At 72.4% G+C, this 115,343-nt stretch carries 65 protein-coding genes and 2 pseudogenes (2 of these 67 running past the window's edge); 45 read left to right on the top strand and 22 right to left on the bottom strand.

Going from position 1 to position 115,343, the window contains the following annotated elements:
• Nucleotides 1–79: the 3' end of a SpoIIE family protein phosphatase gene (locus ACOTKD_RS12260; protein WP_424888929.1), read on the top strand. 2,603 nt of this gene lie to the left of the window's left edge; the window shows 79 of its 2,682 coding nt (coding positions 2,604–2,682); the start codon falls outside the window, past its left edge; it ends in the stop codon at nucleotides 77–79.
• A gap of 154 nt (nucleotides 80–233) precedes the next feature.
• Here the strand turns inward: ACOTKD_RS12260 and ACOTKD_RS12255 are convergent, their stop codons facing one another.
• Nucleotides 234–1,118, bottom strand: a complete 885-nt coding sequence (locus tag ACOTKD_RS12255; RefSeq protein WP_424888928.1) for a helix-turn-helix domain-containing protein — start codon at nucleotides 1,116–1,118, stop codon at nucleotides 234–236.
• A 226-nt stretch (nucleotides 1,119–1,344) separates the two neighbouring features.
• Here ACOTKD_RS12255 and ACOTKD_RS12250 point away from each other — a divergent pair, with 226 nt between their 5' ends.
• The 10 genes from ACOTKD_RS12250 (at nucleotide 1,345) to ACOTKD_RS12205 (ending at nucleotide 38,660) form a co-directional block, all read left to right on the top strand.
• Nucleotides 1,345–1,686, top strand: a complete 342-nt coding sequence (locus ACOTKD_RS12250; protein WP_424888927.1) for a hypothetical protein — start codon at nucleotides 1,345–1,347, stop codon at nucleotides 1,684–1,686.
• Between the two features lie 682 nt (nucleotides 1,687–2,368).
• Nucleotides 2,369–3,316, top strand: a complete 948-nt coding sequence (locus tag ACOTKD_RS12245; protein ID WP_424888926.1) for an ACP S-malonyltransferase — start codon at nucleotides 2,369–2,371, stop codon at nucleotides 3,314–3,316.
• Between the two features lie 3 nt (nucleotides 3,317–3,319).
• A complete protein-coding gene (locus ACOTKD_RS12240) occupies nucleotides 3,320–3,610 on the top strand; it encodes an acyl carrier protein (RefSeq protein ID WP_424888925.1) in 291 nt (96 codons plus the stop codon).
• The gene (gene asnB, locus ACOTKD_RS12235; RefSeq protein WP_424888924.1) at nucleotides 3,598–5,586 is read left to right on the top strand and encodes an asparagine synthase (glutamine-hydrolyzing); all 1,989 of its coding nucleotides are present in this window, start codon (nucleotides 3,598–3,600) and stop codon (nucleotides 5,584–5,586) included. The genes ACOTKD_RS12240 and asnB overlap by 13 nt, the downstream gene beginning before the upstream one ends.
• A 5-nt stretch (nucleotides 5,587–5,591) precedes the next feature.
• A complete protein-coding gene (locus tag ACOTKD_RS12230) occupies nucleotides 5,592–26,786 on the top strand; it encodes an SDR family NAD(P)-dependent oxidoreductase (protein WP_424888923.1) in 21,195 nt (7,064 codons plus the stop codon).
• Nucleotides 26,783–35,785 (top strand): amino acid adenylation domain-containing protein, encoded by a 9,003-nt coding sequence (locus ACOTKD_RS12225; RefSeq protein WP_424888922.1) that lies wholly within the window; start codon nucleotides 26,783–26,785, stop codon nucleotides 35,783–35,785. Before ACOTKD_RS12230 ends, ACOTKD_RS12225 begins: the two co-directional genes overlap by 4 nt.
• Entirely contained in the window at nucleotides 35,782–35,994 is a 213-nt protein-coding gene (locus ACOTKD_RS12220; protein ID WP_424888921.1) for an MbtH family protein, read from the top strand. Before ACOTKD_RS12225 ends, ACOTKD_RS12220 begins: the two co-directional genes overlap by 4 nt.
• Nucleotides 35,988–37,016: a 2,3-diaminopropionate biosynthesis protein SbnA gene (gene sbnA, locus ACOTKD_RS12215; RefSeq protein WP_424888920.1), complete on the top strand. Its 1,029-nt coding sequence runs from the start codon at nucleotides 35,988–35,990 to the stop codon at nucleotides 37,014–37,016. Before ACOTKD_RS12220 ends, sbnA begins: the two co-directional genes overlap by 7 nt.
• A 254-nt stretch (nucleotides 37,017–37,270) precedes the next feature.
• The gene (locus tag ACOTKD_RS12210; RefSeq protein WP_424888919.1) at nucleotides 37,271–37,870 is read left to right on the top strand and encodes an MGH1-like glycoside hydrolase domain-containing protein; all 600 of its coding nucleotides are present in this window, start codon (nucleotides 37,271–37,273) and stop codon (nucleotides 37,868–37,870) included.
• Between the two features lie 31 nt (nucleotides 37,871–37,901).
• A complete protein-coding gene (locus ACOTKD_RS12205) occupies nucleotides 37,902–38,660 on the top strand; it encodes an MGH1-like glycoside hydrolase domain-containing protein (protein WP_424888918.1) in 759 nt (252 codons plus the stop codon).
• Here the strand turns inward: ACOTKD_RS12205 and ACOTKD_RS12200 are convergent.
• Together ACOTKD_RS12200 and ACOTKD_RS12195 are read right to left on the bottom strand one after the other, a co-directional pair.
• The gene (locus tag ACOTKD_RS12200) at nucleotides 38,614–39,078 is read right to left on the bottom strand and encodes a 5-carboxymethyl-2-hydroxymuconate Delta-isomerase (protein ID WP_424888917.1); all 465 of its coding nucleotides are present in this window, start codon (nucleotides 39,076–39,078) and stop codon (nucleotides 38,614–38,616) included. The genes ACOTKD_RS12205 and ACOTKD_RS12200 overlap by 47 nt on opposite strands.
• Nucleotides 39,079–39,210: 132 nt before the next feature.
• Nucleotides 39,211–39,576, bottom strand: a complete 366-nt coding sequence (locus ACOTKD_RS12195; protein WP_424888916.1) for a TetR/AcrR family transcriptional regulator — start codon at nucleotides 39,574–39,576, stop codon at nucleotides 39,211–39,213.
• Between the two features lie 374 nt (nucleotides 39,577–39,950).
• Between ACOTKD_RS12195 and ACOTKD_RS12190 the strand changes: the two genes are divergently transcribed.
• The 7 genes from ACOTKD_RS12190 (at nucleotide 39,951) to ACOTKD_RS12160 (ending at nucleotide 47,603) form a co-directional block, all read left to right on the top strand.
• Nucleotides 39,951–42,293: a nitrate- and nitrite sensing domain-containing protein gene (locus tag ACOTKD_RS12190; protein WP_424888915.1), complete on the top strand. Its 2,343-nt coding sequence runs from the start codon at nucleotides 39,951–39,953 to the stop codon at nucleotides 42,291–42,293.
• Nucleotides 42,290–42,694, top strand: coding sequence for a roadblock/LC7 domain-containing protein (locus tag ACOTKD_RS12185; RefSeq protein ID WP_424888914.1), 405 nt, complete (start codon nucleotides 42,290–42,292; stop codon nucleotides 42,692–42,694). The genes ACOTKD_RS12190 and ACOTKD_RS12185 overlap by 4 nt, the downstream gene beginning before the upstream one ends.
• A complete protein-coding gene (locus tag ACOTKD_RS12180) occupies nucleotides 42,694–43,062 on the top strand; it encodes a DUF742 domain-containing protein (RefSeq protein ID WP_424888913.1) in 369 nt (122 codons plus the stop codon). The genes ACOTKD_RS12185 and ACOTKD_RS12180 overlap by 1 nt, the downstream gene beginning before the upstream one ends.
• Nucleotides 43,049–43,642, top strand: a complete 594-nt coding sequence (locus ACOTKD_RS12175) for a GTP-binding protein (RefSeq protein ID WP_424888912.1) — start codon at nucleotides 43,049–43,051, stop codon at nucleotides 43,640–43,642. Before ACOTKD_RS12180 ends, ACOTKD_RS12175 begins: the two co-directional genes overlap by 14 nt.
• 187 nt (nucleotides 43,643–43,829) lie before the next feature.
• The gene (locus tag ACOTKD_RS12170; protein ID WP_424888911.1) at nucleotides 43,830–44,669 is read left to right on the top strand and encodes a phosphotransferase family protein; all 840 of its coding nucleotides are present in this window, start codon (nucleotides 43,830–43,832) and stop codon (nucleotides 44,667–44,669) included.
• Nucleotides 44,670–44,841: 172 nt separating this feature from the next.
• Nucleotides 44,842–46,533, top strand: coding sequence for a carbamoyltransferase C-terminal domain-containing protein (locus tag ACOTKD_RS12165; protein WP_424888910.1), 1,692 nt, complete (start codon nucleotides 44,842–44,844; stop codon nucleotides 46,531–46,533).
• On the top strand, nucleotides 46,530–47,603 hold the full coding sequence (locus tag ACOTKD_RS12160; protein ID WP_424888909.1) for a glycosyltransferase family 2 protein: 1,074 nt from the start codon (nucleotides 46,530–46,532) through the stop codon (nucleotides 47,601–47,603). The genes ACOTKD_RS12165 and ACOTKD_RS12160 overlap by 4 nt, the downstream gene beginning before the upstream one ends.
• A gap of 24 nt (nucleotides 47,604–47,627) precedes the next feature.
• Here the strand turns inward: ACOTKD_RS12160 and ACOTKD_RS12155 are convergent, their stop codons facing one another.
• Nucleotides 47,628–48,545: a galactosyltransferase-related protein gene (locus ACOTKD_RS12155; protein WP_424888908.1), complete on the bottom strand. Its 918-nt coding sequence runs from the start codon at nucleotides 48,543–48,545 to the stop codon at nucleotides 47,628–47,630.
• Between the two features lie 158 nt (nucleotides 48,546–48,703).
• Between ACOTKD_RS12155 and ACOTKD_RS12150 the strand changes: the two genes are divergently transcribed.
• The 4 genes from ACOTKD_RS12150 to ACOTKD_RS12135 all read left to right on the top strand — a co-directional run bounded on the left by ACOTKD_RS12150 (nucleotide 48,704) and on the right by ACOTKD_RS12135 (nucleotide 53,991).
• Nucleotides 48,704–50,242, top strand: a complete 1,539-nt coding sequence (locus tag ACOTKD_RS12150; RefSeq protein ID WP_424888907.1) for a carbamoyltransferase C-terminal domain-containing protein — start codon at nucleotides 48,704–48,706, stop codon at nucleotides 50,240–50,242.
• Nucleotides 50,243–50,289: 47 nt separating this feature from the next.
• Complete coding sequence (locus tag ACOTKD_RS12145; protein ID WP_424888906.1) at nucleotides 50,290–52,263, top strand: glycosyltransferase; 1,974 nt, start codon at nucleotides 50,290–50,292, stop codon at nucleotides 52,261–52,263.
• Nucleotides 52,251–53,165: a galactosyltransferase-related protein gene (locus tag ACOTKD_RS12140; RefSeq protein WP_424888905.1), complete on the top strand. Its 915-nt coding sequence runs from the start codon at nucleotides 52,251–52,253 to the stop codon at nucleotides 53,163–53,165. The genes ACOTKD_RS12145 and ACOTKD_RS12140 overlap by 13 nt, the downstream gene beginning before the upstream one ends.
• Before the next feature lie 292 nt (nucleotides 53,166–53,457).
• A complete protein-coding gene (locus ACOTKD_RS12135; protein WP_424888904.1) occupies nucleotides 53,458–53,991 on the top strand; it encodes a hypothetical protein in 534 nt (177 codons plus the stop codon).
• 196 nt (nucleotides 53,992–54,187) lie between these two features.
• On the opposite strand, the gene ACOTKD_RS12130 is transcribed toward ACOTKD_RS12135, so the two are convergent.
• Nucleotides 54,188–55,702: a lectin-like domain-containing protein gene (locus ACOTKD_RS12130; protein ID WP_424888903.1), complete on the bottom strand. Its 1,515-nt coding sequence runs from the start codon at nucleotides 55,700–55,702 to the stop codon at nucleotides 54,188–54,190.
• 580 nt (nucleotides 55,703–56,282) lie between these two features.
• Here ACOTKD_RS12130 and ACOTKD_RS12125 point away from each other — a divergent pair.
• Together ACOTKD_RS12125 and ACOTKD_RS12120 are read left to right on the top strand one after the other, a co-directional pair.
• Entirely contained in the window at nucleotides 56,283–57,686 is a 1,404-nt protein-coding gene (locus tag ACOTKD_RS12125; protein WP_424888902.1) for an RICIN domain-containing protein, read from the top strand.
• A 134-nt stretch (nucleotides 57,687–57,820) separates the two neighbouring features.
• Nucleotides 57,821–59,038, top strand: coding sequence for a basic secretory protein-like protein (locus tag ACOTKD_RS12120; RefSeq protein ID WP_424888901.1), 1,218 nt, complete (start codon nucleotides 57,821–57,823; stop codon nucleotides 59,036–59,038).
• A gap of 39 nt (nucleotides 59,039–59,077) precedes the next feature.
• Here the strand turns inward: ACOTKD_RS12120 and ACOTKD_RS12115 are convergent, their stop codons facing one another.
• The 3 genes and pseudogenes from ACOTKD_RS12115 to ACOTKD_RS12105 all read right to left on the bottom strand — a co-directional run.
• A complete protein-coding gene (locus ACOTKD_RS12115) occupies nucleotides 59,078–60,427 on the bottom strand; it encodes a lipase family protein (protein ID WP_424888900.1) in 1,350 nt (449 codons plus the stop codon).
• A 536-nt stretch (nucleotides 60,428–60,963) separates the two neighbouring features.
• Nucleotides 60,964–61,662, bottom strand: a complete 699-nt coding sequence (locus tag ACOTKD_RS12110; protein ID WP_424888899.1) for a transposase — start codon at nucleotides 61,660–61,662, stop codon at nucleotides 60,964–60,966.
• A gap of 16 nt (nucleotides 61,663–61,678) precedes the next feature.
• Nucleotides 61,679–62,143 (bottom strand): annotated as a pseudogene (locus tag ACOTKD_RS12105) (helix-turn-helix domain-containing protein); the annotation flags it as partial.
• Nucleotides 62,144–62,355: 212 nt separating this feature from the next.
• Here ACOTKD_RS12105 and ACOTKD_RS12100 point away from each other — a divergent pair.
• Nucleotides 62,356–63,060, top strand: a complete 705-nt coding sequence (locus ACOTKD_RS12100; protein WP_424888898.1) for a CAP domain-containing protein — start codon at nucleotides 62,356–62,358, stop codon at nucleotides 63,058–63,060.
• A gap of 287 nt (nucleotides 63,061–63,347) precedes the next feature.
• Here the strand turns inward: ACOTKD_RS12100 and ACOTKD_RS12095 are convergent, their stop codons facing one another.
• Entirely contained in the window at nucleotides 63,348–63,770 is a 423-nt protein-coding gene (locus ACOTKD_RS12095; protein ID WP_424888897.1) for a cysteine/serine endopeptidase inhibitor, read from the bottom strand.
• 383 nt (nucleotides 63,771–64,153) lie between these two features.
• Between ACOTKD_RS12095 and ACOTKD_RS12090 the strand changes: the two genes are divergently transcribed.
• Both ACOTKD_RS12090 and ACOTKD_RS12085 read left to right on the top strand, forming a co-directional pair.
• Nucleotides 64,154–65,071 carry a glycoside hydrolase family 19 protein gene (locus tag ACOTKD_RS12090; RefSeq protein ID WP_424888896.1) on the top strand — a complete coding sequence of 306 codons (918 nt, stop codon included), beginning with the start codon at nucleotides 64,154–64,156 and terminating at the stop codon, nucleotides 65,069–65,071.
• Between the two features lie 161 nt (nucleotides 65,072–65,232).
• Nucleotides 65,233–65,622: a hypothetical protein gene (locus ACOTKD_RS12085; RefSeq protein WP_424888895.1), complete on the top strand. Its 390-nt coding sequence runs from the start codon at nucleotides 65,233–65,235 to the stop codon at nucleotides 65,620–65,622.
• A gap of 109 nt (nucleotides 65,623–65,731) precedes the next feature.
• Here ACOTKD_RS12085 and ACOTKD_RS12080 read toward each other — a convergent pair whose 3' ends face one another.
• The 5 genes from ACOTKD_RS12080 to ACOTKD_RS12060 all read right to left on the bottom strand — a co-directional run bounded on the left by ACOTKD_RS12080 (nucleotide 65,732) and on the right by ACOTKD_RS12060 (nucleotide 71,083).
• Nucleotides 65,732–66,850, bottom strand: coding sequence for a helix-turn-helix transcriptional regulator (locus tag ACOTKD_RS12080; protein ID WP_424889121.1), 1,119 nt, complete (start codon nucleotides 66,848–66,850; stop codon nucleotides 65,732–65,734).
• 62 nt (nucleotides 66,851–66,912) lie between these two features.
• Nucleotides 66,913–68,817: an ABC transporter ATP-binding protein gene (locus ACOTKD_RS12075; protein WP_424889120.1), complete on the bottom strand. Its 1,905-nt coding sequence runs from the start codon at nucleotides 68,815–68,817 to the stop codon at nucleotides 66,913–66,915.
• Between the two features lie 164 nt (nucleotides 68,818–68,981).
• The gene (locus ACOTKD_RS12070; protein ID WP_424888894.1) at nucleotides 68,982–69,779 is read right to left on the bottom strand and encodes a hypothetical protein; all 798 of its coding nucleotides are present in this window, start codon (nucleotides 69,777–69,779) and stop codon (nucleotides 68,982–68,984) included.
• Nucleotides 69,773–70,321, bottom strand: a complete 549-nt coding sequence (locus tag ACOTKD_RS12065; RefSeq protein WP_424888893.1) for a hypothetical protein — start codon at nucleotides 70,319–70,321, stop codon at nucleotides 69,773–69,775. The genes ACOTKD_RS12070 and ACOTKD_RS12065 overlap by 7 nt, the downstream gene beginning before the upstream one ends.
• Before the next feature lie 9 nt (nucleotides 70,322–70,330).
• Complete coding sequence (locus ACOTKD_RS12060; RefSeq protein WP_424888892.1) at nucleotides 70,331–71,083, bottom strand: hypothetical protein; 753 nt, start codon at nucleotides 71,081–71,083, stop codon at nucleotides 70,331–70,333.
• 282 nt (nucleotides 71,084–71,365) lie between these two features.
• Here ACOTKD_RS12060 and ACOTKD_RS12055 point away from each other — a divergent pair, with 282 nt between their 5' ends.
• Both ACOTKD_RS12055 and ACOTKD_RS12050 read left to right on the top strand, forming a co-directional pair.
• On the top strand, nucleotides 71,366–71,815 hold the full coding sequence (locus ACOTKD_RS12055; protein WP_424888891.1) for a hypothetical protein: 450 nt from the start codon (nucleotides 71,366–71,368) through the stop codon (nucleotides 71,813–71,815).
• On the top strand, nucleotides 71,812–73,026 hold the full coding sequence (locus ACOTKD_RS12050; protein ID WP_424888890.1) for a radical SAM protein: 1,215 nt from the start codon (nucleotides 71,812–71,814) through the stop codon (nucleotides 73,024–73,026). Before ACOTKD_RS12055 ends, ACOTKD_RS12050 begins: the two co-directional genes overlap by 4 nt.
• Nucleotides 73,027–73,083: 57 nt before the next feature.
• Here the strand turns inward: ACOTKD_RS12050 and ACOTKD_RS12045 are convergent, their stop codons facing one another.
• Together ACOTKD_RS12045 and ACOTKD_RS12040 are read right to left on the bottom strand one after the other, a co-directional pair.
• Nucleotides 73,084–73,905 (bottom strand): alpha/beta fold hydrolase, encoded by an 822-nt coding sequence (locus ACOTKD_RS12045; RefSeq protein WP_424888889.1) that lies wholly within the window; start codon nucleotides 73,903–73,905, stop codon nucleotides 73,084–73,086.
• Between the two features lie 50 nt (nucleotides 73,906–73,955).
• Nucleotides 73,956–74,591, bottom strand: coding sequence for a TetR/AcrR family transcriptional regulator (locus ACOTKD_RS12040; protein WP_424888888.1), 636 nt, complete (start codon nucleotides 74,589–74,591; stop codon nucleotides 73,956–73,958).
• A gap of 274 nt (nucleotides 74,592–74,865) precedes the next feature.
• Here ACOTKD_RS12040 and ACOTKD_RS12035 point away from each other — a divergent pair, with 274 nt between their 5' ends.
• Entirely contained in the window at nucleotides 74,866–75,972 is a 1,107-nt protein-coding gene (locus ACOTKD_RS12035; RefSeq protein WP_424888887.1) for a hypothetical protein, read from the top strand.
• Between the two features lie 64 nt (nucleotides 75,973–76,036).
• Here ACOTKD_RS12035 and ACOTKD_RS12030 read toward each other — a convergent pair whose 3' ends face one another.
• Nucleotides 76,037–76,507, bottom strand: coding sequence for a hypothetical protein (locus tag ACOTKD_RS12030; RefSeq protein WP_424888886.1), 471 nt, complete (start codon nucleotides 76,505–76,507; stop codon nucleotides 76,037–76,039).
• A gap of 414 nt (nucleotides 76,508–76,921) precedes the next feature.
• On the opposite strand from ACOTKD_RS12030, the gene ACOTKD_RS12025 reads away from it, so the two are divergent.
• From ACOTKD_RS12025 to ACOTKD_RS12000, 6 genes and pseudogenes are all read left to right on the top strand, one after another.
• Nucleotides 76,922–77,506, top strand: a complete 585-nt coding sequence (locus tag ACOTKD_RS12025; protein WP_424888885.1) for a DinB family protein — start codon at nucleotides 76,922–76,924, stop codon at nucleotides 77,504–77,506.
• A 108-nt stretch (nucleotides 77,507–77,614) separates the two neighbouring features.
• On the top strand, nucleotides 77,615–78,292 hold the full coding sequence (locus ACOTKD_RS12020) for a YrhB domain-containing protein (protein ID WP_424888884.1): 678 nt from the start codon (nucleotides 77,615–77,617) through the stop codon (nucleotides 78,290–78,292).
• A gap of 183 nt (nucleotides 78,293–78,475) precedes the next feature.
• Nucleotides 78,476–79,495 carry a hypothetical protein gene (locus tag ACOTKD_RS12015; RefSeq protein ID WP_424888883.1) on the top strand — a complete coding sequence of 340 codons (1,020 nt, stop codon included), beginning with the start codon at nucleotides 78,476–78,478 and terminating at the stop codon, nucleotides 79,493–79,495.
• A gap of 159 nt (nucleotides 79,496–79,654) precedes the next feature.
• Nucleotides 79,655–79,894, top strand: a pseudogene (locus tag ACOTKD_RS12010) (helix-turn-helix domain-containing protein); the annotation flags it as partial.
• A gap of 112 nt (nucleotides 79,895–80,006) precedes the next feature.
• Nucleotides 80,007–80,240: a DUF6228 family protein gene (locus ACOTKD_RS12005; RefSeq protein ID WP_424888882.1), complete on the top strand. Its 234-nt coding sequence runs from the start codon at nucleotides 80,007–80,009 to the stop codon at nucleotides 80,238–80,240.
• Nucleotides 80,241–80,399: 159 nt separating this feature from the next.
• On the top strand, nucleotides 80,400–80,738 hold the full coding sequence (locus tag ACOTKD_RS12000; RefSeq protein ID WP_424888881.1) for a thioredoxin family protein: 339 nt from the start codon (nucleotides 80,400–80,402) through the stop codon (nucleotides 80,736–80,738).
• Between the two features lie 551 nt (nucleotides 80,739–81,289).
• Here the strand turns inward: ACOTKD_RS12000 and ACOTKD_RS11995 are convergent.
• Complete coding sequence (locus ACOTKD_RS11995; protein ID WP_424889119.1) at nucleotides 81,290–83,389, bottom strand: DUF4157 domain-containing protein; 2,100 nt, start codon at nucleotides 83,387–83,389, stop codon at nucleotides 81,290–81,292.
• Nucleotides 83,390–83,460: 71 nt separating this feature from the next.
• Nucleotides 83,461–83,706: a hypothetical protein gene (locus tag ACOTKD_RS11990; protein WP_424888880.1), complete on the bottom strand. Its 246-nt coding sequence runs from the start codon at nucleotides 83,704–83,706 to the stop codon at nucleotides 83,461–83,463.
• A gap of 370 nt (nucleotides 83,707–84,076) precedes the next feature.
• On the opposite strand from ACOTKD_RS11990, the gene ACOTKD_RS11985 reads away from it, so the two are divergent.
• From ACOTKD_RS11985 to ACOTKD_RS11965, 5 genes are all read left to right on the top strand, one after another.
• Nucleotides 84,077–85,894 carry a hypothetical protein gene (locus ACOTKD_RS11985; RefSeq protein WP_424888879.1) on the top strand — a complete coding sequence of 606 codons (1,818 nt, stop codon included), beginning with the start codon at nucleotides 84,077–84,079 and terminating at the stop codon, nucleotides 85,892–85,894.
• Nucleotides 85,894–86,478: a hypothetical protein gene (locus ACOTKD_RS11980; RefSeq protein ID WP_424888878.1), complete on the top strand. Its 585-nt coding sequence runs from the start codon at nucleotides 85,894–85,896 to the stop codon at nucleotides 86,476–86,478. The genes ACOTKD_RS11985 and ACOTKD_RS11980 overlap by 1 nt, the downstream gene beginning before the upstream one ends.
• Before the next feature lie 659 nt (nucleotides 86,479–87,137).
• On the top strand, nucleotides 87,138–87,734 hold the full coding sequence (locus tag ACOTKD_RS11975) for an RNA polymerase sigma factor (protein WP_424888877.1): 597 nt from the start codon (nucleotides 87,138–87,140) through the stop codon (nucleotides 87,732–87,734).
• The gene (locus tag ACOTKD_RS11970; protein WP_424888876.1) at nucleotides 87,731–88,447 is read left to right on the top strand and encodes a hypothetical protein; all 717 of its coding nucleotides are present in this window, start codon (nucleotides 87,731–87,733) and stop codon (nucleotides 88,445–88,447) included. The genes ACOTKD_RS11975 and ACOTKD_RS11970 overlap by 4 nt, the downstream gene beginning before the upstream one ends.
• A gap of 1,026 nt (nucleotides 88,448–89,473) precedes the next feature.
• The gene (locus tag ACOTKD_RS11965) at nucleotides 89,474–90,709 is read left to right on the top strand and encodes a helix-turn-helix domain-containing protein (protein WP_424888875.1); all 1,236 of its coding nucleotides are present in this window, start codon (nucleotides 89,474–89,476) and stop codon (nucleotides 90,707–90,709) included.
• A 347-nt stretch (nucleotides 90,710–91,056) separates the two neighbouring features.
• Here the strand turns inward: ACOTKD_RS11965 and ACOTKD_RS11960 are convergent, their stop codons facing one another.
• A complete protein-coding gene (locus ACOTKD_RS11960) occupies nucleotides 91,057–92,796 on the bottom strand; it encodes a mycolysin (RefSeq protein WP_424888874.1) in 1,740 nt (579 codons plus the stop codon).
• Nucleotides 92,797–93,010: 214 nt separating this feature from the next.
• Entirely contained in the window at nucleotides 93,011–94,276 is a 1,266-nt protein-coding gene (locus ACOTKD_RS11955; protein WP_424888873.1) for a M14 family metallopeptidase, read from the bottom strand.
• Nucleotides 94,277–94,856: 580 nt separating this feature from the next.
• Here ACOTKD_RS11955 and ACOTKD_RS11950 point away from each other — a divergent pair.
• Both ACOTKD_RS11950 and ACOTKD_RS11945 read left to right on the top strand, forming a co-directional pair.
• The gene (locus ACOTKD_RS11950) at nucleotides 94,857–95,912 is read left to right on the top strand and encodes a cytochrome P450 (RefSeq protein WP_424888872.1); all 1,056 of its coding nucleotides are present in this window, start codon (nucleotides 94,857–94,859) and stop codon (nucleotides 95,910–95,912) included.
• 86 nt (nucleotides 95,913–95,998) lie between these two features.
• Entirely contained in the window at nucleotides 95,999–97,042 is a 1,044-nt protein-coding gene (locus ACOTKD_RS11945) for a JmjC domain-containing protein (RefSeq protein WP_424888871.1), read from the top strand.
• Between the two features lie 152 nt (nucleotides 97,043–97,194).
• Here ACOTKD_RS11945 and ACOTKD_RS11940 read toward each other — a convergent pair whose 3' ends face one another.
• Nucleotides 97,195–98,454: a PP2C family protein-serine/threonine phosphatase gene (locus ACOTKD_RS11940; RefSeq protein WP_424889118.1), complete on the bottom strand. Its 1,260-nt coding sequence runs from the start codon at nucleotides 98,452–98,454 to the stop codon at nucleotides 97,195–97,197.
• Between the two features lie 183 nt (nucleotides 98,455–98,637).
• Between ACOTKD_RS11940 and ACOTKD_RS11935 the strand changes: the two genes are divergently transcribed.
• Nucleotides 98,638–99,675, top strand: a complete 1,038-nt coding sequence (locus tag ACOTKD_RS11935) for a GDP-mannose 4,6-dehydratase (RefSeq protein ID WP_424888870.1) — start codon at nucleotides 98,638–98,640, stop codon at nucleotides 99,673–99,675.
• Between the two features lie 264 nt (nucleotides 99,676–99,939).
• A protein-coding gene (locus ACOTKD_RS11930) for a type I polyketide synthase (RefSeq protein WP_424888869.1) crosses the window boundary here: on the top strand, nucleotides 99,940–115,343 show its 5' portion. Its footprint extends 13,141 nt past the window's final position; the window shows 15,404 of its 28,545 coding nt (coding positions 1–15,404); its start codon is at nucleotides 99,940–99,942; its stop codon lies off the right edge, out of view.

The raw sequence follows: 115,343 nt of genomic DNA, 5'->3' as shown, positions 1-115,343 counted from the left end.
CACCCAGCGGTGGGGCACCCGCTACACCCCCAGCGGCAAGACCATCTGGACCGAGCAGCCCCTGCCGACCGCGGAGTGAGCCGCCGGCTCCCGGCTCAGCCGTCGCGGCGAAGACGCCCTGGGCGGACGCCGGTGGGCCTGGGCCTGGGCCGGGGCCGACGCCCGCCGGCCCGGGCGACGAGATTCCAGAAGGACGTGCGGACCTCGGCCGGAACTTGCCGCGCCCGTACCGCTCAGGCCACGTTCTCGATCAGGAATTGCTGTTCCGGTCCGCCGGCGCACGGCTTCTCGACGGCTTCCGCCTCCGGGCGGGTGTCGTCGGCGGCGATGCCGATGCACCGGGACGTGGCCTCCGCGCGCAGGCGGAAGCGCGACTCGCTGCCGGCAGGCTCTACGCGGAACTGCTGGTCCTTGTTGGAACGGGTGCACGTGTTCCATGGTTCGAGCATGCCTTTCGCCGGGGCGCTGCGTCGGATCGTCAGGCAACCCCGGCCATGTTGCGGGTGGTGCCATTCGATGAAGTACGGGGCGCCGGGGCCGTCGTGCACAGGCTTGAGGTAGGTGGCCGGCGGCTTCGCCTCCTTGCAAGGGCGCTGGGCGGCGATCGCGCTGGCGTACGCCCCGCTGCGGTCACGCCCCTCCGTCAGGCACAGGTGGGGCGTCCGGGCCGGGCGGATCTCCACCCAGCCCCGTACCGCCGGGGGCGCGGTCGGCGTCCCTGCCTCCCCTTCGTCGCCGGGCAGCAGCATCCACCCGCCCGCCGCCAGCAGGAGGGCAGCGATCACAGCCACGGCGGCGGTCAGCGGCCTGGACCGGAGGCGTCGCCGGCTGCCCGGCGCACCCTCTGCACGGCTGCGCGCCTCCAGCCAGGCACCGATCTCGCGCTCGTCCTCCACCCCGCACACGTGGAGGAACGCGACGAGCAGTTCCGGCCGGGGCAGGGAGCGGCCCTGCAGGACGTCCGAGAGGGTGCTGCGGGGGAGGACCTCGCCGCGGGCCTGCGCCCGCTGTTCCAGCTCCCGGTAGGTCAGGCCCGATCGCTCCTTGAGCCGCCGCATGCGGTCCGTGAAGTCGCCTGCGTCACGTGCCCTGCACAGCTGTACGGCCGTCCCCCTCATGCCGGAATGGTTCCGGGCGTCGCCCGGGGCCGCAATCCGCGAACCGGCCAACCTGTCCGGAGAAGGCCCCGGACAAAGCCCGGACAGCAGGCCGGACACGGTTTCCGTGTCCGGGACGAGCCTCGGCATTGACCCGGTTTCGCCGGTGCTCACAAGCTCGTCCCGGGCCACCCCGAGGAGCACCGGGGCCGAGGCTCATCTTCCACTTGAGGCACAAGGAGCCATCGTGTTCAGACGCGTAGCCACCGCTGTCGCCGCCCTCTCCCTCGCCACGGCCGGATTCGCCCTCGCCCCCGCCGCGCAAGCCGGAACGAGCGGTACGGAGAAGGCCTGGACCCCGCCGAGCTGTCAGGGGCACCGGGCCAACACCGCCGTATGGGTCACGTGCAAGGGGAGGGGATCCGCCAGCCAGGTCCGCATGATTTACGAGTGCCGGGTCCTGGGGCAGGTCGTGCAGCACACCACGGAGTGGAAGTCGCTGGGTGCCCGCGGTACCAGGACGATCAGCGCTGAGTGCACCTTCGAGGCCGTGTCCGCCACGGGCGATTACCAGAGGCCCCTTACCTGACGCCATGGAGCACGACAGTGCCCGCCTCTCACGGGGCGGGCACTCGGGGGGCATGCCGGTCGCGCTGATCTCGGCGCCCACCACCCGCTTATCCCGCCGTTGAGGCGGCGGCCGGACCCCGGAATCCGTGCCTCGCACCGGGAGGCATGGGGCAGAGGGAATTCCGGTTGCTCGGAGCGGTGTCGGCCGTCACCGGGGCCCGTGTGCTGCCGCTCGGCCCCTCAGCGGCGCAGCCTGCCGGCCGCCCTGCTGCTGCGCCCCAATGGCCCGGTGCTGATCGATCAGCTGACGGCCGCTCTGTGGGAAGAAGAGCCCCGTCGAGCGCGCGCGGTGTCATTCAGGGCCATGTGTCGCAGCTGCGGCCCCCGTTGGCCGGCGCCGACGCGGGCACCTGCGGTGTCGAATTGATCACCCAGAGCCCTGCGTACGTTCTGCGGATGCCGCGAGAGCGGCTCGATGCGCACCGCTTCGAGGAAATGGCGGCCCGGACCCGTAGCCGGCGCGACCCGGCCGAGGCCGTGGCACCGTTCGCGCCCCGAAGGCCGTCACTGAGCGCCGGCAGCAGGGGCTCGCCGACCCCCTCCAGAACGTGAGCTCGGCACATCGGACAGGCCGCTGCGAGTCCGTCGAACCAGCAGTTGGCAAGCAATCGGCAAGCCTCTCGCATGGGACCCACCGCACCATGATCGACGTCGGATCCCCCGCCGGCCGAACCGCACTGCGGGGAGCCGGCATCGAGCTGAGAGGCGCCATGGCGTTCGCGATTCTCTTCCCCGGGCAGGGTGCGCAGTTCCGTGGAATGGGCGCGGACGTCTTCGACCGCTATCCCGGGCTCACCCACTTCGCCTGCGAACTCCTGGGGTACGACCTCGCGGCCCTCTGCCGCGAGGACCCCGGCGGCGTCCTCTCGCGCACCGAATACACCCAGCCCGCGCTCTACACCGTCAACGCCCTGCGGATGTTCGAGCGCGAGCACCGGGAGGAGCGGCGCGCCGATTACTACCTCGGGCACAGCCTGGGGGAGTACAACGCGCTGCTGGCGGCGGGCGTCCTCGACTTCGAGACCGGCCTCCGGCTCGTCAAGAGGCGCGGGGAGCTGATGGCCGCGGCGTCCGGCGGGGGCATGACCGCGGTCATGGACGTGCCGGCCGCCCGGCTGCGGGAGATCCTCGCGGAGGAGGGCGTCGAGGGCGTCGACGTGGCCGGATTCAACACCGACGCGCAGATCGTCGTCGCCGCCCCGGCCGAGGTGCTCCGCGCCGCCCACGAGGCGTTCGCCCGCCGGGACGTCCGCTTCGCCCCGCTGCCTGTCAGCGCGCCGTTCCATTCGCGCTACATGGAGCCCGCGCGGGCCGCGTTCGAGAACTACCTCCGGGAGTTCACCTTCCGCGAACCGGACACCCCCGTGATCGCCAATGTGACGGGTCGGCCCTACGGAAAGGGGGACGTCGTCCGACTGCTGAGCGAGCAGCTCGTGGAGCCGGTGCGCTGGACCGACGGCGTCCGCCACCTGCTGGCCCTCGACCCCGGGACGGAATGCGAGGAAGTGGGCGGCCGGTCCCTCCTCCGCATGGTGCAGAAGATCCGGCGGTCCGCCGACCGGACCCCCCTCCGCGAGACCAGGACGTAAGACATGGACAGAAAAGACACGATCCGGCGGTTCATCGAGGACCGCTTCCTCGTCGAATTCGGCAGTGACGCGGGCGAGGTGACGGACGGGACCGACCTCTTCAAGGCGGGGGTCATGGACTCCTTCGGCTACATCCAGCTCATGAGCTTCCTGGAAGACGCGTTCGCGGTCGGTGTCACCGACGAGGAGATCCTCACCGACGTCTTCGTCTCGCTCGACGCCATCGACGCCTTCGTGGCCCGGAAGCTCGCCGGACAGGGCACGGGGCAAGGGGACGCCTCATGTGCGGGATAGCCGGCTTCCTCGCGCCGTCCTTCGACCCCGGGGCCATGCCCGGGGTCGTCGCCTCGATGCTGTCGCTCATCCGGCACCGGGGGCCGGACGAGGCCGGCTACTACCTGGACGACGGCTTCGCGATGGGCACGGTCCGGCTGGCGATCGTCGACCTCGCCTCGGGCTCGCAGCCGATGTCCGACCCCGCCGGGCGGCACTGGATCTCCTTCAACGGCGAGCTGTACAACCACGTCGAGCTGCGGGCGGAGCTGCAGGCCCTGGGGCGGCCGTTCCGCACGCACTGCGACACCGAGGTCGTCCTCCAGGCCTGGATCCAGTGGGGGCCGGAGTGCCTCACGCGCTTCAACGGCGCCTTCGCCTTCGCGATCAGGGACGCGGTCACCGGCGACCTCGCCCTGGCCCGCGACCGCTACGGCAAGCGCCCGCTCTTCTACACCGAGCACGACGGCGGCCTCCTCTTCGCGTCGGAGATGAAGGCGTTCCGTGCCTTCCCCGGCTTCCGCTTCACCCTCGACCCGCGCGAGCTCGCCTCGGTCTTCGCCGTGTGGACTCCGCTGCCCGACCGCACCCCCTTCGCAGGCGTCCGGCAGCTCCCCATGGGCAGCGTCCTCACCGTCCGGGACGGCCGGCGCACCCTGCGCACCTACGAGGAGCTCGCCGTCGACGCCCCGCCGTTCGAGGGCACCGAGGAGGACGCCGCCGCGTACGTCCGCGAGACGCTGCGCGCGAGCGTCGGGATGCGCCTGCGCAGTGACGTCGAGGTCGGTGTCTACCTCAGCGGCGGCCTCGACTCCTCCATCGTCACGAAGCTGGCGACGGACCTCTCCGACAGCGAGGTGCGGACGTTCTCGGTCGCGTTCGAGAACGCGGAGTTCGACGAGTCCGGCAGCCAGCGGGTCGTGGCCTCGCACCTGGGAACGCGGCACTCGTCCGTCACGGTGTCCGCCTCCGACATCGCGGAGCACTTCCCCGCGGCCGTCCGCCACGCCGAGGTCCCGTCCTTCCGCACCGCGTTCGTCCCGATGTACCTCCTGTCCCGGCACGTACGGGACTCCGAGATCAAGACGATCCTGAGCGGCGAGGGAGCCGACGAGGCGTTCCTCGGCTATTCGCTGTTCCGCGAGACGATGCTGCGCGCCGCGTGGCACGAGCTGTCCGCCGAGGAGCGCAAGGCGGGGCTCGCGCGCCTCCACCCCGAGCTCGCCCACTTCGGGCCCGCGCACCAGAAGCACATGGCGGGCCTCTTCCAGCAGTTCTCCGCGGAGCGCCTCCCGGGCCTCTTCTCCCACGAACTGCGCTATCAGAACGGCCGCTTCGCCGCCCGCCTGCTGAAGGACCGGAGCGACCCCTTCGCCGACGCCCTGGACATGGTGCGCGCCGCGCCCGGCTACACGGGCCTGAGCGCCGTCCAGAAGGCGCAGTGGCTCGAGTACAAGACGCTCCTCCCCGGCTATCTCCTCTCCACCCAGGGGGAGCGCATGGGCCTGGCGCACGGGGTCGAGAACCGGTGCCCGTTCCTCGACCCCGCGGTGGTGCGGGCCGCCGCCTCGGTGAACCTCCGCTTCGACGACGGATCCGAGGAGAAGGCCATCCTCAAGAAGGCCTTCCGCGGTGAGCTGCCCGCCTCCAGCCTGGCCCGCCGGAAGCAGCCCTACCGCGCGCCCGGCAGCGCCGTGTTCAAGGACCGGCGGCCCGGCTACCTGGACCTGGTGCTCTCCGGCACCGAACTCGCGAAACTCGACTGGGTCGACCCCGTCTTCGCCCGGAAGCTCGTGGCGAAGGTCATGGCCACCCCCGCCGAGGAGATCAGCACCAAGGAGGACCAGGCGTTCGTGTACCTGCTCTCCACCGCGCTCCTCGACCAGCAGTTCGTGCGGGAAACGGCAGGGCCGGAGGCCTCACCGGAGGCCGATCTCACGATACGGACGATCGTCGACAATCGGCGGGCCCTGCCGCGCGCCGGAGGAATGCGATGAATGCGATGAACCCTCACGCGGACCCGGGGAGCCCGGAGCGGCCGCAGAACGCCCCGGAGCACACCGACGACATCGCGATCATCGGGCTCGCCCTGCGGCTTCCCGGCGCGGACACCCTGGAGGAGCTCTGGCGGCACCTCGTCGCCGGCCGTTCGCTCATCTCCGAGGTGCCGGCCGGACGCTGGTCGAAGGAGCGGTACTTCGGCGACCCCCGGCGCGGGGCCGAGAAGACGAACAGCATCTGGGGCGGCTTCATCGAGGACGCCGACCGGTTCGACGCCTCCTTCTTCCAGATCTCCCCGCGCGAGGCCGAGACGATGGACCCGCAGCAGCGGTTCGCCCTCGAACTCGCGTGGCGGGCCGTCGAGGACGCCGGATACCGCGCGAGCGCGTTCGCGGGCACGCGGACGGGCGTCTTCATGGGCGTCTGCCACGCCGACTACGCCGAACTCATGGAACGCGAGAAGGCACCCACCGACGCCTACTTCCCCACCGGCACCGCCTACTCGATCATCTCCAACCGGGTCTCGTACTTCCTCGACCTCCAGGGCCCCAGCATCACCAACGACACCGCCTGCTCCAGCTCGCTGGTGTCCGTCTACGAGGCCGTCACGGCCCTGCGTAACGGGGACTGCGACACGGCCCTGGCCGGCGGGGTGAACCTCTGCTGGTCGCCGAAGCACTTCGTCGCCTTCAGCCAGGCGAGCATGCTCTCCCGCACCGGCGAGTGCCGGGCCTTCGACCAGCGCGCCGACGGTTACGTCCGGGGCGAGGGCGGCGCGGTGCTGCTCCTGAAGCCCCTGGCGCGGGCGCTCGCGGACCGCGACCCGGTCCACGCCGTCATCAAGGGCGTCGCGACCAACCACGGCGGCCGGACGAGCTCGCTGACGGTCACCAGCCCGGCCGCGCAGGCGGACCTGATCGAAGGGCTCTACACCCGCGCCGGCATCCGGCCGGAGACCGTGACGTACATCGAGGCGCACGGCCCCGGCACACCGGTCGGCGACCCGATCGAGATCATCGCGCTCAAGCGCGCCTTCCACGCCCTCCACGAGGCGCAGGGCACCCGCCCGGAGCCGGAGTCCTGCGGCATCGGCTCGGTCAAGACCAACATCGGTCACCTCGAAGGGGCCGCCGGCGTCGCCGGGATGGCCAAGGTGATCGGTGCCCTCGCCGGCCGGAAGCTCCCCGCGACCGTCAACTTCGAGGTGCAGAACAAGCTCGTCAAGCTCGACGGCAGCCCCTTCCGCATCGTCGGCGGCACCCAGCCCTGGCCCGAGCCGCCCGCCGCGGCCGACGGGCGGCCCGCGCCGCGCCGTGCGGGCGTCAGCTCCTTCGGCTTCGGCGGCACCAACGCCCACGTCGTGCTGGAGGAAGCCCCGGGACACCCGGCGGACGCCGCGCGGCGGCCGGCCGCCCACCAGGGGCCGCACCTCGTCCCCCTCTCGGCGAAGACCCCCGACCGGCTGCGCGCCGTGGCCGAAGGGCTCCTCGCCCACCTCCGCCCGCCGCGGCCCGGCGACGCCGCCGAGGCGCTCAGGCAGCCCCAGGACCTCGCCGACATCGCGTACACCCTGCGGACCGGCCGGGAGCCGATGCCCGCCCGCGTCGCGTTCGTCGTCGCCTCCGTGCCCGAACTCACCGAGGCGCTCGAAGCGTTCCTGGCCGGCACGCTCGCCGGGGCCGCGGCCCACCCCGGCGCGACCGTACGGGCCGCAGGCGCGCCCGCCGAGGACGCGTCCGGACTCCTGGAGACGGCACTCCTGGAGACGGCCGGGCGCTGGGCCCGCGGCGAGGCCGAGGACCTGCCGGAGCCGCACGCCGCCGACGGCGCCGCGAAGCCGCGCCGCGTCCGGCTCCCCGCGTACCCCTTCGCCCGCGAGCGCCACTGGTTCAAGACCCCGGACGCCGCCCCCGCACACGGCCCGGCCGTGCTCCACCCGCTCCTGCACCGCAACATCTCCGGCCTCGCCGGACAGCGGTACACCTCCACGTTCACCGGCGACGAGCCGTTCCTCGCCGCACACCGGGTGGGCGGCGCGCGTGTCCTGCCCGCCGTCGCCTACCTGGAGATGGCCCGCGCGGCGGTCGTGGACGCCACGGGACACACCCCGGAGCACCGGGCCGTCCGCCTCCGCGACGTCGTCTGGACGCGCCCGCTCGTCGCCGGTGACGCGCCCGTCGACGTCCACATCGGCCTGACGCCACAGGCCGGGACCGAGGGAACGGGCGGGGAGCTCGCGTTCGAGGTGACCGTCACCCCCGGCGACGCCACGACGGCCGTGGTCCACGCCCGGGGGACCGCCGACCTCCTCCCGCCCGAGGAGCCGGAGACCCTCGACCTCGGCGCGCTCCGCGCCTCCTGCCGCACCCCCCACGCCCCCGAGGACGCCTACGCCGCCTTCCAGGGGCAGGGCCTCGACTACGGGCCCGCGATGCGCGCCCTGAACGAGATCCTCCTGGGCGAGGGCCGGCTCCTCGCCCGCATCCAGGCACCCGCCCGGGAGAACCGCCCGGACGAGGGCTTCGTCCTGCCCCCGAGCGTGCTGGACGCGGCCTTCCAGTCCTCGCTCGTCCTCATGGCGCGGGACCCCGGCCCGGCCGGGCCGACCATGCCGTTCGCCCTGGAGCGGATCGACATCCACCGCCCGTGCGCGGCGGTGACCTGGGCCTGGGTCCGCCGGCGACCGGGCGGCAGCACGGCCGCCACGTTCGACATCGACCTCTGCGACGCGGAAGGCGTCGTCGGCGTCCGGCTGCGCGGGCTGGTCCAGCGGACGGACACCACCAAGGCGGTGCCCCCGGCGCACGCCGGGCCGCGCGTCGTCACGGCCACGTGCCGGTGGACGGACGTGCCCGCCGCCCCCTCGGGGACGGAGGCCGGCACGGAGACGGTGCACGCCTTCCTCACCGGAAAGGCCGCGGACCGGATCCCCGGCCTCACGGGCACCCCCGGTCTGACGCTCACGCACCTCCCCGGCATCACGCCCGGCCGCGTCGCCGACGGCGTCGACGCCGCGCTGGGACTCGTCCTCGCACACGTCCAGCAGGTCCTGGCGGCACGCCCGAGGACGCCGCACCGCTTCGCCGTCCTCGTCGACGACCGCGTGCCCCGGCACTTCCACGCACCCCTCACCGGACTCCTCGCCACCGTGGCCCTGGAGAACCCCCTGGTCTCGGGACGCGTCGTCCGCGTCGCCGGCCTCGACGCCATGACACCCGGGCGGATCGCGGACGTCCTCCGCGCCGAGGCCGCCGACCGGGATCCCGCCACCGAGATCCGGCACACGGCCGACGGCACGCGACAGGCGTGGCGCCCCGTCGACGTGGCGCTCGGCGCGGGGCCCGAGGTCCCGCCGCTGAAGGAAGGCGGCGTGTACTGGGTGACGGGCGGCCTCGGCGGCCTCGGCCGCCACGTCACCCGCTACTTCGCCCGGCGCCCCGGCGTGACCGTCGTCCTCAGCGGCCGCTCGCCCGCCGGCCCCGCGAGCGAGGAGGCCCTCGCCGCACTGCGGGCGGCGGGCGCCGACGCCCATTACCTCCCCGCCGACACCGGCAGCGCCGACGACGTCGCACGCGCCGTCCTCGGCATCACCCGCGAGCACGGGTCGCTCGACGGGATCATCCACGCCGCCGGGGTCCTGCGCGACGCCTACGTGCTCCGGAAGGACGCGGCGGACCTCCCCGCGGTGCTGGATCCGAAGGTGCGCGGCGTCCTCCACCTCGACGCCGCCACGCGCGCCCTCGCGCTCGACTTCTTCGTCGTCTTCTCCTCCGTCGCCGGCGTCTACGGCAACCCCGGGCAAGCAGACTACGCGGCGGCGAACGCCTTCCTCGACGCCTTCGCGCAGCACCGGCAGGCACTCGTCGACGCCGGGGAGCGCACGGGCCGGACGGCCGCCGTGAGCTGGCCGCTCTGGGCGGACGGCGGGATGACCGCCGACGACGTGACGCGCGAGTCGATGCGCAGGGAGCGCGGCTGGGAGCCCCTTCCGACGGAGGAGGGCCTCAGGGTCCTCGGCCGCGTCCTGGACGACGCGCCGAACCACGTCGTCGTCGCCTACGGGACCGACCCGGCCCTCGCCCACCTGCCGGCGGGCCCGCCCCCGGAGCCCGTCGCCGCCGCCCCCGCCGAGTCCGCGGCCCCGGACGACGGCGCGCTCCGGGGACGGGCCGAGGAGTTCCTGAAGGACCTCCTCGGCGAGGTCATCCACCGCGACCCCGCCACGATGGAGGCCACGGCCAACCTGATCGAGTACGGGATCGACTCCCTCAGCATCCTGGAGATGACCGCCCGCCTCGAAGAGCGCTTCGGCCGGCTCTCGAAGACCCTCTTCTTCGAGTACGTGAACATCGAGGGTGTCGCGGGCCACTTCGTGGAAGCGCACCGCGAGCGGCTGGAAACCGTCCTGGGCACGGCCCCCGGCACCCGGGAGACGGCGCAGGCCGCCCCCGTAGCCGCGCCCGCGCCCGCGCCCGCCCCCGCCCTCGCGTCCGTTTCCGAACCCGCGCCCGCCCCCGCGGCGGCACGTGGCGACCGGCACGACATCGCCGTCATCGGCATCTCCGGCAGATACCCCGGCGCCGACACCCTCGACGAACTCTGGGCGCTCCTCGAAGAGGGCCGCCATACCTTCGAGGAGGTCCCGCGCGACCGCTGGAACCACGACGCCGTGTACAGCCCCGACCGCTCCGCCCCCGGCAAGAGCGCCATCCGCACCGGGACGTTCCTGCGCGACATCGACATGTTCGACCCCCGCTACTTCCGCGTCTCCAAGCGGGAGGCGGAGCGGATGTCGCCGGAGGTCCGCCTCTTCCTCCAGGCCGGGGTCGAGGCCCTGGAGGACGCGGGCTACTCCCGGGAGACGATCCAGCGCCAGTACCAGGGCGACGTCGCCGTCCTCGCCGGGACGATGAGCAACCACTACAACCTCTACGGCTTCCAGAACAGCCTCACCCGAGGGTCCCCGGCGACCGGCAGCTACACGGGGACGCTCCCCAACATGCTGTCGTACTTCTACGGGCTCACGGGACCGTCCATCTTCCTGGACACCATGTGCTCGGCGTCCTCGACCTGCGTCCACCAGGCCGTGCAGATGCTGCGGGCGGGCGAGTGCCGGATGGCCGTCGCCGGCGGCGTCAACCTCCTCCTGCACCCGTACAACCTCATCACCTCCTCGCAGGAGCACTTCACCACGGCGACCTCCGACGTCATCCGCAGCTTCGGCCTCGGGGCCGACGGGACGATCCTCGGGGAGGGCGTCGGCGCCGTCGTGCTGAAGCCGCTGGCCGACGCCGAGCGCGACGGCGACCACATCCACGCTGTCATCAAGGGGACCGCCCTCAGCAACGCGGGCGTGCGCAACGGCTTCACCGTCCCCAACCCGCACATGCAGGCGCGTGCCGTCGAGAAGGCGCTGGACGACGCCGGGGTCGACGCCCGGACGATCAGCTACGTCGAGGGCCACGGCTCGGGCACCTCGCTCGGCGACCCCATCGAGGTCAAGGCGCTGACCACCGCCTTCGGGAAGCACACCCGGGACACCGGGTTCTGCGCCCTCGGCTCGGTCAAGTCGAACGCGGGCCACCTCCTGGCGGCCGCCGGCATGATCGGCTTCGCCAAGGTGGTCCTCCAGCTGCGGGAAGGCAAGCTCGCGCCGTCCCTGCACAGCGCCGAGCTCAACCCCGACATCGCCTTCGCGGACACCCCCTTCCGCGTCCAGCGCGAACTCGCCGACTGGAAACCGGCCGTCACGACGGACGGCGGGCGCGAGACCGTCCACCCCCGGCGCGCCGGCCTCACCTCGATCGGCGCGGGCGGGATGAACTCGCACATCATCCTGGAGGAGTACCGAGGCACCCCGGAGGAGCCGTACGACCACGACGGCCGCGAGCAGCTCTTCGTCTTCTCGGCGATGACCGACGCCGCCCTCGCCGCCTGTCTCACCCGCTTCCGCGCCCACCTGGCCGGCGCGCCCGAGGACGGGCTGCCGTCGATCGCGCACACCCTCCGCGTGGGCAAGAACGAACTGCCGCGCCGCTGGGCGTTCCTCGCCGGGGACCGGCGCGCGGCGCTCGCGGCCGTCGACCGCTACCTCACGGGCGACCGTGACACCGGCGCCGCGCTCGCGAGCCACGACCCGCGCGCGGCCACGGCCCGCGCGCTCGCGACGGCGTGGCTGAGCGGGAAGAGCGTCGACTGGAGCGAGCTGACCGGCCCCCGCCCGCCCCGGCGGGTCTCCTTGCCGGCCTACCCCTTCGAGCGGGTGCGCTGCTGGGCGGAGGAGGAGCCGGAGGCGCCGTCCGTGACCGCGCCGCTCGCGCTCCGCGAGAAGCTCCACCCCTTCCTCGGCCGCAACGCGTCCGACGTCGGCGGCCTGCGCTACGTCCTCGACGTGCGCCTCGACGACCTCCTCGACTACGGCCACCGGCACGAGGGGGAACGCGCCGTCGCCCCGACCTTCGCCGCCGACCTCGCCCTGGCCGCGGCCAAGGCCTCCGGGTTCGCCACCGCACCGGTCGTCCGCGGCCTCCGGCTGCCCGGCCCGGTCCCGTGGGCGTCCACCGCCCGCCTGATCACGACGTTCGCCGTCACAGGAGCCGAAGCGGCCTCCGGCGTCGTGACCGCCGAGGACACGACCGGCGCGCGCGTCACCGTCGCGGAGTTCGACGTCCACCCGGGCGCCGCGCGGACGAACCGGCGGCAGGACCTCCCGGTCGACGCGCTCGAACGGGACGCCGTACGCGCCCTGACCCGCGACGAGTTCCTCGCGGAGCTCGCCGAAGGCGGCCTGGAGCACGATCCGCTGTACTCCGGCGTCCGGGGCGCGTACTGGCTGCACGACGGCAGGCTGGTCCTCGCGCTCACCGTGCCGGGGCTCCGGCAGGACCACAGCGCACGCCACGTCACCCTCGCGCCGCACGTCCTCACCGCCGTCGCCCAGGGCCTCCGGCTCGTGGCGAAGCGCGCGCACGCGCCGCGCTGGGAATGGACCGCCCCGTACGGGATCGAGGAGATCCGGGTCTCCGGCGCCCCCGCCGACGTGGCGTACGCGCTCTTCGAGCCGGAGCCCGGGGCCGGTGGCCTCCGCGGCCGCGTACGGCTGCTGGACCGCGACGGCCGGGCCGTCGGGGAGCTCACGGGAGTGCGGTGCGCTGCCGGCGGAGCGCCACGAGAGAAAGCGGACATGACGCAGCAGGAGCGGCCCGGGCCCCTTCGGACGACCCGGCCCGCCACGGAGCCCCCGCGCACCGAGGGCGCGGAATCCGGCACCGGCGTCGTCGCGTTCGCCGTCGCCGAGCTGCGCCAAATCGCCTCCGGCATCCTGAAGTTCGCCCCCGGCGAGCTGGACGACCGCACGGCCTTCGACGCCTTCGGCTTCGACTCGATCTCGCTCGTCACCTTCTCCCAGCGGGTGCGCGAGCGCTTCGGGGTCACCCTGAGCCCCGCGGCCTTCTTCGACCTGCGGACGCTCGACGCACTGGGCCGCCACCTCGCCCAGGAGTTCGAGGAGCCCCTCCGCGAGGCGTACACCCGGTCGCTCCCGGTGGACGACGCCCCCCGTACCACCGCCGCCCGGACCCGGCTCCGGCCCCAAGCCCCGGCCCCGGGCGCTCCGATGCTCATCGCGGTCGTCGGCGCGGCCGGTCGCTTCCCCGGGGCGCCCGACCTCGACACGTACTGGGCGAACCTGGCCGAAGGGAAGGACTCCGTCACGGACTTCCCCGCCCACCGCTACGGCGCGGCCTACGCCCGGGTCGTCGCGGACGCCGATTTCCCGAAGCGTGCGGGTGTCCTCGACGGCGCCGACGGGTTCGACGCGGGGTTCTTCCGGATCTACCCGCGCGAGGCCGAGCTGATGGACCCGCAGCACCGCCTGGCCCTGGAGACGGTCTGGAACGCCGTCGAGCACAGCGCGTACACCCCCGCCGCCCTGCCGAAGAACACCGGAGTCTTCCTCGGCGTCTCGGGGAACGACTACGCGACGCTGCTCACCACGCACGGCGTCGCGCCGGACGCCTTCACCTCGACCGGCAACGCGCACTCGATGCTCGCCAACCGGATCTCGTACGTCCTTGACGTGCGGGGCCCGAGCGAGCCGGTGGACACCGCCTGTTCGAGCTCGCTCGTCGCCGTCCACCGCGCGATGGAGGCCATCCGCTCGGGAGCCTGCGACGCCGCCATCGCCGGCGGTGTGAACCTCCTCCTGAGCGTCGACACGTTCGTGAGCGCTCACCGCGCCGGGATGCTGAGCCCCGACGGCCGGTGCAAGACCTTCGCGAGCGACGCGGACGGCTACGTGCGGGGCGAGGGCGTCGGCGCCGTCGTCCTGAAGCCGCTCGCCGCGGCCGAGCGGGACGGCGACGCCGTCCTGGGCGTGCTCGTCGGCAGTGCCGAGAACCACGGCGGGCGCGCCAACTCGCTGACCGCGCCCAGCGCCGACGCCCAGGCCGAGCTGATCACCACCGCCATGGGCGCCGTCGACCCCGGAACCGTCGGCTACGTCGAGGCCCACGGCACCGGCACCGCCCTCGGCGACCCGGTCGAGGTGCGCGCGCTCACCACCGCGTTCCGCCGGCTGGGAGCCACCGGCCGGGGCACGTGCGGGCTCGGCTCGGTGAAGACGAACATCGGCCACCTGGAGGCGGCGGCGGGCATCGCCGGCCTGCTGAAGGTCCTGCTGGCCCTGCGGCACCGCGTCCTCCCCGCCACGCTCAACTGCCACGAGATCAACCCGTACATCGAGCTCGACGGCGGACCCTTCCGCATCGTCCGCGAACCGGAGCCGTGGCGGCGGCCCCGCGACCGCGAGGGCGCGCCCGCCCCGCGCCGGGCCGGCGTGAGCAGCTTCGGCTTCGGCGGCGCGAACTGCCACGTCGTCGTCGAGGAGTACGAGGAGAACGGTGCCCGCCAGGGTGACGAGACACACGAGGAGCACGAGAGAGTGGATGCCACCCACGGGACCGGCCGGCGGGCCGTACACGCGGACGGCGCGGAGGCGCTGATCCCGCTGTCGGCCCGCACGAGCGAGCAGCTCCACGAGCGCGCCCGCGACCTCCTCGCGTACCTGGAGAAGACGGACGGGCCCGCCGGGCTCCACTCGATCGCGTGGACCCTGCAGACCGGGCGCGTGGCCATGGCCGAACGCGCCGGCTGGGTCGTCACCTCGCTCGATGAACTCGCCGCCAGGCTGCGGGAGTTCCTCGCCGGTGACGGGCAGGCTCCGGGCGGCGCACGGGGCCGGGCCGCCCATGACGGGGGCCCCACCGCGCAGGTCGCCGTACCGGACGCGTGGCGCGGCACCACGGCGGGCGGAGACCTCAGAGGGCTCCTGAGCCGCTGGGCCGCAGGCGCGGCCGTCGACTGGCGCGCCCTGTACGGGACACGGCCGCCGAAACGGGCCCATCTACCGGTGTACCCGTTCGCGTACGAGCGCCACTGGATCCCCGAAGCGACCGGGGCGACCGAGGTGATGGGGGCCCCGGTGACCGGGGAAGCACCGGGGAACCCGGCAGCCCCGGCAGCCGCCGGCACGGCGCGGCCGCCGGTGTCCGCCGGGGCCGTGCCCGCCGGCACGGAGGCTCTTTCCGCGCCGGTCCGGACCGGCGCGCGTCCCGACCGAGGTCGTGACAGCGGGCCCGCGCGGCCCGTCGCGCCGCGGAACGGCACTGCCGGGACCGCGGCCGGCGACCGGGCGGCGGACACCGCCACCACCGGGACCGTGCTCCTCGTCCCGGCCTGGACGCCGAAGCCCACGGACACCGCAACGGGCGGCGCGGACGGGCGCCCGTACGACCACCGCGTCGTGATCCTCTGCGGCGCGCTCGCCCCGGCACGGCCGGACGTCGAGCGGAGCCTCCCCGGCGTCAGCTGCGTTGCCGTCACCACGACGGCGCAGCGGCTCGACAGTCGCTTCACGGACGTCTCGCGGCAGGTCTTCGAGGCCGTACGCGACCTGCTCGCCGAGGAGCGCCACGGCACGGCGCTCGTCCAGATCGTCACGCCGCCGGGAGACGACACCGCCGGTACGGCCCTCGCCGGCTTCCTGCGCACCCTGACCCTGGAGCACCCCCGGATCGCCGGTCAGCTCCTCGCCCTCGACGGCACCCCCACGGGCGGCACCGTCGCCGCACTCGTCGCGGAGAACGCGCGGAGCGCCCACGAGGACGCCGTCGTCCGTTACCACGACGGCGAACGCGCCGTACGCGACTGGACCCCGGCGTCGCTCCGCGCGGGCGCGGCGGACACGCCCTGGCGCGCGGGCAGCGTCTACCTGATCACGGGCGGGGCGGGCGGCATCGGCGCCGTCGTCGCGCGCCGGATCGCCCGCGACGTCGCCCGGCCGGTCCTCGTCCTCGCCGGACGACGGCCACGGGACGGGCGCGTCGACGCGCTCCTGGGCGAGCTGCGGGCCGCTGGCGCCGAGGCACGCTATGAGCGGGCCGACGTCTCCCGCTGGGAGGAGGTGCGCCATCTGGTCGCCCGGATCGGCGAGGACTCCGGCGCGATCCACGGCATCGTGCACTCCGCCGGGGTACTCCGCGACGCCGCGCTGACGCGGCAGACCCCGGAGGAGTGGGCCGAGGTCCTCGCGCCGAAGGTCGCCGGAACGGTCCACCTCGACCGGGCCACGGAGGCGGCGCCGCTGGAGTTCTTCCTCACCTTCTCGTCCGGCGCCGCCGTCACCGGCAACCGCGGCCAGGGGGCGTACGCCACGGCCAACGCGTTCCTGGACGAGTTCGCCGCGCTGCGCACCGCGCGTGTCGCGGCGGGGGAGCGGTCCGGGCGGACGCTGTCCGTGGCCTGGCCGCTGTGGAAGGACGGCGGGATGGCCGTCGACGACGCCGCGCGCGCCGCCCTCCGGCGCGACCGCGGCCTGGTGCCCATGGAGTCGGCCGACGGCGTCGCCGCCCTTCTGGACGCGTGGCGCCTCGGCGGCGACCGGGTGTGGGTGCACCACGGCGACACGGCGCGGGTGCCCGGCCGTGAACCGGCCCCGGCCGCCGCGGCGTGGCGCACGACCGAGGAGAACACCGAGGAGGCGGCCCCGGCCGCCTCCGTGCGGGACACCCTCCGCCTCCTCGTCGGCCTCTTCGCCCGCGTCACCAAATCCGCTCCCGGCACCGTCGACGCCGACGCGTCGCTGGGCGCCCTGGGACTCGACTCGATCATGGTGGTGCAGTTGAACAAGGAGCTTTCCGCCGTGTACGGCGACGACGTCCCGAAGACGCTCTTCTACGAGCAGCCGACGCTGCGCGCGGTCGCCGGGCACCTCGCGGCGGAACACGCGCCGCAAGCAGCGCGCACGGACGCGGACACCGCACCGGCCTTGCGTCCCGCCGAGGCGGACGAGCGGCCCGTGCCGGCCGCCGGTCCGGCCGCCGCGCAGGCACCCTCCGCGCCGCGCGAGCCGATCGCCGTCATCGGGATGAGCGGCCGCTACCCGGGCGCCGGGAACGTCGCCGAGTTCTGGGAGAACCTCAAGGCCGGGCGGGACTGCGTCCGTGAGATCCCGGCCGACCGCTGGCCGCTGGAGGGCTTCTACGAACCGGACCGCGAGAAGGCCGTCGCGACCGGCCGCAGCTACAGCAAGTGGGGCGGATTCGTCGACGACTTCGCGGGCTTCGACCCCCTCTTCTTCAAGATCGCGCCACGTGACGCCTACGCCATGGACCCCCAGGAGCGCCTGTTCCTCCAGGCCTCCTGGGAGGTGCTGGAGGACGCGGGCTACACGCGCGAGGAGCTCGCGCGCCGCCACGGCCGGCGGGTGGGCGTCTTCGCGGGCGTCACCAAGTCGGGCCACGCCCGGCACGGCGCCGGACGGCTCCCCTCGGGCGAGACGGTCGTCCCCGGCCTGTCCTTCGCGTCGGTCAGCGCGCGCACCTCGTACGTGCTCGACCTGCGCGGCCCCAGTCTGACCATCGACACCATGTGCTCGGCGTCGCTCACCGCGATCCACGAGGCGTGCGAGAACCTCCACCGCGGGTCCTGCGAGGCCGCCCTCGCCGGCGGCGTCAACCTCTACACGCACCCGCTCGACTACACCGAGCTGTGCCGCTCCACGATGCTGTCGTCCGACGCGTGCTGCCGGAGCTTCGGCGCCGGCGGGGACGGCTTCGTGCCCGGCGAGGGCGTCGGCTGCGTGCTGCTGAAGCCCCTCTCCCGCGCCCTCGCGGACGGGGACCGCGTGCTCGCCGTGATCCGGGGCACGAGCGTCAACCACGGCGGGCGGACCCACGGATACACCGTCCCGGACCCGGGTGCCCAGGCGGAGCTGGTCCGCGACGCCCTGGACCGCGCGGGCGTCCGCGCCCGCGACGTGAGCTACGTGGAGGCGCACGGCACCGGCACGGAGCTGGGCGACCCGATCGAAGTGAAGGGCCTCACGACCGCGTTCGCACAGGACACGGATGACAAGGGGTTCTGCGCGATCGGGTCGGTGAAGTCGTCGATCGGCCACCTGGAGGCCGCGGCCGGCGTCGCCGGCCTCACCAAGGCCGTCCTGCAACTGCGCCACGGGCAGCTCGTCCCGAGCCTGCACGCCGAGGAACCGAACCCCAACGTCGACCTCGGCCGGACGCCGTTCTTCGTCCAGCGCGAACTCGCCCCCTGGCGGCCGGAACGCGGCCCGCGGATCGCTGCGGTCTCGTCCTTCGGCGCAGGCGGCTCGAACGCCCACGTCGTCCTGGAGGAGTACGGCGACGCCCCCGGCACGGGCGCGGTGGACGGTGCCGAGCAGGTCGTCGTTCTCTCCGCGCGGACGCCGGAGCGGCTCCGCGAGGCCGCCGCACGCCTGGCGGACTTCCTCGACCACGAGGAGGAGCAGCACCGGACCGTCCGCCTGGCCGACCTCGCCCACACCCTCCGCACCGGCCGCGAGGCGATGCGGGAGCGGCTCGCCGCGGCCGTGGTCTCGACCGCCGAGCTGCGCCGCGTGCTCCGTGCGTACCTCGGTGCGGGCGAGCCGGTACCGGGCCTCCACCTGGGTACCGCCGGCGGCGCCCAGGGTGTCGTCGCCGAGCTCGCTGCCGACGCCGACCTGCGGGAACTCCTTGTCACGCGGTGGGCCGCCGCCGGGAAGACCGACAAGCTCGCCGCCCTCTGGGCCGGCGGCGTGGACCTCGACTGGCGCGCCCTCCACGACCCCGCCGCCAGGCGGATCTCCCTGCCGACGTATCCCTTCGCCCGCGACCGGTTCTGGATCGGCGACCTGGAGCCGGCGGGCGGGAACCACCCGGAGCGGGCCGGCGGCGGGACCACGGCGGCGGAGCCGCCGGAGCCGTGCCCCCGGACGTCACCGGACACGACCGCACCCCCCGCCGGGCGGCGGGCATCCGGTGACCGGCCCTCGCCCGGCACCTCCGTGGCCCGCGTCGTCCGCGAGAAGATCGCGGCCGCGCTCGCCCTGGACGAGGACGCCCTCGACGGCAAGCTCGCCTTCGCCGACTACGGCGTCGACTCCATCCTCGCCGTCCGCATCGTGCACGAGCTCAACGAGGCCCTCTCGCTGACCCTGCCGACGAGCGTCCTCTTCGACCACGCCTCGGCCGACCGCCTCACCGCGCACCTGCTCGCCGCCCACGGCGACCGCATCGCGCCCCCGGCCGCCGCGGCCGTCACCACCGCGCCCGCCGAAGAGCCGCAGCACGGTGACACCCGCCCGCCGTCCGGCACCCGGGAGCCGATCGCCGTCGTCGGGATGAGCGGCCGCTTCGCCGGCGCGGACTCGCTCGACGCGCTGTGGCAGCACCTCGCCGACGGCGACGACCTCGTCACCGAGGCCACCCGCTGGGACCTCACGGGCAACACCGGTGACGACGCGCCGGACCGCTGCACGCGCGGCGGGTTCCTCGACCGGATCGACGCCTTCGACCCGATGTTCTTCAACATCTCCGGCGTCGAGGCCGCCGTGATGGACCCGCAGCAGCGGATCCTCCTGGAGGAGTCGTGGAAGGCCCTGGAGGACGCCGGATACGCCGGCCGGACGGGCGACCGACGCTGCGGCGTCTACGTCGGCTGCTGGGACGGCGACTACCAGGAAGTCGTCGGCGAGGACGCCCCCGCCCAGGCGTTCTGGGGCAACACCGCCTCCTTCGTCCCCGGCCGCGTCACGTACTTCCTCGACCTCAAGGGCCCCGCGATCGCCGTCGACACCTCCTGTTCGAGCTCCCTCGTCGCCATCGACCTCGCCTGCAAGGACCTGTGGTCGGGCGAGACGGAGATGGCCCTCGCGGGCGGCGTCTTCGTCCAGGCCACCCCACGGCTGTACGAGCTCGCCGGGCGCGCCGGGATGCTGTCGCCGGCGGGCCGCTGCCACACCTTCGACCATCGCGCCGACGGCTTCGTGCCCGGTGAGGGGGCCGGCGTCCTCGTCCTCAAGCGGCTGTCCGACGCCCTCGCCGACGGGGATCACATCCATGGCGTGATCCGTGCTTCCGGCGTCAACCACGACGGTGCGACCAACGGGATCACCGCGCCCAGCTCCGTGTCGCAGGAGCGCCTGCTCCGCGACGTCTACGAGAGGTTCGGCGTCGACGTCGAACGGATCGGGCTCGTCGAGGCGCACGGCACCGGCACCAAGCTCGGCGACCCCATCGAGTTCGGGGCCCTCACCCGGGCGTTCCGCGCGGACACCGGCAAGTCCGGCTACTGCGCGATCGGTTCGGTCAAGACGAACCTCGGCCACACCCAGTACGCGGCCGGCGTCGCCGGTGTCCTCAAGGTCCTCCTCGCGATGCGGCACGGCCGCATCCCCGCCTCGCTGCACTTCGAGACGGCGAACGAGGCCGTCCGCCTCGACGGCAGCCCCTTCTACCCCAGCACCCGCTCCCACGCCTGGGAGACCCGCGACGGCGCCCCGCGCCTCGGCGCCGTCAGCTCCTTCGGTGCCAGCGGCACCAACGCCCACCTCGTCCTCGAAGAGGCCCCGGCCGCGCGCCGCACCACCCCCGCGCAGCGCCCCGCCCACCTCGTCGTCCTCTCCGCCCGGTCCCGCGAGCAGCTCGCCCTGCAGGTCGCCGGCCTCGCCGAGCACTGCCGCCGCGAGACCGCCCCGGACACCGGCGACATCGCCTGGACGCTCGTCGTGGGCAGGGACCACTTCGCCCACCGCTTCGCCTGCGTCGTCCGCGACCGCGCCGAGCTCCTGAGCGTCCTCGGCGAAGGCCTCGACGGCCCGCGGGCGTTCACGGGCGAAGCCGCGGCCTCCCGGAAGAAGGACACCGGGGCCGACGCCGACCGGGACCGGGGCGAGGAGTGCCTGCGCCGCTGTTCCTCGCCGAGCGGCACGGACCAGACCTACCGCACGGACCTCGGCACGCTCGCCGAGCTCTACGTCCGGGGCACCGCGCTCGACTACGACCGGCTGTTCCCGGCCGGCGCCCACCTGCGCGTACCGCTGCCGACCTACCCGTTCGCCCGCGAGAGCCACTGGGCCGCACCCACGCCCCCGGCGGTTGCGCGCACCACCGCTCCCGCCGCTCTCCCCGCGCCGTCCCACCCCCTCGTCCACACGACGACCCCCGTGCCCGGCGAGCCCGGCGCGCTGACCGCCACGACGACGCTCACCGGTGAGGAGGCCCTCCTCCGCGACCACACGGTGCACGGCCGGCGGGTCCTCCCCGGCGTCGCCCACCTGGAGATGGCGCGCGAGACCGCGGCCCGCGCGCTCGGCACCGGTGCCACGACGGCCCTGCGGATGCGCAACGTCACCTGGGTGCGGCCGCTCGTCGTCGAGGACGGCCCCAAGGACGTCGACGTCCTGGTGCGGCCCGCGCACGACGGCGCCCTCGCCTTCCGGATCGCCTCGCGGGCCGCCGAGCCCGTCGTCTTCTCCGAAGGCACCGTCGCGCCCTCCGGCACACCGCGCCCGGAGCCCGTCGACCTCGCGGCCCTGCGGGCGCAGTGCCCGACGGTGGTGCCCGCCGCGCGCGTCGCCGACGCCCTGCAGGCCATGGGCATCCACCACGGGGACACGCTCCGCGCGATCGACGAGGCGTACGCCGGCCGCGGCGTGGTCCTCGCCCGGCTCGCCCTGCCGGCCGCAGCGGAGCCCACCGGTGCCCCGTACGTCCTGCACCCGTCCCTGATGGACTCGGCCGTCCAGGCGTCGATCGCGCTGCACCTCACCGGCGACGGATCGCCCCGGGACACCGCGGTGCCGTTCGCGCTCGGACAGCTGGAGCTCTTCGCGCCCTGCACGGACGCGATGTGGGCCGTCGTCCGCGTCGCGGACAGCAGCGCGGAGGCGAGCCCGCTCAGCCGGCTCGACATCGACCTCGTCGGCCCCGGCGGAGAGGTCCACGTCCGGATGACCGGCTACGCGTCCCGCCGCGTGGCCGAGCCGGTACCCGCGCTCCACGCGCCCGTCTGGGACGCCGTGCCCGCCGGGACGTTCGCGGCAGCCGTACCGAGCCGCACGCAGCGGGTCCTCGTCGTCGGGGGCACCCCCGAGCAGCGCGCCGCCCTCACCCTCACCCACCCGTACGCCGAGCACTGGCGCCTCGCACCCGGCGCCCCCGCCGGCGAAGTGACCCGCGCCGTCGAGGCCGCCGGCCCGATCGACCACCTCCTGTGGATCGCCCCCGGCACGGAGCTCGCCCCGGCCGACGCCGCCGGCTTCGTCGCCGCCCAGGAGGAAGGCGTCATCGCCGCCTTCCGCATGATCAAGGCCCTGGTGCGCACGGGGCACGACGCGCGGCCCCTCGGCATCACCCTGGTGACCCACCGCGCCCTCGCGACCCACGCGCACGAGGACATCCGGCCCGCCCACGCCGGCCTCCACGGCCTGTTCGGCTCGCTCGGCCGCGAGTACACCCACTGGACCGTCCGGCGCACCGACCTCGACGGCACCGACTGGCCCTCGGACCTCACGGCGCTCCCCGCCCACTCGGGCGGCGACACCTGGGTCCGGCGCACCGGCCAGTGGCTCGCCCGCCGGCTCGCCCCCTGCGAGGCCGGGCCCCGTACCGCGGCCCCGTACCGCGAGGGCGGCGTCTACGTGGTCATCGGCGGCGCGGGCGGCCTCGGCACGGCGTGGACCCGGCACGTCGCCGAGGAGTACGGCGCGAAGGTCGTCTGGCTCGGTCGCCGTGCGCAGGACGCCGCCGTCGAAGCGAAGCTGCGCGCCGTCCGCGGCCGCGGCGAGGTGAGCTACCTCTCCGCCGACGCCACGGACCCCGCCGCCCTCCGCCGCGCCCACGCCGAGATCACGGCCCGTCACGGCCGGATCCACGGAGTCGTTCAGGCGGCGCTGGTCCCCATGGACGCGGAGCTGCTGGCCGGCATGGACGAGGCCGTGCTCCGCGAGAGCCTCGCGGCGAAGGTCGACGCGACCGTCGCCATGGCTCAGGTCTTCGCGGACGAGGCACTCGACTTCGCCCTGTTCTTCTCCTCGATCCAGACGTTCATGCCCGTAGCGGGCCAGGGCAACTACGCTGCCGGCTGCACCTTCGGCGACTCCTACGCCCACTTCCTGTCCCGGCGCATGCCCTTCCCCGCCAAGGTGATGAACTGGGGCTGGTGGGGGAGCGTCGGCACGGCCGCCTCCGGCTTCCACCAGGAGCGCATGACCCGGTCGGGCCTCCTCTCGATCGAGCCCCCGGAGGCCATGGCGGCCCTCGACGCCCTTCTCGGCGGCCCGCAGGACCAGCTGACCTTCGTCAAGACGGCGAAGCCCGACGTGCTGGACGCCGTCGACCCGGCCATCCGCACCACCGTGTACCCGCGCACGTCGTCCCCCGTCGAACCCGGCGCGGTCACGGCCCGTCCCCTGGCACCGGCCGACCGGAAGGCCCTGAACGCGGTCGCCGCGTGGCGGGCCGAGGAGTGGGACCCGCTCCTCGCCAGGATGCTCCGCGCCCACCTCGGCGCCCTCGGCGCCGTACCCGGCCCCGGCGACGCGCACACCGACGTCACGGCGCTCCGGACCCGCGCCGGCATCCACGAGCGCTACACGCCCTGGCTGGAGCACGCGCTCCGCGCCGTGCCCGCCTCGGCCCCCTCCCTCGACGAGGTCACCCGCGAGTGGGACGAGCGCCGAGCGGCCTGGTCGGCCGAACCCGATCGGAAGGCCCGGCTGGAGCTCGCCGACACCATGCTCCGGGCCCTGCCCGGCATCCTCACCGGCGCGGTCCCGCCCACGGACGTCATGTTCCCGCGCGGCTCCGCCGAACTCGTCGAGGGCTGCTACCGGAACAATCAGGTGGCGGACACCTACAACCGCGCCCTGTGCGACGCCGCCGTGGCGATCGTGGCCGACCGGCTGGGCAAGGACCCCGGCGCGCGGCTGCGCATCCTGGAGATCGGCGCCGGCACCGGAGGGACGAGCGCCGGGATGTTCGCCGCGCTGCGCCCCTACCACGAGCACATCGAGACGTACGTTTACACCGATCTGTCGCAGGCGTTCCTCAACGACGCGCGCACCTCGTACGGGACCGACGTGCCGTACCTGACGTGCGCCCGGCTGGACGCCGAACAGCCCCTCGCGGGCCAGGGGATCGACCCCGGGAGCTACGACCTCGTCATCGCCGCCAACGTCCTGCACGCCACGCGCGATATCCGGAACACCCTCCGCAATGTGAAGGCGGCTCTCCGGGACGGGGGCTGGCTCCTCCTCAACGAGCTCTCCGGGTTCGACCTCTTCGGACACCTCACCTTCGGGCTGCTGGAGGGCTGGTGGCTCTTCGAGGACACCTCGCTGCGCGTCCCCGGCTCGCCCGCGCTGTCGCCCGAGCGCTGGCGCGAGGTGCTGGAGGGCGAGGGCTTCCCGTCGGTCGTCATGGTCCTGCCGGAGGCGCGTGAGCTCGGCCAGCAGATCATCGCCGCCCGGAGCGACGGCATCGCCCGGCAGCGGGTCTCGGGCCGCACGGTCCGGCCGGCGTCCCGGGCGGTGGGGGACCCGCGCGGCGGCGCCACGTCGAAGCCTTCCCCCGCGGAGGCCGTGGCAGCGGATCCTTCCGCCCCGGAGACGACGACGCCGGCACCCGCCGGCGCCGGGTCCCGGGCGCCCGAGGCGGTACGCGCCCCCGTGCCCGCCCCGGTTCCGAAGGCCGTCCCCGCACCGGAGAACCGTGCGGACACCGGAACGGCGACCGGCACCGACGGGAGGGACGAAGCCGGCACGGAAACCCGCACCGAACCCCGTACGGACACCCGCGTCACCGGCGCGAACACCCGCAAGGGCAGCGGCACCGAAGCCTGTACGGACGACCGCGCCGCCGCAGGCGCCCGCACCGAGGCCATGGTCGGCTATCTCCGCGACAAGGCGGCCGCCACACTGCGGATCCCGGCGGAGAAGATCGACCCGTCGGTGCCCCTCGCCGACTACGGCATGGACTCCCTCCTCGTCCTCCAGCTCACCAACGCCCTGCGCGAGGACCTCGGTGACGTGCCGACCACGCTCCTCTTCGACGTGGAGACCGTCGAGGAGCTCGCCGAGCACTTCCTCGGGACCGGCAGCGACCGGGTGAACGCGCTCGTCACGAGCCTGCTGCCCACCCCGGCCGGGGAACCGGCGCCCGGGCCCGGCGAGGAGCCGGCGCCCGCATCCGCTCCCGAGCAGTCGGCTCTGTCCCAGGCCCAGCTGGGGATCTGGCTCACCCAGCAGATCTCCCCGGACACCACGGTCTACCACGTCCCCCTCGTCTTCGAGGTGCGCGGCGAGCTCGACGAGCCCGCGCTCGAAGCGGCCGTCCGCTCCCTGACCGGCAGGCACCCGGTGCTCGGCGCTGTCTTCGGAGAGGACGACGGCGTGCCGTACATGGAGACCGGCGGCTCCCGCCGCATCCCGTTCGAACGCGCCGAGCTCGTCGCGGAGTCGCACGCCGAGCGGGTCGCTCAGGTCCGTGCGAAGGTGCACGCTCCCTTCGACCTCGCGGACGGTCCCCTCGTCCGCGCGCACCTGCTCACCTTCGTGACGCCGGACGGCACGGAGGAGGCGCGCCGCGTCCTGCTGATGACGGCGCACCACATCGTCGTCGACGGGATCTCGGCCGGGCTCCTCGTCCGCTCGCTGACCGAGGCATACCGCGCCGCCGTGCGGTCCGGAGGGGCCCCGGTGGCCCTTGAAGGGGCGGCCGAGAGCGCCGGGTACGCCGAGTTCACGGCCTGGGAGGCCGCGATGCTCGACAGTCCCGAGGGCGACGCGCTCCTCGCCTACTGGACCCACGAGCTGCGCGCCCCCCGGCGGGCGCTCGCCCTGCCCGGCGACCGGCCTTTCGACCCGGCTGCCACGCCGCGCGGCGAGGAGGTGGCCGCGAAGCTCACGCCCGAGCTGTCCGCGGCGCTCACCGCCCGCGCCCGTGAGCGGCGGGCCGGCCCGTCCGTGGTCTTCCTCGCCTCGTACATGGCGTTCCTGCACCGGGTGACGGGGGAGTCCGACCTCGTCGTCGGCCTTCCGGCCGCCGGCCGCCCCGGCACCCGCTTCCGCGACGTCGTCGGCCACTTCGTGAACCTGCTGCCGATCCGCTGCGCCGTCGACGGCGACGAGACCTACGAGGACCTCCTCACGTCGGTGCGGCGCGCGGTGCTGGGCGGCCTCGAACACGCCGCCTACCCGTTCCCGGCGATGGTCCGTGCCCTCGGCGTGCGGCGCGACGGGACCCGCTCGCCACTGGTCCGCACCAGCCTCTCGTACCAGAACTTCGAAGAGGCCGCGCTGTTCACCGAGGCCAGGGAGGCGGCCCCCGGCGAGCTCGGCCTCCGGGTGTTCGAAGGCGTGCGCCAGGAGAGCGAGTTCGAGCTGGAGGCGGAGATCTTCCAGGAGAGCGACGGCTTCCGGCTGTACCTCAAGTACGACGCCAACCGCTTCGACGCGACGACCGCCCAAGGGCTGCTCGACGCGTGGTGCGCGCTGCTGGAGCGCGTGGCGCACGAACCGGACGGGCGCGTCGGCGACGCGGCACCGTCCGCCGGGGAGGCGGCCGTGGCGGCGACGCTGTGCGGTCTCTTCGCCGAGACCCTGGGGCTCGGCGAAGTCGGGCCCCACGACGACTTCTTCACCCTGGGCGGCGACTCGCTCCAGGCCACCCGGCTGGCCGCCCGGGCCGGCCGCGCGCTCGGTGCGGAGCTGTCGACGCGGGAGGTGTTCGAGGCGCCGACCCCCGTGGCGCTGACAGCGCTGGCGACCCGGTCGGCGCGCGAGACCGTACCCGCGCGGCCGGTGCTCCGCAGGATGTTCCGAGAAGGAGATGCTTCATGATCCCGTTGTCGTTCGCGCAGCAGCGGCTGTGGTTCCTGCACAAGCTGGAGGGACCCGGAGCCACGTACAACCTTCCCTTCGCGCTCCGGCTCACGGGAGAACTGGACACCGACGCCCTGGAGGCGGCCCTCCGTGACGTGATCGGCCGGCACGAGAGCCTGCGCACGGTCTTCCCCGAGGCCGGGGGCGTCCCCCGGCAACGGATCCTGGACCCGGTCGAGGCCTGGTCCGGAATGAAGGTCGTGCCCGTCACCGAGGACGCCCTGGCGGCGGAGACCGAGAACGCGGCACGGCACGCCTTCGACCTTTCCTGCGAACCGCCCCTGCGGGCCACGCTCCTGCGGCTGTCGGAGCGGCAGCACGTCCTCGTCGTCACGCTGCACCGGATCGCCGGCGACGGCTGGTCGCTCGGCCCCCTGGCCCGTGACCTGTCGACCGCCTACGCGGCCCGGCGCGAGGGTGCGGCACCGGACTGGGCGGAACTTCCCGTGCGGTACACGGACTACACCCTGTGGCAGCGCGAGCTGCTCGGCGCCGACGACGACCCCGGCAGCCTGTCCGCGCGGCAGAGCGCCTACTGGCGGCAGGCACTGGACGGCGCGCCGGAGGAGCTGGCGCTGCCCTACGACCGGCCGCGCCCCGCCGCCGCGTCCTACCGGGGCGGACAGGTGCCCTTCGAAGTCGGTCCCGGCCTGCACGCCGGTCTGCGGCGGCTCGCCCGCGAACACGGCACGACCCTGTTCCTGGTCCTCCAGGCCGGCCTCGCGGCCATGCTCTCCCGCATGGGCGCCGGCGAGGACATACCCGTCGGCTTCGACGTGACCGGGCGGCCGGACGAGGCCCTCGAAGACCTCGTCGGCCTCTTCGCCAACACCCTGGTCCTGCGCACCGACGTCTCCGGCGCCCCCACGTTCACCGAGCTGCTGGGCCGGGTGCGGGAGCGCGCCCAGGAGACCTACGGGCACCAGGACGTGCCCTACGAGCACCTGGTCGCGGCCCTCGCCCCGGCTCCCTCCGCCGCCCGCCACCCCCTCTTCCAGGTGGCGCTGCTGCTCCGGCACCAGCAGGCCGAGTTCGCCTTCCCCGGCCTGCGGGCCCGGCCGGAGTGGCCGGGCACCGGCACCTGCCGCTTCGACCTGTCCTTCTCCCTGGCCGAACGGCTGGGCGCGGACGGCGCCCCGGCCGGCCTGGACGGCACCCTGGAGTACGCCGCCGAACTGTTCGACCACCCCACGGCCGTGGCGCTGGCCGCCCGCCTGACGCGCGTCCTGGAACAGGCCGTGGCCGCGCCGGGCACTCCCGTGGACCGCTTGGAGGTGCTGTCCGCGCGGGAGCGCCACGATGTCCTGGAAGGCTGGAACGACACCGTCCGCGAGGGCGGCGTGGGCGATGTGGTGGAGTGCGTACGGGAACGCGCCGAGGCCCGGCCCGACCACATCGCCGTCGTCGACGGCGCGGGCGAGGTGAGCTACGCGGCCCTGGCCGCGCGGTCCGCCGGCGTGACGGCCCGGCTGCGGGAGCTCCCCGGGTGGGAGCGCGGCCGGGTGGTCGGCCTGCTGGGCGGGCCCGGCACCGGGTTCGTCGCGGGCGTCCTCGGCGTGCTGGGCGCCGCGGGCGCGTTCGTCCCCCTGGACCCCGCGGCCCCCGCCGCCCGCTCCGCAGGCGTGGTCGCCGACGGCGGCGTGCGCGTCCTGCTGGTGGAGGAGGGGCTGGGGCCCCTGGCCGCGCGGGTGGTGGCCGAGGCCGGCACCGAGGTGTCGGTGCTGCCGCTGCACACCGCCGACGACGCCCTGCCACGCCCCTGGCCGGTGGTCCCGGCGTCCCCTCTGGACCTCGCCTACGTGATCTTCACGTCCGGTTCGACCGGCCGTCCGAAGGGCGCCATGGTCCACCGAGGCGGCATGGCCAACCACCTCTCCGCGAAGGTCGCCGACCTCCGGCTGACCGCCGGGGACGCCGTCGTCCAGAACGCCCCCCTCACCTTCGACGTCGCCGTCTGGCAGATGCTCGCCCCGCTGGCCGTCGGCGGCCGCGCCCGCGTCGTCGACCACGCCACGGCCGCCGACCCCGGGGCCCTGTTCGGCGTCGTGGAGGACGAGGACGTCACCGTCCTGGAGGTCGTTCCCTCCCTGCTGCGCACCGCCCTCGACGCCTGGGACGCCGGCTTGCGCGCACCGGACCTCACGGGCCTGCGCTGGCTGATGGTCACCGGCGAGGAACTGCCGCCCGAGCTGTGCGACCGCTGGTTCGCCCGCTACCCGGACGTCCCCGTCGTCAACGCCTACGGTCCCACCGAGTGTTCGGACGACGTCGCCCACGCGGTGCTCACCGGTCCGGTCACCGGCGCCCGCACCCCCATCGGCAGGCCCGTGCGCAACACCCGTTTCTACGTCCTGGACGAGGCGCTGCGCCCGGTGCCCGTCGGCGTGCCCGGCGAGCTGTACGTCGCCGGGCACGGCGTCGGCCGCGGATACGTCGCCGACCCGGTGCGCACCGCCTCCGTGTTCGTCGCCGACCCCTACGCCCCCGCCCCCGGCGCGCGCATGTACCGTACCGGCGACCAGGTGCGGTGGCGGGCCGACGGGCAGCTGGAGTTCCTCGGCCGCCGCGACTTCCAGATCAAGGTCCGCGGCCACCGTGTCGAACTCGGCGAGATCGAGGCCGCCCTGCGCGGCGCGCCCGGCGTCACCGGCGCCGTCGCCTCCCTCGCCCACGACCCCGCCGGACGGCCCCAGCTGTGCGGCTACGTCACCGGTGACACCGGCCCCGCGGCCGTGCGCGCCCACCTGGCCGGACTGCTGCCCGGCTACATGGTCCCCGCCGTCGTGACGGTCCTGCCCGCCCTGCCGCTGACCGCGCACGGCAAGATCGACCGCAAGGCGCTGCCCGCCCCGGACCTCACCGCCGTCACCGCGACCGCCTCACGGCCGCCGCGTACCCCGGCCGAGGAGATGCTCTGCGGCCTCTTCGCCGAGCTCCTCGGCGTCGACGCCGTCGGCGCCGAGGACAGCTTCTTCGACCTCGGCGGCCACTCGCTCCTCGCTACCCGGCTCGCCTCCCGCGTCCGGACCGCGTTCGGGGCCGAACTGCCCGTACGGGACGTCTTCGAGGCGCCCACACCCGCGGGCCTGGCCACCCGCCTGGACACCGCCGCAGCGGTACGCCCCGCACTGGCGCGCCGGCCCCGCCCCGAGCCGGTCCCGCTGTCGTACGCGCAGCAGCGGCTGTGGTTCCTCCACAAGCTGGAGGGCCCCGGCGCCACCTACAACATGCCCGCCGCCATGCGGATGTCGGGCGAGCTGGACGTCCCCGCCCTGGAGGCGGCCCTGCGTGACGTGATCGGCCGGCACGAGAGTCTGCGCACCGTCTTCCCCGAGACCGCGGGCGTCCCCCGGCAGCTGGTGCTCGACCCGGCCGGGGCATGGCCCGGCCTGACCGTCGTGCCCGTCCCCGAGGACGGCCTGGAGGCCGGGATCGCGGCCGCGGCCCGGCACGGATTCGACCTGTCCTGCGACCCCCCGGTCCGGACGACCCTGCTGCGGGTCTCCGAGCGGGAGCACGTCCTGCTGTTCGTCCTGCACCACATCGCCGGCGACGGCTGGTCCCTCGGCCCGCTCACGCGCGACCTGTCCGAGGCCTACCGCGCCCGGCACGCCGGACACGGCCCCGACTGGGCCGGACTGCCCGTCCAGTACGCCGACTACACGCTGTGGCAGCGAGAACTGCTGGGCGCCGAGGACGACCCGGACAGCGCGATGTCCCGCCAGGTGGCCTACTGGCGCGAGGAACTGGCCGGAGCCCCCGGGGAACTGGCCCTGCCCTACGACCGGCCCCGGCCCGCCGTCGCCTCCCACCGGGGCGCATACGTCCCGTTCGAGGTGGGACCCGAGCTCCACGAGGGACTGCACCGGGTGGCCCGCGAACACGGCGCCACCTCCTCCATGGTGCTCCAGGCCGGGCTGGCCGCCCTGCTGTCCCGGCTCGGCGCGGGCGAGGACGTCCCCATCGGCTTCGGCGTCGCCGGCCGGCTCGACGACGCCCTCGACGGACTGGTGGGCTTCTTCGTCAACACCCTCGTCCTGCGCGCCGACCTCTCCGGCGACCCGACGTTCGCCGGACTCCTCGGCCGCGTACGCCGGTCGGCCTTGGCCGCCTACGCCCACCAGGACGTGCCGTTCGAGCACCTCGTGGAGACCCTCGCCCCGGCCCGCTCGGCCGCCCGCCACCCGCTCTTCCAGGTCGCCCTCGTGCTCCAGAACAACCGGCGCGCCGAGATCGACCTGCCCGGCCTGCACACCCGCATGGAATGGGCGGGCACCGGCACCTCCCGGCTCGACCTCTTCTTCTCCCTGGACGAGCGGGAGGCCGCCGCGGGCCGTCCGGCGGGCCTGGACGGAGTCGTGGAGTACGCCACCGAGCTGTTCGACCGCGCGACGGTCGAAGGGCTCGTCGGCGGCCTCCTGCAGGTGCTGGAGCAGGCCGTCGCCGACCCCGGCACCCCCGTGGAGCAGCTGGACCCGCTCTCCGCGCGGGACCGCCACGACGTGCTCGACGGCTGGAACGACACCGCCGTGGAACTGCCGGGCCCGGCGACCCTGTCCGGCCTCTTCGAAGACCTGGCCGCCCGTACGCCAGCCGCGGTGGCGGTCGACCACGGCGGCGAGGAGACGACCTACGCCGAACTGGACGCCCGCGCCGGACGGCTGGCACGGCGCCTGACCGCCGCGGGCGTGGGCCGCGGGGACCTCGTGGCGCTCGCCCTGCCGCGCTCCGCCGGACTGCTCGTCGCGGTGCTGGGCGTGCTCAAGGCCGGCGCCGCCTACCTTCCCCTGGACCCCGGATACCCGGACGCGCGGATCCGCTTCATGCTCTCCGACGCCGCCCCGAAGCTGCTGCTGACCGACGGCCCGACCGCGAAGGCGCTCCCCGGGACCGGCGTGGAGCACTGGCTCCTAGACGACCCGGCGACCGCCGCGGCGACCGCCGCGCCCGTACGGCCCCCGCGCCCGGACGACCCGGCCTACGTCATCTACACCTCCGGCTCGACCGGCCGCCCCAAGGGCGTCGTCGTCCCGCACAAGGGCCTGCCCGCCCTCGCCGCCGCGATGGCCGCGAACCTCGCGGTCGACGAGACGAGCCGGGTGCTCCAGCTCTCCTCGCTCAGCTTCGACGCCTCCGTCTGGGACCTCCTCATGGCCCTGGCAGGCGGCGGCACCCTGGTCCTGCCCGACACCGACGGGCCGCTGGCCGGCGAGGCGCTCGCCGGGATCCTCGCGGCACGCCGGATCACCCACCTCTCGATCACCCCCACGGCGCTGGAGGCCGTGCCCCCGGGCGCCGAGTCCACGCTCGGCTCCCTGCGCACCGTCGTGACCGGGGGCGAGATCTGCCCCGCGCCCCTGGTCGAGCGGTGGGCCCCCGGGCGGCTGATGGCCAACGTCTACGGGCCGACCGAGGCCACGATCTGCGCCACCATGAGCGGCGCCCTGTCGGCGGAGACCGTGGGCACCGGACCGGTGCCCATCGGCCGCCCGATCACCAACGCCCGCGTGTACGTCCTGGACACCAGGCTGCGCCCGGTGCCACCGGGCGTGGCGGGCGACCTGTACCTGGCGGGCCCCGGCCTCCTCGCCCACGGCTACCTGAACCGGCCGGGCCTGACGGCGGGACGCTTCGTCGCCTGCCCGTTCGGCGCCCCCGGCGAGCGGATGTACCGCACCGGCGACGTCGCGGCCTGGACGCAGGACGGACAGCTGGTGTTCCGGGGCCGGGCGGACGAGCAGGTGAAGGTCCGCGGCCATCGGGTCGAACTCGGCGAGATCGAGGCCCGCCTCCTGGAACACCCCTCGGTGGACCGGGCCGCGGTCGTGGCCCGCGAGGAGCCCCCGGGCGACGTGCGCCTGGTCGCGTACGTCGTCCCCGCCTCCGGCGAGGACGCCCCCGGCGGGCAACTCGTCGACGAATGGCAGGACATCCACGACCAGGTGTACGCGGCCTCCGGGCCGGCGCCCTGGGGCGAGGACTTCCGAGGCTGGGACAGCACGTACGACGGCGAGCCGATCCCGCTGGAGCAGATGCGGGAATGGCGGGACGCGACGGTGGCCCGGATCGCCGAGCTGCGGCCCCGCCGCGTGCTGGAGATCGGCGTCGGCGCAGGCCTGCTGCTGTCCCGTCTCGCCGGACGCTGCGAAACGTACTGGGGGACCGACTTCTCCCCGGCCGCGGTGGCGAGGCTGACCGCCCACGTCGCCGCCGACCCGGAGCTCGCCGGAAAGGTCGAACTGCGCTGCAGGCCCGCCGACGACGTCGACGGACTGCCGGCGGACTTCTTCGACACCATCGTGATCAACTCCGTCGCGCAGTACTTTCCCGGCGCCGGCTACCTCACCGAGGTCCTCGGCAAGTGCCTCGGCCTGCTCGCACCGGGCGGCGCCGTCTACGTCGGCGACGTGCGCAACCTGCGGACGCGGCGCGCCCTGCAGGCGGGCGTGGCGGGCCACCGGCCGGCCGACGACGCCTCCGGGCCGGACGGGACCGACGCGGCGGACGCGCTCGGGCACGCGATCGACGCCGAGACCGAACTCCTGGTGGCCCCGGAGTTCTTCACCGCCCTGGCCGCCGCCGACGACCGGGTCACCGGCGTCGACATCCGCCTCAAGCGCGGCCTGCACCACAACGAGCTGACCCGCCACCGCTACGAGGCCGTGCTCTGCAAGACGTCCGGCCGGGCCGCCGGCCCGGCCGCGCCCGTACTGCCGGTCGACGGCCTGGAGGAGCTCCCCTGGCAGCGGCTCGCCACCGGTGCCTCGGGAGCCGACGGCGTCGCTGCCCTCGCGGCCCGGCTGGCCACCGGCGGCACCGGGCTGCGGATCACCGGCGTGCCCAACGGCCGGCTGCTGGCGGAGTTCTCCGCCCTGGCCGCGCTCGGCCTCCCCGGTGACGTGCCCGCGACACCCGTCCAGGGCCCGGGAGCGGATCCCGAGGCGCTCTGCCGGCTCGGCGAGGCCCTCGGCCTGCGGCCCGTCGCCACCTGGTCGTCCGCCCGCCACGACACCTTCGACATCGCCTTCCTGCCCGCCGGCACCACCGGGCCGGTGGCCGCCTACGCCCACCCGGAGGCCGACCCCGACCCCGCCGCGCACGTCAGCACGCCTCTGGGCGCCCACGCGCGCCGGGACCCCGGCGTGGACGTGCCCGCTCTGAAGCGGCACCTCGCCGAGGTCCTGCCGGCGTTCATGGTCCCGTCCGCCTACGTCACGCTCGACGAGCTGCCCATGACGGTGAACGGCAAGCTGGACCGCGACGCCCTGCCCGAGCCCGCCCTCCCCGCCGCCCCGGCCGGACGCGCCGCGCGCACCCCCGTGGAGGAACTCCTCTGCGGCGCGTTCGCCGACGTCCTAGGCCTGGGGACCGTGGGAACCGACGACAACTTCTTCGACCTCGGCGGCCACTCGCTGCTCGCCACCCGGCTGGTGAGCCGGATCCGGTCGGCGCTGGGCGCGGAGCTGACCCTCCGCGACCTCTTCGGCGCCCCCACCGTGGCCGCGCTGGCCGGACGGGTGGCGGAACGACGGTCCGGGGCCGGGCGGCCCGCGCCGAGGCCGTACGAGCGCCCCGAGCGCCTCCCGCTCTCCCCGGCCCAGGACCGCACCTTCCGGATCGCACTGGGCAACGCGGCGGCCTCCGGCGCCCTGAAGAACATGCCCGTCGCCCTCCGGCTCACCGGCGACACCGACCGGGCGGCCCTGGAAGCGGCGCTCACGGACGTCGTCCACCGCCACGAGGTGCTGCGGACACTCTTCCCCGGTCCCGACGGCGACCGGTACCAGAGCGTGCTCCCGCCCGAGGACGCCCGCATCACCCTGCCGGTCGTCACCACCACCGAGGCCGAGCTGGCCGACCGGGTCAGCGAAGCCGCCCATCGCCCGTTCGACCTGCGGAACGAACCGCCCTTCCGGGCCGTGCTGTTCCGGGTCACCGAGGACGAGCACGTCCTCGTGCTGATGTGGCACCACATCGCGGGCGACGGCTGGTCCGTCGGCGTGCTGCTCGGTGACCTCGCCGCCGCGTACGCCGCCCGGCGCGCGGGCGACACACCGTGCCGGGAACCGCTCGCCCTCCAGTACGCCGACTACACCCTCTGGCTGGCGGACCTGCTGGGCGACGACTCCGACCCGGAGAGCCTCGCCGCGCGGGGGCGCGCCTTCTGGAGCGGGACGCTGGCGGACCTGCCCGTGGAGGCGACCCTTCCCCTGGACCGGCCGCGGCCGGACAGCCCCACCCACCGGGGCGCGGCCGTCCCCTTCGAGATCGCCCCGGAGGTCCACCACGGCCTCCAGGCGCTGGCCGCCACGCAGGACGCCACCCTGTTCATGGTGCTGCACACGGCCCTGGCCACCGCCCTGACCCTGACCGGCGCCGGCACCGACGTCCCCGTCGGCACCCCGATCGCCGGCCGGGTGGACGAGGGACTCGACGACCTCGTCGGCCTCTTCACCAACTACCTGGTCCTGCGCCTCGACACCTCGGGCGACCCCGCCTTCACGGACCTCCTCCGCCGGGCCAGGGACGCCGATTTCGCAGCCTACGAGCACCAGGAGTACCCCTTCACCGGCATGGTCGACGCCTGCGATCCGCCCCGGCACCCGGGGCGCCACCCGCTGTTCCAGACGATGCTCGTCCTGCAGAACTACGACGGATCCACCACGGAGATGCCCGGCCTGACGGCGGAGCTGTTCCCCGTGGACCATGTGGCGGCCCGCATCGACTTCTCCCTCCTGCTGACCGAGGTGCCCGGCGCCGGTGGCATGAGCGGGCACGTGGAGTACGCCGACGAGCTGTTCGACCGGGAGACCGTCGAACGCTTCTGCGCGGTCCTGACCGACGTCCTGCGGGCCGCCGGCGACCGCCCGGAGCTGCCCATCGGCCTGATGTCCCCCGCCGCCGCGACCCCCGCGTGCGCCCTGACTGCCGCGATCCCCGAAGGAGACCAGTTGTGAACCCGTTCGACGACACCGACGCGACGTTCCTCGTCCTGACCAATGCGGAGGGCCAGCACTCGCTCTGGCCCGCCTTCGCCGAGGTCCCGGCCGGCTGGACGGTAGCGTTCGGCAAGGACAGCCACGCGGCCTGCGTGGCCCACATCGAGGCGAACTGGACCGACATGCGGCCCAAGAGCCTCGCCGAGCCGGTGGACGCGCAGTGCTGACCGGGGAACCCGGCATCCTGTCGACCATAGGCGCGACGCCCCTCGTCGAACTCGTCAGGCTCTTCCCGGACAGCCCCGTCCGCGTGTTCGCGAAGCTCGAAGGATTCAACCCGGCCGGCAGCACCAAGGACCGGCCGGCCCTGAGCATGCTGGGCGACCTCATCCGCCGGGGCGACCTCGTACCCGGCGAGTCGGTGGTCGTGGAATCCAGCTCCGGCAACCTCGGCATCGGCCTCGCGCAGGTCTGCCGGTACTACGGCCTGCGCTTCATCTGCGTCGTCGACCCCAGGGCCAACCAGCAGAACATCGACATCATGCGCGCCCTCGGCGCCGAGGTGGAGATGGTGACCGAACCCGACCGGGAGTCCGGCGACTACCTGCCCGCCCGTGTGGCCCGCGTGCGCGAGCTGACCCTGACCGTCCCCGGCGCCTACTGGCCCGACCAGTACGGCAACGCCCTCAACGCCCTCGCGCACCGGACCACGATGCGGGAGATCCACGAGGCGCTGCCCGGCGGCCCGGACTACCTGATCTGCTCGGCGAGCTCCTGCGGCACCCTGCGCGGCTGCGCGGACTACATCCGCGCGCACCGGCTCCCCGTGAAGATCGTGGCCGTGGACGCGCTGGGCAGCGCCATCTTCGACCCCGACCCGCCCGCGGTCTCCCGGCTCCTCCCCGGGCACGGGGCCGCGACCCGGCCCCCGCTGCACACCCCGGAACTGGCCGACTCGGTCGTCCACGTCGGCGACCTCGACTGCGTCATCGGCTGCCGCCGGCTGGCCGCGACGGAGGCGATCCTCGCCGGCGGCTCCTCCGGCGCGGTCGTCAGCGCCCTCGGCAGCCTGCGGCACGCCATCCCCGACGGCTCCACCTGCGCGATCGTCCTGCCCGACCGCGGCGAGCGCTACCTCGGCACCATCTACAACGACGCCTGGGTCTCTGAGAACTTCGGCCGGATCCCCTTGCCACACGACCTCGCAGCGGACCTTTCCACGACGGAGAAGACCGCATGCCCGTCATAGGCGGCCACGCCGGACACCGGGCAGCCCGAGGCGCGGGACGAGCGGTGACGCGGCACACGCGGCCTCCGCGCGGACGCCCCTGACGGCCACCGAGGTGTGCCGGACGCGGGCTGCCACGGCCCGCGCCCGGGCCCGGCCGGGGCGAGTTCCGGACGGAGAGGGCGAATCGCGTGATGCGGGCGCCGTCTGTTTCATGCTGCCCAACACACTCGTCGGATTTCGGCCCCGGCTCTCGGAAGAACTGGAGTTCGCCGATGCGCCCGCACCCGTGTGCCCTGTTCGCCCTCGCTCTCCTCCTGGCCGTGGCCACCGCCTGCGTCCCGCCGACGGCTGCTGCCCCACCCCTGCGCAGTGCTCGCCGACCCGGCGCGGACCGTCCGGGCGTCCGACGCCCGCTGGCGCAGGTACGTCGACGGCGTGACCGCCGGGGTGCCGGCCGGCCGGCGGCGGCTCGCCGTCAAGGCGCTGGAGACGCTCGTGACCAACTGGCGCAGCACCGCCGGGAGCTCGCACACGACGGGATCACGCCTTCCCTCTCGTACAAGTGGTTCGCGGGCGGCTTCTGGGCCTGGGACACCTGGAAGCAGGCGGTCGGCACGGCACGCTTCGATGCCGGGCTCGCCGAGGACCAGATCCGCTCGGTGCTCGACCACCAGATACGTCCCGGCTCCACGACCCGGCCCCAGGACGCGGGGATGATCCCGGACGCCGTCTTCTACAACGACCCGCAGCGGGGCGGGACCAACTGGAACGAGCGGAACAGCAAGCCGCCGCTGAGCCCGTGGTCGGTGTGGCAGGCCTACGAGCGGAGCGGCAACGTACCGGGAGTGGTGGTACCGCAACCGGGACCATGACCACGACGGGCTCGCGGAGTACGGCGCGACCGTGGACCCCGCCAACGGCTCACCCGGGCAGCAGCGGCTGGCCGCGGCCTGGGAGAGCGGCATGGACAACGCGCCCCGGTTCGACGCCGCGCTGGGCACCTCGGTCGTGCCGAACCGGGACGGCTCGGGGCAGGTGACCGGATACTCGCTGACCCAGGGGTCCGTGGACCTCAATGCCTGTCTCGCCGTCGACCAGGAGCATCTGGGCCGGATCGCCGCGGAGCCGGGGAAGCGGGCGGCCGCCGAGGGCTGGCGGGCCGGGGCGGCCGCCACCGGCAGGGCCGTACGGGAGAGGATGTACGACCCGGCGACCGGCTGGTTCCACGACACCGTGCTCGGCTCGGACACCCGGCTGACGGCCCGGGGCAGGGGGATCGAGGGTGTGATCCCCCTGTGGAGCGGCGTCGCGACACGGGAACAGGCCGCCGCGGTACGCGAACGGCTCCTGGATCCATCTGAGTTCGCCACCGCAATGCCCCTGCCGGCGGTCTCCAGGAGTTGGCCGTACTTCGCCGCACGGCAGTACTGGCGCGGCCCCGTCTGGCTCGACCAGGCGTACTTCGCGATCGCCGGGATGCGCCGTTACGGATTCGGCCGTGACGCGGAGGCACTGGCCGTGAGGCTGACCGGGCAAGCGGCCGGTCCGGCCGGCAACGGACCGATCATGGAGAATGACGACCCGCTGAGCGGAGCCGCCCTCAGCTCGCCCAATTTCAGCTGGTCCGCGGCGCTGCTGCTGCCGCTGATCGAGGGGCGATAGCGGGGGGCGGGACCGGCGGGGCGTGGAGGCGGCGCGGGTTCGGAACGCCGGCCCCGGCGCTGGGGGAGTGGTTCAAGCGGTACGAGTCCGCCAAGTCCCGCACCTCCGCGGAAGCCACCACCTCGTGCACGTCATCCGCCGGCAGGTGTGTGCCGAGCAGGGCCAGCACATACTCCGACAGCCGTGCTTTGGTCTCGGCCGGGCGCCCCGGCAGCAGCCCGATGTCCACGTGCACGAACGCGACCTGTCCGGCTTCTCGCCGGCCGACGTACGTTTCCGCCGCCGGGCGGAAGAAGGTCTTGCACACACCCGTCGAACCGCTTTCCTCGAGCACCATCGGGTGCAGTTCCCGCACGAACGCCTGCCGGTCGAAGGCGTCATCCAGCTGTGCGGAGTAGTCGACGGTTATGTGGGGCATGAGGGACCTCTCGGTGTGCATTCTTGATGCACCCATCTTCGTCCGTGCCCCTCGTCGCGCTGCACCGAGCCCTGCTGACGCTCGCGCGGCGCGGCGTGCCGGCCGGACACGATGCGTCAGGCTCCGGCGCCGCTAGGCCAGGAGCAGCCTGGTGGCCGTGTCGAGCACGTCGGTGCGGCTGTGCGTGCCGTGGTCGAGGTCGATCGGCAGCAGCGTCTGGGAGAAAGTGAGCGCGCCCGCGCGCCGCACCTTGTCCCTGGCGTCGCCGCCTTCGTTCTCGACGCGCTCGATCACCTCGTCCGTGCTCATCCGCTCCCAGGTGTCGAGCATCTCCTCCAGCAGGGCACCCCGGTCCTTGAAGTGCCGGTAGAAGCCGCCGCGTGTGACGCCCAGAGCTTGGGCTGGACCGCGCTGAGCCTCCAGCTCGGCCCGGCCGGGTCCGAAGGATTCGTGCTCGGCCGGGTGGTGGAGCGCAGCACTCCGGACCTCATGCGCCACCGCCGCCCGCACTCGGTCCGGTTGATGTGATGTGAGTTCCACCCCTGGAGCGCGACGCCCCTCAAGCGCGCCGCCCCTCGAGCGGGAGACTCCCGAACGGCCGCATGAACCGGCGTTCCGGACTTGTCGTGTTGACGCCTCGGTGCGCAATCCGCTCAATCTCCGGGCACAGTCGACAATCACCGCAATCAGCAATGAACTCCTCTTGATTGCCTTTACCATTCCTGGATGCCAACCTCAACTGCTGTTCCTTGAATTGGCTGGTTATGATCGGCATCCATTCCGAAATGGTCGGCTGTGTTTTACGAGGATTGATGACTCCCACAGGATCCGAAGGCCCGGGCGAGCCGGTGCGAAAGAGCCGGCGACGGGCCGTGCGCCTGCGCACCTTGCTCGTCTGGCTGGCGGTGGTGCCCACCGTCGCGATGGGCGTCCAGGTTCTCATCAGCTCCGACCGGTCGGTGCAGGAGTCCCGGCATCTGCGCAAGGACGTGGCGGCCGGCCGGCAGACCGGCGTGCCCCTGTACCAGCTCATGACCAAACTGCAGTCCGAGCGCGCGATCACCGCCGCGTGGTGGTCGGGCACGCCCGTCACCGGGGCCGATCTGCGCGGTCGCCGGGCCGCCACCGACCGGGCCGTGACCGCGTTCCTGAAGTCGGCGGACGCCGATCAGCTCCATTCCGACCGGGCGAAGGACCGCCTCCGCGAAGTCGCGCGGCGATTGGCCGACCTGGGCGTCCAGCGCGAACGCGCCGACGCGCGCCACGGAAGCCCGGACGACGCCGTCGACTACTACACCGACGTGATCAGCTGGACGATCCGTTGCTACGGAGATCTCAACCACGTCGACGACGGTGGGCTCACACAGGAGACGACGTCGCTCGTGGCCCTGTTCTCGGCAGCGGAGGTGGTGGCTCGCGAGGATGCCATCCTCGCGCTGTCGGGCCCCTCCGGGAAGCTGACCTCCGCCAGGTTCGGTGAGTTCCTCGAAGCCGTCGGCGCGAGCAACTACTTGTACGAAACGGTCGCCCTCGATCTGCCCCTCGACGACCAGGACGCCCTCCAGCGGATCCTCACCTCGAACGCCTGGCAGACCAAAGCCCGCATCGAGAAGGCGGTCGCCTCCGAGCACCGGGAGGTGTCTTCCGGCGTCGTACTGCCGCCGGACGTCAGCGACTGGCGGGCGGCCTACGACACTTTTTCCGCCCAGTTGAACACCCTCGACGAGAGCGAGCTGCAGGAGCTGCTCGCCCATGGCGACGACCGGGCGGCGGAACTGGAGGATCAGGTCGTCCTGCTGGTGGCGGCGAGCGGTGCCGCCCTCCTGCTGGTCGTCGCCGTCGTGGTCTTCACCACGCGTTCGGTCCTGCGCCGCCTGCGCTCTCTCCACGACCGCACGGTGACGGTCGCCGAGGACACCCTGCCGGACGTCGTGGACCGCCTCCAGCGCGGAGAGGCCGTCGACACCGGCGCACTGCCGCGGGCGAGGGGCGAACAGGACGAGGTCGGGCGGATCAGCGACGCCTTCGCCCGCGCCGTCGCCGTGTCCGTCGAGGGTCACCGGCAGCTCGCCGACGAGCGGCACGGCTTCAGCGTGTTCGCCTCCGGAATCGCCGCACGGACCGGGAACCTGGTCAGCCGGCAGCTCGCCCTCACCGAGCACATTCAGGACACCTACGGCCAGGACGAGGCCCTCCTCGCCGACCTCATGAGGTCCGATCAGCTCACGGTGGGCATGCGCAGGCAGGTCGAGAACCTGCTCATCCTGGCGGGCGGCGAGGTCCCCGACCCGCACATGGAGCCCATGCGCATCGCCGACCTGCTGCGGGAGGCGGCCGCCGAAGTCGAGGACTTCCGGCGCATCGACCGCCACGCCATGGACGAGACCAGTGTGGAACCGGGCGTGATCAGCCAGCTCAGCCACCTCCTGGCAGAGCTGCTGGACAACGCCACGCGCTTCTCCCCGCCGACGGCGCGGGTCGCCATCCGCTCCGAACTGGTCGGCGACGGCCTCTGCGTCGAGATCGAGGACCGTGGCCCGCGGGTGACCGCCGAGAGGTACGAGGAGATGAACGGCCGGCTGCACTCGGCGCCGCCGTACTCCGTGCTGGCCCGCAACGCGCACCGCCTCGGCCTCTTCGTGGTCGGCCACCTCGCCGACCAGCTCGGAGCGACGGTCACGCTGCGCCGGTCGGCGTTCGGCGGAACGTCCGCGGTAGTGATCGTCCCGGGCGAGCACCTCGTGGCGACCCGGCAGGGCGCCGCGGTGCCCGAGCCGGCGAAGAAGCCCGAGCCGGTGAAGGGGCCCGCTCCGGCGAAGGAGGCCGCTCCGGCGAAGGGGCCCGCGCCCGTACCGCGGTCCACCGAGGAGCGGCGGCCGAAGCTCGTCCCGCAGCAGCAGACCGGCGATCCGGCGGACGACCCCGCTCCCGGCGCGTCGGGACTGCCGCGCCGCCGGCGGAAGGGGCAGGTGCGGCAGGCAGGGAACACGGCGCCGGAGGCACCGCCCCGGTCCGGCTCCGGGGACGCCCCCGACCGGCCGGCTCTCCCCGAGCGCGTCCCGCAGACCCACATGACCCGGCGGCTCCGCGAGCCGCGTGCGGCCGAACCGGTGGGCCAGGACGCCGCCACGCCCGAAGAGGTGGCCGACGCCTGGGCGGACTACGAAGACGGCACCAGGCAAGTGGAACTCGAACTCCGACAGGACCAGCCATGACGACGACACAGAACGATGCGATCTACAGCATCCTGGACAACAACCTGAGCAGGATCGCGGGGATCCAGGGAGCCGTGCTCCTCTCCAACGACGGGATCAAGCTCAGCGCCTACATGCTGGAGCGGGACCGGGCCGAACGGGTGGCCGCGGCCGCCTCCGGCATCGCGTCCACCATGAAGGCCGTCTCGCGGGAGATCGACGGCGGCGGGGTGGTCCGCCAACTCGTCGAGATGGACGACCGCTACCTGTGCATCGTCGGGTGCGGATCGGGCAGCACGCTGATCGTGGTGGCCTCCCGCAAGGCACGGCTCGGGGAACTGGGCGGCGAGACGGTCCGCGCCGCACAGGCGCTCGGCGAGTGGCTGGACACCCCCGAACGCTCCCAGACGCCCACGTCGTAATGGCGGCCGACCCAGAGCCCGGACGGCGCCGCCGGACGCGGCTGTACGCCCTCACCGACGGGCGTACGGCCGCGTCCCGCCACGGCCTGACGATGGACACCGTGATCACGGCGACTGCCGGTGCCGGCGACGGGCACGGCAGCCTGCCCACGGAGTGGCAGGAGATCCTCGCCATGTGCCCCTCGCCGAACGGACGGGCGGTCGCCGAGATCGCCGCCCGGATGCGGATGCGTCTGACTCCCATGGTGGTCCTGCTCGGCGAGCTGCTGGAGCGCGGTCTGGTCCGCCACCGGCCGCCGCTGGACGCCTCCGAGACCTCCAATGTCCACCTGCTCATGAAAATCAGGGACAACCTTGCCCGACTTTGACACCGCCGCCGCACCGGAAGAGTCCCCCGTCAAGATCCTCATCGCCGGGGGCTTCGGCGTCGGCAAGACGACTCTGGTAGAAGCGATCTCCGAGATCGAGCCGCTGCGCACCGAGGAGCGGCTGACGTCCGCGGGCGTCGGGGTCGACGACCTCGACGGCATCGAGGGCAAGACGGCGACCACGGTCGCGATGGACTTCGGCCGCATCACCCTCACCGACGCCGGAGTGGTCCTGTACCTCTTCGGCACACCGGGCCAGGAACGCTTCTGGTTCATGTGGGACGACCTGCTGTCCGGGGCACTCGGGGCGATCGTCCTGGCCGACACCCGGAGGCTGGACCGCAGCTTCCCCGCCATCGACTTCTTCGAGAACCGCGGACTGCCGTTCATCGTCGGCGCGAACTGCTTCGACGGCGAGCAGCCGTACACCACGGAGGAGATCAAGGCGGCCCTGCACCTGACGGACCCGGACACCCCTGTCCACCTGCTCGACGCCCGCTCCCGGGAGGACGTCCGCGGCTGCCTGCTCTCGCTGCTGGACCGGCTCATCACCCAGGCGGGCGTCACCGCGCCCGTCTGACCGCGCTGTGGGTCCCGGCAGCGGCAGCGGTGGTGGACGCGCTCTCCAGTGGTGGCGCAACGCAACCCCTTGGCAGGGCGGCAAGTGCGGCTCGTGCGTACCGCTGTTCCGGGCGGGGCAGGGGAGCGGTATGTCGCATGCGATGGCGGACCGGGCTCGGGCCGCAGCCCGGCAGTTCGGTCTCCGCGTGACGGACGTGACGGCCGCGCCCCGGGGCAAGGGGACGACGTTCTTCGCCGTGACGGTGGACGAGGGACCCGTGGTCGTGAAGTGGTACGCCGGTGACGATCACGGCGTCGCGGAACGGGTCGCGCGCAGCGATGAGTTGCTGCGACGTGGTCACCCGACGGCCCGGACGCTCGTCCATGGGCCGTCGTGCGGCGGGTACGCGCTGGTGCAGGAGCGGCTGCCCGGCGTGCCGGCGGTGAGGGGGCCGGGCCCGGAAACGTTGCGGGAGTTACGGGCCGCGGTGGAGCTGCAGGCCGGAGCGGGGGAGGAGAGCGCAGGGGGCGAGTGCTGGATCGCGGCCGCCGTGCGGGACGACGCCATGGGCTGGTGGGCCGCCGCACGGGCCCGCTCGGCGCGGGCGGCGCGGTTGTGCGATCGTCTCGGGGCGTGGCTGGCGTCGGCGCCGGCACCGGAGCCGCGCGCCGACCTCGTGTTCGGGGACCTCAATTTCACCAATGTCCTGGTGGCCGGTGACAGGCTCTCCGGGATCGTCGACATCGACTTGCTGAACGCCGGGGACCGGTGCCTCGACCTGGCGCGTCTCGCCTTCGAGTACGAGCTCCTGAGGGATGACGAGCTCCTGCGGGGCGGTGACGGGCGGATCGCGGGGCACCGTGACGATCCGGTGGACGTGCTCGCCGAGGACGTCCTGCGGATCTCCGGGAGAGGCGGCTGGAGACAGGCCGTCGCCTTCATCGCCGTGGCCAGGCTGGGCTGGCGTCCGTCCGGCGGCGGGCGGGACCCGCAAGAACCGACTCTCCGGGCGACCGAACGGCTCATGGGCAAGCCCTACGGCTGAGCCGAGGCGCTGCCGGATCCCCACGGCACGGCTCGCCCGTCGTTTGCGATCCGCAAGTCCGCCGAACCGGCCGATCGAGGAGCGAAACGGGACATCCGTCGAACAGACACGGGGTCGTGCGGCCGTGCCACGTCACTCTGGTGCGACAGGTCACGTCCTCTAGGAGGCGCGGATGATCGTCCTCGGTCTCGTCGGCCGCCCTGATGTCCCCGGCTGCCACGACGGCGCCGTCTGTCTCGCGGTCGACGGCAAGGTGGTCGGCGCTCTGGAGCAGGAACGCGTCAGCCGCCGGCGGCACGCCCCGGGAGAAGGCCCGGAGGATGCCGTGCGCGTGCTGCTGGACGCCTTCGGCGTGCATCCACGGGAGATCCAGGCGATCGGCTACGCGTGGGCGGACGCCCCACCCGGCACTCCGGTCACCGAGGCGCCCGGCATCCCCTGCGGGGCGCACGTCACCGACGCCCTGACCGGGACGATCCTGCCGAACCTGGCGTCCAGCCTGGGCACACGTGACATCACCTTCTTCGACCACCACCTGTGCCATGCGGCCGGTGCCTACTTCCTCAACCCGTACGCGACGGCGGACGTCCTGGTCGCCGACGGCTGGGGCGGCGACGGCTCGACCTCGCTGTTCCACGTCGACCACGGCCGCTTCCGGCTGCTGGAGCGCTACGACAAGTGCTGGTCGCTGGGCATGTTCTACGGCGCGGCGGCCGCGTACGCGAAGCTGGGCTGGTGGGGCGCGGGCAAGCTGATGGGGCTGAGCTCCTACGGCCGCACCAGCGACATGCGGTTCATCTCCTTCGACGCCGCGACCGGCGGCTTCTGCCTCGACCCGCGGCTGCGGGGCGATCTGGCGGGCGGATTGAGCTGGGAGAAGCTGGGCAAGCAGTGGCTGGCCGCCTTCGAGGAGAACGTGTTCCCGTACACGGACTCCTCGGCCAACGCGTTCGACTACGCGCCGTTCGCCGCCGACGCCCAGCTGACGGTGGAGGAGGCCGGGCTCGCCCTGGCGGCCCGGGCCCGGCGGCTGTCCGGCGAGGACACCCTGCTGCTGTCGGGCGGCGTCGCGCTCAACGCGCACATGAATCGCAGGATCGCGCTGGAGAGCGGCTACGCCAGGGTTTCCGGCACGGTCGCACCCAACGACGGCGGTACGGTCTTCGGCGCCGCACTGCTCGCGGAGGCCCTGTTCGGCACCATGCCGGCCCCGTTGCCCGCCGAGGCGGGACAGCCCGTCTTCTTCGGGCCACCGGTGCCGACCGGGGCGGTCGAGAAGGCACTGGAGCGCACGGGCTGCACCGCTGTCGCCCTGGAGCAGGACCGGCTGCGGGCCGAGGTCGCGGCCGCGATCGCGCAGGGCGAGGTGGTCGCCTGGTTCGACGGGCCCAACGAGTTCGGGCCCCGGGCGCTGGGCGCCCGCAGCCTGCTCGCCTCGCCCCGGCACCGTACGACGCTGGACCGCCTCAACCGGGTCAAGGGACGCGAGCCCTGGCGTCCCGCCGCGCTCTCGCTGACCGCCGGGGGTTTCCGTGCGCTGGACATGGAGCCCCCGGTCCAGGGGCTGAGCGACTACATGCTCACCATGCACGTGGTGGGCCGCGAGCGGATCGAGCGCGCACCGGCGGGAGTGCACGTGGACCGTACGACCCGGGCACAGCTCGTCCCCGACGCGGACACCGGGTTCGGGGCGCTGCTCGCCGCGGTGGCCGAGGAGACCGGACTGCCCGGGGTCGTCAACACCTCGCTCAACATCAAGGGGGAGCCGATGGTGCTCACGCCCGAGCAGGGGGTGGACCTCATGGTGGCGAGCCCGGACATCGACCTGCTCGCCATGCCGCCCTACCTGGTCAGGCGGTCGTGACGGGCGCGGTCGCGGCAGCCACCCTGCTGGACGGTCTGCGCGCGCACGGCAACGACTACTCCGGGGCCGAGCGGGTCTTCCGCGCACGCACCGGCCTCGCCCTGACGGGCCCCGTCCGCCAGGTACCGGAGGGGATTTCGGAACCGGTCTCGGTGATCGTCGCCACGTACAACGGCGCCCGGTCGCTGGCCGGAACGCTGGCCGGACTGGAGGACCAGCTCTGGCGCGGCTTCGAGGTGGTGGTCGTCGACGACGGCTCCGACCCGCCCGTGCGCCACGTGGTGCTCGACACGGGACTTGCGGTGCCGGTGACGGTCGTCCGCAACCCCGTGGGCCTGGGCGCGGGGGCGGCCCGCAACGTCGGGCTGACCGTGGCCCAGGGCTCCACCGTGGTGTTCCTGGACGACGACATCCGTGTGTCACGGAACGCGCTGGCCCTGCTGGCGCTGCGGCAGCAGCACACCGAGGGCTGCATGTTCACGGGCTTCCGGGACAACACCCGCCCCGAAGTCTTCTTCGCCCCGGACGGTACGCACACACCGCGCATCGAAGGGGACTGGCGGTGGCTGAGCGACCGGGGCGGTGACCGGTATCTGCTGACCACCGCCGACCGGGACGTCCCGCGATGCGACCGGACCTCGTTCGAACTCGTCAAGGAGAGCCGGCACTTCAAGGACTTCGGCCACGGCCGGGTGATCGGCTTCTGGGACCTGCCCGGCATGGTCAGCGGCCACAGCCTCTGCGTCAAGCGTGCCGACGCCGTGGCCGTCGGCGGGTTCCCCGAGGAGTACGCCACCCGCTGGGGAGCGGAGGACCTCGCCTTCGGAGCCCTGATGGCGGCCAGTGGCATCTTCATCGTGCCCGCACTGGACTGGGTGGCCTTCCACTTGCGGCACGAGGGCCGGCGTGTGCCGCGGGCCGTCGAACACGCCCGGCTGGAGCGGGCCCTCGACCGCTACCGGAGCATGCTGCGGCGGCCGTTGGACGAACGGCGGTTCCCCCGGCACCGGCTGCAGCGCGCCGCGGGTGCCGGCCGGCCGGGGGTCGAGTGCTACGAACTGGTGCCGTGAGCGCGGCGGGAGCCGGAGGCGGCCTCAGGGCCGGGCCGCCGCCCGCGCGTCGGCGAGGTCCTGCTCGATCATGGCCTCCGGCCCCTCGGCCGTCCGCCGCGCGTACAGATCGCCGTTGGCCTCCCGCTCCGGCGTGCCGCTGTAAGGGTAGGGATGCTCGAAGTGCAGACAGCTGATGTCCGTACCGGCGTCGGCCCAGGCCATGGTCACCGGAGCCCGCGAGGCGACCTTCACGAACAGGTCGTCGTCCTCGCCGCCCCAACCGTGATAACGCCTGCAGTAACCGCCGACCGCGTCGAACAGCCGGCGCTCCAGCAGCATCGCGCCCCAGTGGAAGGGGGCCCGCCAGTCGCGCCGGTCGGCGGAGTCCGGAGAGGGAGCTGGTGGCGGGTACATGACGGCGACATCGGTGACCATCCCGCAGTGCAGCATGCTGCGCCGGACGATGACCTCACCGGGGAGCGGGCGCAGCACTCCTCCCGGGCGCGCGGTCACCGTGCAGTAGGGCCGGCCGCCGCGGCTCGGCGCGGGGCGCAGGTCGACGACCGCGCTGTGCCCCGCATGCTCCGCAGCCCCGTCCAGCCGGTACATCCACGGCTGCGCCCAGGCGCCCCCGCGGCGCCGGGCGGTGGCAAGCGCCCGGGTCAGATAGTCGCGCCCCAGGGGGGCCACGTCGGCGTCGGAGAGGTACAGCATCCGGCCGCGGGCCACCTCCGCCCCCGCGTTGCGCAGCAGCCCGGGCGCGCGCAGCGCGGGAGCGACGCGCACCAGCCGGGCGCCGCCGGTGTCGCCGAGGGGCAGGTCGCCCGCGGTGGCGATGACCACTTCGCAGGGCACGTCCTGGGCCAGCCACGCCGCGGTCACGGCGGGGATGCTCGTCCGCCCTCGGTGCTCTCCGTAGAGCGGAATGATCACGCTCACGTCAGTCGTATACGCGGTCATTTCCGGAACGATAGATCCACGGATCATTCCGCAGAACACGGCCGCGGGATTTTCGGCCAGCGTGCCCGGGAACCGCCGGATCCCGCGGGAGGAAGCCGTGCCTGTCCCCATGCCGAGAAGGGTCTGCCGAGAAGGGACGGAAATTGCTGATATTCGCCATGAAGCCGGATCACGACGGAACGATCGCCGTCGTGCGGGACCGCAAGCTGCTGTATTCGCTGGAGGCGGAGAAGGACTCCGGAAAGCGTTACGCCGCCATGGGTCCCACCGGGCTGCTGCAGGCCGCCGAGCTGGCCGGGGACCTGCCCGACGTCATCGCACTCGGCGGCTGGAAGCCCGACTGGCAGGTCGCGCACCGCTCCATCGGGGCGGGGTACGCGGGACCGCACGCCGTCGAGCAGCGGACCTCGCGCTTCTTCGGCAAGGAAGTCCGCTGGTTCTCGTCGTCCCACGAGCGCTCGCACATCATGGCGGCACTCGCCTTGGCGCCACCGGACGAAGCGGAATTGCGCAGCGTCCTGGTGTGGGAGGGGGAGACCGGCGCCTTCTACCTCGTCGACCGCGACTGCCGCATCGTGCGCCACATCCCGGTGCTGGACGAGCCCGGTGGCCGCTACGCCTTCCTCTTCGCGCTCGCCGACCCCTCCTTCCCCGCGGAGGCCAAGGCACCCCGGCTGGGGGACGCGGGGAAGCTGATGGCGCTGGCCGCCTACGCCGATCCCGGCGACGCGGACCGGGAGACCACGGAGACTGTCGAACGAATCCTCGCCCTGCCCACCGTCTACCCGCCGCCGAAGCACGCCTTCCGGGATTCCCCGCTGTACGACGCGGGCGTCGAGTCGCCCCGTGCCAAGGCCGCGGCGGCGCTGCTGAGCAGCCACCTGTTCAGGATCTTCGCCGACGCCGCCCGCGCGCACCTGCCCGCCGGCACACCGTTGCTCGTCTCCGGCGGCTGCGGCCTGAACTGCGACTGGAACGCCATGTGGGCCGGGCTCGGCCACTTCTCCTCCGTCTTCGTGCCGCCCGTCGCCAACGACTCCGGCTCGGCGATCGGCACCGCCGCCGACGCCCTCGCCCACTTCACCGGAGACCCGCGCATCGAGTGGGACGTCTACCGGGGCCTGGACTTCGTCCACGACACCGAGCCCGATCCCGCCGTGTGGGGGCGGTCCCCGCTGGACCACGGAGCGCTGGCCCGGGCCATCGGCGAGGGCGCGGTGGTGGCCTGGGTGCAGGGCCGCTGGGAGATCGGGCCGCGCGCCCTCGGCCACCGTTCGTTGCTGGCCGAGCCGTTCCGGGAGAGCACCAGGGACCGGCTCAACGCCATCAAGAAGAGGGAGGGCTACCGGCCCGTCGCGCCCTGCTGCCGCGCCGAGGACACCGACCGTCTCTTCCACGGCGGCTTCGAGGACCCGTACATGCTCTACTTCCGCAAGGTGCGTTCGGCGGACCTGCGCGCGGTCACCCACGTGGACGGCTCCGCCCGCGTACAGACCGTCACCCCGGACACCAACGCCCCTCTGCACACCCTGCTCTCGGCCTTCGCCGCACAGTACGGCGCGGGGGTGCTCTGCAACACCTCACTCAACTTCAACGGCCTCGGCTTCATCAACCGCATGTCCGATCTGACGCGGTACTGCCAGAAGCGGGGTGTGGACATCATGGTGGTGGGCGACCAGTGCTACCGGCGGCTGTGACGGCAGGGGCGGGGGATGGGGAGGCGGAGGGCTTACGGGTCGCCCTCGTGGTCCGCGACTTCCGCCCGGCGCGGGACCAGGTGAGCAGATACGTCCTCAACGCCGGCCGGCAACTGGTGCGTGACGGCCACCGGGTCCACCTGCTCTCGGCCACCGGCGACTTCGGCGAGGCCGAGCGGCACGGCCTACGGCCCGTCCCGCTCGCCACCCGGCCGGAAGAGGAGAAGTACACCTACTTCACCCCCGCGCACGCTCACGCCGACCGGATCTACGAGACCCTGCGCGCGCTCGCCGCGGAATCCGGGCTGGACGCGGTGGAATTCCCCGACCGCGACGGCGAGGGACTGACCACGATCCGGGCCAAGCGGCTGCTCGGCGAGTTCCCGGACACCGCGCTGACCGTACGGGCCCACGCGCCCGCCGCGCTGACGGGCCCGCTCAGCGGGGCGCGGCCGGGGGACACCGACCGGGCGATGGCCGCGTACGCCGAGGAGTACTGCATCCGCCACGCCGACCTGGTGCTGCTCCCCTCCCGCCGGGTCGCCGCATACGCCCGGTCCCTCAACGGCAAGTGCCGCTACAGCCCCTGCCCGCTCGCCCCCTCCGATCTCCTCACGGGGCCGCCGAGCGGCGGGCGGTCCCGGCAGGTGACGTTCGCGGGACCGGTCGGCACCCTGGGCGGAGCCGATGTCTTCCTGACCGCGGCCGCCCGGCTCGCCGTATCCGACCCGGACGTCACCTTCACGCTGTTCGGCCGCAAGGCCGGCCGCCCCGGCGCGGGACTGCTCGGTGACCGGCGCCTCGACCGGCTTGTGAGCGGCCCGTTGCGCGGCCGCGTCACGTTCCTCGACCCCGCTGACGTTCCTGACCGGGCGGGCCTCTGGCGGAACACGCGGCTGTGCGTGGTCCCGGCACGCTGGGACAACCGACCCTACGAGGCGCTGGAGGCGATGAGCCACGGCTGCCCGGTCGTGTGCGCCTCCGGCGGAGGCACGGCGGAGCTGGTCACGGACGGGGTGTCCGGCTTCGTCACCCCGGTGGGCGATCCGGACGCGCTGGCCCGGCTGCTGACGCGGCTCACCGGTGCCGACGCGCACCTCCTGGACGAGACGGCCCGGCTCGGGTCCGCAGCCGCGCGGGCCCGCAGCGACCCCGTCACGGCTGCGCGGCTCCTCGCCGACGCCTACCGCGAAGCGCGCCCAGGCCTCCGGGAGGGGCGCACCGACGACACTCCTGTCGTCTCGGTGGTGATCTCCGTCTACAACAAGGGCCGCTGGTTGGCCGGGACCCTCGCCTCCGTCCGGGCGCAGACGCATCCCCGGACCGAGATCGTCGTGGTCAACGACGGTTCCACCGATCCCGCGACGCGTGCCGCCTTCGACGCCCTGACCGGTGTGGTCAAGGTCGACAAGCCCAACGGAGGGCCCGGGTCGGCGTACAACGCGGGCATCGCCGCGGCGAGCGGCGAGTTCGTCCTGCCCCTCGACGGGGACGACCTGCTGGAGCCCGACTGCGTCGCCACCGCCTTGGAGGCCCTCCGACGAGCCCCGGAGCTGGGTCACGTCACCTGCTACGTGAAGCACTTCGGGCTGGTGAACGCTATGGACGCGCCGCTGGGGACGGTGCCCGCCCTGATGCCCTTCCTCAACACCGGGGGCAAACGCACCCGCCTCCTGCGGCGCTCGGCCCTGGACGCCGTCGGCGGCTACGACGAGCGCCTGCCCACCCTCGACGACGTCGAGCTGCTGATCCGGCTGGAGCGCGCCGGCCGGAACGGGGACATCGTCCCCCGGGCCCTCTTCTCCTACCGGCGGCACCCCGCCTCGCTCACCTTCGCTTCCCCCGGCGAGCAGTTCGTGGACGAGCACCAGTACATCCTCGCCAAGCACGCCGACCTGCTGGCCGCCCAGGGACCGGCCGCCTGCCACCACCTGCTGCACCTGTGGAAGAACAGCATCGAGTTCAGCCCCTCGGCGCGCTGGCGCCGTGCCCGGAAGGAAGGACCCCCATGCCCGGAGTGACCGTGGCCATACCGCTGTACGGGGACCACGGGGGCCGGGCCGGCCTCGCCGCCGTCACGGGAGCCTGGCTGGCGCAGGACGTGCCCTGTGAAGTGGTCGTGGCGACCGCCGGTGACCTCGGTGTGGACATCCCGGGGGCCCGGGTCGTCCGCGCCGACCCGGCCATCCGGTCGGCGGGCACGCTGCGCAACATCGCCGCCGCCGAAGCCCGGTCGCCCGTGCTGTGCCTGACGGACTCCGACGTCCTCCCACTGGGCCGGGACTATCTGCGGCGGGCCCTGCGGCTGGCGGATGGCGGCGCTGCGTTCTCCCAGCCCTGGATGTACCGGCTGCCCGGCGGCGCCGCGGCGCTGGCACGTACGGGCTTGGAGGAGCGCCTGGTGGAGCCCGCCGGCATCCGGGTGACGGCCCCGGCCGGGCGGACCTGCTACGTCACGGTGGCACCCGGCCCCGCCCTCGTCCCCTACGGGGGTGAGCGGATGGAGCAGGAGCTGATGGGGACGGGCTGTGTGCGGGTGCCCACCCCGATGGTCTGGCCGCCGCCGTCCGCGTACGACCCCGGCCTGCCGTCGTGGATGCAGCGACAGGCGCCCTTCCACTGGGGCCAGCTCATCGTGCCGGCCGAGCGGTTCATGGAGGTCGGTGGGTACTGCCCGGCCTACACGGGCTGGGGTTGCGAGGACGACGACCTCCTGGCGAAGGTCGCCTCGCGCGTCCCGCTGATCCGCGCCTGGACGGTAGAGCCCTCTCTCACCTGCCTGCACCTGGAACATCCGCGCCACTACGTCGCCGGGCCGGAGTGGGATGCCAACAAGGCCCGCCTGCGGGAACGCATGGCGGCGGGACCGGCGGCGATGATCGAGGAGGACCTGCGTTCCGGGGCCCGGTTCCGCATCGCGTAGACCTATCGTGTCGGCGGGCGGACGCCTGCACCGCACGTCCCGTTGCTGGGCGCCAGGCTGCCGAGGCCCTGGCGCGGCCATGCGAACGGCGTCGCCGGAGTGCCGGGGCGAGACAGCATCCCGGGGTCTCGCCGCGTCGGGAACCGGTCGTTCGACGGCCGTTCGGAGTGTGCTCACTCCATCGGCGGGTTTGGTGCGCGGCGGCGGATGACCTGGTGCCGACCGGGGGAGGAAACCTTGCCAAGGCGCCGAGTGAGGGGCCGGGAACGGGCCCTTGCACGAGGGGGATCCCATGATGAAGAGACTGAACCGGCTCCGGCTCGTGGCGGTCACGGCCGCGCTCGGGTGCGCGGTGGCGGCCGGCGCGATGAGTCCGCCGGCGCAGCGAGCCACCGAACGGGAATCATCCCCGCGCGCAACGGTCGCCGAACCGGTCAACGCCTGCAAGCAGGGCTCCCACAAGCTCACGATCGTGGTCACGACCGACGAGGCGAACGTCGCCGACGGCGATCGGCTCTGGGACAGCCACGCTGCCTACATGAAGAGCAGCCATCAGGCCCTCCTCGTCACGTACGGCCTGGCCAAGGGCCCGGAGCGGTCCGACCCGCTCGACCCTGCCTCGGCACCGACCGGCCGGACCACTTACGCGCTCGACGAGTGCTACCGGACCAGTGCGGACATCGCCGAGCACTGGCAGAAGGCCGCCGCCGAGTGGCCGGACTTCAACGCGATCGTCGCCTGGATGCGCAGGCCCCGCACGCAGGTGGTGACCCTCCACGACGGGGCGGTCCGCAACTCCCTCTGGCAGGCCGGCGACGTCCACTGACCTCCTGGGCCCCGGCCGTGCATGGCAACGGCCGGGGCCTGCGCACGGTCAGGCCAGGGGGGATCTCCGAGGAGTACGGCGGAGCCGGTCGGCAGCCGCACGACGCCCGCCTCTGTCTCAAGGGAGACGGCGCCCATGGTGCGGGCCGGCCGGTGCACCGACTGGTCGTTGGAGAGTTCGCTGGGCCGGGGGAGTCCTACGGCTGGGTCACCTCGATGGCGCGGAGGTTGCGCAGTGTGCCCTCACCGGCGTCGTGCTGGGACGGGTAGAGCAGTTGCAGGGCCACGTCCAGACCCGCGCCGGGCTCGATGGTGTGAGTGTCGTCGGGCGTGGCGATGACGACGGAACCGTCGGTGCCGTCCTTGATCACCTCGAACCAGTGGGGCTCTTGCGGGTTGATGCGGGTGCGCTCCGGTACCTCGAAGTGGATCTCCCACCTGACCACCCGGTGCTCATTGGCGGCCAGTTTGAGTACGTAGCTGATGATCCATCCCGCCCCGGGCCATGGCTCCGGCCATCCGGGCAGGTTGATCACCGGGGTGACCGTGACCGGAGGCAGTTCCACGTCGGTGGTGACCGAGTCTGAGTGCTGTGCGGCCGTATTGGCGCGCGTCGGCGACTTGACCAGGCTGGTGCAGGTGAGCCGTCCCTCGAACTCCTGGTCGACGGTGCCGGTCAGGTTGACCATCGCCTTGCTGCCCCGGGGAAGCTCGATCGGCAGCCGCAGCCCTTCCAGAACCGAACCGTTGCCGCAGACGGCTCCGTTCTCGCCTTGGCAGGTCAGCTCCGGGGCGGTCAGCTCCGCCGGTACGGCGGCCTCCACCACGGCGTCGGGCGCGTCGTTGGGGCCGAGGTTCTGCACGCCGATGGTGTAGGAGACCCGGTCGCCCGCCTTCGCCGTCTGGGGGCCGCTCATCTCCAGCGGCATGTTCACCGGCAGGGCCACGGTGAGGTTCCTGATCCGGTGGGACGCGGTGGCGCCGCCCGTTCCCGCCGCGAAGCCCAGTTTGAACGTCTCGGGCATCTGCGTCTGCCCGTCGGCTCCGGCGAGGTCGAAGTCGTCGATCACCAAGGTGCCGTTCGGGTCGGCCCTGTCGGAGTGCCGTACGGTCAGCCGGCCGTCGATGATGGAGATCTGGACGTGGGCGCCGTTGTCCCACGACCCGCGGAATCCGCCGTCCACCGCGACGCCGGTGAGCCAGCGGAACCCCTCCCGCAGGTTGCCGGAGCCGCGTACGCCGACCGTGTCGGGCTTCTTGAAGAGGCCTCCGCCCGTACCGGCGTACTGCGTGGCGAAGTTCCCGAAGTTGTCGAAGCCGATGCCCACGTACCCGGCCGTGACGCCCGGTGAGACGATGACGTCCGCCGCGTCCTTCGTGAAGGAGTAGCCGAGCGCTCCGCCGATGCCTCCGGGCTGGGTGGTCCGCGCGCCGTCGATCACGTAGACGCTGAAGCCGTCGCCGGGCTGGGCGCTGCCGCCCTCACAGGCGTAGTCGAAGTCGATGGTGACGCCGAGCGTGGAGGAGAACGGCTGGTCGAGGAAGGCCGTCCCCGCCTGTGAGGTCTCGTCGGGGGTGAGTTCTAAGCTGCCGCCGTTCAGCCGTGCACTGCCCAGGAGCCGCCAGTGCGGGTTGGCCGGGGCGCTCTGCGTGAACGATTCCACGATCGGGAACTGCGCTTGCTGCGAGGCGTCGGGTACACGCGTCGTCATAGGTGAATCCTCCTTGGCCGGACGTGCCATGGGTGGTGGTTGCACCATGCCGATTCGTTGCGCGTTCGAACTCCGTCAGGTCCCAGTGGTCCGCCGCTTGACGTGCCGGCGGACCGGATCACGGCCGACCCGTGGCCGGCCCATGGCCATCGCCACCAGGCTCCGGCCGAGGGCAACAACCACAGTGGCGTGGGCCAACGCACCACAGCAGGGCGCAGACCAGGAGCGACCGGAGCATCGCTACCCCCTTGTGCGCCCCATGAGAGGACCCGTGCGCCGCGACGCGGCGCTGCGCGCGGGGGACGCGCGGTCCGTCCCGGCCCTCGTTGACGAGTCGTCAATCGAGCGGTGAACGCTCCCGCCTACGGTCCGGGGTCCGGGCACCACCCCCCGCACTCGTAGATGGATGGAGCATCCGTTGCGCAGACACGTTGTCACGCTGGCGCTCGCCACGGCCGGTCTGGCCGCCGCTCTCCCGACGGCCCAGGTGTACGCCGCCACCCCGGTCGCAGGTCCCGCCGCATCCGCATCCGCATCCGCATCCGCAACTGCAACTGCAACTGCAACCGCATCTGAATCCGTGTCCGCGCCGCGCACGGCCGACGGCGGCCTCCTCGCCCGGGCCACGAGCACCGACGCCCAGCAGCGTGCCTTCTGGGCCGAGCACGACAGGAACGGCACCTTGCGTCAGTTCACGGGGAAGCTGCCGGACTGGAAGCCGAAGGCCGAACCGCTGCGGGCGAAGGAGCCGGGTACCGGGCGGACCGTGGAGGCGCCCGCAGTCGCGCCGCAGCAGAAGGGGAAGAGCCGGTTCGCGGTCGGCTCCCCGGGCGAGACCTGGCTCCGTGCCACCACCGGCCGTCTCCGGATGGCCTGGACCGACCCGGACGACGGGAAACGGCACGGCTCCCTGTGCACGGGCAATGTGATCAACAGCGCCAGCAAGGACGTCATCGCCACGGCGCGCCATTGCATCCCCCACGACAAGCAGGGCCGGATCATCTCCACCGCGCAGTTCGAGTTCGCCCCGGGCTATTCCATGGGCGCCGACGGCACCGAGCACACCCCGTACGGCACGTGGACCTTCCGCTCCGTCGGTGTCGTCAGCGACAGCGCCAACCAGCAGTCCAGCGACAGCGCGTTCCTGGCGCTCAACACTCAGAACGGCACCCACGTCCAGGACAAGGTCGGTGCCTCCGGCTACCGCTTCGGGATCACCTCCCTGCCGAACCAGGTGGTGATCGCGGGGATACCCGCGAAGTCCAACCAGTTCCACACCTGCGTGAGGCAGCCCTACTGGGGTCCGGATAACCCACCGCAGATCCTGGGCCGTGGCGGACCCTGCACCGGTGACACCGACCTCTCCGGAGGCGCCAGCGGTGGCCCCCTCCTCGACGGCGACACGTTCGACAGCGGCCCCGTCCAGATCGGCGACTTCTCCGGCAGCGTCCCCTGGGACGACGCGGCCGCCGCGGTCTGGCGCGACGCGGCCTTCGACGTCTTCCGCTCCGTGCAGGGCACGGACGGCGGCCGGCCGGCCCACGACAAGGTCACGACCTTGACCAACGCGAACAACAACCTGGCCGACCTCTACGAGTACCGCACGGACAGCGGCTCGGCCGTCCACGCCTACCACGCCACCGGGGGACAGAACCAGCAGTGGCACCTGTGGGACAAGGGCGGCGGCTACTTCCTCGTCGAGAGTCGCTACACCGAGCAGCAGGGCTTCACCGGGCCCGAATCCCGCGTCCTCGACTACAACTTCTCCCAGGGCACCGCCATGTCGCACCGTGTGAACAACGGCACCGGGTCCGACAACCAGCTCTGGCGGTTCCGCGCCACCACCGGCCGCCCCGGCTGGTACACGATCCGCAGCAAGCGGGGCGACCAGTGCCTGGGCGCGCCCGGGGGCGAGGGCCCGCTGACGGTCTCCTCCTGCGGCACCGCGGACGGCCTCGACTCCCAGCAGTGGAAGCTCCAGTAGCGGAGTGCGACGCCCGTAGTCACATGTGCGGGTCCGCTATCGGCCGGACCCGCCCCCTCCGCATCCGCGAATGCCCTTCATCCGCCAAGGCGTTCTCTCCTCTCTCCCTCCCTCCACCTCCGAAAGGCCCGTACATGCGCATGCGCAACCTCTCGACCACGGCCGCCGTACTGGCTGCCGCCGCCGGTCTCACCGGCGGACTCACCGCCACGGCGGCTCACGCCGCCGAACCCCTGCCGGAATCCGGCGGCACCTACCGGATATCCAGCTACGCGGGCGGAGCCCTGCAGTGGGACGGCCCTCGCAACGGCGCGGGCGTGCGCGTCAGGGACTGGAACGAGAACCTGACCGAACAGACCTGGACCGTCACCGACGACGGCACCGGGAACTGGAGCGTCAGAATTCCCGGCACCAACTACGCCGTCGACCGCGACCTGGGCAACAACTCCACTGCCGCCTGGAACGACATCGGCAGACCCAACCAGCGGTGGTGGCTGCAGAACCTCCCCGAAGGCCGCGCCTGGCTGCTGCACAGCAGCGACCGCACCGGCGGTGACACCTGCCTGACCCGCCTCCCCGACCTGGGCACCGCGGCCCGCCCCTGCGACGCCGGCGACAAGGCACAGCAGTGGAACCTCGACAAGGTCACCGCCCAACCACCCACGCCCGCCGTCCCCGTCACGCTGCAGATGGTGAACTCCGGCGGCTACGACCCGAACGCCCTGCGCTCGTGGTTCGACAGGAGCAGAGGTCTCCTCCAGGACCAGTACGGGAAGATCAAGCAGTTCATGACCGGCGGCGCGTACGAGGTGAAGCCCGGCATCAACGTCGTCTTCGACGCCGGGCACCCGAGCTTCAGCAACCCCGGCGTCGCGGCCGTGTTCGATCCCAACCCCAAACCCCAGTACAACAACGAGAAGTCGATCGTCCTCCGCCCCGGCTACGTGATGAACAACCCGGGCGACACCGGGTCGCTCATCCACGAACTCACCCACCAGGTGCAGGACGCGGCCAACGGAGGCTGGCTGAACGAGGGCCAGGCCGACTACTACCGCAAGTACGTCTACGACGTGAAGGAGAAGCCGGGTCTCGACCGCATCCGCGGCACCGACTACAACCGCGGTTACGACTCCACCGCCTACCTGCTCAACTACATCGCCCACAAGCACCCGGCGGGCGAGAACGTCATCCAGAGGATCAACAACGAGGTGCGCCGGCAGGGCTTCGGCGCCGACGGCGACCGCGTGCTGACCGCCATCACGGGCAAGGGCGGCCGGCAGTGGTGGACCGAGATGTGGAACGACATCCAGGCCAACCCGACCAGATGGACCAACCCGGCCTTCCGCGACTAAGCGGTCTTGGCGAAGTTCGCTGCGGCCCCCGTCAGGTCCTCACCCGGCGGGGACCGTCTCGTCAGCCGCGAGTGAGTTGCCCTCGGCGATGCTGCCGCAGGAGGACGGGGCCTCCTTGCCGGCGAACCGGTCGCGCAGCCAGGCGAGCGCGGTGGGCACCGTGGCCATGGGTGCGGTCAAGTGGCTGAGGGCGTCGTACTGCTTGTACCAGACCGCGGCGTCACCCTCGGCGCAGTACTTCCGCGCCAGCGCCCGTGTGTCCCCGGCGACCGTGATGCCGTCGCCCGAGCCGATGCCCGCGATGTTGCTCGTGGTTCCCTCGAGGGAGCCGGCGTTGCCCTGGCCGATGTAGCCGGGGACGGTCGGGGTCGGTGCCAGGCCGAGGCTGGTCTTGTTGACCGCCTCGACGAGCTCGGGTACGGAGTTCGGGTTCGCGTACTCCGGCTTCGCCATCTTCTTCCACGTCAGACCGGGGTAGTGGCCCAGCGCGTCGGCGATCGAAGCGTGCTGGTGCTCGTCGACCAGCTGCTTGCCGTAGCCGTTCAGGTACTTCTTGAGGTCGAAGTCGTACGAACGCGCTTGCCCGATGAGCAACTCCGGGATGAGGCCGGACCACACCTGACTGCCTTCGATGTACCTGAGGATGTGTGAGGGCTTCACGAGCACCCCGCCCTCGGCGTATCCCACCAGGCGCTTGTTGACGTCAGGGGCGTATTCGGGCGCGAGGGAGGCGGCCCAGTTGGTCGCGACGGCGCCGCCGGAGTAGCCCATGAGGCCGACGCGCGCGTCGGGGCTGATGCCGGTCCTCGACGCCGCGCTGGAAGCGGCACGCAGGGAGTCCAGCGTGTTGTACCCGTACTCGCGGGAGGCCGTGAGATGGGCGGCCTGCCCCTCGGTGTCAGGGAGGACGACGTCGTAGCCGGACAGCAGGAGCGGCGCCACGAGCGTGGACTCGCCGTTCGCGATCAAGCCGCCGGGCAGCTTGACGTTGCCCGCGACCGCCCGGGACGGACCGTCTTCGGGGTCGAGCGAGTCGTAGAACGACTGGTACGACACGACCTTGCGGCCGTCGCCGCCAGGGCTGCGCAGCACGGAGGTCACGCCTGCGGACGGGTGGCCCTGCTCGTCGGTGGTGCGGTAGAGCAGCTGCGTCGCCTGGATGGGTGTCGCGATACCCAGGACGTGGTACGGCAGCGTCCGGACCTTGAGCACGTCCCCGGGCTTGTACGAGGACAGCGGCTTGCTGCCGTTGTAGGTGTAGAACGCGTCGCTCCCGGCAGTCGTCGACGAGGACTGCTCCTGAACGCCGGACGCGACAGTGGGCACGGCGGCGACGGCGAGGGCGACGACGCCCGCGATCGCGGCGTGCCGCACTCTGAATTTGCGCATGACTCTCCCAAACGGTGTGAGCGGATCAGAGAGATGACCGCTACGGCTACGGCCCGAAGGGGGGAGTGGCCAAGGGTCGGTTCCGGCGCAACCTAACAAAGGCGCACGGCAGTTGACCAGGGGTGCGCCAGAGTCTTCACGGGACGAACGGCGGCTGAGTCAGTGACCCCGCTCCGTCAATTCCCTTGGGGTGCGACTCTTCTCCGGTGAGGTCGTAGTTCAGGCGGTGAGTTTGTAGTTGGCCTGGTCGGCGACGGGATGGAGGCGTCGGTGTTCGGCCTGGGCGTGGAAGTTCCGGTACGCCGGGAAGTCGTCGTTACTGATGACGGCGCGGAGGATGAGGAGGGCCTCGGCGCCCGGGACGCTCCATCTGCTGCCGGTATGTCGAGTCTGTCGGTGAGGTGGCGGGCTGCGCCTTCGATGACGCCGCTGGCGATCGGCCAGCCGGCGGCGAGTGCCCGGTCGTAGTGGACGAAGTCGACGTTGTTGTCGAGGTATTGACAGGCTTTTGTCGGCGGCCGTGCGATAGTCACCCGTCAGCTTGCAGTGGTCGGCCTCGGCGCGGATCTCGTCGGCGTCCTGCTGGGCGTATCCGCGGAGGATGCGGGCTGTCTTGACGGCGATCCAGTCCTCGGCGTCCGCATCGGCGGGGGCGTGGAAGCAGCGGGAGGCGGCCCACTGGGTAGGCCGCGCGGCGAGGTGCCGGGTCCTTTTCCGCACGACCCCCCACCGAACCCACCGTGCGAAGTGATCTTGAGTATTTGGGCTGTGGCTGGCGTCATCGCAGCAGCCCGCCTGTCCAGAGCACGGTCGACGGCGGTGTGGAGCTCCTTGGCGGTGGTGTAGGCGCGGACGGGCATGTCCTGGTACTTGACCGAGCGCCAGATGCGTTCGATGCGGTTCAACTCCGGCGATCTGGAAGGGAGGTAGAACAGATGGACTCCTATGGCGGCCAGTTCCTCGCGACGTCCCTTGAAGGCGTCGGCGTGGTGGATGGAGGCGTTGTCCAGCACGATGGTGCAGGGCCGAGAGCGCTTGAAGCCAGCCGGCGACGTACTGAGTCGATCCGCTCCGCCGGGCAGCCTGGCGATGTGGTTGCAGACGAAGTCGAGCACCGTCGCCGCGTCGATCCGGTGCTCGACCGTGGTCCACAGCAGTTCGGGCTCGGGGCCGGTGTCGTTGAGCGCGCCGAGTACGTTGACCCGGCGGTTCTTGGTGTCCTCGCGGTTGACCACATGCGGCGGCCTGGAGGGCCGGGTCGGCCTGGTGCCGGATGCTGTCCCGGGTGCGTTTCCAGCGGAAACCGTCCCGGTGCAGCAGCACTGACAGCCGCGAGGAGTCGAGGACGACACCGCGTTCGCGGCGCAGCCACTCGGCCAGTGCCGGCAGCGTCCAGATCTCGCCTTGCACCGCGGCCTCGTCCAGCATCGCCTCCAGGGCATCAAGGTCCTCGCGCCCCCAGCGCGGCGGACGCCCCGGCCGCGCGGCGTCCGCCAGAGCCTCGAACCCTCCGTCGAGAAAACGGTGCAGGGCTTTGTGCACCGTGACCACGTGTTTGTCGAGAATCGACGCGATCTGGGGCGCGGTGCGGCCCTGGGCCGCGAGCCGCACGCAGTCCAGCCGCACCCGTTCGTGGGGTACGAGATGCCGGCACTTCAACCGCCGCCGCAGCTCGGCGACTTGCTGCGTCGACAGCTCCAGACCCAGCGGCTTCATCACCATGGCAGCCCCCTCGCGAGGTGGCCTACCCAAGCCGCACCACAAATCACCAAGATCGCTTAGAAGGCGGAACATTCCACCCTGATCGGTCAACAGATTGTCAAAAGGACATTGATCGTTTGTTGACCGGCGGTTCCTAGCTTCGTCAAGGCACCCCCTCCCGGGCGGACCGCCATCCCGGGACCACTCCAGGAATGAGGAACAGACCAGTGCGGATATCGACCGAGAAGTCGCCCACCAAGTCGCCCATCAAATCGCTCAAGAAGTCCCACATATGGGGCGGCCTCGCCCTGGCCTCGCTCGGCCTCGCCGCCCTGCCGGCGACGGCGCAGGCGGCCGCACAGGCCGGGCCGCTCGTCGGACTCGCCGGCAAGTGCCTCGACGTCCGCGGCGGCAACACCGACGACGGCACTCCCGTCCAGATCTACAGCTGCAACTACACCGCCTCCCAGGTGTGGAGATTCGACGGGGGCAACCAGACCCCGAATCCGACCCCGAACCCGAATCCGAACCCGAATCCGAGCCCGGGCGGGACGCTGCAGCGCCAGGTCTTCGATCTCGTCAACGACTACCGCGCCCAGCACGGCAAGGCGCGCCTGGAGTACGACCCCGTCGTCGAGCGCGCCGCCCAGGCCGAGGCCGACGAGCAGGCCCGCCGCCAGCAGCAGGGCCACTACATCAACACGGGGGACTCGCTGCGCAAGTACGGCTACTCGCGTGCGTGGAGCGCAGTCGCCGAGAACGCCGCAGGTGCCCGCGGCTTCTGGAAGGACGCCCGGTCGGTGGTCGACGCCTGGATCAAGGAGCCGCTGCACGAGCGGAACATCCTGGGCGACCAGTACAAGTACACCGGTGTCGGCGTGACGGTCGACGGGAGCGGCACCTACTGGTGGGCGCAGGACTTCGTCGGCTGATCGCGCGACGCGGCGGTGGCCCGCCCGGGCACCGCGCGGCACAGCGGGGCGGGGGCGCCGGACGTGGGGGGCGGTTCGCGCGCCGCGCCGTGGCCCGGCCGGGCAACGGCGCGTCACTGCGAGGCGGAGTCGTGCGCGAACGTCACCGCCGTGCGGCTGTGGGCGCGGTCTTGTGTGACCATGGTGGTGACCCGGCCCATGGCGCGGCCTCGCGGCTGTGCCCCGTGGGTTCCGGATCCACGGGGCACAGGATTCAGCAGGGCCCGGCACTCAACGGGCCCCCGGGCTCAGCGCACGAACTTCCAGGTGATGCCGTTGACCACGCCCCGGTCGAGCGGTGCCAGCTTCTGGAAGGCCGGCCGGCCGAGGTCGATGTGGGTGCGGTCGCACGAGAGGCACTTGTCCCTGACCGGCACCCTGATGGTCTTGCCGTTGTAGCTGACCTCGATCGATATGCCCTTGCAGAGAGGGTCGTTGTTGGGGTTGGCGGAGGTCCACCACGAGGGCGAGACCGCGACGAGGTCCTGGTTGTTCGCGTCGATGGGCGTCCCGCAGGCGCCGAATCCCTGGTCGGTGTAGTAGGTCATCTTTCCGTTCATCGGCTGGCCGATCGGAACGTCGGCGGCCGCCGGTCCCGCGGCGACGGCAATTCCGGTGGCCGCGGCGGCCAGGACGACGGCCGCGGAGCGCGCAGCTTTGCTTCCACGCATGGTTTCTCCTCGTTCAGGGGTAATGGCGGGCGGGTGTACTCCACGGGCCCGTGGAGTGAGAGCCCCGGAAAACGGCATCACGGAGCCTTCACGGCTCGCCGGTCAGGAAGCCCAAGGACAGCGGCATTTCTTCGGCACGCGTCCGGCTTTCGGTCCATGAGTGTCATGCGGGGCGACGCCGACGCAAGGCCCTGCAGCGAGAGTTGTCCGGAATCGGTTGCCAAATGCGCCTGGTTCGGCCGCTCATGATGTGTGTCGTTGACAACGAAGTTGAAGAGTTATTCACTGCGCAGGAGCGACGGCCGCAGCGCCTTCCGCCGGTCCCGTCGCGTATTCCGGCAAGCGAGTGCCACCTCAGCGATCCGATCCCCACAGGAGCCGCCGTGAAGAGAAACCGCTTCGTCACCTTGCTGCTGGCCGTACTGGCGCTGGTCGGTACGGTCCTTCTCGTGCCGTCCGGCGCGGCGAGCGCCGCCGGCCGGGGCGCGGTGAGTGCCGCCGGCCCGTGCGACAACGCTTCCAACTGGACGGCCGGCACCTGGTATCCGGCGGGCACGGTCGTCCGGTACACGGACGGCAAGTACTACATCGCCGAGCACGACAATCCCGGCTACGACCCGCTCATCAGCACGTGGTACTGGGATCCGTACACCTGTCAGGGCGGCGGGAACCCGGGTACCGGAAAGTTCCCCGTGACGGAGGCCCAGTTCCAGCAGATGTTCCCGGGCCGGAACGCCTTCTACACGTACAACGGGCTGATCGCGGCGCTGGCCGCGTACCCGGGATTCGCCAACACCGGCAGCGACCAGGTCAAGCGGCAGGAGGCCGCGGCCTTCCTGGCCAACGTCGACCACGAGACCGGGGGCCTGGTCCACATCGTGGAGCAGAACACGGCCAACTACCCCCACTACTGCGACGGGAACCAGCCCTACGGCTGCCCGGCCGGTCAGGCCGCATATTACGGCCGCGGCCCGCTCCAGCTCAGCTGGAACTTCAACTACAAGGCGGCGGGCGACGCCCTCGGAATCAACCTGCTGAACAATCCGTCGCTCGTCCAGACCGACGCGGCCGTCTCCTGGAAAACCGCCCTGTGGTACTGGAACACCCAGCGCGGCCCCGGCACCATGACGCCGCACGACGCGATGGTCAACAGCCGCGGATTCGGGCAGACCATACGCAGCATCAACGGCGCCGTGGAGTGCGACGGCCGCAACCCCGCCCAGGTGCAGAGCCGGGTGAACAGCTACCAGCGATTCGCCCAGATGCTGGGCGTGGCTCCGGGCGGCAACCTCTACTGCTGAGCCCCGGCGAGTGCGGCCGGCGGATCCGCCCGAGGGAACCGCCCGCCGGCCGCGCGGACCGCAGGCTCCGGCTCCGCAGCGCACGGTCTCATGACGTCTTCCCGATGGAGTTTAACTCCCCAGCAGCAGCTAGGCTTTGGTTGTTCTTGGAAGGGGCGCTGATGGGCACCAGATTCATTGAGGTAGACGAATCACGGCAAAACGAGCCGGGCGTGCGGAGGGGAGGCAGGACATTGACGGTGGGAGACCAGTCCGTCACCCAGGAGACATGGGTGAAGGTGGAAGCCTACGACGACCTCGATCCGACCGTGACCGAGGACGTCCATCTGCACACGTTCGCCGTCCCCGGTATGGAAGTACGGGCTGGGGCCGCGAAGGATGACGAGGACGGAAGCAGCGAATTCGAAACCAGGCTGGTCCCATCTGTCCAGTATTACCAGATAGAGCTCGGGCCCGACTCGTTGAATAAGCTCCATGATGCTCTCAGGCCCTTCATCGAAGCCGCGCAGGAATGCGAGCCGCCGAAGGGCCGCAGGGTCCGCGCCAAATAGGCCGCAATGCCCCCTCCCGCGAGGGGGCATTGCCGTATTGCAGGTGGCAGAGGCCGTCTTGTCGAGACATTCGGCGTCGGTCCGGGTCCTCAGTACGCCAGAGCCGTGCTCACAAGGACGGTGGCGTTGTGGGCGATGGCGGCGCGGGGACCTCCGGCGCGGGTGCCGGGGGCCCGGGGCCGTCCAGGACGGCGAGCAGTTCGTCGCGACCGCTGACGCCCGTTTTCCGGAACACCGCCTTCACATGGGCGTTGACCGTGTGTACCGACAGGCCGAGGGCCCGGGCGATGTTTTTGGGGGCCGCTCCGGAGTACAGGTGCCGGAGGATCTGGCGTTCGCGGGAGGTGAGGCCGTGCCAGGCCGCGTAGGTGGGCAGGAGCAGAGTGCCGGCGGCCTCCTGGAAGATCACCGCGATGTCGCCCTCGCCCCGTTCTCCGAGGGGCTGGGCGTGAACGGCGACGCGGCGTCCGAGGTACGCGGCGGGGCTGCACGACACCGGGCGCGGGGCCCCGGGGTCGAGCGCGTGGCGGCGCGCGGCCAGGCTGATTTCGAGCATCGACGCGTCGGGCATCCATTGCGGGGCCCTGCCCCGTGCCGGGTCGATGTGCCGCATCCACGCACGCGCCTCCGGTGTGAGGGAGCGGACGCGGTGGTCGGGGCCGACGATGACGACGCCGGTGGGCAGAGGACCGCCGTCGGCGGAGGAGTCCCCGGCCGTGCAGTTCCCCGCGGCGTACGTACGGAGCAGTGCGATCAGCAGCGGGGCGATCTCGGTGAGCCGGTCCGCGTCGGCCCGGTCGAAGGGCCGGCCGCCTTCGACCCGGAGCAGCGCGAGCAGTCCCCAGAGCCCTTGTCCGTCGCGCAGCAGGAGCCGGGCCTCGCTGCCGGCTCCGTGCGCCGCCAGTGTGTCGAGGGCGTGCAGGTGTCCGGGGGCGCAGCGGCCACGGCCGCCGAGGAGCCCGACGGACGCCGGGAGCCGCGCGATGTCGGCCGGGCTGAAGGGATCGTCTCCGAGGTAGGAGTCGAACAGCTGTGCCTGTAAGAGCTGGGGGCTGAAGCCGTGCAGGAAGCCGTACGAGACGGCCCCGGTGACGGGGTTCATGCCGAACAGGCGCAGTGCGTCGTGCGCTACCCAGGGGGTGATCGCTTCGGAGACCAGTGCAGCCGGCTCGTCCTGCACCAGCCGTTCCCCCGTCGCCGCCTGCAGGCGGCGTGCCAGCCGGTCCATGTCCTCCACGGCACGACTATCGGCTCCGCTCCGCCGCCCGGTCCAGATCCCGGCCGGACACATCAGTCGGCGGTGGCCAGGGGCGACGTGGGGCCGGCTTCGGGGGCGTACTGACTGGCCTGGAGCCGGTAGAGCTCGGCGTAGGTTCCTCCCGAGGCCAGGAGGTCGCGGGGTCTGCCGGATTCCACGAGGGTCCCGTTGTCGAGGACGTGGACGAGGTCGGCGTGGCGGACGGAGGCGAGCCGGTGGGTGATGAGGAGGACCGTGCGGCCTTCGTCCGCCAGCGACCGGATCTCGTCGAAGACCCGTAGTTCGGTACGGGCGTCGAGTGCGGCGGTGGGTTCGTCGACGATGAGGATCTGCCCCTGCCGGTAGGCGGCGCGGCAGAAGCCGAGGCGTTGCCACTGGCCCCCGGACAGCTGGTGGCCGCCGCGAAAGCCGCGGACGAGTAGCGTGTTCAGCCCGTGGGGCAGGCCGGTGACGATGTCCTGCGCCCCGGCACGGGTGATCGCCTCCGCGATGCGTGTGTCGCTGACGGGGGTGTCGGTGCGGCCGATGGCGATGTTGATCCGTGCGGTGAACGGCCAGCGGGTGAAGTCCTGCGCGACCATGGCGACGCGGTCGGCCAGCCGGGTCCGGTCCGCCAGGGCGGCGTCGGTGTCGTCCCACAGGATGCGGCCGTGTTGCGGTGCGTACAGGCCGGCGAGGAGCTTGGCGAGGGTCGTCTTGCCCGAGCCGTTGCTCCCGACGAGTGCGACGATCTTCCCGGTGGGGATGGTCAGTGTCACGTCGTTGAGGGCCGGGGAGCTCTCGTCACCCGGATAGGCGAAGGTGACGTGCTCGAAGCGGATCCGGCTCGGCCGGTCGGGGAGGGGCAGGCCTCCCGGTGGTGGGGTACGCCGGGCTGCCTCGTCGCAGAGCCGTTCGAGGTCGCCGACGAACAGGGCTTGTTCGTGGAGCGCGTTGACCTCCAGGGCGAGTGTGGTGAGGCTGGACGAGCCGGTCCGGATCGCGATCACCGCGGTCCCGGCGACGGACAGTGCCATCACTCCGCCCAGGAGCAGGGCCGCGAGCGTCAGGTACGTGGCGGTGGTGGCGACTCCGACCCAGCCGGCCGCGATGAGCCCGGTGCGGGCCTCGAGGCGGGCCAGCCGTGCCTGTTCCGCCTCGGCGGATTCCGACAGGGCGCGGAAGTGCCGCAGGAGGAACGGCCCGACCCCGTGGACCCGGATCTCGGGGGCGGCTTCGGTGTCGGTCAGCATGTGGCCGAGCAGGCTGCCGGCGCGGGTGTGCTGGGTCCAGGCGTGGAAGGAGTGGTAGCGGCGACGGGCCGTGATCAGGGCGCTCCACGTCCCGGGCAGGGTCATGGCGGCCAGCAGCGGCAGCAGGACCGGGTGCAGCACGGTCAGGACGCTCGTGGCGGCGATGAAGGAGATCAGCGCGCTGATGACCCGGTTGCCGATGTCCATCATGCGGCGGGCCGAGGCGGCTCCGTAGCGCGCCGAGTCGAGGAGTTTGTGGAAGTGGTCGTCCTCGATAGCGGCCAGTTCCACTTGTGCGGCCCGTTCGAGGTACAGCTCGGTCGCCACGCGTTCGACCCGTGGCGCGAGCCGCCCGGTGGCGTAGGTCGAGGCGGCTCGCAGCAGGGCGCCGGCCGCCGTCGCCACGGCCACCGTGAGGAGGGCGGGGATCGCGCCGCGCAAACGGTCCTCGACGCCGGCCCCGGTCGTCAGGAAGGCCAGGGCACGGTTGACCGCCAGGAGGCCCACGGCCTGGGTCAGCCCTCTGGCGATGTCGGCGGCCACGAGGGCGCGCGCCGCGGCGGGGTCGGCGCGCCGGGCCAGGCGGAAGCCCGAGGACAGGAGGCGCGGCAGCCGGGCCGTGACCGCTCGCAGGCTCAGTTCCAGATAGGCCTCTTCGTGCTGGGACCAGCCCGCGTCGTAGCGCAGCGGGCCGCCGAAGAGCAGGTGTTCGGACTCGGACGAGGGTACGTCCTCCCGGTCGGCCCGGCGGTCGTGCTCGTGTCGTTCCGTCCGGTGGTTGTGCTCGTCGTGCTCGTTCCGTTCCGTCCGGTGGTTGTGCTCGTCGTGGTCCGTCCGGCGGTCGTGCTCGTGTCGGCGGCGCACGGCGGCTACCAGCCCGTCCAGGTCGCGGCGGTGAACACCAGCGCCGGGTAGGCGCTGACGAAGGCGAACACGAACGTCGTCAGTCCCATGGCCACCGCGATGCCGAGGTGGAGCAGCACGCCGGCGGCGAGGAGGGCCTCCATCGGACCGCTCGGCAGGAACAGGGCACAGAAGAACGTCACCTCCAGCACCATGACCCCCCATGACAGCAGCAGGGCCAGAAGCGGGTGCGAGCGCAGCAGTGCCGCGAGCCGGGGAGACCCGTAGGCGTGGGTGGAGAGGATCTGCGCCAGGCAGGAGCCGTCGCGCCACACCGGCGAGACCAGCTTCGCGACGCCCGCTATCAGGTAGCTCAGCAGCAGCTGGCAGGTCAGGAAGGCGAGGAAGAGCCGGCCGGTCGCGCCGCCCACGGTCAGCGTGACCGCGGCGCACAGGACGGCCAGGGCGGACATCTGGTCGGCGCCGTCCGTGCCGTACGCGCCGCGGTGCAGCGACAGCAGCACGGTGGTCAGCAGCAGCCAGGACACCACGGCGGCGCCGGGTCCCGGTGCCGCCGCGGCGGCGGGAGCGGCGACGCCGGCGGTGAACTGGAGCGCCACCGCCACCCGGTACCGCTCCCACACCATGAGCCCGTCGGCCACGGCGGCCAGGCGCCGGTTCGCGTTCGTCCCGACGACCGCCCACGACAGGACGCCGTCGCGGGCGAACTCGCGGGCCTGACGGAGGTCGCGTGCCGCCGACACCGCCAGCCCGGGGCCCGCGACGGCCAGGACCGCCCGGGCCGTCTCGGCCGCGCTCAGCACGGGACCCCTCCGGGTACGCCGCTCTCCAGGCGGTGCACTGCGGAAACGAAGATCACCTCGGGGGACTCCTCTCGTAGGCTCGCGGCGGCGATCGCGAACTGGTAACCGACGGCGGTGGCGTCGTGCGGGGCGGCGGCGGCCCGGCCCAGCAGGAGGAGATAGGGCGTACCGACCATCAGGCGCGCGTCCCGCAGCCGGGCCTCCTCCGGGCCGTGCCCGCGGCCGGCCCGCCGGCTCTCCGCCACCGCCTCCAGCAGGTGCCCGATGGCGTCGGACGCCGCCTTGCCCGCCCGGCCGCGCGGGCCGCCCCCCGGCCACACCTCGCGCAGCGGACAGGCCGCACCGCCGGCCAGGAAGTCGCGGTACATCAGGATCTGGTCCCTGGTGGCCGGTCTGGGGGCGAAGAACGTCCAGGAGGGCACCAGCGGCGAGAACCAGGCCGGGACCCTGCTCCGTACCGCGCCGCCGATACGGGGCAGGGCCGCCAGCACCGTCACTGCCAGCCACAGCCCCAGCAGAACGGCCACGACCGTGGACAGCACGCGCCGCTCCTAGCCGAAGAGCAGTCGCCGGCGGACGGCGAGCAGACGGTCCACGGACGCCGCGAGCTCACCCTCCCGGCCCGTGACTTCAGCGGTGCCCGCTCCCGACAGCACCACGTCATCCTCGGGGGCGACTCCGCCGCGGGCGCGCTTCTCCGCCACGGCCTCCCGCGCCATCCGGCCGACGATCTCGCAGACGGCGTCCATCGTGGTGATCGAGCCGCAGGGCTGGGGCCGGCCCATGTGGATGTGCCGGACGTCCGGGCTGACGTTCCCCAGCAGCTCCCGTTCCACCCGGCTCAGCCGCGGCGCCCGGCGCAGCAGCAGGTACGACGTCTCGACCCGGGGCGCGCCGTCCCCGTCGGTGTGTTCGACGTCGGCGTGTTCGACGATCTCGAAGTCCTCGTCCTCGACCGGACCCCCGGTGTAGGGCAGGACCTGCGTCCCGAAGGGCATCCCCGCCGGCAGGACCCGGTCCCGGACCAGGGTGTGCCCGGCGTAGCGCACGTCGAAGAAGCGCGCAGCGGCCACCAACGGCTCCGCGGGCCGGTCCGGGCCGGCCGTGTCGCGCACGCCCTGCCAGTCCCGGCGCAGGGCCGCGGCGCGCAGCCGCTGCCAGGCGGGAGCGGCGGTGTCCCCCACGTAGATCACCACCGACCCCGGCGGTGGCAGCATCCCGCCGTCCCCCACGCCTCCCGCGTCGGGCGGGACGCTCACCGTTTCCACCCGGACGGTCTGGGCCACTGCTGATGACGCGCTCATCGTGAACACTCCCCGTGATTGGGACACCCGGACGGCCTGTACGGGCGTTGACGGGCAGTTTCGAGCGGCGGGTGCGACTCCACCAACCCCCCAAAGTTGGGGGGTTGGTGGAGTCGCAAGGTCCGTCTGTCATGGGTGACGGGCGATCCAGCGCCTCACCGGAACCATCAGAGAGTTCCCGTCGGAACCAGTCAGAGAGTTCCCGTCGGAACCATCAGAGGGTTCTCGTCGGAACCATCAGAGAGTTCCTGTCGGGACCATCAGAGAGTGGAGTCGGCCGATATGACTGAGACCATGCACAGGGAAGCGCGAGCGCACGGGCTCCGGGCTTCCCGCAGCGCGTACCTGCGGCTCTTCGCGCTGCAGAGCCGCCGTGAGGACGTGACGGAGGCGGCAGCGAACAGCGAGGAAGGCACGGCGGACAGCTCGCCGGGCGCGGAAGGGGCCGAGCAGCGGAAAGCCCGGCGGTCGCGGATGGCGATCGTCGCCAAACTCCGGGCTCCCATGCGGATGTGGCCCGAGTCGCCCTACCCCGACTTCTGGGTCGAGTACGCGCGCAACGGGACGGGATGGCACGAGCGGTTCCTGGACAAGGGCCCCGCGCTGCTCGGCGAGGGCGAACTCGCCGGTCTCCTCGCCGATCCCGACGCGCGGCTGTGCTCGCCCCGCCGTGCGGACGTCGTCGACGCGTACACGCGGCTCCGGTCGGAGCTGGACGAAGGAGAGGCGTGAGCACGGAAGCCGCACAGCATCCCGCTCCGGCCCTCCGTGCCGAGGGGACTTCGCGGCCGTGGCCGTCGCACCTGCAGCTCGTCGTCAAGGTGTCGAAGTTCTGCAACCTGCGCTGCCGCTACTGCTACGAATTCCCCTCGCTCGGCGACCGCACCGCCATGTCGGTGCCGCAGGTCCGAGCGCTGATCCGGCATGTGGGCGAATGGCTGGCGGACCAGCCCGGCAGGGAAGCCGATTTCGTCTGGCACGGCGGAGAGCCCCTCCTCATGCCGCCGGATTTCTACCACGAGGTCAGGCAGGCCCAGAAGGAGTTCCTGGAGCCGGCCGGCATCCCTTACGGGAATTCCGTCCAGACCAACCTGTACAGACTCACCGACGACGACATCGCCCTGATGCGCGACGTCTTCGACGAAGTGGGCGTATCGGTGGACCTGGTCGGCGGCCACCGCGTCACCGCGGCCGGCCGCCCCGCCCAGCCGAGAATCCTCACCAACATGCAACGGCTCAGGGACGCGGGAGTGCCCTTCGGATGCATCACCGTGCTGTCCCGGGCCACGGCGCCCCACGTCGCGGCGATCCACCGCTTCTTCGAGGACACGGACCTGGGATTCCGGCTCCTGCCGGTCTACCGGACCGGTTTTCCGGGGCAGCAGGCCGCGCACGAACTGACTCCGGCGGAGATCGTCACCGCGCTCAAGACCGTCACCGACCGATGGCTGAGCTCGGACAGCTTCATCCGCGTCGAGCCGATCGACGGCTACGCGGCCAACGTCCTGCACGCCCTGACCGGCGAGAACCGGAGCCTCTACGACAAGGAGCGAGGAGAGACGATCTTCATCGTCGACACGGACGGCTCCGTCTACTCCAACGGCGACGCCTACGATCCGGCGCTCCGCCACGGCAACATCTTCACCGATTCCGTCGACCGCATGCGGCGCTCGCCCGGCTTCGGGGAAGCGTTGCGCCAGTCACGTCGAAGGGTCCAGGAGACCTGCACCGGCTGCCGCTTCCACGGCTCCTGCTCCGGCTTCTTCGCCGCGGAATCCACACCGGAACAGCGATGGCGGGACCCCGCGACCGGCCGGGCCGTGTGCGGAGTGGCGCAGCCGGTGCAGCGGTACATCGAGAAGCGGCTCACGGAGTTCGGTCTCGTCGACACCGTGTCCCGCCGGCTGGACCGCTCCCTGCTCCGGGACCGCGCGCTCGACTGAGCCGGTGATTGAGCCGGGATTGAGCCGGAAATTGAGCCGGGGAGGAACTCACGACACTCACTCGATGCCTTCCAGGAACGGGACGAGCGCATCGATGAAGGACTCGTTCCGGTCACCGACCACCATGTGCCCGGCGTCGGCCACATCGACGCACCGCGCGTGGGGAACCCTCTCGCAGAACTCCTCGGCGACGTCCTCGCGCACCACGTCGCTGAGCCCGCCGCGGACGAGCAGGATCGGCACGCCGGCGTGATGGGCGGCGTCGAGGAGACGCTCCGCCATGCCGGGCGGGTCCATCCGGCTTTCGAAGTGGTCCAGTATCCGGGGGTCCCAGTGCCAGACCCAGCGATCGCCGTGGCGTTGCAGATGGTTCCGTAGCCTTTCGGGGTCGTACGGTCGCGTGCGACGCGGCAGGTAGGCGGACACAGCTGCGGCCGCATCCTCAACGCCGGCGAATCCATCCGGTCGACGGCGCATGAATTCGACGATGCGGCGAACGCCGCGGGGATCCGGCCGGTGGGCGACGTCGACCAGCACCAGAGCACGAACGGCCGCCCTGGGCGCCTCTCCGGCGGCGAGCAGCGAACTCAGACCGCCGAGCGAGGCACCGACGAGCAGCGGGCGGTCGCCGAGCTCGGCGACGAGTGCCCGGACGTCGTCGGCGAACAGGCCGAGGTCGTAGTCGCCGTCGGCTGACCACTCGCTGGTGCCGTGCCCGCGCAGGTCCGGGGCGATGACCCGCCACCCGAGCGCGGCCAGCCGGGGGCCGGCCCGATCCCAGGCGTGCCGTGTCTGGCCTCCGCCGTGCAGCAGGACAAGAGGTGGCGAGGACGCCTCGCCCCACACGTCCGCCGCGAGCAGGATCCCGTCACGACCCACGAAGCTCCGGGGCCGTGACGGTGCGCCGGCCGGCTGGGCTGGGCTGGCCGTCATCCCGTGCCTCGGGTCCGCAGCGGCGCCAGCAGTTGGTCGCGGTAGGGATCCGCGGCCGCCGCGGCGAGCACGACGTCCAGGGCGAACAGAGCGCGCGCGAGGAACCGGTCGTCGTCCATCAGGGCGGCGACCCACTGATGCAGCGCGCCCACGCACGAGGTGCCGACGGCGGCGGCCAGCGCGCTCGTATCGATGTCGGCGCGCAGGACGCCCTGTGCCTGTGCCTCGGCCATCGCCCGGCGGAGCTGGGTGAGTGGACTGCGGTCGAGGACGAGGCCGCTCTCCTCCCACTCGCGCACCATGCGACGCGACACGACCGGGTCGCTCACGAACAGGTGGACGGTCGACCGGACGACCGCACGCGGGTCACCGGCTCCCAGCACCGCCAGACGGCGCTCGAGTTCGTCCATGAACCCGGCGGCCAGCGCCTCCCAGATCTTCTCGCGTGGGCCGATCAGGTTGTAGACGGTGGCCGGGGCGACCTCCGCCCGCTCCGCGATCCGCTCCGTACTGATCACTGATTCCGGGTTGTCCCGCAGGAGTTCGCGTGTCGCTTCGAGGATCCGGCTTCGCCGCCGGGCCTTGTGCTGCTCACGCAGCCCTCCTTCGAGCCCTCCATCGGCCGTCTGCATGCGCGTACGCCCTTCCGTGAAAACTTAGAGGGACCCCTAAATTTAGAGGGCTCTCTGAACGGGGGGCAAGAGCTGCGGCGGTGCGTTGCGCTGGGGAGCCGCGGGCCGACCTTGAGGAATGACGGAGCGTCGGGTGGCATCGGCGCTTGTCAGAGACGACGGTGCCGGCATTCGCCCACGCGGCGTCGACGCTCCATGACGGATGGGAAAACATGTTGGCGGGCTGCCGCTGAGCTGCGACGATGCGGCTGATTCCCTCCTACGGAGAGTGCTTTTGTTCGTCTTTGTTTGTGCGCGGTGTGATGCCGAGCTGACCGTTCCCTTGTCCCAGGTCTCCCTTCCGGCTCACGCCCGTCAGAAGTACGGGAATGGGGTCCAGCTTCCGGTGCTCATGGAGTCAGGGACGTTTGCCGTGGACCCTGACCCCTGGGGAGGGCCATGGCGGATGTGGGACGAGATCGATCCGCGTGAGGCGGAGGCGCGCGGCATCTACGCTCCGGTCTACGCCCTGTCCGACAGCACGCCCGGGGCGATCGTCATCGCGCCCGGAGATATCCGCGGAACCCGGCTGATCCCCGAGAAGCGCGGCGGCGCCTGCTGTGGCCTCGACGGGGCCGACGGACCCAACATGGCCTGCCGAGCGTGCGACCTGCCCGTGGCAACCAGGGTCGACGACTGCTCGCTCTGGCAGGCGGCGCGACTCAGCTCGGACGCCGTGCGCCGCGTCCTCGTCGACGGTGTCCAGGCCGCGCCCTTCTCCTGGGCGGAGCTGGCGGAGAGGGGGGAGAGCACGCCCCCGTTCGAGCCGATTGCCACATGGGGAGGACGGTTCGGGTCCAGCCACTACTGGTCGTGGAGTCCGCAATGGGAGGCCGCAGCCGGCCAGGCGCTCGCCCACCTGCTGGTGGCCTCCAAGGGGCAGCCGGTAAAGGTCCCCGACGGTCTGACCGCGGATGTGTTCCAACGCGCGCTCGACGCCTTGCTGCCCGCAGGCCCGCCGCCGCGGCGCGCCGTCCTGGCCGGACCGGGAGAACCCACCCCCGACCCGGCCGTTGACATCCTCCTCGTACCGGTCCACCCCCAGACGGGCCGGACCTGGGCCCCCGCCGACCCGGCCGCATCGGCATACCCGGTGCCCCTGCCGCTGGGGGTGTGGCTGTGGCTGGTCTCTCCCCAGCCGCACTTGCCGGTTCCCGCCTCGGGTGGCATACCTCAAGACGTCCTCCGCGACGACCCGCTCCCACCGCGCCCCAACTACCTGTTCCGGGCCGACCGGGGAACGTTCCAGCACACCCTGGTCCGGCTACCGGCCGTTCGCAGCCCATGGATGCGCACGATCCTTGAGAACCTCACGCGGGACGGATCGGCCGACATCTTCTAATACGGGCATGCCGAGATCTACCAGCTGGGCCCGGCCATCGGCCGGAGCCCTGCCGGGTTCTGGATCATCTCGATGAGGCGTGGTCGTTGACGGGGGCCGGCGGTGCGCAGTGGAGCGGGTCGATGAGGCCGGCCGGCTCCACCGCTACGGTTCCGGGGCCGCAGCCCAGACCGAGTGCGCACTGCGTGCAGTCGAGGGCTAAGCGGTCGGTGAGGGCGTGTATCAGCGGGCCAGGCTGGCCAAGTAGGACTCGGCGGCGCCTGCAGGGCGTGAGCTCGATGCCGAAGCCCTTGCGCTGGCCAGGAGCCTGGATGTGGACCAGGCGGCCGGTGACGTGCACGGTGGCGCCCTGGCGGAAGGCGCCGGTGCACGCGCCGCGGTAGCTGCGCAGGTGGATGATCCGCTGGGTGAAGACCCTCTGCAGTTCGGTCCGGCGAGGCCTGGCAGGGCTGTGCGCAGCCACTGGCACTTGGCGGAAGCCGCGCGGCGTCAGGCCGACGAGATCGCGGGGTGCGGTCCATGGTTCGACGATCACTTTCAAAGCGTCGCGCGACGCGTTGCGTTGACCACGGACTGATCCTCTGTGGAAAGAGATTGAAGGCCTGGTCGTAATGGCAGAAGGTTTCTTCATCGTGCGGGCTCCTCGCCCCGGGCAGGGTCGCTCACAGGGTTGCCGGGCGTCTCCAGCACGCGGGGCAGATGGACGTGAAGGGGGTTGGACTTCGACCTTGTGGCCTCGTTCGCGGAGTGCTCGGGCAAGGAGTTCTGTGAGGCCGCTGGTACTTTTCCGGACTAAAAGGGTGTCTCACGTGGCAAGTTTCGCGAGCTTCTTGTATCAGGTTGTATCAGGTCAGGGCGGCGGCCATGGCCGGACCTCGGCTCCGCCAGTCATTGCGGATCACGTACGCGATCTTGAGACCGCGAGCAGCCCATGGCAGGCTCATGCCGCATGATCGATGAATTCGCGAAGGACAACCTGCACGGGAGACTGCGGCGGGACCGCAAGGCACTGCTCTGGAAACTCGACGGCTTGTCCGAATACGACGCCCGCCGGCCTTTGACAGCGACCGGGACCAACCTCCTCGGCCTCGTCAAACACGTGGCCAGCGTCGAGGCCAGGTATTTCGGCGAGGTCTTCGACCGCCCTTCCCCGGAACCGCTGCCCCGGTGGCAGGACTCCGACGGCAGCGATCTGTGGGCGACCGAGGACGAGACCCGCGATCAGATCATCGGGTTCTACCGGCGCACGTGGGAACACTCGGACGCGACGATCAACGAGCTTCCCCTCGACGCCCCCGGCCACGTGCCGTGGTGGCCGGAGCCTTATCCCAACACGAACTTGTTCGCCATCATGGTCCATGTCCTCGGCGAGACCAACCGGCATGCCGGGCACGCCGATATCCTGCGCGAGGGTCTCGACGGCCGGACCGGGATGCGCCCCGAACACGAGCAACAGATCGATGAGGAAGCCCGTGCAGCCTACTGCGCGAAGATCGAGCAGGCCGCCAGGACGGCCGCACCGATCAAGGTTTAGGAATCGATCATGATGCGGCCGTCTTCAGCACCCGGGCCGGTGGGGCTCGATCGTCCTGTGCGATGAAGTCGTTCGGGGAGGCGTCGTTCGGCAGCTTCTTGCGCGGTAGTGGCGGAGTGCGCGCTTGTCGTGAAGGTGCGGTGTTCCAGTGCTCGGCATTCGCAGGTCTCCTGCGGACGGGAAATCTGTTCGCCAGTGCACGAGCTTGTAAGGGATGCTGCACGCGTGATTACGCGAGACGCTGCGGTTCGGATCGTCGAAGAAGAGCTCGAACGCTCCTACCGTCGTGAGCTGTCGGCCGGACGGAATCCCCTGCGTACGGCTGTGGCACACGTAGAGCAGCACGAGTGGGTCTGGGTGGTCTCCTGGACGTCCGAGGAACACCTGCGGACTGGGCATCCAGACTTCCTGCTCGTTGGGAACGGGCCGTACTTGGTGGACCGCCTTGACGGGGGTCTCCACCAGGTCGGTGTCGTTTCCGCGGTAACGGAGGCCTGGGAGGCTGACTACCGAGTTCGCATACGAGGTCAGGTCGTACGCACCGCTGTGGACGATCTCCACGATGAGGTTCGAGCCGTAGCGGCTGCTCGCGGACGTATCCATGCCATGCACACCTTGCGCCAGAGGCTGCCGGTGCTCACGCCCGCGCAGGCCATCGCATACGTGACCGCCTTGGAGGACGGCAAGGCCCCGGAACGCCTCGTCGACGTCGCTCAAAGCGAGCTTGTGCCCCCTCTCGATCCAGTCCTGTCAGTGCGGACCATCCGCAGGCCTGGACAGTGTTGAAGCAGCGGGCCACCGGCGTGCGTGAGGATGGTGCGGCGGTGTATGGCGAGGCCGGCGCTTTCGTGCTTGGCGTCGTTAGCTCGGCGACGGGCCGGCCGAGGTGCAGCCTTGACGCTGACGCAGCGGCAGCTTGGATGCTGACGCCGTACAGCAGACACAGTCATTCCACCGGAGGCATTCGTCATGTTGCGCGGCAAGGGCATCCATTACGACACCGGCACCTTTCCCAACGGCGACACGTCGCGCCCCGTCTTCGACGTCCGGGACGTCGAACGGGACATGCGTGTCGTCGCGGAGGACTTGCACTGCACCGCCGTCCGTATCACCGGAGGCGATCCGGACCGCATCGAGACTACGGCGCGGTACGCGGCGGAAGCGGGCCTGGAGGTCTGGTTTTCGCCGTTTCCCTGCGAGTTGTCGAACGCCGAGATGCTGCCGCTGTTCACCGACTGCGCCGAGCGGGCGGAGCGACTGCGGCGCGACGGTGCCGAGGTCGTCCTCGTCACCGGTTGCGAACTCAGCGTGTTCGCCCGCGGATACCTGCCCGGGGACACACTCAACGAGCGCATCCCGGTCCTGGCGGGCCCCGGCCGCGAAGCCGCGCTCCAGGGCATCCCGGACAAGGTCAACGCCTTCCTGGGGGAGGCCGTCGATGCCGTTCGGCCCCTCTTCGGCGGCCGCGTGAGCTACGCTTCCTGCCCGCTGGACGGCGTGGACTGGGCTCCGTTCGACATCGTCGGCCTGGACGCCTTCCATAGCTTGCGCAATGCGGCCACCTACCGTGCCGACCTGCGCAAGGAATGCGGACGCGGCAAGCCCGTCGCCATCATGGAGGCCGGCTGCTGCACCTACCAGGGAGCGGGAGAGCACGGCGGCGCCGGCTGGTACATGGCGAGGGAGGCCGACGGCGTCACTCTCAAGCCCGGCGTGGTGCGCGACGAGGGCGAGCAGGTCCGCTACCTCGACGATCTCATGACCGTCTTCGAGGGGGAGGGCGTCGATTCCGTCTTCTGGTTCAGCTTCGCCGGCTTCAGCACACCTCACCGGACATCCGGACCGGACGAGGACCTCGCCTCCTACGGCATCGTCAAAGTCCTGGACGAGCACAGCGGCCATCCCGCCGACAAACGCGCCTACCCCGGCATGCCCTGGGAACCGAAGCAAGCGTTCCACGCACTCGCCACCCGCTACAGGGCTCACTGAGCTTCGTCAGAGTGGTCACCGATCGGGCCCTGAAGTCCCAGGTCGCTTCGCTCAAAGCGCCGCCATCGTCCGCTCACCCGGCGAGGTTGTGGTCGGTGTGAGCGCCCTCCCTGCGCGTATGCCAACGCGTCCGCCGCCCTGCACGCGCGATGACGTGGCTTGCTGCGCGGCCGGGCCGGACAGTGATGCGGGCGGTGGCGGCGCTGCTGTCGCGGCAGGGCCTGTCACCTGTACGGATCGAGGTACTGGTGGAATGCAACCCGGCCACGGTGCGCCGCTGGATCGGCCGCTTCCATGCCTGCGGGGTGACCGGTTCGGCCGAACGCCCCCGCAGCTGGCGGCCGAGCCCGCGTGGCCGGCGGCTGCCCGCTGCGGGGTGCCGCGTTGCTCGAGCGGCCGGTTGGCTATCTGCTGGACTGTTGCTGCCTCTGAGCCCCGTCCTGCTCGGGCCCTGAACCCACGCACACAGAATCGCCGAAGCCGTCCCTCACTCCACCGGCGACGAATCCGAATGACGGCGCACCTGGCGGACGGCGAGCGGAGCTGGCAGACCAACGACCGGGACCTGGCGGTGTCAGCCGTCTTCCGGTCCGGCGGGCACGTGGGACTGACCTGGTCCTTGCGGCCATGGCCGATGGATGCCGGCGGCTGGAGCGCGTCGGTGACCACCTGGGTGGAGTCCGGCGAGCAGATGGCTTCCTTGGCAGCTGACATCCGGCACTTTCTCACCGGGGAACAGCAGTGACACCGGGTATCCGCATCACCTGGACGCTGGGGGTTCGCCGGTCCACACCCCGGACACGGTGAAGACCTGGACCTGGACCTGGCCGCTGTCTGCGTCGAACGCGCGTGACGCAGGGGATGATGGTGCCCCGATATGTCGATCACGAGGTCAGGAGCTCCGATGCCGAGGCGCGTTCATCAGCCACTGGAGGACGAGGAGGTCGACTTTGTCCTCAGGATGATCGATGGCCCGGTCCTCGCCTACTTCTCCGGGACGTGGCCGAAGGCGATCGAGGCGTGCCGGGCCATGGACCTTGTCGTGGGCCGGATCGCCGAGGAGTACGGGAGCCTCCTGACGGCCATCAAGATCGACATCACCCGCTGCCCGAAGGCGACCAAGCGGTACGGCGTCACCGGGGCCCCGTCCGTCGTCCTGCTCAAAGAAGGTGCGGTGGCGGCACGCAACGCGGGGCCGATGACCCATGCCGAGGTGCGGGACTTCCTGACCGCGCACCTCTGACCGCCCGCCCGCTCTTCCCCGGCGGGGGGGGAGGAGGCGGACAGTGGGTACGCGCGGTACCCTCCCTCACGTGTCCCCGGGCGCCGGGCCGCCCTCGAAGGGGTCGATGAAAGCGCTGGCGTCGGGGTTCTTCGCCACGTCGGCGCCACGTTCTCCTTGCGATGACGAAGGTGCGGGGGCACACGGTGATGGCTGTCACCGCATGGGATCGGCGGCAGCCAGCGCGTGCAGGGGCCAGAGCGGCGAGACTGAGGTCCACCGCGCGGCGCAGCTGGGTGAACTTCCGCACGGCGAAGGCCGAGAGCCGTCAAGGGCTCGGGCGCGCTGTCTCGTCTGCCCTCCGAGGTCGCCGGTGGACCAGTTCGAGGGGAAGCATGCCGAGCAAAAGGAACTGTTGATCACAAGCTTCAGGGCCATAACTCGGTTACGGCTGATGGGTCACTCACAGAGTGAGCGCATCTTGACCACCGTCGCGCCCTATGCGAGTGCTTGGGGCATCGTGCCGGCATCAGGGTGCGCGAGCCGGGGGACCCTGGTTGTCAGCGGAGGGATCAGCCGCCCAGGTAGCTTCGGGTGCGGGTGAGGATGGGATTGAGGCGGTCGAGCAGAGCAGCGAGAGTGTCGAGTGCTTCCGGACGATTCGTGTCCTTGTACACGTTCATGGCGTACTTGACTGTCAGCCGCCATCGCGCGTCGGCGTCGAGGAATGACTTCCGCTCGGCGGGGGACGGTGGGGTGGCGGTGCCCATCCGGGTCTCGAGAGTCCGTGCTTCCGCCTCCAGTCGGTTGCCCTCGCGGCGAAGCTCCGCCACTACGGCGGCGGCCCGTGCGACAACATCGCCCGCAGGTGCCCCCGGGAGCAGGGGAGTCGGCGATATGGAAGGCGGGGCTGGTGCGATGGGCTGCGGTACAGGGGCGATGGGCGGGGTCGTGGTCCGGGGTGCGGGGCCGGCTTTCCCCAGCCGGCTGAGGATGTCGGTGATGCGGGTCTGCTGGCGGGTGCGGGCGCGGGGGTCGGCGACGACTTCCGGGCGGCAGATTTCCGCTAGTGCGGCCTGGTCCTCCTGCTGGAGTGCCGCGCTCTGTTCAGCCTGTAGGCGGGCGATCTCCTTCTCCTTCTCGCCTCGCTTGCCTGGTGAGGCCTCGGCTGGCCGGGCTTGCAGGTCCTCGATGCGGAATCCGATTTCTTCCGATCGGCTGATGCGCACCGGTTCGAGCAGGGCGGATGTGATGACCCAGCCGACCGACGTTTCGGTGCCGAGGACCGGGTCGTCGCTCATGCGGACGGGCGCAGACGTCTCGGTCCAGTCGCCTTCCGTGATGCTTGGTTCAGAGACGGTCAGGCTGTCCTGGATGCCGTTGGTGAAGACGAGCCGGACCTGGACCGTGAGGTATCGCCGTTGCCCGTGTCGCTGAGCGCGGGCGATCTCGAGCCGTTTCCTCTCGGACAGTGCCTCGCTGCGCTCCTGAAGCTCCTGATCGGCCAGTGCCTTCTCCACTCGTCCCGGAACACGCTTGGCTTCTTCTCTGGCCATCAAGTAGGAGTTGATCGCGCCGAGAATCATCGGGCCAAAGGTCTTGATCCCGCCGACCAGACGATTCGGAGGGCGGCCCGCGGGGCGGGCAGGGCCCTGAGCGGGAGCCCGGCCGCCCGTCGCCGGACCGCTCGGGGCGGTCGTCGGCGACGCCTTCCCCGCTGCAGGCGGCTTCGGGGCGGAACCCGGGGCGATCCGACCGCCTTCGGGCGGTGGCCCCCCACTGCCTGACGACGGGGGAGCACCTCCGGGCGTTGAGTGAGTCATCCCTGCCAGCACCTGTGCGGCGGTCTTGGCGTTACGGATGCACATCTGGCGACCGCCCCGGACTCCTTCCGGGCCGATAATGAGCTCGAAGTCCTCCAGCTTCAGGTTCTTCTTCTGCAGGAATCCTTTGAGAAGGTTTGCGTAAGGTTCTCCACTGACGCTGGGCAGTCCCTCGCTGACGCCGGGCACGCCCTCCTTCGTATGTTTGAAGGGGGTCATGAAGTCCTTTTCCTTGGTCAGGTCCAGCACCCGGCCCAGCTTGGCCGGGTCCACGATGCCACGGGCGACCCGTCGCAGAGCAGGGTTGCCCTGTGCCCGTGTGGTGGCGTATTCCTCGGCAGCGTCTGGACTGTCCGAGAAGTAATGGCCTTCGCCCAGGTCGTGCACCCAGCCCTTCTCAGGTGGCGGTGCTCCTTCCGCGTAGCCGCGATACCAAAGTTCTGGTACCAGGCCGATGCGCGCCGTGGGCCGCACCGGATGAAACCCTGGGTGCGCCATGCCTTTCATGAAGCGGTCGGTGACCGCGTGGGCCTGACGCTCTGAGGCGTCCCCGGGGCGACTCAAAAGCGGTGCACCCTCGGTGGCCGGAGCGGAGGCGCTCTGCGCTACGTGCACCAGCTCGTGGACCAAGAGGGCAGTGCCCCTTCGCGTGCGGGGTTCGTAGGTTCCGGGTGCGAAGGCGATGTGTGCACCAACCGTGCATGCGGCAGCTCGGAGACGCTGCACCTCCGCAGCCGACGTGAGATCGGTGTGCACCCGCACGGTGCTGAAGTCGTATCCCAAACGGTGTTCTATGGCCGCTCGGACCGCGGACGGCAGAGACGCGCCTCCGTGTGGCTTTCGGGCCATGAAGGACGGCGGCGGCGTGCGCGCGGGATCCATGGCACGTGCCGGGGCAGGCTGGGGGCGAGCGAATTCCGTCACCGTCCCAGTCTGCAGTTCCCGCTTCGGTCGTGCTCGGTGGGCACGGGAGGGGCGTTGCTGCGGCGGGCTCCGACGTGGATGCCGTAGTGGGTGGGGGCCGCGACGAGGTCGTCGGGGAGGGGCAGGTTCGCAGCGGCGTGGGTGAGCGACCGGGCCGTGGGACCGTGGCGGTGCCGGGGCGGGGAAGCGGGCGGCTCGGGGTAGGCGAGGGCGTGGTCGACGTCGTATCGGGTCCTGCTCATGAGGGGTCTCCAGCTGGAGACGGGGAAAGATCGGGCGTGGTCGTCGTTTCGCCCGCGCTCGGGCAGGTCGGATACGAAGCGGGTCTCGCTGGGTGCCCGCGTTCCGGCGTTCCACGCACGTCTTGTGCCTGGGTCTGCCGTTGTGGGACCTCAGCAGGGTGGTCGCCTCGCACAGCACGTACCGCTCCGGCCGGGCGATGTGCGACCCGTCCTGCCGGTCCAGAAGGAAGACCGGTGCGGACGGGGGCTCGGGCGGTGCGGGACGCCACCGTGCGGGGTACGGCGCGTGCTCGCGCGCACTGATCGTGCGCTGGTCCCGGCTTAGGGCGAGACTGGAAATGGCCCTTCCGGTACATGCGGACGGAGTGCCATGCAACGTGCGATAGTGCTGATCGGGGTGCGCAGTTCCGGGGGACTGCCCAGGTTGCAGGCTGTCGGTAAAGGCCTGGATGCCATGCGTGACTGGGCGATCGATCAAGGCATCCCCACCGGGCACGTAACGGTCCGCTCCGACGAGGACGGCACCCCGGTGCGGGCGTCGGATGTGTTCGATGCTGTACACGCGTATGTGGACCGGGGTGTAATTGGCCAGCTGATCGTCTATTTCTGTGGTCACGGCGTGAACAACAACGGCAGCGAGTTTTGGCTGCTCACCGGTGCCCCGGCCAACCCGAATGAGGCAATCAATGTCGCGCGCAGTATCCGGCTCGCCGAGCGGTGCGGCATTCCCCACGTCGTGCTCGTGTCAGATGCCTGCCGCACGGCGCCGACAGGTATCCAGGCCGACGATGTGACCGGCTCGGAGATCTTCCCGAACCTTCCGGCTACTGCAGCCACAGGTTGCGTGGACGTGTTCTATGCCTGCCGACTGGGCGAGCCCGCATTCGAGATCGCCGACGCGGTGGAGGCGAGCCGCTCCTACCGAGCCGTGTATACGGAGGTCTTCGCGGAGGCGCTTCGTGGCATGTACCCGGATCTGCGAGAGCGCATCGCAGGAAGGGATGGTGACGAGACGTATGACGTGGTGCGCCCCTATCCCCTCCGGAAAGCCCTGCCGAAGCTTGTCACCACCCGTATCAGGGAACTGAAGGCGACAACAGCTGTGGTTCAGGAGCCCGAGGGCAGGGTCTGCTCCGACCCGTACGAGGCGTGGCTCTCCCGGCTCGAGCCGGCTCGCCCCGCAGGCCCTCCTAGTGGTCCTCTCTCCGGCGGCTACGACGCTCCCGAACCGCTTCCACCTCTCCCTGGCTCAGCAGGCGGCAGCGGTTCTCGACCGCGCTTGCGCCGCTGGCGCAAGCGCAAGTTGTCCCACCCGAATTTGCCCTTGCCCTTCCCGGAAGGCCCATCCGGTACAGAAATACGCGACACTGTGCAGGCTTTGCGGCCGCTCGACCCCGCACTGACTGGCGCCAAATCCGCACTTATCCGGCTGAACCAGCCTCCGAGCGCAGAGGAGATCGCGAGGCTCGCCACATCCCGGGTGCACACCGAGCACAACTTCGAAAACATCATGGACATGGCCGTCCTACGCGTGCACGGATCCGAGCTCGATGGCGCGGAAACACGACAGTGTGGGCAGCTGCGAGTCATCAAAGACGAGGTGTGGTTGGAACCCGTAGGGGACTGGCCGACGACCGTGCTCGTACAGCTTGCTTCCGGGCACTGCGCGTTCGTACCTGCCTACCCGGGCTACCTGGGCACCCTCACCATCGACGACAGTCGGCTCGTCGACGTCTCGTACATCTCATCTCGAGCTCCCAGCACGGATCCGGACTACCTGAACCAACGCGCCTGGATGGCTGTGGCCTCGCGCTACGGCCTCCCGTGGTGGGAAGAGACCGGTCTGGAAGGCCTGGTGAGGCTGCATGACCGTGCCCACGACGGCGACCCCTCGATCGACCTGTACGTCGCCTACGCCATGGTCGAGCTCGGCCGCCGCGACCTCGTGGACACGCTGCTCGGCGACGACAGGCCCGCGCTGTACGACGTGCGGCTGCTCGCGCGGGACCGGACTGCCGGCCCCGTCGTGCCGCCGGTGCCCCTCCTGGCGCGCGGGTGGGCGCTGCTCGAACCTTCTGTGGCGCGGGCACTACCCACCCCTCTGCCCTCGCACTGGACGCTCTTCGCTGCCGAGGAGCTATCCCGACTCCGTGAAGTCCTGACTCAGGATCAGGAAGGAGCTCCGTGATGCGTGGGCTTGTGCTGATCCACGGACGATCCCAGCAATTCAAGGACGCCGCCGAACTGAAGAAGGAGTGGATGGAGGGGCTGCATACCGGGCTGCGGAACATCGGCAGCGACCTGCAGATACCGGCCGAACTGATCCGCTTCCCCTACTACGGGCAGACGCTGTTCGAACTGGCGCAGGGCTCGGACGCCGTGCCGGACGTGGTCGTCAAGGGCCACGGCGAACCTGAATCTGTCGAGCAGGACTTCATCGCGGCGGTTGTCGAGGACGTGGTGCGGGCCCAGGGCATCGCGGAGGAAGACATCAGGGCAGCCGCGGATGATCCATCCGTGATCGCACGGGACGTCCAGAACTGGCCCTGGGTGATCGCCGCACTGCGCGTGATTGACCGGGTCCCGGGTCTGAGCGCCGGAAGTATCGCCCTGGTCACCCGCGACGTCCACAGAGCCTCAGGCCAGTCAGCCGACCCGCTTGCGTGGCGGACTGGTTCAACGCGTACGACGACCAGGACGTCGTCGCCCTCCACCCTCTGGACCACATGTACTTCCCCGTCGCTCCTGACATCGAGAACTACGGCAAGGTGAAGAACCCGACCCCCGACAAGCACGGCATCAGCGGCTACCTCAGTGACCCAGCCGTAGCCCGCCGCATCCGGGACGCGCTCTTTGACGGGACCCCCGCATGAGTGCTGGCGCCTCTCGGAGAGCACACCGAGGGCGCCCGGAGCCTGGCGGCTCCGAGGCGCCCTGGATATCGCGTCTGCCTGCGCCTGCCCGTGTGCTGTCACCCCGGCCTCCGGAACCGGCCGACAGCCATGTCGCCGCTCCAGTCGTGGCGGTGCGGGCACCACGTTTCTGGTGTGAGCTGCATCACCTGCAGGGGTTGCTTGTCGGCAGGCTTGGAGAGAGTGGGTGCACATATATGCAGGCAGTCCGCATGGTGTAGACCTGTCGATTTATATGCCCAAGCCACGCACCGCGACGTCGGATGAAGGGTCGAAAAATTTGTCGTGGGGCGGTTGAGCGAGCGACCCAAGAAATCACTTAGGTGGGTGGTGGGGGACGACCGTGCCTGCTGAGCAGGGCGGTTGAGCTGTCCACACAAGTGAAGAGGAACGCAACCGCATGCGTACGACGTTCGACGCGGGCCGCGACCGGCGACTCGCCCCCGGCATGAGCCCCTGCGCCAGGGGTTGGGCCTCCGGCAGGTCCGCAAACGGCGCTCCGGCCAGTGGATGGCCGGTATGACGAGTGAGGAATTCGACGGCACCCTGCCCGAGGAGCAGCCGCAGCAGGTCGACGCCTTGACGCCCGCACCCCTGCCGCTGGACTTCGAGGCCTTCTACCTCCTGCACGTCCGGCTCTACCTCGACTACGCCGAGAGCCACCTCGGCCACAGCGACCAGGCCCAGGAGCTGGTGCACCAGGTCTTCAGCGAGATCCGCGGGGCCTGGGGGACGCTGTCCAGTGAGGGCAACCTGGAAGGGGCCACCTGGGCGGTGCTGCGGCAGGCGGTCGGGCTGCAGATGAAGGAGGAGGACCGGCGCCCGTCCTTCATCGCCGACGGGTCCATGGCCCGTGCCCTGCAGGCCAGCCGGGACCAGCTGAAGCGAATGGACAGCAGCGTCGGCCTCTACGCGGCGATAGCCGACCTGCCGCCGAAGCAGTTCGACGTCGTGGTCCTGCGGTACCTCCTGGGCTACGAGACGGAGAGAATCGCCTGGTTCCTGGGGCTGAGTAAGAGCGTCGTGGACTACCACGGCCGCAACGGCCGCGAGCGGCTGCGCATACAGCTCGGCTTGCCTGCCGACCCGCCCCGCACGAGGAAGGGCACTGCATGAGCACCGCCGGCATAGACGCGCTCCTGGCCGATGCGGTCGTGCCGACCACGGCCAGCCGGGACTTCGACGAGGCCGCCGGGCTGCGGCGTCTGGCCGCCGAGGCGGGGCAGAGCGGCGGTCCGGGGGAGCTCGCTCAGACGCGGCGGGCCCGGCAGGCACTGGGGGTGGTGTGCCGGTGGGTTCTCAACGGTCCGGACGTCGCCGCGCGGGTCCGCCGGCTCGCGCAGACTCTTGCGGTGCGAGATGTCCGCCCGGCGCAGGATCTGCTGGCTCGCGACCCCATTGACATCGAGGGTGCGCTGGCGTTCGCCTGCCTGCTGTGCTTGACCGGGCACTGCGAGAGTGCGCAAGTGTGGTGGGAACTGGCCGCGGGCGCCGGCCTGAGAGCAGCTGCCTACTGCCTGCACCTGCATCACGCGGGCCGGGGCGAGCTCCGCGAGGCTGAGCACTGGCTGGAGCAGGCCGAGGCGCCACCCGAAGGGGACCCCGCGCCTCCGCCTGTCCACGGGTTCTTCCAGTTGCTGACCCGTTTCACGCAGTACGCGGGGCGGCACGGGAGCAGCGCGGGGGAGCCGGTGGAGTCCTTGAAGGGGGCGGTGGAGCGCCTGGTGCCGGCGGCGGGGTGCGGGATCGTCAGCCGGCCCGACGAGGAGCTGGCCGATGAGCTGCTGCAGCTCACGGCGGAGGAGACCCGCGTGTCCGGGCGGCGGTGACGAGGGGTGCCGGGTGATGCGCGGGGGCCGCCCGGGCGAAGGGACAGGGGCGGGGCCTAGCAGAAAGTGATGGATACGGGCGGGCAGTCGTGACGTTTGAGGAACTTTTCCGGCTGACGGGTCAACAAAACAAAGGCTGTCCTGCAGAAATCGTCAATGAAGACCGATCCAGGCCTTATAGGCGGATTGGGCCCCGTCGCCGTGAGCTCAGTAATGTCAACGTCCGGCGCGTGCAGGGCACTCAACAAGGCCGCCAAAACCTGTTCCGAGGCCCTGCACGCGGTCAGACCATCAACCAACCGAGAGCAAGGAGCCTGAACAGTGACCCGATCCCCCCGGCGCCCGCGTGCCGGCCGTAGTGGCCGACCGGCGCGCAGTGGTAGTGAGAGTAGCAACCCCCGCGTGACGCAACCCCGCACGTCCTGTGTGGTCAAGGCGCGATGGGCAGCGTTTTTATGCCTCCCTGTCCTCGGCATCCTGTTGATCTCGCAGGTCCGGGTCCAGGTGGTCATCCCGCCTGAGACGGTGTACGCGGCCGCGGCCGCAGCCCTGGGAACGGCCGGAGGAGGCCGCATCCGCCGAGGTCGCACCAGAAGCTAGGCACACCTGAGGGCCGGTCCGCACACGCCGCGGGCCGGCCCTCGGCCCACTCGCCTCCTGCGTGACGGAATACCGGACCCCGCGGATCGCCGGCCGGGCATCGAACGAAATTCACGGATGCCGGCAGGGGAATCTGCGGAAAGTGCGACGCAACTCAACCTACCTGAACCCTTTACGTGACAGGACTTCAGCGCCGTGACCACCGTGTGCGAAAACTGCGGAACCCCCCTGCCTCCCTCGCCCGAAGGCCCGAAGGTAGGCCGCCCCCAGAAGTACTGCTCGGCAGGCTGCCGTCAGGCAGCCCACCGCCAGCGCAAGTCCGCCCGAACCAGTGACCCCTCGCTCACCGCCACCCCGCTCTCCGGCGGCCGCCTCGAGACCACCACCCCGCCCGACTTACGCCCGCCCTCCGAGGCACCCGCACAGATGCGCGCAGAGGGCGACGAGGCCCTCGCCGAGATCATCCGTGACATGCAGCAGGAGCTGCGCTGCCTCCAGCGCAGCCTCACCAGCGCCACCCCCGAAGACTGCCTGCGCCTGGCCGCCCGGATGCGCACCCAGCTCGACGGCCTCACCGCTGGCCTCGTCGGCCGCGCCCGCATCCACCGCACCACGTGGAACCGCATCGCCCGCATCCTCGGCATCAGCGACGACACCGCCCGCCACCGCTTCACCGACCACTACATCCTGCGCCGCCTCAGCGAACTCACCCGCATGGGCCCGCCCCCCGCCTCCGTCTCCGCTCTCTACCCCGGCACCACGCCACGCACCCCCCTCAGCCCCGTGCCCACGCCACCACGGGGCAGTGCCTTCCAGCCCGCCCCCGCCCGCTCCCGCCCCCGCGCCGCCTTCAACCGGCTCGCACCCGCGTTGTCCATGGTCGCCAGGCGTTCGGGCCGATCCATGAAGCAGATCAGCGAACGCACCGGGTGCTCAGCCTCCTACCTCTCCCGCATCCTCAGCGGAGAACGCATCCCCACCTGGCCCCTCATCGAACGCCTCGCACGCGCCTGTGACGCCGATCCCGCCATCCTGCGCCCCCTGTGGGAGAGCGAGTTCCTGCGCAGCGACGCCCCTCTTCTCCCGGCGCAGGAGGAGGCGGACGACGATGACGAAGATCCCCTCCGGGCCGGTGTCCGCCTGCTGGCCGCCCTGCAGACCCTGCACATCCGGGCGGGCCAGCCCACTGCCTACGACATCGCCACCGCCAGCAAGCGCCCTCTGGCCATTGAAACCGTGACGACAGCCCTCGACGGCACCCAGATGCCCGGCTGGTGCGACCTCGTCAGCATCCTCCACGTCCTGGGCGGCGAGATCCCCTACTTCCAGCCCCTGTGGGAGAAGACCATACGCCCGCCGGCTCCCGCCGATGACGCCGGAACGATGTCGGCCACACGGCCCCGGCCCGAACCCGAGGCGCCACGGGGCCGGGCTTCGGAAGGGGCCCTGCCGCCGACGGATACCGGGGAAACCCGGGGCAGCAGACCGAGCCCGGTCATGGCACCGGACAGCCGGCCCAGCCGCCTGTGCGAGATCATCACTTCCTACCGCGAAGCCCTCGTCGGAGTGATCCCTCGCAGCCCCCAGCACGATCGCCTCTTCCAGCGCGCCGGCAAAAGGACCAACCGGACCCTGCGGCTCAGCGCCCTCGCCCGCCTGTAGACCACGACCTGACCCCGGGGCAGGCCGTTCCGCGGACGAGGGTCGACAGGCTCCGGAGACGGACCTACCGCCACCCGGGCTCCGCGGGTTCGACGGCCACCCGCTTGCCGAACTCGCCGCCGCCGGTGTCCTGGCCGGCGAGGCCACTACACAGATGCGGCGCCCCCCACCCCTGACGTTCCAGCGGTCGCTACGGCAGCCGGACGCTTCCTTCCAGGAACCACGTGCCGGGTAACTCGCCAGGAGCTTTCGGTTCGAAGGGCGCGTCGTCTGCGCGGTGTTCGAGGTCGCCCCGGCGCGCAGGGTCCGGGCCGTCAGCCGGCCCGGACCCTGCAGGTGCTGATCGATCAGTACTGGATGGTGTGGTTGTAGAGGATGTTCCGGGCCTTGGGGCCGGTGTCCAGGCCGTAGTCGGGACGGTCGGTGAGGAAGTACTCGCGGAAGCCGGACTGCCAGGTCTTGGACATCATGGTGTTGCTCTTCGTCCAGCCGCCGTCCACCTGGGACCACAGGTCGACCAGCGCGGTGGCGACGCGGGCCTCGCAGGCGTCGCTCGCGTCGATGCCGGTCGTGGTGCGGTCGTTGGCGAGGTTCAGGGAGCTGCCGTTGCCCCAGTAGTAGGTGGTGTCGTTGAAGGTGTGGAACGCCACCGCGTTGGCGAAGCCCTCGGTCCAGCCGCAGCTGGTGGAGGAGGTGCGGTTGACGTAGTGGGGCGAGCAGTTGGTGACGTTCGGCCACCAGCCCTTGTAGAGCTTGCCCATGAGGGCGTGGCCCGCCTCGTGGACGGTGGTGTGCTCGGAGTCGGGGTCGTTGTCCGCGAGGTGGATCTTGTCCTCGCCGGCGGTCCAGTACGTGCCGTCGGTGGAGCCGGGGTACCACTGGACGGTGATGGGGGTGCAGCGGTTGTCCTGCTGGCTGCCGGCCCAGCAGGTGGTGGTGGACCCTCTGTTCCACCACAGCTTGTTGAGGGTGTCGAGGGCGTGCCAGGCCCGGCTCTGCCCGGCGTTGGCGTACACGTTGCCGAGGCTGGTGCTGCGGGAGACGTTGTCCTGCGCATAGGTGGCGGTGGTGTAGAGGCGGCCGTTGCCGTCGACCACGGACCACATGCCGCCCGCCTGCGTCTGGAACTCCACCCAGACCTTGGAGGTGACGGAGGTGGTGGGGGAGTAGCAGAGGTTGAACGCGCCGTTGCCGTTGCCGGTCATGCCCGTGGCGAGCTTCTGCGTGCTGCTGTTGGCGGTGGGCTTGCCCCACAGGGTGATGTTGGCGTTGCTGACCGGCTCGTCCCGGTCGGCCTTGCCGTTCCAGCTGCCGCCCTCGGCGGACTGGAAGCGGTTGCGGTAGGTGCCGCTGACGCAGACCTGCGCGGTGGCGCCGGCCGAGGCGGCGGCGCGGGGCGAGGACGCGCCTGAGGCGGGTGAAGGGGCGGGGGCGGGAGGGGCCTTGGGGGTGACCGGGCGTGCCGGGCGGTCGCCGGTCACGGGGCCGTGGGCCGGGGTCGCGTCGGCCTTGGTGACGGAGATGCCCTTGCTGGAAGAGCCCTTGGTCTTGCCGACGCTGATCTCCACCGAGCCGTGCCCGGCGCGGCTCGGGTCGGGACGGTCGATGTCGCTGACGTCCGCCTGGATCTGGACGGGGCCGGCGGCGACCGCCTCGACCCGAAGCGTGAGAGCCCGGGTGCCGGGGGTGAGGGCGAGCGTCCGGCTGGTGCGCTGCCCGAAGGTGTCCGTCGTGGGAGCGGCGAACCCGGAGTCCCGGCCCGTCATCCGGAGCGCGGGCGGCAGCTGGACCGTCAGGCCTGCGTGCTTGACGTCGGTCTGCGCCTTGATGTTCACGGTGAGGGTGGCCCGTTCGCCGACGGCGGGCAGGCGGTCGAGGGAAGCGGTGACGCCGAGACAGCTGAGCGGCGCCTCGGAGTTCTTCTCCGCGGGGCGGATCGTGCAGGCGTCGCTGTGGGTGGGGGTGGCTGCGGAGGTGGACGGTATGGCGACAGCCGCCAGGCAGGCGAGTGCGCCTGCCGTCGCGGTCAGAGCGGCGGGTCTCAGGACGCGTGTGCGGGGCCGTATTCGAGGCCGTATTGAGGACATAGACATGCCTTCCTGCGACGTGCACGGCCGATTCGGTGCGCGTCGGCAGAGCTGTGAGGGGGGTTGGGTACTGACCCCGGGTCACTACAGCGGCCAACCATTGGCCATAGCGAAACCGTGGGTAACAGTGGCCGGAACCCTATACCTCATGGCTTGTGCATGTCACTGCTGTCGGCGGTGTGTCCTCGTGGCGTGGCCGGTCGATGACGGTGGGTCAGCAGGGGTCTACGGGTTCAGCCACGGTGAGTTTGTACGTTGCCCTGGCATCCAGCAGGAGCGGAACCAGGGACCGCAGCGGCTGCCTCAGGGGAACCAGCGCGCCGCCCGCGGGTGACGGGGTGGTTTCGATGCCGTGCAGGGCGAGTTCGTCCCGGGTGTCCGCGTACTGCTCCGCAGTGAGCCGGTAGGCGCAGGGCGGGTCGGACAACGTCCGCCCTGGGGGAGCGGGTTCGTTGTCGGCGCCGCCGAGGTGGACGGGGCCCCGGTCGGCGAGGCCTTTGACGCGTGCTGCGGTCGTGGCCGAGGCGATGTGCCCGCGCCGCTCGTCCGCGAAGGCGAACATCCCGTCCAGTGCGGTGAGGTGGGACCGGACGCGACGCCGGTTGTTCAGGGCCGGGTCCGCCTTCTCCGCCTCCGTCATCGGGTCGACGCGGCTCTCGATGAGCAGGCCGATCGCGTGCTTGATGCCTGCGGTGTTGCGCAGGATGCGCTCCTGCCCGTCGCCGGCGACCTGTTTGACGGGGTCGCCGGTGGCGGGGTCGGTCCAGATGCCGTAGGTGCCGGTGCTGTGTCCGGCCTCCTGAGCGGCGGGGCGCACGTACGCCGCCGAGAGGGTCTGCGCCTCCCGGTGCACACGGGCGTCGGTGTTGAGGTTGCGGGGCCAGAGGTCGAACAGGTCCTTGTCGTAGTACGGCGGGGTGGCTCCGTACTCGTGCAGGTCGTAGACGATGTCGGGCCGGTGGTCGCGGATGACGGCGGCCAGGGCGCGGCTCTCCGCGGCCTTGAGTGCGATGTGGTCGCGGTTGACGTCGACGCCGTCCGCGTTGGTGCGCGTGTCCGCGGCGCGGCCGTCGGGGTTGGCCGTGGGGACGACCAGCACGGTGGTGCGCGCGAGGAGGCGCAGCGTGGCCGGGTCCGTGGCGCGGGCGAGGTCGCGGACGCGGGTCAGGCAGGCTTCCCGGCCGGCGGGCTCGTCGCCGTGCTGACTGCAGGTGAGAAGAACGGTCACGGCGGTGCGGTGGGTGGCGCCGATGCGGACCAGTTGCAGCGGCCGGCCCTGGCGGGTGGTTCCGATGCGGCGGACGGAGAGGCGGTCACTCGACCGGTCGAGGGCGGTCAGGAGGCGCTGTTCCTCGGCCTGGGTGGTCCAGCGGGCTCCGTTGCTGAGCTCGAAGCCGGTCCGGTACGGGGTGTGTGCGGCCTGCACGGGTGTCTGGAGGAGAGCCAGGGCGAGTACGGCGGTGGCGGCTCCGGTCACCAAGGTCCGGATGCGGGCCGTCCTCGGCGGGCGCCGCGGGGGCCGGGACCGGCCGTCCGGTCGGAGGGGGCAGCGGCCGAGAGCCGCTGCCACGCGGGATCTGTACGTCATGCGGCAGCTTCGTGCGCGAATCCCCATGGGGCGGGAAGGTACTCCCGCCCACTCCTGCGCAACAGAGCGCCGGAACTGATCCGATCGTCTTCTTGCCGAGAGAGTGTCAGAATCGCTCGCTTTTGGTGAGGGCCGGCGTTTAGATGAAGCCGTTCGGTTTCCGGAACGGAACGCCGGACTTCAACGATGGTGTGGGCACCCCTGTTTCGTCGTGCCCGTCATCCTGGGAATGGAGTAATCATGAAGATGGTCAAGGCGTTTGTGAAGCGGTTCAAGAAGGACGAGGACCTCGCCAACCACGCGTGGGTGCTGCACGTCATCTGACGTGCCGTCGCCGGCGGACGCCGCGGCCGTGCCGCTGCCTCCGCCGGCGCTGCGCAGTGCTGCCGGCCGCCGGTCCGCGGCGGCCGCGCCCGTGTCGGATTCCGCCGCCGCAGGTATTTCATGGCCATGTCAATGGAGCGGGATTTTCGTGGAAGAAACGGTGCCGGCGGCGGTGCGCGACCATTCCGTCGTGTACGCCCCGCGGATTCAGGAACTGCTGGTCAGGCAAGAGAAAGTGTTCCGGATCGACGCGACCACGGTCGGCGTCTCCGACTGCGACCTCATGGCCGAAATCGTCGCGGCGCGCCCCGTGCTGCCGACGGAGCGCTCGGTCTACAAGCCCGCCGCAGGGGCCGGCATCCACCACGACAGCGCGACCCGGACGATCCGCGCGCTGGGGCAGGACGTCATGGCCGGCATCCGGACTCCTCCGCCCCCGGCGCGCGGGCTCTCCGGCGCCTGGCCCTACGCGCCCACCTCCTACCTGCGCCGGTGGCTCTTCTCGTCCGACCCCCTGCCGGTCTCCCTCCTGTCGAAACGCGGCATCACCCGCTCCGACACCCTTTCCCGGATCGTCGACCGTGCCGTCACCGTCTGGCCGGGATCCGCCGCCGAGGGCAGAGGCACCGCGCTGGCCCAGCAGATACGCGACGCGTCCGGCACCCGGGACAGGAGGCAGGCCGTCGCCCTGTACCGGAGAGCGACAGCCACCCTCTGCGACGGCGTGGCCGCCCTGTCCGGCAACGCCCTGTGGCTCATGAGGAAGACGGGGGAACGGGAAGGAACCCGCGACGACCTCAGCGCCGTCCTGTGGGAGACGCTGCGGCTGCTCCCGCCCGCGTGGATGCTGTTCCGCAAGGGAGGGGACGCGTACACCGCACTGCACCCCGAGATCCGCCCCACGGACAACGTCGCGCTCTTCCCGCTCCTGATGCACCGTCATCCCGATTACTGGTCCGACCCCCTGGAGTTCCGGCCCGAGCGGTGGGCCGGCGTGGCGGACCCGGAGAAGACGCCCGGGTTCATGCCGTTCGGATTCGAAGGTGCCCGCTGCTGGGCCAAGCACCTGGTCGTGCCCCTGGCCGAGCGCCTGCTGACCGTAGCCCTCGACAACCGGCTCGTCATCCGCAGCCCGCGACAGGACGCGGAAGTCCCCCTGCGCTCCCTGCTCTCCGTTCGGTTCGAGGCGGAAACCCGGGCGTGACCGGCACCTCGCCACTGCGTCGCCCGCCACACGCCTCCCCCCGCCACGAGCACCGAACACCCTGACACCACACCACGGGAAACACCATGGAATCGCCCACGCTGGCCGGCTGGGTCGGCGACGTCGCCGGCTTCACCGGCCGCCAGTGGCAGCGCGAGCCCGCCGTCTTCACACCGGAGACACTCGCCTCGCCGTTCGGCCTCGACGAGCTGGACGCCGCCTTCGACGGAGGGCTGCTGCGCACCCCCTACCTGGAGATGGTCCGCTCCGACAAGGTCACCGTGCCGGCCGGCGCCTACACCACCTCACGCGTGGTCAACGGCACGACGCACCACGGCTTCGCCGACCGCGCGAAAGTCGTCGCACTCCTGCGCTCCGGGGCGACGCTGCTCCTGCGCTGCGTCGACCAGTGGCACCGCCCTACAGGCGACCTGGTGGCGCGGTTGTCCGAGGAGCTCGGCCGGCGCGTGGAGGCGTTCTTCTTCGTCACACCCGCCGGCAGCCAGGGCCTCGCGGTGCACCGCGACGACGCCGACGTGTTCGTCCTCCAGGCGGCCGGACGCAAGACCTGGTACGTCCACGACGCACCGGCGGTGGCGGACTGGGCGCTGGGAGAACTCCCGGACGACGAACGCTCCCCGCTGCGCCTGCGCAGCGTCCTCGAACCCGGCAGCGTGCTCTACGTCCCGCGCGGCTTCGCGCACCGCGCGGTGGGCGCCGCCGGACTGTCCGCCCACCTGTCGCTGACGATCCGCGACGTCTCCCTGCAGGACCTGCGCACAGCCCTGGAGCGGCAGTTGACCGAAGGGCTGGACCTCCCGGCGCGCCCGCTGGGCGAGGCGGCGATCGACGACGCCTGTGCGACTTTGCTCAGCCACGCACGGGCGAGGCTCGACGCGATCGCACCGGAGGACCTGCGGACCGCCGCACGGACCGCGCAGGCGCGCCTGCCGCTCGCGACGCCGCAGCCGGACACATCACGGCAGCCGGACGCGTCACAGCAAATGGAGACGTTCGCCGAGGCGGCCCGGAACTGGGGGGACGGCGGATCCGGCGCCAGGCGTGCCGGGCCGGTGTCCGTCAGCCGCACGTGGCGCAGGCTGCGCGACGCGGCACGCAGCGCGCGCTGACGCACAGCCGTGGCGTTGACTTGACAGCCGCCATCGGAGCCGCCGACCTTGACGCCGGGCCGGAAGCTCGTGTTCGCCGGGCGGGGTGACGCGGTCCGGCCGGGGCCGGGGAGTTCCGTGAGGGCCGTCCGGGCACTCCGCTCGGTACCGCCCTACCAGAACTGCGGGCGCCACTCGAAGAGCAGAATCGTCGCGTCGTCCCGCAGCTGGTTGCGCTGGTAGTCGAGGATGGCGTGGACGAGCAGCCGCAGGACCTCGGCCGGGCGCTGGCCGGCGGCGGAGGAGCGGATGATGAAGTCGGTGAACCGGTCCAGGCCGAACTCCGCGCCGTCCGCGTCGCGGGCCTCCACGACGCCGTCGGTGTAAAGCAGGACGCAGTCGCCCGGCTCCAGCGTCGTCTCGTGGACCTGCCGGGCTGCCGGCGCGAACTGGCCGGCCAGGCCGATCGGCGGCTGCGGCGGGCTGTCCAGCACCCCGTCGAGCACCCGCTCGGCCCGGATCAGCAGCGGTGGGGGATGACCGCAGTTGACCCAGCGCAGCTCCCCGGTGAGCGCGTCGAGCCGGCACAGCACGCCGGTGCAGAAATGGTCCGGCAGCCAGTGGGCGAGGGCCTGGTCCACGGAGCCCACGACGTCGGCCAGGTCGCCACCGCCGCGGCGGGCGTTGCGCGCCGCCGCCATGGCGACCGACGTGGTCAGGCCGGAGTTCAGATCGTGCCCCATGGAGTCGAGGATCGCGGTGTGCAGGATGTCCTTGACCACCGAGTGGTCGAAGGCGTCGCCGGCGACGTCGTACGCCGGCTCCAGGACCGCGGTCGACACGCACCTGCTGCTGCCGATGGTGTGGGGCGGCAGGAAGGCGCGCAGCATCTCGGTGGGCAGCCGCATGGCCGAGGTGCGGGCGCGGGCGGCGAGCCAGTCGCTGTAGGTGCGCTTGGAGGTGATCAGCATGGCGAACAGGAAGGCCAGCATCCGGCTGCGGCGCATCCGCACCCCGTCGAGCGAGGGGGTGCGCACCGCCAGCACGCCCAGCCGCTCCGCACCGTCGACCAAGGGCATCCAGACCATCACGTCGTCGCCGGCATCGGCCACGCGCGGAGTGACCGTGCGGTACGCCCAGCCGGCCGGCGAACGGTCCACCGGAAGCGGTTCCAAGGTCTCGTCGAGCGGGATCAGCAGCTGTTGCTGCAGGTCGACGAGGTAGACCAGCGCGGTGCCCAGGCCGAGGGCCGAGGCGCACCGGTTCGCCAGGCCGGGAAGTTCGAACGGCAGGGCCGTCTGCGCCTCGACGATCAGCTCTTCCAGCCGGTTCTCGTCGACGGCGGTGTCGGGGCCGGCGGACGCATGCGGTGGGTCCGGCACGGGGATCACCCCTTCCGCTCCCAGTCTCACACCGATCCCGGCCTCTCTCATGTCGGGCACGAACCCGCCGATCACGGTGGGTCGTAGCGCCGGAGCCCTCCGTCACGCCCGCTGCCCGCGCCCGAAGACTCTGAAATTCCGTAGCCCGCTCCGTGATTCCGTGAGCCTGCCGACCGTTGGGTGAGGACTTGCGGCCCTCGACCGGCTTTGTCCGTGGCAGTGAAAGGGGACCGAATGTCCAAGCGCGCGCTGATCACCGGAATCACGGGACAGGACGGCTCGTATCTCGCCGAGCACCTGCTCGCCGAGGGCTACCAGGTGTGGGGCCTGACCCGAGGGCAGGCCAACCCGCGGAAGGACCGGGTGGCCAAGCTGATACCCGACCTCTCCTTCGTGGACGGAGACCTGATGGACCAGGGGAGCCTGGTCTCGGCCGTGGACCTGGTGCAGCCGGACGAGGTGTACAACCTCGGGGCCGTCTCCTTCGTGCCCATGTCCTGGGTGCAACCGGAGCTCGTCACCGAGGTCAACGGCACCGGGGTGCTGCGCATGCTCGAAGCGATCCGGATGGTGAGCGGTCTGGGCAAGTCCGCGGGCGGAGGCGACGGTCGCGGCCGGATCCGCTTCTACCAGGCCTCCTCCTCGGAGATGTTCGGGAAGGTGGTGGAGTCGCCGCAGAGCGAGCGGACCTCCTTCCACCCGCGCAGCCCCTACGGGGTGGCCAAGGCCTACGGCCACTACATCACCCAGAACTACCGCGAGTCCTACGGGGTGTTCGGGGTCTCGGGGATCCTCTTCAACCACGAATCGCCCCGCCGCGGCGCGGAGTTCGTGACCCGGAAGATCTCCCTCGCGGTGGCGCAGATCAAGCTGGGCCTGCAGGACAAGCTGCTGCTCGGCAACCTGGACGCGGTCCGCGACTGGGGCTTCGCGGGCGACTACGTCCGCGCGATGCACCTGATGCTGCAACAGGACAGCGCCAGGGACTACGTGGTGGGCACCGGCCGGATGCACTCCGTGCGGGACGCCGCCCGCATCGCCTTCGAAGCCGCCGGCCTGGACTGGGAGGAGCACGTCGTGGTGGACCCGGCGCTGGTGCGGCCCGCCGAGGTCGAGACGCTGTGCGCCGACTACGGCGACGCCCGCCGGGAGCTGGGCTGGGAGCCCGAGGTCGGCTTCGAGGAACTGATGCGGATGATGGTGGAGTCCGACCTCCGGCAGGCCGGCCTCGAGCGTGACCACGGCGAGCTGCTCGCCGCGGCGAGCTGGTAGGGCTCGCCGGAAAACACCTGCTCACCCCCATTGCGACGCCGGAGCGGCGGCCGGAACCGGAACCGGGGCCGGCCGACTCTACGGGTTTCCGTGGACACGCCCGCCGAGACTGGGCGCGTGGTGTGAGGGAAGCGGAGCAGTGCCCCGTGCGGGGCCTCCAGATGACTCGTTCGCTGTGGGAAAGCCATCCCGGTGCCGGATGTCCACATCGAAATCCCCTGCTGTCCGTCGGTCTTGAGATGGGTTGAGTTGAACGTGGCGAAGGTGGACAAGGAACAGAAGCTCCGGGACTACCTGAAGCGGGCGAGCGCGGATCTGCGGCGCTCCCGGCAGCGGGTGGGCGAGCTGGAGGCCGCGGCCCGTGAGCCCATCGCGATCGTGGGCATGAGCTGCCGCTTCCCCGGGGGCGTGACGACCCCCGAGGAACTCTGGTCCATGCTCGTCGTCGGCGAGGAGGGCATCACGGAGCTCCCCGCCGACCGCGGCTGGGAGACGCTGACGGAGGACACGGGGGACACGCAGAGGTTCTCCGGCGGGTTCCTGCACGACGCGGCCGAGTTCGACGCCGGATTCTTCGGGATCTCCCCGCGCGAGGCGCTCGCGATGGACCCCCAGCAGCGGGTGCTGCTGGAGTCCTCCTGGGAGGCCTTCGAACGGGCCGGCATCGACCCGGCCGCGGTCCGTGGCACCAGGACGGGCGTGTTCGTCGGGGCCATGCCCCCGGAGTACCGGGTGGGCCCGGAGGACGACGCCCAGGGCTTCCTCCTGACGGGCGGCGCCACCAGCGTCCTGTCGGGCCGGCTCTCCTACTTCTTCGGGGCCGTGGGCCCGGCGGTGACGGTCGACACCGCCTGCTCGTCGTCCCTGGTGGCCCTGCACCTGGCGGCCCACTCCCTGCGCCAGGGCGAGTGCTCCCTGGCGCTGGCCGCGGGCGTCACGGTGATGTCCGCACCCACGACGTTCGTGGAGTTCAGCCGCCAGGGCGGGCTGGCCGCCGACGGGCGCTGCCGCTCCTTCGCCGACTCCGCCGGCGGCACCGGCTGGGCCGAGGGCGTGGGCGTACTGGTCCTGGAACGGCTCTCGGAGGCCCGGCGCAACGGGCACCGGGTCCTCGCCGTCATCCGGGGCTCCGCCGTCAACCAGGACGGCGCCTCCAACGGCCTGACCGCTCCCAACGGCCCCTCCCAGCAGCGGGTGATCGAACAGGCACTGGTCAACGCGCGCCTCTCGGCCGACGAGGTCGACGTCGTCGAGGCGCACGGCACGGGCACCACCCTCGGCGACCCGGTCGAAGCCCAGGCGCTGATCGCCACCTACGGCCGCAACCGCGCCGCGGATCACCCGCTGCTGCTGGGATCGGTCAAGTCGAACCTCGGCCACACCCAGGCCGCGGCCGGCATGGCCGGCATCATCAAGATGGTGCTGGCCATGCGGCACGACACGCTGCCCCGCACGCTGCACGTCGACACGCCGTCCTCGCACGTCGACTGGACGGCGGGGACCGTACGGCTGCTGACCGAGCAGGTCCCGTGGCCGCAGGGCGAGCAGCCGCGGCGGGCCGGCATCTCCTCGTTCGGCCTCAGCGGCACCAACGCGCACACGATCCTGGAGGAGGCACCGGCCGAACCGGTCGCCGGACCCGGGCAGGAGGAGGGCACGGAGGAGACGGCGACCGCGGCCGCCCAAGCCGGCGAACCCGCCACCGTCGCTGCCGGCCCCGTTCCGTGGCTGGTCTCCGGCCGCACCCGGGAGGCCCTGCGCGCCCAGGCCGCCAGGCTGCTGGACCTCCTCGCCTCCCGTCCCGGCCTCGCGCCGGAGGACGTGGCCTACTCGCTGGCCACGACCCGCTCCGGCTTCGAACACCGCGCCGCGTTCACCGCCGCCGACCGCGACCGGGCTCTCGAAGCCCTCACCGCGCTGGCCGCCGGCGAACCCGCGCCGAGCCTGGACCAGGGCACCGCACAGGGCCGCACCAAGCTCGCCTTCCTCTTCGCCGGGCAGGGCTCCCAGCGGCCGGGCATGGGGCGTGAACTCCACGCGCGCTTCCCCGCCTTCGCCGCCGCGCTCGACGAAATCCTCGCCCACTTCGACCAGGGCATCGACCAGGGCTTCGGCGAGGGCCTCGAACCTCCCCTCAGGGATGTACTGTTCGCCGCAGAGGGCACACCCGAGGCCGAGCTGCTGAACGAAACCGGCTACGCGCAGCCCGCCCTGTTCGCGATCGAGGTCGCGCTGTACCGGCTGGCCGAGTCCTTCGGCGTCAAGCCGGACTTCCTCGCCGGTCACTCCATCGGCGAGATCGCGGCCGCACACGTGGCCGGGGTCTTCTCGGCGGCCGACGCCGCGGCCCTGGTGCTCGCCCGCGGCCGGCTCATGCAGGCGCTGCCCGCCGGCGGCGTCATGGTCTCGCTGGAAGCGACGGAGGACGAGGTCCTGCCCCTGCTCCGGGACCGGCAGGACCGCGTCTCGATCGCCGCGGTCAACGGGCCCACCGCCCTGGTCGTGGCCGGCGAGGAGGACGAAGCCGAGGCCGTCGCCGCGCACTTCGCCGCGCTGGGCCGGAAGACCAAGCGGCTGCAGGTCTCGCACGCCTTCCACTCCCCGCTCATGGAACCCGTGCTGGAGGAGTTCCGCACCGTCGTCTCCGGCCTCGCGCCGCAGGCGCCCGTCATCCCGGTCGTCTCCGGCCTGACCGGCACCCTCGCCACCGTCGAGCAGCTGACCTCCCCCGACTACTGGGTGGACCACGCCCGCCACGCCGTCCGGTTCGCCGACACCGTGGCCTGGCTCAGCGGCCACGGCACCGGCACCTTCCTCGAACTGGGCCCCGACGGCGTCCTGTCCGCCATGACCCGGGCCTGCCTCGACGACACCGGTGACAACACCCGTGACGGCGGCGCCGACGGCACCTCCGGAACCGCCCCCGCCACGCTCGCCGTGCTGCGCCCGGGCCGCCCCGAGGCCGAGACGCTCACCACCGCGCTGGCGGGCCTGTACGTCCGGGGCACAGCCGTTCAGTGGGAGCCCTGGTTCGCCGGCACCGGCGCCCGGCGCACGGACCTCCCCACGTACGCCTTCCAGCGCCGCCGGTACTGGCCCAAGGGCCTGCCCGCACAGGGCACCGACATCCGCGCCGCGGGCCTGGGCGCGGCCCGCCACCCGCTGCTGGCGGCGGCCGTGTCGGTCGCCAACTCCGACGGCCTGCTGCTGACCGGCCGCCTGTCGCTGCGCACCCACCCCTGGCTGGCCGACCACGCGGTGCGCGGCACGGTGCTGCTCCCGGGCACCGCCTTCCTGGAACTGGCCGTCCGCGCGGGCGACGAGACCGGCTGCGGCCGCGTCGAGGAGCTCACCCTGGCCGCGCCCCTGGTCCTGCCCGCGGAGGGCGGCGTCCAGGTGCAGGTGTGGGCCGGCAGCCCGGACGAGTCCGGCCGCCGCGCGCTGAGCATCCACTCCCGCCCCGACGGGCCCGAGGAACTCCCCTGGACGCAGCACGCCGCCGGCACCCTCGTCGCCGGTGAGCAGCGCGCCGTCTTCGACGCCACCGCCTGGCCCCCGGCCGGTGCCCGGCCGCTCGACCTCGACGGCTTCTACGACCGCCTCGCCGACGGCGGCTTCGGCTACGGCCCCCTCTTCCAGGGCCTGCGCGCCGCGTGGGCCGCCGGTGACGACGTCTACGCCGAGGTGGCGCTCCCGGACACCGACGCCGCGTCCTCCGCCGGGTCCTTCGGCATCCACCCGGCCCTGCTGGACGCCGCGCTGCACGCCACGGCCTTCGCCGGCCTCGGCGAGGGCCATGGCGGCCTGCCCTTCTCGTGGCAGGACGTGACCCTGCACGCGAGCGGGGCGACGACGGTGCGGGTGAGGCTGACCCGGACCGACGACGACGCCGTGGCGATCGCCGTCGCCGACACCACGGGCGCCCTCGTGGCCTCCGTCGGCTCGCTCGTCCTGCGCACGATGCCGGACGAGCGGCTGACCGCCGCCGCTTCCCTCGCCCGCGACGCCATGTTCGAGCTGCGCTGGGCCCCGCTGCCGGACCTGTCCGGGACGGAACCCGCCGCCGTCGCCGTCCTCGGCCCGGACCTCTTCGGTCTCGCCGACGCACTGACCTCGCCGGACTGTACGGTCACGGCTTGGCCCGGCCCGGACGCCGCCACCGAGATCCCGGACGTCGTGCTCGCCCCTGTCGCCGGTACCACGGATGACGAACCGGTCGCCTCCGCGCACGCCCGCACCGCCCACGTCCTGGAACAGCTGCGGAGCTGGCTGGAGAGCGAGCGGTGCGCCGGCTCGCGGCTGGTCTTCGTCACCCGCGGCGCGGTCACCACCGACGGCCGTCAGGCGCCGGACCCGGCGGCCGCCGCCGTCTGGGGCCTGGTGCGCGCCGCACAGGCCGAGCACCCGGACCGCTTCGGCCTGCTGGACCTCGACCCCGCCGACCCCGCCGATCCCGCCGCGCCGCAGCTCGCCCGGGCCCTGGCCGCTGCGGACGAGCCGCAGACCGCCCTCCGCGGCGGCGCCGTGCTCGGCGCCCGGCTCTCCCGCGCCCGGGCGCCCGAGAACGACACGCGATGGAACCCCGAGGGCACCGTCGTGCTCACCGGCGCCACCGGCGGCCTGGGCCGCGTACTGGCCCGCCACCTGGTCGCCGAGCGCGGCGTACGGCACCTGCTGCTCGTCAGCCGCCGGGGCGCCGCCGCCGAGGGAGCCGGCGAACTCGTCGCCGAACTGGCCGCGCACGGCGCGCGAGTCGCCCTGGAAGCCTGCGACCTCGCCGACCGCGCCGCCGTGCGGCGACTGCTGGCCGCAGTGCCCGCCGAGCACCCCGTCACCGCCGTCGTGCACAGCGCCGGCACCCTCGACGACGGCGTCATCGCGTCGCTGACCCCCGAGCGGATCAGCGCCGTGCTGCGGCCCAAGGCCGACGCCGTCTGGCACCTCCACGAGGCCACCCGGGGACTGGACCTGGCCGCCTTCGTCGTCTTCTCCTCCCTCGCCGGCACCGTGGGCACGGCGGGCCAGGGCAACTACGCCGCCGCGAACGCCTTCGTCGACGCCGTCGCCCGGCTGCGCCGCGCCGAAGGGCTGCCGGGTCTCTCCCTGGGCTGGGGCCCGTGGGCGCCCACCGGTGGCATGACCGGCGGCATGACCGAAGACGACCTCCGGCGCCTGGCCCGCATGGGCACCCCCGCGCTCACCGAAGAACAGGGCGTCGCGCTCTTCGACGCCGCGACCGCCACCACGGCCGCCGTCCTCCTGCCGGTCAGGCTGGACCTGTCCGTCCTGCGGGCCCGGGGGGACGTGCCCGCACTGATGCGCGGCCTGGTCCGCACCCCCGTCCGCCGCTCCGTGGTCTCCGGCTCGGAGACGGCCGTGAGCCTCGTCCAGAAGCTGTCCCGGCTGGAAGAGACCGACCGCGACGAGGTGGTACGTGACCTCGTGGCCGGTCAAGTGGCCGCCGTGCTCGGCCACTCCGGCGCCGCCGAGATCGACGCGGAGCGCCCCTTCCGGGAGCTGGGCTTCGATTCGCTCACCGCCGTGGAACTGCGCAACCGGCTCCGCGCGGCCACCGGCCTGCGCACCGCGGCCACGGCGATCTTCGACTATCCGACCGTCGCCGCGCTCGCCGCGCACGTCCTCGGCGAGCTCATGGGCTCCGAAGCCGCCACCACCGCGGCAGCCCCCCGGGCCGCCGGCGACCAGGACCCGATCGTCATCGTCGGCATGAGCTGCCGCTACCCGGGCGGCGTCGCCTCGCCCGAGGACCTGTGGCGGTTCGTCCGCGAGGGCACCGACGCGGTCTCGGGCCTGCCCACCGACCGCGGCTGGGACCTGGACGCGCTCTACGACCCGGACCCGGACCACCCCGGCACCTCGTACACCCGCTTCGGCGGATTCCTGCACGAGGCACCCGAGTTCGACCCCGCCTTCTTCGGCATGAGCCCCCGCGAGGCGCTGGCCACCGACTCGCAGCAGCGCCTGCTCCTGGAGGCGTCCTGGGAGGCCGTCGAACGCGCAGGCATCGACCCGGTGACCCTGCGCGGCAGCCGCACCGGCGTGTTCGCCGGCGTCATGTACAACGACTACGCCCAGACGCTCGCCGGCGGGCAGTTCGAGGGCCACCAGGGCAGCGGCACCTCGCCGAGCATCGCCTCCGGCCGCGTGTCCTACGCCCTCGGGCTGGAGGGCCCCGCCGTCACCGTCGACACGGCGTGCTCGTCCTCGCTCGTCGCCATGCACTGGGCGATGCAGGCGCTGCGCGCGGGGGAGTGCTCTCTCGCCCTGGCCGGAGGCGTCACCGTGATGTCGACCCCGGGCGCCCTCATCGAGTTCTCCCGGCAGCGCGGCCTGTCGCCGGACGGCCGCTGCAAGGCCTTCTCCGACAGCGCCGACGGTGTCGGCTGGGCCGAGGGCGTGGGCGTGCTCGTCCTCGAACGGCTCTCCGACGCCCGGCGCAACGGGCACCGGGTCCTGGCCGTCGTACGGGGCTCCGCCGTCAACCAGGACGGCGCATCCAACGGACTGACCGCCCCCAACGGACCGTCCCAGCAGCGCGTCATCCGCCAGGCGCTGGCCGGCGCCGGCCTGTCCGTCGCCGACGTCGACGCGGTCGAGGGCCACGGCACCGGCACCACGCTCGGCGACCCCATCGAGGCCCAGGCCCTGCTCGCCACGTACGGACAGGACCGCGACCCCGGGCGGCCGCTGCTGCTGGGCTCCGTCAAGTCCAACATCGGCCACACCCAGGCGGCGGCCGGCGTGGCCGGCGTCATCAAGATGGTCATGGCCATGGACCACGGCGTGCTGCCCCGCACCCTGCACGCCGACGAGCCGTCCTCGCACGTCGAGTGGGACACCGGAGCCGTACGGCTGCTCACCGAGGAGACCGCCTGGCCGCAGACCGGCCGTCCGCGCCGCGCCGGCATCTCCTCCTTCGGCTTCAGCGGCACGAACGCGCACGTCGTCCTCGAAGAGGCCCCGGCCGCTACCGGCCCGCGCGACGAGCCCGGACAGCCGCCGCTCGTGCCGGCCGTCGTGCCGTGGACCCTCTCCGGCAAGAGCCGGGCGGCGCTCCGCGACCAGGCCGCCCGCCTGCGCTCCTTCCTCGGAAACCACCCCGCGTTCGACCCGGCCGACATCGGCCGCTCCCTCGCCACCACCCGCTCGGCCTTCGACCAGCGGGCCGTCGTCACCGGCGACCGCGACGAACTGCTGCGCGCGCTGACCGCCCTGGCCGCCGACCGGCCCGACCCCGCCCTCACCGAGGGCGAGACCGGCGGCGCCGGCAAGCTGGCCGTGGTGTTCTCCGGGCAGGGCAGCCAGCGCCCCGGCGCCGGCCGGGAACTCGCCGCCCGTTTCCCCGCGTTCGCCGCCGCCGTCGACGAGGTGGCCGCCGCCCTCGACCCGTACCTGGAGCGGCCCCTCAAGGACGTCCTGTTCGCCCCGGAGGGCACCCCCGAGGCGGAGCTGCTGGGCCGCACCGAGTGGACCCAGCCCGCGCTCTTCGCCATCGGCGTCGCGCTCCACCGCCTGCTGCGCACGTGGGGCATCCGCCCCGACGTGCTGCTCGGCCACTCCATCGGCGAGATCACCGCCGCGCACGTCGCGGGCGTCCTCTCGCTGCCCGACGCGGCCCGCCTGGTGACCGCGCGGGGACGGCTGATGCAGGAGCTGCCCGCCGGCGGCGCGATGATCTCCCTTCAGGCTGCCGAGGACGAACTCGCGCCGCTGCTCGCCGGGCGCGAGCACGAGGTCTCCATCGCCGCCGTCAACGGCCCCCGCAGCGTCGTGGTCGCCGGGGACCTGGCCGCCGCCGAGGAGATCGCCGCCCACTTCGCGGCCCAGGGCCGCAAGACCAAGCGCCTGGAAGTCAGCCACGCCTTCCACTCGCCGCTCATGGAGCCCGCGCTCGACGGCCTGCGCGAGGTCGCCGCCGGGCTCACCTACCACGCGCCGGACGTGACCGTCATCTCCGGCCTGACCGGGCGCCCCGCCACCGACGACGAGCTGCGCTCCGCCGACTACTGGGTCGCGCATGCCCGCGGCGCCGTCCGCTTCGCCGACACCATGCGCGCCGCGCATGCATGCGGTGCCGGCACCTTCCTCGAACTCGGTCCCGACAGCGTGCTGTCGGCCGCCGCCCAGGACGCCCTCGGCGACGACGCGGACGCGCACATCGTCCCGATGCTGCGCACCGGGCGCGGCGAGGAGCGCTGCGCGGCCATCGCGCTCGCCCGCCTGCACGTCCGCGGCGCGTCCGTCGACTGGCCGGCGTACTTCGCCGGCACCGGGGCGCGCACCGTGGACCTGCCCACCTACGCCTTCCAGCACGAGCGCTACTGGCCCGAGGCCGCCCCGGCCGCCCGCGCCCCGCAAGCCGCCCCCGACCCGGCGGACGCCGAGCTGTGGAGCGCCGTCGAACGCGGCGACGCCGCGGGGCTCGCCGGCCTCCTGGGCCTGCGCGACGAGCAGCACGCCTCCCTCTACGCGCTGCTGCCCGCCCTCTCCTCCTGGCGCCAGCTCCGGCAGGAGAAGGCGCTGCTGGACTCCACCCGCTACCAGGTCGCCTGGCGGCCCGTCCGGGCCTCCGCCGCACCCGTCCTCGACGGCACCTGGCTGGTCGTCACCGCCGGAGGGACGGACAGCGACGAGATCCTGGACGCGCTGCGCGGCCACGGCGCCCAGTTCGAGACCCTCGCCCTGGAGCACCGCGAGCACCGCCCCGACCGCGCCGGCCTCGCGGCCCGGCTCGACGCCGCGCGCGGCGACGAGCGGACCTTCTCCGGAGTGCTGTCCCTCCTGCCGCTCGCCGACGAGGCCGGGCACCCGCTCGGCGCCGAGCCGCCGGCCGGGCTCGCCCTCACCCTCCTCCTGACCCAGGCCCTCGCCGACACCGGACTCGACGCCCCCCTGTGGACCCTGACCCGGGGCGCGGTCACCACCGGCCCCGCCGACCCGCTCACCAGCCCCCTCCAGGCCGCGGTCTGGGGCCTGGGCCGCGTCGCCGCCCTGGAGCACCCGCAGCTGTGGCGGGGCCTGATCGACCTGCCGGCCGTCCTCGACGCGCCCGCCACCCAGCACCTGGTCAGCGCCCTCGCCGCACCGAGCGGCGAGGACCAGATCGCGATCCGCACGGCCGGCGCGTACGGCCGGCGCCTCGTGCGCCGCCCGCTCGCCGAACTGCCCCCGGCCGACGCCTTCACCGCCCGCGGCACCGTGCTCGTCACCGGCGGCACCGGAGCGCTCGGCGCCGAGGTCGCCCGCTGGCTCGCCCGCAGCGGCGCCGAGCACCTCCTGCTCACCAGCCGGCGCGGCCCCGACGCCCCCGGCGCCGGTGAACTGGCCGCCGAACTGGAGGACCTGGGCACCCGGGTCACCCTCGCGGCCTGCGACACCGCCGACCGCGACGCGCTCGCCGCACTGCTGGAATCCGTACCGGACGAGCACCCGCTGACCGGTGTCGTGCACGCGGCCGGCGTCGGCCAGGCCGCCCCCCTCACGGAGACCCCCCTCGACGACGCCGCGGCGACCATGGCCGCGAAGCTGCTCGGCGCCGCCCACCTGGACGCCCTCCTCGACGGCCACGACCTCGACTTCTTCGTCCTGGTCTCCTCGGTCGCCGGAGTCTGGGGCAGTGCCGGACAGAGCGCCTACGGCGCCGCCAACGCCTACCTCGACGCCCTCGCCGAGCACCGGCGCGCCCGCGGCCTGCCCGCGACCTCGGTGGCCTGGGGCCCCTGGGCCGAGGCCGGCATGGCCACCCACGACGGCTTCGCCGACCAGCTCCGCAGGCGCGGACTGCGCCTGCTCGCCCCCGCGACCGCCCTCGCCGAACTGCGGCGCGCGGTCGTCCAGGAGGACGTCACCGTCACGGTCGCCGACATCGACTGGGAGCGCTACCACCCCGTCTTCACCTCCGCGCGCCCCAGCGTCCTCTTCGACGAGCTGGACGACGTCCGGGCCCTGGCGCACACCGGCGCCGAGAGCGCCGCGCCGGAGTTCGCCGCGCGCCTGCGGGGCCTCGACGAGGCGGGCCAGGAGCGGTTGCTGACCGACCTGGTGCGCACCGAGGCGTCCGTGGTCCTCGGCCACGCCTCCGCCGACGCGGTCGCCGAGCGGCGGGCGTTCCGCGAGGCGGGCTTCGACTCCCTGACCGCCGTCGAGCTGCGCAAGCGGCTGGCCGCGCTCACCGGCCTGCCCCTGCCCGCCACCCTGGTCTTCGACTACCCGACCCCCGCCGCCCTCGCCCGCCACCTGCGCGCCGAACTCCTCGGCACCGAGGCGCAGCCGGCGCCGGTGGCCGCACCGGCGCCGGGCGGCTTCGACGAGCCCGTCGCCATCGTCGGCATGAGCTGCCGCTTCCCCGGCGGCGTCCGCTCCCCGGAGCAGTTCTGGGAGCTGATCTCCGAAGGCACCGACGCCATCACCGACTTCCCCGTCAACCGCGGCTGGGACACCGGCCTCCACCACCCCGACCCCGACCACCCCGGCACCACCTACTCCACCCAGGGCGGCTTCCTGCACGACGCGGGCGAGTTCGACGCCGGATTCTTCGGCATCTCACCGCGCGAGGCCCTGTCCATGGACCCGCAGCAGCGGCTGCTGCTGGAGACCACCTGGGAGGCGTTCGAACAGGCCGGCATCGACCCCACCGGCCTCCACGGCAGCCCGACCGGGGCCTTCATCGGCTCCACCTACCAGGAGTACGGGTTCGGCATCGACGACAGCTCCGCCGGCCACCTGGTGACCGGCACCAGCCCCAGCGTCCTCTCCGGCCGGCTCTCGTACCTCTTCGGCCTGGAGGGCCCGGCGGTCACCGTCGACACCGCCTGCTCCTCGTCCCTGGTCGCCCTGCACCTGGCCTGCCAGTCGCTGCGCAACGGCGAGAGCTCCCTCGCCCTGGCCGGCGGCGCCACCGTGATGACCAACCCCAGCCCGTTCATCGCCTTCAGCCGCCAGCGCGCCCTCGCGGGCGACGGCCGCTGCAAGGCGTTCTCCGACGGCGCCGACGGCATGACCCTCGCCGAAGGCGTCGGCATCCTCGTCCTGGAACGGCTCTCCGACGCGCAGCGCAACGGACACGAGGTCCTCGCCGTCGTCCGCGGCTCGGCCATCAACCAGGACGGCGCCTCCAACGGCCTGTCCGCGCCCAACGGCCCCTCCCAGCAGCGCGTCATCCGCCAGGCCCTCGCCAACGCCGGGCTCGCCCCCGCCGACATCGACGCCGTCGAGGCCCACGGCACCGGCACCGCCCTCGGCGACCCCATCGAAGCCCAGGCCCTCCTCGCCACCTACGGCAAGGACCGCGACACCGCGCGCCCACTGCTCCTGGGCTCCGTGAAGTCCAACATCGGCCACACCCAGTCGGCGGCCGGCGTCGCCGGCGTCATCAAGATGGTCATGGCCCTGCGCCACGGCGCACTGCCGCGCACCCTGCACGCCGACACCCCCTCCACCCACGTCGACTGGACCCCCGGCACGGTCTCCCTCCTGACCGACGGGGCCGGCTGGCCCGAGGGCGAGCGCCCGCGCCGCTGCGCCGTCTCCTCCTTCGGCATCAGCGGAACCAACGCCCACACCATCCTCGAAGAGGCGCCCCGGCCGCAGGAGACGGCCCCCGCGCCGGAGACCGGACCGGTGCCCCCGGTCGGCGGCGTCATCCCCTGGGTGCTGTCCGCCCGGACCCCCGGAGCCCTGCGCGCCCAGGCCGCCCGCCTCGCCGCCCACCTCGACGACGCGTCCCCGGCCGCCCTCGACACCGGCCATTCCCTGCTGGCCTCCCGCACGCTCTTCGAACACCGCGCCGTCGTCATCGGCACCGGCGGCGACGAGGCGAGGGCCGCCCTCGGCGCCCTCGGCGAAGGACGCTCGCTCCCCGGCGTCGTCCAGGGCGTCGCCGACACCGACGGCAAGACCGTGTTCGTCTTCCCCGGCCAGGGCTCCCAGTGGGCCGGCATGGGGGCACGCCTGCTGGAGGAGTCCCCGGTCTTCGCCGAGCGCCTGACCGAGTGCGCCACGGCCCTGTCCGCGTTCACCGACTGGTCCCTGCTCGACGTCATCCGCCAGGCCGACGGCGCGCCCACCCTGGACCGCGTCGACGTCGTCCAGCCCGCCTCGTGGGCCGTCATGGTCTCCCTGGCCGAGATGTGGCGCTCCCACGGCATCACCCCCGACGCCGTCGCCGGCCACTCGCAGGGCGAGATCGCCGCGGCCGCCGTCGCCGGCGCCCTGTCGCTGGAGGACGCCGCCCGCGTCGTGGCGCTGCGCAGCCGGGCCATCGGCCGCGTGCTGGCCGGCTCCGGCGGCATGATGTCCGTCCCGCTGCCCGTCACCGACGTCGAGGAGCGCCTACGCGCGTACGAGGGCCTGTCCGTCGCCGCCGTCAACGGCCCCCGGTCCGTCGTCGTCTCCGGCGCCCCCGGCCCGCTGGACGCCCTCCAGGCCGAGCTGACCGCCGAGGACGTCCGCGCCAAGCGCGTCGCCGTGGACTACGCCTCGCACTCCGCGCAGGTCGAGCTGGTGCGGGACGAGCTGCGCGAGGTCCTCGCTCCGGTCCGCCCCCGCCCCGCGCACGTCCCGTTCTTCTCCACGGTCACCGGCGACTGGCTCGACGCCGGGTCCGCCGGCCTGGACGCCGACTACTGGTACACCAACCTCCGCACGACCGTCCGCTTCGAGCCCGCCGTGCGCGAGCTGCTCGCCCAGGACCACCGCTTCTTCATCGAGGTCAGCTCCCACCCGGTGCTGTCCATGGCCGTCCAGGAGACGGCCGAGGACGCCGGCCGCCCGGCCGTGGTGCTCGGCACCCTCCGGCGCGACACCGGCGGCACCGACCGCTTCCTGACCTCCCTGGCCGAGGCGTTCGTCCGGGGCGCCGGCGCCGACTGGACCCGCGTCCTCGACGGCACCGGCGCCCGCCGCGTGCCCCTGCCCACGTACGCCTTCCAGCGCGAACACCTGTGGGCCGTGCCCGCCAAGCCCCGGAGCACGCACGAGGAGACCCCCGCCGACACGGAGTTCTGGACGGCGGTCGAGGAGGAGGACGTCGACTCCCTCGCCACCAGCCTGCGCCTGGACCGCGGCTCCCTGGCCCCGGTGCTCCCGGCGCTGTCCCACTGGCGCAAGCGCCGCCGCGACCAGTCGACCGTGGACTCCTGGCGCTACCGCGCCACCTGGAAGCCCCTGGCCGGGCTGCCCACCGCGGCCCTGACCGGCACCTGGCTCGTCGTCACCACCGACGACGCGGCCGCCGGCGAACTCACAGAAGCCCTCGCCGCCCACGGCGCCGCGCCGCGCACCCTCGTCCTGGACGACGCCTGCGCCGACCGCACGGTCCTGGCCGCGCGCCTCACCGGGCTCGACGGCCTCGCGGACCTCACCGGCGTGGTGTCCCTGCTGGCCGCGGCCGAGGAGCCGGACCCGCAGCACCCGGCGCTCACCGCCGGGCTCGCCCTGACCATCTCGCTCGTCCAGGCGCTCGGCGACACCGCCGTCGACGCACCCCTGTGGTGCCTGACCCGCGGCGCCGTCTCCACCGGCCGCGCCGACCGGCTGACCCGGCCCGCCCAGGCCCAGATCCACGGCCTCGGCTGGACGGCCGCCCTCGAACACCCGCAGCGCTGGGGCGGCGTCATCGACCTGCCCGAGCACCTCGACCGGCGCGCCGCCGAACGCCTCGCCGCCCTCCTCACCGGCCGCACCGGCGAGGACCAGCTCGCCGTCCGCCCCTCCGGCGTCCTCGCCCGCCGCATCGTCCGCGCCGCCTCCGCCGGCGCGGACCCGGCCCGCCCGTGGACGCCCCGCGGCACCACCCTCGTCACCGGCGGCACCGGCACCCTCGCCCCCCACCTGGCCCGGTGGCTCGCCCGGCAGGGCGCCGAGCACATCGTGCTCACCAGCCGCCGTGGCCCGGCCGCACCCGGCACGGCCGACCTCCTCCAGGAACTGGCCGAGCTCGGCTGCGAAGCCACCGCCGTCGCCTGCGACCTGACCGACCGCGACGCCGTCGCCGGCATGCTCGACACGCTCAAGGCCGACGGGCACACCGTCCGCACGGTCGTGCACACCGCCGTCACCATCGAACTCGCACCGCTCGCCGAAACGACCCCCGACGCCTTCGCGAAGGTCGTCGACGCCAAGGTCACCGGCGCCCGCCACCTCGACGAACTCCTCGACGACGACGAGCTCGACGCCTTCGTCCTGTACTCCTCCACCGCGGGCATGTGGGGCAGCGGGGCGCACGCCGCCTACGTCGCCGCCAACGCCTACCTCAACGCCCTCGCCGAGCACCGCCGCGCCCGGGGCGCCCACGCCACCGCCGTCTCCTGGGGCATCTGGGCCGACGACCTGAAGCTCGGCCGCGTCGACCCCGGCCAGATCCGCCGCAGCGGACTCGTCTTCATGGACCCCCGACTCGCCCTCACCGGGCTGCGGCAGGCCCTCGACGACGACGAGACGGTCCTCGCCGTCGCCGACGTGGACTGGGAGCGCTACCACCCCGTCTTCACCTCGGCACGGCCCGCCCCCCTCTTCGAGGACGTCCCCGAGGTCCGGCGGCTGACGGAGCGGACCGCCGAAACCCCCTCCTCCGCCAACGAGTTCACCACCCGGCTCCTCGCCCTGGCCCCCGCCGAGCAGGACCGCCTCCTGCTCGACCTCGTCCGCGGCGAAGCGGCCACCGCGCTCGGCCACGCCTCGCCGGACACCCTCTCCGAACAGCGGGCCTTCCGCGACGTCGGCTTCGACTCGCTCACCGCCGTCGACCTGCGCAACCGGATCGCCACCGTCACCGGGCTCGCCCTGCCGAGCACGATGGTCTTCGACTACCCCAACCCGCTCGCGCTCGTCGCCTTCCTGCGCGACCGGATCGCGGGCGCCCGCACCGGCTCCGCCGTCGCCGCCCAGGCACCCGCGGCCCCCGGCGCCGGCGACGAGCCCATCGCCGTCATCGGCATGGGCTGCCGCTACCCGGGCGGCGTCACCTCCCCGGAAGACCTGTGGCGCATCGTCACCGAAGGCATCGACGCCACCGGCGAGTTCCCCACCGACCGCGGCTGGGACACCGAGGGCCTCTACGACCCCGACCCCGACCGCCCGGGCCGCACCTACTCCACCCGCGGCGGCTTCCTCCACGACGCCGCCGACTTCGACGCCGCCTTCTTCGGCATCTCGCCCCGCGAGGCCCTCGCCATGGACCCCCAGCAGCGCCTGCTGCTGGAGACCTCCTGGGAGGCGCTGGAGCGCGCCGGCATCGACCCCGCCACCCTGCGCGGCAGCAGCACCGGCACCTTCATCGGCGCCAGCTACCAGGACTACGCCACCCGGGCCGCGAGCCCGGAGGGCGCCGAGGGACACGCCATCACCGGCACCATCTCCAGCGTCCTGTCCGGCCGCCTGTCCTACACCTACGGATTCGAGGGCCCGGCCGTCACCCTCGACACCGCCTGCTCCTCGTCCCTCGTCGCCCTGCACCTGGCCTGCCAGTCGCTGCGCAACGGCGAGAGCTCCCTCGCGCTCGCCGGCGGCGTCAGCATCATGGCCACGCCGTTCCCGTTCGTCGGCTTCAGCCGCCAGCGGGCCATGGCCGCCGACGGACGCTGCAAGGCCTACTCCGACCAGGCCGACGGCATGAGCCTGGCCGAGGGCGTCGGCCTCGTCCTCGTCGA

It is taken from the genome of Streptomyces sp. XH2, assembly GCF_049725035.1.
GTDB lineage: Bacteria > Actinomycetota > Actinomycetes > Streptomycetales > Streptomycetaceae > Streptomyces > Streptomyces roseoverticillatus.
The sequence above is the reverse complement of the archived record's forward strand: the minus strand, read 5'-3'. Positions and strand labels throughout refer to the sequence as shown.

Excerpts from the sequence above, each read along its gene's own strand:
- ACOTKD_RS11960 (WP_424888874.1), bottom strand. The coding sequence starts at position 92,796 with ATGTCCTCAATACGGCCTCGAATACGGCCCCGCACACGCGTCCTGAGA.
- ACOTKD_RS12165 (WP_424888910.1), top strand. The coding sequence starts at position 44,842 with ATGATCGTCCTCGGTCTCGTCGGCCGCCCTGATGTCCCCGGCTGCCAC.
- ACOTKD_RS11990 (WP_424888880.1), bottom strand. The coding sequence starts at position 83,706 with ATGAGCAGGACCCGATACGACGTCGACCACGCCCTCGCCTACCCCGAG.
- ACOTKD_RS12015 (WP_424888883.1), top strand. The coding sequence starts at position 78,476 with ATGTTGCGCGGCAAGGGCATCCATTACGACACCGGCACCTTTCCCAAC.
- ACOTKD_RS12115 (WP_424888900.1), bottom strand. The coding sequence starts at position 60,427 with ATGCGCAAATTCAGAGTGCGGCACGCCGCGATCGCGGGCGTCGTCGCC.
- ACOTKD_RS12120 (WP_424888901.1), top strand. The coding sequence starts at position 57,821 with ATGCGCATGCGCAACCTCTCGACCACGGCCGCCGTACTGGCTGCCGCC.
- ACOTKD_RS11975 (WP_424888877.1), top strand. The coding sequence starts at position 87,138 with ATGACGAGTGAGGAATTCGACGGCACCCTGCCCGAGGAGCAGCCGCAG.
- ACOTKD_RS12080 (WP_424889121.1), bottom strand. The coding sequence starts at position 66,850 with ATGGACCGGCTGGCACGCCGCCTGCAGGCGGCGACGGGGGAACGGCTG.
- ACOTKD_RS12135 (WP_424888904.1), top strand. The coding sequence starts at position 53,458 with ATGATGAAGAGACTGAACCGGCTCCGGCTCGTGGCGGTCACGGCCGCG.
- ACOTKD_RS12210 (WP_424888919.1), top strand. The coding sequence starts at position 37,271 with ATGCGCCCGCACCCGTGTGCCCTGTTCGCCCTCGCTCTCCTCCTGGCC.
- ACOTKD_RS11945 (WP_424888871.1), top strand. The coding sequence starts at position 95,999 with ATGGAATCGCCCACGCTGGCCGGCTGGGTCGGCGACGTCGCCGGCTTC.
- ACOTKD_RS12055 (WP_424888891.1), top strand. The coding sequence starts at position 71,366 with ATGACTGAGACCATGCACAGGGAAGCGCGAGCGCACGGGCTCCGGGCT.
- ACOTKD_RS12230 (WP_424888923.1), top strand. The coding sequence starts at position 5,592 with ATGAACCCTCACGCGGACCCGGGGAGCCCGGAGCGGCCGCAGAACGCC.
- ACOTKD_RS12225 (WP_424888922.1), top strand. The coding sequence starts at position 26,783 with ATGATCCCGTTGTCGTTCGCGCAGCAGCGGCTGTGGTTCCTGCACAAG.
- ACOTKD_RS12240 (WP_424888925.1), top strand. The coding sequence starts at position 3,320 with ATGGACAGAAAAGACACGATCCGGCGGTTCATCGAGGACCGCTTCCTC.
- ACOTKD_RS12000 (WP_424888881.1), top strand. The coding sequence starts at position 80,400 with ATGCCGAGGCGCGTTCATCAGCCACTGGAGGACGAGGAGGTCGACTTT.
- ACOTKD_RS12185 (WP_424888914.1), top strand. The coding sequence starts at position 42,290 with ATGACGACGACACAGAACGATGCGATCTACAGCATCCTGGACAACAAC.
- ACOTKD_RS11970 (WP_424888876.1), top strand. The coding sequence starts at position 87,731 with ATGAGCACCGCCGGCATAGACGCGCTCCTGGCCGATGCGGTCGTGCCG.
- ACOTKD_RS12155 (WP_424888908.1), bottom strand. The coding sequence starts at position 48,545 with ATGACCGCGTATACGACTGACGTGAGCGTGATCATTCCGCTCTACGGA.
- ACOTKD_RS12005 (WP_424888882.1), top strand. The coding sequence starts at position 80,007 with ATGACGGCGCACCTGGCGGACGGCGAGCGGAGCTGGCAGACCAACGAC.
- ACOTKD_RS12150 (WP_424888907.1), top strand. The coding sequence starts at position 48,704 with ATGAAGCCGGATCACGACGGAACGATCGCCGTCGTGCGGGACCGCAAG.
- ACOTKD_RS11995 (WP_424889119.1), bottom strand. The coding sequence starts at position 83,389 with ATGGCCCGAAAGCCACACGGAGGCGCGTCTCTGCCGTCCGCGGTCCGA.
- ACOTKD_RS12140 (WP_424888905.1), top strand. The coding sequence starts at position 52,251 with ATGCCCGGAGTGACCGTGGCCATACCGCTGTACGGGGACCACGGGGGC.
- ACOTKD_RS11965 (WP_424888875.1), top strand. The coding sequence starts at position 89,474 with ATGCGCGCAGAGGGCGACGAGGCCCTCGCCGAGATCATCCGTGACATG.
- asnB (WP_424888924.1), top strand. The coding sequence starts at position 3,598 with ATGTGCGGGATAGCCGGCTTCCTCGCGCCGTCCTTCGACCCCGGGGCC.
- ACOTKD_RS11940 (WP_424889118.1), bottom strand. The coding sequence starts at position 98,454 with ATGAGAGAGGCCGGGATCGGTGTGAGACTGGGAGCGGAAGGGGTGATC.
- ACOTKD_RS12025 (WP_424888885.1), top strand. The coding sequence starts at position 76,922 with ATGATCGATGAATTCGCGAAGGACAACCTGCACGGGAGACTGCGGCGG.
- ACOTKD_RS12180 (WP_424888913.1), top strand. The coding sequence starts at position 42,694 with ATGGCGGCCGACCCAGAGCCCGGACGGCGCCGCCGGACGCGGCTGTAC.
- ACOTKD_RS11985 (WP_424888879.1), top strand. The coding sequence starts at position 84,077 with ATGCAACGTGCGATAGTGCTGATCGGGGTGCGCAGTTCCGGGGGACTG.
- ACOTKD_RS12245 (WP_424888926.1), top strand. The coding sequence starts at position 2,369 with ATGATCGACGTCGGATCCCCCGCCGGCCGAACCGCACTGCGGGGAGCC.
- ACOTKD_RS12085 (WP_424888895.1), top strand. The coding sequence starts at position 65,233 with ATGGGCACCAGATTCATTGAGGTAGACGAATCACGGCAAAACGAGCCG.
- ACOTKD_RS12060 (WP_424888892.1), bottom strand. The coding sequence starts at position 71,083 with ATGAGCGCGTCATCAGCAGTGGCCCAGACCGTCCGGGTGGAAACGGTG.
- ACOTKD_RS12255 (WP_424888928.1), bottom strand. The coding sequence starts at position 1,118 with ATGAGGGGGACGGCCGTACAGCTGTGCAGGGCACGTGACGCAGGCGAC.
- ACOTKD_RS11935 (WP_424888870.1), top strand. The coding sequence starts at position 98,638 with ATGTCCAAGCGCGCGCTGATCACCGGAATCACGGGACAGGACGGCTCG.
- ACOTKD_RS12040 (WP_424888888.1), bottom strand. The coding sequence starts at position 74,591 with ATGCAGACGGCCGATGGAGGGCTCGAAGGAGGGCTGCGTGAGCAGCAC.
- ACOTKD_RS12095 (WP_424888897.1), bottom strand. The coding sequence starts at position 63,770 with ATGCGTGGAAGCAAAGCTGCGCGCTCCGCGGCCGTCGTCCTGGCCGCC.
- ACOTKD_RS12130 (WP_424888903.1), bottom strand. The coding sequence starts at position 55,702 with ATGACGACGCGTGTACCCGACGCCTCGCAGCAAGCGCAGTTCCCGATC.
- ACOTKD_RS11980 (WP_424888878.1), top strand. The coding sequence starts at position 85,894 with ATGCGTGGGCTTGTGCTGATCCACGGACGATCCCAGCAATTCAAGGAC.
- ACOTKD_RS12200 (WP_424888917.1), bottom strand. The coding sequence starts at position 39,078 with ATGCCCCACATAACCGTCGACTACTCCGCACAGCTGGATGACGCCTTC.